General features: G+C 67.0%; 107 protein-coding genes and 3 pseudogenes (1 of these 110 only partly in view). 52 read left to right on the top strand and 58 right to left on the bottom strand.

Annotation, left to right across the window (positions count from 1 at the left end):
- The 3 genes from AC3A6Y_RS08620 to AC3A6Y_RS08630 all read right to left on the bottom strand — a co-directional run.
- On the bottom strand, positions 1 to 647 hold a 647-nt coding region (locus AC3A6Y_RS08620; RefSeq protein WP_487867818.1), incomplete at its 3' end, for a hypothetical protein.
- Between the two features lie 471 nt (positions 648 to 1,118).
- Positions 1,119 to 1,838 carry a helix-turn-helix transcriptional regulator gene (locus tag AC3A6Y_RS08625; RefSeq protein WP_487867819.1) on the bottom strand — a complete coding sequence of 240 codons (720 nt, stop codon included), beginning with the start codon at positions 1,836 to 1,838 and terminating at the stop codon, positions 1,119 to 1,121.
- The gene (locus AC3A6Y_RS08630; protein WP_487867820.1) at positions 1,839 to 2,063 is read right to left on the bottom strand and encodes a hypothetical protein; all 225 of its coding nucleotides are present in this window, start codon (positions 2,061 to 2,063) and stop codon (positions 1,839 to 1,841) included.
- Positions 2,064 to 2,295: 232 nt separating this feature from the next.
- Here AC3A6Y_RS08630 and AC3A6Y_RS08635 point away from each other — a divergent pair, with 232 nt between their 5' ends.
- The 3 genes from AC3A6Y_RS08635 to AC3A6Y_RS08645 all read left to right on the top strand — a co-directional run bounded on the left by AC3A6Y_RS08635 (position 2,296) and on the right by AC3A6Y_RS08645 (position 4,462).
- Positions 2,296 to 3,204, top strand: coding sequence for a helix-turn-helix transcriptional regulator (locus AC3A6Y_RS08635; RefSeq protein WP_487867821.1), 909 nt, complete (start codon positions 2,296 to 2,298; stop codon positions 3,202 to 3,204).
- A 132-nt stretch (positions 3,205 to 3,336) separates the two neighbouring features.
- Positions 3,337 to 3,531 carry a DUF2905 domain-containing protein gene (locus tag AC3A6Y_RS08640; RefSeq protein ID WP_487867822.1) on the top strand — a complete coding sequence of 65 codons (195 nt, stop codon included), beginning with the start codon at positions 3,337 to 3,339 and terminating at the stop codon, positions 3,529 to 3,531.
- A gap of 4 nt (positions 3,532 to 3,535) precedes the next feature.
- A complete protein-coding gene (locus AC3A6Y_RS08645; RefSeq protein ID WP_487867823.1) occupies positions 3,536 to 4,462 on the top strand; it encodes an ROK family protein in 927 nt (308 codons plus the stop codon).
- Here the strand turns inward: AC3A6Y_RS08645 and AC3A6Y_RS08650 are convergent.
- Positions 4,459 to 6,045 carry an aminotransferase-like domain-containing protein gene (locus AC3A6Y_RS08650; RefSeq protein ID WP_487867824.1) on the bottom strand — a complete coding sequence of 529 codons (1,587 nt, stop codon included), beginning with the start codon at positions 6,043 to 6,045 and terminating at the stop codon, positions 4,459 to 4,461. The genes AC3A6Y_RS08645 and AC3A6Y_RS08650 overlap by 4 nt on opposite strands.
- Positions 6,046 to 6,220: 175 nt before the next feature.
- Between AC3A6Y_RS08650 and AC3A6Y_RS08655 the strand changes: the two genes are divergently transcribed.
- Positions 6,221 to 6,538: a hypothetical protein gene (locus AC3A6Y_RS08655; RefSeq protein WP_487867825.1), complete on the top strand. Its 318-nt coding sequence runs from the start codon at positions 6,221 to 6,223 to the stop codon at positions 6,536 to 6,538.
- Here the strand turns inward: AC3A6Y_RS08655 and otsA are convergent.
- The 7 genes from otsA to AC3A6Y_RS08690 all read right to left on the bottom strand — a co-directional run bounded on the left by otsA (position 6,535) and on the right by AC3A6Y_RS08690 (position 15,371).
- Positions 6,535 to 7,920: an alpha,alpha-trehalose-phosphate synthase (UDP-forming) gene (otsA, locus tag AC3A6Y_RS08660; RefSeq protein ID WP_487867826.1), complete on the bottom strand. Its 1,386-nt coding sequence runs from the start codon at positions 7,918 to 7,920 to the stop codon at positions 6,535 to 6,537. The genes AC3A6Y_RS08655 and otsA overlap by 4 nt on opposite strands.
- Positions 7,921 to 7,942: 22 nt before the next feature.
- A complete protein-coding gene (locus AC3A6Y_RS08665) occupies positions 7,943 to 9,886 on the bottom strand; it encodes a glycoside hydrolase family 15 protein (protein ID WP_487867827.1) in 1,944 nt (647 codons plus the stop codon).
- A complete protein-coding gene (gene otsB / locus AC3A6Y_RS08670) occupies positions 9,883 to 10,644 on the bottom strand; it encodes a trehalose-phosphatase (RefSeq protein ID WP_487867828.1) in 762 nt (253 codons plus the stop codon). The genes AC3A6Y_RS08665 and otsB overlap by 4 nt, the downstream gene beginning before the upstream one ends.
- A gap of 49 nt (positions 10,645 to 10,693) precedes the next feature.
- On the bottom strand, positions 10,694 to 11,971 hold the full coding sequence (locus AC3A6Y_RS08675) for a multifunctional CCA addition/repair protein (protein ID WP_487867829.1): 1,278 nt from the start codon (positions 11,969 to 11,971) through the stop codon (positions 10,694 to 10,696).
- 40 nt (positions 11,972 to 12,011) lie between these two features.
- Positions 12,012 to 12,695 carry a glutathione S-transferase family protein gene (locus tag AC3A6Y_RS08680; protein ID WP_487867830.1) on the bottom strand — a complete coding sequence of 228 codons (684 nt, stop codon included), beginning with the start codon at positions 12,693 to 12,695 and terminating at the stop codon, positions 12,012 to 12,014.
- Between the two features lie 91 nt (positions 12,696 to 12,786).
- Positions 12,787 to 13,350 carry an MgtC/SapB family protein gene (locus AC3A6Y_RS08685; RefSeq protein ID WP_487867831.1) on the bottom strand — a complete coding sequence of 188 codons (564 nt, stop codon included), beginning with the start codon at positions 13,348 to 13,350 and terminating at the stop codon, positions 12,787 to 12,789.
- Positions 13,350 to 15,371, bottom strand: coding sequence for a lytic transglycosylase domain-containing protein (locus AC3A6Y_RS08690; protein ID WP_487867832.1), 2,022 nt, complete (start codon positions 15,369 to 15,371; stop codon positions 13,350 to 13,352). The genes AC3A6Y_RS08685 and AC3A6Y_RS08690 overlap by 1 nt, the downstream gene beginning before the upstream one ends.
- A 9-nt stretch (positions 15,372 to 15,380) precedes the next feature.
- On the opposite strand from AC3A6Y_RS08690, the gene AC3A6Y_RS08695 reads away from it, so the two are divergent.
- Complete coding sequence (locus tag AC3A6Y_RS08695; protein WP_487867833.1) at positions 15,381 to 15,998, top strand: 5-formyltetrahydrofolate cyclo-ligase; 618 nt, start codon at positions 15,381 to 15,383, stop codon at positions 15,996 to 15,998.
- 3 nt (positions 15,999 to 16,001) lie between these two features.
- Here the strand turns inward: AC3A6Y_RS08695 and AC3A6Y_RS08700 are convergent, their stop codons facing one another.
- A complete protein-coding gene (locus AC3A6Y_RS08700; RefSeq protein WP_487867834.1) occupies positions 16,002 to 16,985 on the bottom strand; it encodes a LysR substrate-binding domain-containing protein in 984 nt (327 codons plus the stop codon).
- A 149-nt stretch (positions 16,986 to 17,134) separates the two neighbouring features.
- On the opposite strand from AC3A6Y_RS08700, the gene AC3A6Y_RS08705 reads away from it, so the two are divergent.
- Positions 17,135 to 17,470 (top strand): DUF2917 domain-containing protein, encoded by a 336-nt coding sequence (locus tag AC3A6Y_RS08705; protein WP_487867835.1) that lies wholly within the window; start codon positions 17,135 to 17,137, stop codon positions 17,468 to 17,470.
- A 6-nt stretch (positions 17,471 to 17,476) separates the two neighbouring features.
- Here the strand turns inward: AC3A6Y_RS08705 and AC3A6Y_RS08710 are convergent, their stop codons facing one another.
- A complete protein-coding gene (locus AC3A6Y_RS08710) occupies positions 17,477 to 17,866 on the bottom strand; it encodes a BLUF domain-containing protein (RefSeq protein ID WP_487867836.1) in 390 nt (129 codons plus the stop codon).
- Positions 17,867 to 17,956: 90 nt separating this feature from the next.
- On the opposite strand from AC3A6Y_RS08710, the gene AC3A6Y_RS08715 reads away from it, so the two are divergent.
- A complete protein-coding gene (locus tag AC3A6Y_RS08715) occupies positions 17,957 to 18,724 on the top strand; it encodes a Crp/Fnr family transcriptional regulator (protein ID WP_487867837.1) in 768 nt (255 codons plus the stop codon).
- Positions 18,725 to 18,844: 120 nt separating this feature from the next.
- Positions 18,845 to 20,146, top strand: a complete 1,302-nt coding sequence (locus AC3A6Y_RS08720) for a lipopolysaccharide biosynthesis protein (RefSeq protein ID WP_487867838.1) — start codon at positions 18,845 to 18,847, stop codon at positions 20,144 to 20,146.
- Here the strand turns inward: AC3A6Y_RS08720 and AC3A6Y_RS08725 are convergent.
- Both AC3A6Y_RS08725 and AC3A6Y_RS08730 read right to left on the bottom strand, forming a co-directional pair.
- Positions 20,131 to 21,063 carry a glycosyltransferase family protein gene (locus tag AC3A6Y_RS08725; protein WP_487867839.1) on the bottom strand — a complete coding sequence of 311 codons (933 nt, stop codon included), beginning with the start codon at positions 21,061 to 21,063 and terminating at the stop codon, positions 20,131 to 20,133. The two genes, AC3A6Y_RS08720 and AC3A6Y_RS08725, sit on opposite strands and share 16 nt — an antisense overlap.
- A gap of 103 nt (positions 21,064 to 21,166) precedes the next feature.
- Positions 21,167 to 22,051, bottom strand: coding sequence for a DUF6279 family lipoprotein (locus AC3A6Y_RS08730; RefSeq protein WP_487867840.1), 885 nt, complete (start codon positions 22,049 to 22,051; stop codon positions 21,167 to 21,169).
- Between AC3A6Y_RS08730 and glmU the strand changes: the two genes are divergently transcribed.
- Positions 22,050 to 23,483 (top strand): bifunctional UDP-N-acetylglucosamine diphosphorylase/glucosamine-1-phosphate N-acetyltransferase GlmU, encoded by a 1,434-nt coding sequence (gene glmU, locus AC3A6Y_RS08735; RefSeq protein ID WP_487867841.1) that lies wholly within the window; start codon positions 22,050 to 22,052, stop codon positions 23,481 to 23,483. The two genes, AC3A6Y_RS08730 and glmU, sit on opposite strands and share 2 nt — an antisense overlap.
- Here the strand turns inward: glmU and AC3A6Y_RS08740 are convergent.
- Positions 23,480 to 23,959, bottom strand: a complete 480-nt coding sequence (locus AC3A6Y_RS08740) for an Lrp/AsnC family transcriptional regulator (protein WP_487867842.1) — start codon at positions 23,957 to 23,959, stop codon at positions 23,480 to 23,482. The genes glmU and AC3A6Y_RS08740 overlap by 4 nt on opposite strands.
- Positions 23,960 to 24,106: 147 nt before the next feature.
- Between AC3A6Y_RS08740 and glmS the strand changes: the two genes are divergently transcribed.
- Positions 24,107 to 25,987, top strand: a complete 1,881-nt coding sequence (glmS, locus tag AC3A6Y_RS08745; RefSeq protein ID WP_487867843.1) for a glutamine--fructose-6-phosphate transaminase (isomerizing) — start codon at positions 24,107 to 24,109, stop codon at positions 25,985 to 25,987.
- Positions 25,988 to 26,182: 195 nt separating this feature from the next.
- On the opposite strand, the gene AC3A6Y_RS08750 is transcribed toward glmS, so the two are convergent.
- Complete coding sequence (locus AC3A6Y_RS08750) at positions 26,183 to 27,247, bottom strand: LacI family DNA-binding transcriptional regulator (RefSeq protein WP_487867844.1); 1,065 nt, start codon at positions 27,245 to 27,247, stop codon at positions 26,183 to 26,185.
- A 161-nt stretch (positions 27,248 to 27,408) separates the two neighbouring features.
- On the opposite strand from AC3A6Y_RS08750, the gene AC3A6Y_RS08755 reads away from it, so the two are divergent.
- From AC3A6Y_RS08755 to AC3A6Y_RS08780, 6 genes are all read left to right on the top strand, one after another.
- Positions 27,409 to 28,824 (top strand): ABC transporter substrate-binding protein, encoded by a 1,416-nt coding sequence (locus AC3A6Y_RS08755; RefSeq protein WP_487867845.1) that lies wholly within the window; start codon positions 27,409 to 27,411, stop codon positions 28,822 to 28,824.
- A gap of 3 nt (positions 28,825 to 28,827) precedes the next feature.
- Positions 28,828 to 29,751 carry a carbohydrate ABC transporter permease gene (locus AC3A6Y_RS08760; protein ID WP_487867846.1) on the top strand — a complete coding sequence of 308 codons (924 nt, stop codon included), beginning with the start codon at positions 28,828 to 28,830 and terminating at the stop codon, positions 29,749 to 29,751.
- Between the two features lie 31 nt (positions 29,752 to 29,782).
- Positions 29,783 to 30,622 (top strand): carbohydrate ABC transporter permease, encoded by an 840-nt coding sequence (locus AC3A6Y_RS08765; protein WP_487867847.1) that lies wholly within the window; start codon positions 29,783 to 29,785, stop codon positions 30,620 to 30,622.
- Positions 30,623 to 30,683: 61 nt separating this feature from the next.
- Entirely contained in the window at positions 30,684 to 31,733 is a 1,050-nt protein-coding gene (locus AC3A6Y_RS08770) for an ABC transporter ATP-binding protein (RefSeq protein WP_487867848.1), read from the top strand.
- An 18-nt stretch (positions 31,734 to 31,751) separates the two neighbouring features.
- Positions 31,752 to 33,395, top strand: coding sequence for an arylsulfatase (locus AC3A6Y_RS08775; RefSeq protein WP_487867849.1), 1,644 nt, complete (start codon positions 31,752 to 31,754; stop codon positions 33,393 to 33,395).
- Positions 33,396 to 33,405: 10 nt separating this feature from the next.
- Positions 33,406 to 34,374 (top strand): formylglycine-generating enzyme family protein, encoded by a 969-nt coding sequence (locus AC3A6Y_RS08780; protein WP_487867850.1) that lies wholly within the window; start codon positions 33,406 to 33,408, stop codon positions 34,372 to 34,374.
- 201 nt (positions 34,375 to 34,575) lie between these two features.
- Here AC3A6Y_RS08780 and tcuB read toward each other — a convergent pair whose 3' ends face one another.
- The 4 genes from tcuB to AC3A6Y_RS08800 all read right to left on the bottom strand — a co-directional run bounded on the left by tcuB (position 34,576) and on the right by AC3A6Y_RS08800 (position 38,985).
- Entirely contained in the window at positions 34,576 to 35,760 is a 1,185-nt protein-coding gene (tcuB, locus tag AC3A6Y_RS08785; RefSeq protein WP_487867851.1) for a tricarballylate utilization 4Fe-4S protein TcuB, read from the bottom strand.
- Positions 35,747 to 37,183 carry an FAD-dependent tricarballylate dehydrogenase TcuA gene (tcuA, locus tag AC3A6Y_RS08790; RefSeq protein WP_487867852.1) on the bottom strand — a complete coding sequence of 479 codons (1,437 nt, stop codon included), beginning with the start codon at positions 37,181 to 37,183 and terminating at the stop codon, positions 35,747 to 35,749. The genes tcuB and tcuA overlap by 14 nt, the downstream gene beginning before the upstream one ends.
- A gap of 76 nt (positions 37,184 to 37,259) precedes the next feature.
- Positions 37,260 to 38,186, bottom strand: coding sequence for a LysR family transcriptional regulator (locus AC3A6Y_RS08795; RefSeq protein WP_487867853.1), 927 nt, complete (start codon positions 38,184 to 38,186; stop codon positions 37,260 to 37,262).
- 316 nt (positions 38,187 to 38,502) lie between these two features.
- Complete coding sequence (locus tag AC3A6Y_RS08800; RefSeq protein WP_487867854.1) at positions 38,503 to 38,985, bottom strand: MarR family winged helix-turn-helix transcriptional regulator; 483 nt, start codon at positions 38,983 to 38,985, stop codon at positions 38,503 to 38,505.
- A gap of 118 nt (positions 38,986 to 39,103) precedes the next feature.
- On the opposite strand from AC3A6Y_RS08800, the gene AC3A6Y_RS08805 reads away from it, so the two are divergent.
- From AC3A6Y_RS08805 to AC3A6Y_RS08825, 5 genes are all read left to right on the top strand, one after another.
- Complete coding sequence (locus tag AC3A6Y_RS08805; RefSeq protein ID WP_487867855.1) at positions 39,104 to 41,251, top strand: tannase/feruloyl esterase family alpha/beta hydrolase; 2,148 nt, start codon at positions 39,104 to 39,106, stop codon at positions 41,249 to 41,251.
- 14 nt (positions 41,252 to 41,265) lie between these two features.
- Positions 41,266 to 42,273, top strand: coding sequence for a Bug family tripartite tricarboxylate transporter substrate binding protein (locus tag AC3A6Y_RS08810; RefSeq protein ID WP_487867856.1), 1,008 nt, complete (start codon positions 41,266 to 41,268; stop codon positions 42,271 to 42,273).
- An 18-nt stretch (positions 42,274 to 42,291) separates the two neighbouring features.
- Positions 42,292 to 43,599, top strand: a complete 1,308-nt coding sequence (locus AC3A6Y_RS08815; RefSeq protein ID WP_487867857.1) for a sulfatase family protein — start codon at positions 42,292 to 42,294, stop codon at positions 43,597 to 43,599.
- Between the two features lie 219 nt (positions 43,600 to 43,818).
- Positions 43,819 to 45,573, top strand: a complete 1,755-nt coding sequence (locus tag AC3A6Y_RS08820; protein ID WP_487867858.1) for an arylsulfatase — start codon at positions 43,819 to 43,821, stop codon at positions 45,571 to 45,573.
- Positions 45,574 to 45,578: 5 nt separating this feature from the next.
- Complete coding sequence (locus AC3A6Y_RS08825) at positions 45,579 to 46,634, top strand: formylglycine-generating enzyme family protein (protein ID WP_487867859.1); 1,056 nt, start codon at positions 45,579 to 45,581, stop codon at positions 46,632 to 46,634.
- On the opposite strand, the gene AC3A6Y_RS08830 is transcribed toward AC3A6Y_RS08825, so the two are convergent.
- Entirely contained in the window at positions 46,631 to 47,323 is a 693-nt protein-coding gene (locus tag AC3A6Y_RS08830; RefSeq protein ID WP_487867860.1) for a Crp/Fnr family transcriptional regulator, read from the bottom strand. The genes AC3A6Y_RS08825 and AC3A6Y_RS08830 overlap by 4 nt on opposite strands.
- Positions 47,324 to 47,429: 106 nt before the next feature.
- Between AC3A6Y_RS08830 and AC3A6Y_RS08835 the strand changes: the two genes are divergently transcribed.
- From AC3A6Y_RS08835 to AC3A6Y_RS08845, 3 genes are all read left to right on the top strand, one after another.
- Positions 47,430 to 48,878, top strand: a complete 1,449-nt coding sequence (locus tag AC3A6Y_RS08835) for a sulfatase family protein (protein ID WP_487867861.1) — start codon at positions 47,430 to 47,432, stop codon at positions 48,876 to 48,878.
- Between the two features lie 6 nt (positions 48,879 to 48,884).
- Positions 48,885 to 50,201 (top strand): FAD-binding oxidoreductase, encoded by a 1,317-nt coding sequence (locus tag AC3A6Y_RS08840; RefSeq protein ID WP_487867862.1) that lies wholly within the window; start codon positions 48,885 to 48,887, stop codon positions 50,199 to 50,201.
- A gap of 109 nt (positions 50,202 to 50,310) precedes the next feature.
- Complete coding sequence (locus tag AC3A6Y_RS08845; protein WP_487867863.1) at positions 50,311 to 51,291, top strand: tripartite tricarboxylate transporter substrate-binding protein; 981 nt, start codon at positions 50,311 to 50,313, stop codon at positions 51,289 to 51,291.
- Positions 51,292 to 51,710: 419 nt separating this feature from the next.
- Here AC3A6Y_RS08845 and AC3A6Y_RS08850 read toward each other — a convergent pair.
- Positions 51,711 to 51,854, bottom strand: a pseudogene (locus AC3A6Y_RS08850) (IS110 family transposase); the annotation flags it as partial.
- Positions 51,855 to 51,926: 72 nt separating this feature from the next.
- Positions 51,927 to 52,568: a TetR/AcrR family transcriptional regulator gene (locus tag AC3A6Y_RS08855; RefSeq protein WP_487867864.1), complete on the bottom strand. Its 642-nt coding sequence runs from the start codon at positions 52,566 to 52,568 to the stop codon at positions 51,927 to 51,929.
- A gap of 353 nt (positions 52,569 to 52,921) precedes the next feature.
- Between AC3A6Y_RS08855 and AC3A6Y_RS08860 the strand changes: the two genes are divergently transcribed.
- Both AC3A6Y_RS08860 and AC3A6Y_RS08865 read left to right on the top strand, forming a co-directional pair.
- Entirely contained in the window at positions 52,922 to 53,815 is an 894-nt protein-coding gene (locus AC3A6Y_RS08860; RefSeq protein WP_487867865.1) for an NAD(P)/FAD-dependent oxidoreductase, read from the top strand.
- 146 nt (positions 53,816 to 53,961) lie between these two features.
- Entirely contained in the window at positions 53,962 to 54,423 is a 462-nt protein-coding gene (locus AC3A6Y_RS08865) for a methyltransferase family protein (protein ID WP_487867866.1), read from the top strand.
- A gap of 115 nt (positions 54,424 to 54,538) precedes the next feature.
- On the opposite strand, the gene AC3A6Y_RS08870 is transcribed toward AC3A6Y_RS08865, so the two are convergent.
- Positions 54,539 to 54,673, bottom strand: coding sequence for a hypothetical protein (locus AC3A6Y_RS08870; protein WP_487867867.1), 135 nt, complete (start codon positions 54,671 to 54,673; stop codon positions 54,539 to 54,541).
- Positions 54,674 to 54,853: 180 nt separating this feature from the next.
- Between AC3A6Y_RS08870 and AC3A6Y_RS08875 the strand changes: the two genes are divergently transcribed.
- Genes AC3A6Y_RS08875 through AC3A6Y_RS08885 form a run of 3 tightly spaced genes read left to right on the top strand, consistent with a single transcriptional unit; the run spans position 54,854 to position 60,551 of the window.
- Entirely contained in the window at positions 54,854 to 56,314 is a 1,461-nt protein-coding gene (locus AC3A6Y_RS08875; protein WP_487867868.1) for an efflux transporter outer membrane subunit, read from the top strand.
- A complete protein-coding gene (locus tag AC3A6Y_RS08880) occupies positions 56,311 to 57,441 on the top strand; it encodes an efflux RND transporter periplasmic adaptor subunit (RefSeq protein WP_487867869.1) in 1,131 nt (376 codons plus the stop codon). Before AC3A6Y_RS08875 ends, AC3A6Y_RS08880 begins: the two co-directional genes overlap by 4 nt.
- Complete coding sequence (locus AC3A6Y_RS08885) at positions 57,441 to 60,551, top strand: efflux RND transporter permease subunit (RefSeq protein ID WP_487867870.1); 3,111 nt, start codon at positions 57,441 to 57,443, stop codon at positions 60,549 to 60,551. Before AC3A6Y_RS08880 ends, AC3A6Y_RS08885 begins: the two co-directional genes overlap by 1 nt.
- A gap of 206 nt (positions 60,552 to 60,757) precedes the next feature.
- Here the strand turns inward: AC3A6Y_RS08885 and AC3A6Y_RS08890 are convergent, their stop codons facing one another.
- Entirely contained in the window at positions 60,758 to 62,131 is a 1,374-nt protein-coding gene (locus AC3A6Y_RS08890; protein WP_487867871.1) for an amidohydrolase family protein, read from the bottom strand.
- A gap of 451 nt (positions 62,132 to 62,582) precedes the next feature.
- Between AC3A6Y_RS08890 and AC3A6Y_RS08895 the strand changes: the two genes are divergently transcribed.
- The 3 genes from AC3A6Y_RS08895 (at position 62,583) to AC3A6Y_RS08905 (ending at position 65,494) form a co-directional block, all read left to right on the top strand.
- Positions 62,583 to 62,936, top strand: a complete 354-nt coding sequence (locus tag AC3A6Y_RS08895) for a hypothetical protein (RefSeq protein WP_487867872.1) — start codon at positions 62,583 to 62,585, stop codon at positions 62,934 to 62,936.
- Positions 62,937 to 63,230: 294 nt separating this feature from the next.
- Complete coding sequence (locus tag AC3A6Y_RS08900) at positions 63,231 to 64,199, top strand: JmjC domain-containing protein (protein WP_487867873.1); 969 nt, start codon at positions 63,231 to 63,233, stop codon at positions 64,197 to 64,199.
- A 308-nt stretch (positions 64,200 to 64,507) separates the two neighbouring features.
- Positions 64,508 to 65,494 carry a methyltransferase gene (locus AC3A6Y_RS08905; protein WP_487867874.1) on the top strand — a complete coding sequence of 329 codons (987 nt, stop codon included), beginning with the start codon at positions 64,508 to 64,510 and terminating at the stop codon, positions 65,492 to 65,494.
- Positions 65,495 to 65,581: 87 nt separating this feature from the next.
- On the opposite strand, the gene AC3A6Y_RS08910 is transcribed toward AC3A6Y_RS08905, so the two are convergent.
- From AC3A6Y_RS08910 to AC3A6Y_RS08920, 3 genes are read right to left on the bottom strand one after another with little or no spacing between them, the layout of a single operon-like run.
- Positions 65,582 to 67,396 (bottom strand): acyclic terpene utilization AtuA family protein, encoded by a 1,815-nt coding sequence (locus AC3A6Y_RS08910; RefSeq protein ID WP_487869030.1) that lies wholly within the window; start codon positions 67,394 to 67,396, stop codon positions 65,582 to 65,584.
- Between the two features lie 34 nt (positions 67,397 to 67,430).
- Positions 67,431 to 67,817: a tripartite tricarboxylate transporter substrate-binding protein gene (locus AC3A6Y_RS08915; RefSeq protein ID WP_487867875.1), complete on the bottom strand. Its 387-nt coding sequence runs from the start codon at positions 67,815 to 67,817 to the stop codon at positions 67,431 to 67,433.
- 30 nt (positions 67,818 to 67,847) lie between these two features.
- Positions 67,848 to 68,639 (bottom strand): CaiB/BaiF CoA transferase family protein, encoded by a 792-nt coding sequence (locus AC3A6Y_RS08920; protein ID WP_487867876.1) that lies wholly within the window; start codon positions 68,637 to 68,639, stop codon positions 67,848 to 67,850.
- A 79-nt stretch (positions 68,640 to 68,718) separates the two neighbouring features.
- Here AC3A6Y_RS08920 and AC3A6Y_RS08925 point away from each other — a divergent pair, with 79 nt between their 5' ends.
- On the top strand, positions 68,719 to 69,003 hold the full coding sequence (locus AC3A6Y_RS08925; protein ID WP_487867877.1) for a LysR substrate-binding domain-containing protein: 285 nt from the start codon (positions 68,719 to 68,721) through the stop codon (positions 69,001 to 69,003).
- A gap of 93 nt (positions 69,004 to 69,096) precedes the next feature.
- On the opposite strand, the gene AC3A6Y_RS08930 is transcribed toward AC3A6Y_RS08925, so the two are convergent.
- From AC3A6Y_RS08930 to AC3A6Y_RS08995, 14 genes are all read right to left on the bottom strand, one after another.
- Positions 69,097 to 70,266 (bottom strand): glycosyltransferase family 4 protein, encoded by a 1,170-nt coding sequence (locus AC3A6Y_RS08930; RefSeq protein WP_487867878.1) that lies wholly within the window; start codon positions 70,264 to 70,266, stop codon positions 69,097 to 69,099.
- Between the two features lie 86 nt (positions 70,267 to 70,352).
- A complete protein-coding gene (locus AC3A6Y_RS08935) occupies positions 70,353 to 70,700 on the bottom strand; it encodes a copper-binding protein (protein WP_487867879.1) in 348 nt (115 codons plus the stop codon).
- 76 nt (positions 70,701 to 70,776) lie between these two features.
- Complete coding sequence (locus tag AC3A6Y_RS08940) at positions 70,777 to 71,265, bottom strand: cupredoxin domain-containing protein (protein ID WP_487867880.1); 489 nt, start codon at positions 71,263 to 71,265, stop codon at positions 70,777 to 70,779.
- 81 nt (positions 71,266 to 71,346) lie between these two features.
- Complete coding sequence (locus AC3A6Y_RS08945; RefSeq protein WP_487867881.1) at positions 71,347 to 72,759, bottom strand: multicopper oxidase family protein; 1,413 nt, start codon at positions 72,757 to 72,759, stop codon at positions 71,347 to 71,349.
- A 23-nt stretch (positions 72,760 to 72,782) separates the two neighbouring features.
- On the bottom strand, positions 72,783 to 74,204 hold the full coding sequence (locus tag AC3A6Y_RS08950; protein ID WP_487867882.1) for a TolC family protein: 1,422 nt from the start codon (positions 74,202 to 74,204) through the stop codon (positions 72,783 to 72,785).
- Entirely contained in the window at positions 74,201 to 74,542 is a 342-nt protein-coding gene (locus AC3A6Y_RS08955) for a hypothetical protein (protein ID WP_487867883.1), read from the bottom strand. The genes AC3A6Y_RS08950 and AC3A6Y_RS08955 overlap by 4 nt, the downstream gene beginning before the upstream one ends.
- A gap of 118 nt (positions 74,543 to 74,660) precedes the next feature.
- Positions 74,661 to 75,068 carry a hypothetical protein gene (locus AC3A6Y_RS08960; RefSeq protein WP_487867884.1) on the bottom strand — a complete coding sequence of 136 codons (408 nt, stop codon included), beginning with the start codon at positions 75,066 to 75,068 and terminating at the stop codon, positions 74,661 to 74,663.
- 78 nt (positions 75,069 to 75,146) lie between these two features.
- Complete coding sequence (locus tag AC3A6Y_RS08965; protein WP_487867885.1) at positions 75,147 to 75,560, bottom strand: copper-binding protein; 414 nt, start codon at positions 75,558 to 75,560, stop codon at positions 75,147 to 75,149.
- Positions 75,561 to 75,587: 27 nt separating this feature from the next.
- Positions 75,588 to 77,681, bottom strand: coding sequence for a copper-transporting P-type ATPase (locus AC3A6Y_RS08970; RefSeq protein WP_487869031.1), 2,094 nt, complete (start codon positions 77,679 to 77,681; stop codon positions 75,588 to 75,590).
- Between the two features lie 310 nt (positions 77,682 to 77,991).
- On the bottom strand, positions 77,992 to 78,657 hold the full coding sequence (locus AC3A6Y_RS08975) for a methyltransferase family protein (protein ID WP_487867886.1): 666 nt from the start codon (positions 78,655 to 78,657) through the stop codon (positions 77,992 to 77,994).
- On the bottom strand, positions 78,638 to 78,880 hold the full coding sequence (locus tag AC3A6Y_RS08980; protein ID WP_487867887.1) for a DUF2933 domain-containing protein: 243 nt from the start codon (positions 78,878 to 78,880) through the stop codon (positions 78,638 to 78,640). Before AC3A6Y_RS08980 ends, AC3A6Y_RS08975 begins: the two co-directional genes overlap by 20 nt.
- A complete protein-coding gene (locus tag AC3A6Y_RS08985) occupies positions 78,870 to 79,097 on the bottom strand; it encodes a hypothetical protein (protein ID WP_487867888.1) in 228 nt (75 codons plus the stop codon). The genes AC3A6Y_RS08980 and AC3A6Y_RS08985 overlap by 11 nt, the downstream gene beginning before the upstream one ends.
- 106 nt (positions 79,098 to 79,203) lie before the next feature.
- The gene (locus tag AC3A6Y_RS08990) at positions 79,204 to 79,644 is read right to left on the bottom strand and encodes a hypothetical protein (RefSeq protein ID WP_487867889.1); all 441 of its coding nucleotides are present in this window, start codon (positions 79,642 to 79,644) and stop codon (positions 79,204 to 79,206) included.
- Between the two features lie 202 nt (positions 79,645 to 79,846).
- Entirely contained in the window at positions 79,847 to 80,125 is a 279-nt protein-coding gene (locus AC3A6Y_RS08995; RefSeq protein ID WP_487867890.1) for a hypothetical protein, read from the bottom strand.
- Between the two features lie 185 nt (positions 80,126 to 80,310).
- Here AC3A6Y_RS08995 and AC3A6Y_RS09000 point away from each other — a divergent pair, with 185 nt between their 5' ends.
- From AC3A6Y_RS09000 to AC3A6Y_RS09015, 4 genes are all read left to right on the top strand, one after another.
- Positions 80,311 to 80,613 carry a DUF5676 family membrane protein gene (locus AC3A6Y_RS09000; protein ID WP_487867891.1) on the top strand — a complete coding sequence of 101 codons (303 nt, stop codon included), beginning with the start codon at positions 80,311 to 80,313 and terminating at the stop codon, positions 80,611 to 80,613.
- 144 nt (positions 80,614 to 80,757) lie between these two features.
- Positions 80,758 to 81,930, top strand: coding sequence for an MFS transporter (locus AC3A6Y_RS09005; protein ID WP_487867892.1), 1,173 nt, complete (start codon positions 80,758 to 80,760; stop codon positions 81,928 to 81,930).
- 46 nt (positions 81,931 to 81,976) lie between these two features.
- Entirely contained in the window at positions 81,977 to 82,306 is a 330-nt protein-coding gene (locus AC3A6Y_RS09010; RefSeq protein WP_487867893.1) for a hypothetical protein, read from the top strand.
- Between the two features lie 112 nt (positions 82,307 to 82,418).
- Positions 82,419 to 83,381 (top strand): ABC transporter substrate-binding protein, encoded by a 963-nt coding sequence (locus tag AC3A6Y_RS09015; protein ID WP_487867894.1) that lies wholly within the window; start codon positions 82,419 to 82,421, stop codon positions 83,379 to 83,381.
- A 75-nt stretch (positions 83,382 to 83,456) separates the two neighbouring features.
- Here the strand turns inward: AC3A6Y_RS09015 and hppD are convergent, their stop codons facing one another.
- The 4 genes from hppD to AC3A6Y_RS09035 are packed head-to-tail and all read right to left on the bottom strand — an operon-like array spanning position 83,457 to position 87,740.
- Positions 83,457 to 84,551, bottom strand: a complete 1,095-nt coding sequence (hppD, locus tag AC3A6Y_RS09020) for a 4-hydroxyphenylpyruvate dioxygenase (protein ID WP_487867895.1) — start codon at positions 84,549 to 84,551, stop codon at positions 83,457 to 83,459.
- A 34-nt stretch (positions 84,552 to 84,585) separates the two neighbouring features.
- Positions 84,586 to 85,566, bottom strand: coding sequence for a Bug family tripartite tricarboxylate transporter substrate binding protein (locus AC3A6Y_RS09025; protein WP_487867896.1), 981 nt, complete (start codon positions 85,564 to 85,566; stop codon positions 84,586 to 84,588).
- Between the two features lie 40 nt (positions 85,567 to 85,606).
- A complete protein-coding gene (locus tag AC3A6Y_RS09030) occupies positions 85,607 to 86,761 on the bottom strand; it encodes a CaiB/BaiF CoA transferase family protein (RefSeq protein WP_487867897.1) in 1,155 nt (384 codons plus the stop codon).
- A 22-nt stretch (positions 86,762 to 86,783) separates the two neighbouring features.
- Positions 86,784 to 87,740, bottom strand: coding sequence for a hydroxymethylglutaryl-CoA lyase (locus AC3A6Y_RS09035; RefSeq protein ID WP_487867898.1), 957 nt, complete (start codon positions 87,738 to 87,740; stop codon positions 86,784 to 86,786).
- 132 nt (positions 87,741 to 87,872) lie between these two features.
- Between AC3A6Y_RS09035 and AC3A6Y_RS09040 the strand changes: the two genes are divergently transcribed.
- Positions 87,873 to 88,784 carry a LysR family transcriptional regulator gene (locus AC3A6Y_RS09040; protein ID WP_487867899.1) on the top strand — a complete coding sequence of 304 codons (912 nt, stop codon included), beginning with the start codon at positions 87,873 to 87,875 and terminating at the stop codon, positions 88,782 to 88,784.
- A gap of 30 nt (positions 88,785 to 88,814) precedes the next feature.
- Here the strand turns inward: AC3A6Y_RS09040 and AC3A6Y_RS09045 are convergent, their stop codons facing one another.
- The 4 genes from AC3A6Y_RS09045 to AC3A6Y_RS09060 all read right to left on the bottom strand — a co-directional run bounded on the left by AC3A6Y_RS09045 (position 88,815) and on the right by AC3A6Y_RS09060 (position 93,247).
- Positions 88,815 to 89,804, bottom strand: coding sequence for a Bug family tripartite tricarboxylate transporter substrate binding protein (locus AC3A6Y_RS09045; RefSeq protein WP_487867900.1), 990 nt, complete (start codon positions 89,802 to 89,804; stop codon positions 88,815 to 88,817).
- Positions 89,805 to 90,086: 282 nt separating this feature from the next.
- Positions 90,087 to 90,839, bottom strand: coding sequence for an alpha/beta fold hydrolase (locus AC3A6Y_RS09050; protein WP_487867901.1), 753 nt, complete (start codon positions 90,837 to 90,839; stop codon positions 90,087 to 90,089).
- Positions 90,840 to 90,901: 62 nt separating this feature from the next.
- Positions 90,902 to 91,861: a Bug family tripartite tricarboxylate transporter substrate binding protein gene (locus AC3A6Y_RS09055; RefSeq protein WP_487867902.1), complete on the bottom strand. Its 960-nt coding sequence runs from the start codon at positions 91,859 to 91,861 to the stop codon at positions 90,902 to 90,904.
- A 159-nt stretch (positions 91,862 to 92,020) separates the two neighbouring features.
- Positions 92,021 to 93,247: a CaiB/BaiF CoA transferase family protein gene (locus tag AC3A6Y_RS09060; RefSeq protein WP_487867903.1), complete on the bottom strand. Its 1,227-nt coding sequence runs from the start codon at positions 93,245 to 93,247 to the stop codon at positions 92,021 to 92,023.
- Between the two features lie 131 nt (positions 93,248 to 93,378).
- On the opposite strand from AC3A6Y_RS09060, the gene AC3A6Y_RS09065 reads away from it, so the two are divergent.
- The gene (locus tag AC3A6Y_RS09065) at positions 93,379 to 94,263 is read left to right on the top strand and encodes an SMP-30/gluconolactonase/LRE family protein (protein WP_487867904.1); all 885 of its coding nucleotides are present in this window, start codon (positions 93,379 to 93,381) and stop codon (positions 94,261 to 94,263) included.
- Positions 94,264 to 94,932: 669 nt separating this feature from the next.
- Here the strand turns inward: AC3A6Y_RS09065 and AC3A6Y_RS09070 are convergent.
- The 3 genes from AC3A6Y_RS09070 to AC3A6Y_RS09080 all read right to left on the bottom strand — a co-directional run bounded on the left by AC3A6Y_RS09070 (position 94,933) and on the right by AC3A6Y_RS09080 (position 96,351).
- Positions 94,933 to 95,130, bottom strand: coding sequence for a hypothetical protein (locus AC3A6Y_RS09070; RefSeq protein ID WP_487867905.1), 198 nt, complete (start codon positions 95,128 to 95,130; stop codon positions 94,933 to 94,935).
- Between the two features lie 685 nt (positions 95,131 to 95,815).
- Positions 95,816 to 96,061, bottom strand: coding sequence for a hypothetical protein (locus AC3A6Y_RS09075; protein ID WP_487867906.1), 246 nt, complete (start codon positions 96,059 to 96,061; stop codon positions 95,816 to 95,818).
- Entirely contained in the window at positions 96,058 to 96,351 is a 294-nt protein-coding gene (locus AC3A6Y_RS09080; RefSeq protein WP_487867907.1) for a hypothetical protein, read from the bottom strand. Before AC3A6Y_RS09080 ends, AC3A6Y_RS09075 begins: the two co-directional genes overlap by 4 nt.
- 270 nt (positions 96,352 to 96,621) lie before the next feature.
- On the opposite strand from AC3A6Y_RS09080, the pseudogene AC3A6Y_RS09085 reads away from it, so the two are divergent.
- Both AC3A6Y_RS09085 and AC3A6Y_RS09090 read left to right on the top strand, forming a co-directional pair.
- Positions 96,622 to 96,840 (top strand): annotated as a pseudogene (locus AC3A6Y_RS09085) (hypothetical protein); the annotation flags it as partial.
- The gene (locus tag AC3A6Y_RS09090; protein ID WP_487869032.1) at positions 96,817 to 97,500 is read left to right on the top strand and encodes a DUF637 domain-containing protein; all 684 of its coding nucleotides are present in this window, start codon (positions 96,817 to 96,819) and stop codon (positions 97,498 to 97,500) included. The pseudogene AC3A6Y_RS09085 and the gene AC3A6Y_RS09090, both read left to right, overlap by 24 nt.
- On the opposite strand, the pseudogene AC3A6Y_RS09095 reads toward AC3A6Y_RS09090, so the two are convergent.
- Positions 97,401 to 98,252, bottom strand: a pseudogene (locus tag AC3A6Y_RS09095) (two-partner secretion domain-containing protein); the annotation flags it as partial. The gene AC3A6Y_RS09090 and the pseudogene AC3A6Y_RS09095 overlap by 100 nt on opposite strands.
- Here AC3A6Y_RS09095 and AC3A6Y_RS09100 point away from each other — a divergent pair.
- Positions 98,251 to 98,391 (top strand): hypothetical protein, encoded by a 141-nt coding sequence (locus tag AC3A6Y_RS09100; protein WP_487867908.1) that lies wholly within the window; start codon positions 98,251 to 98,253, stop codon positions 98,389 to 98,391. The pseudogene AC3A6Y_RS09095 and the gene AC3A6Y_RS09100 sit on opposite strands and share 2 nt — an antisense overlap.
- 50 nt (positions 98,392 to 98,441) lie before the next feature.
- Here AC3A6Y_RS09100 and AC3A6Y_RS09105 read toward each other — a convergent pair whose 3' ends face one another.
- The gene (locus AC3A6Y_RS09105; protein WP_487867909.1) at positions 98,442 to 99,356 is read right to left on the bottom strand and encodes a LysR family transcriptional regulator; all 915 of its coding nucleotides are present in this window, start codon (positions 99,354 to 99,356) and stop codon (positions 98,442 to 98,444) included.
- A 95-nt stretch (positions 99,357 to 99,451) separates the two neighbouring features.
- Between AC3A6Y_RS09105 and AC3A6Y_RS09110 the strand changes: the two genes are divergently transcribed.
- From AC3A6Y_RS09110 to AC3A6Y_RS09155, 10 genes are all read left to right on the top strand, one after another.
- On the top strand, positions 99,452 to 100,543 hold the full coding sequence (locus AC3A6Y_RS09110) for an LLM class flavin-dependent oxidoreductase (RefSeq protein WP_487867910.1): 1,092 nt from the start codon (positions 99,452 to 99,454) through the stop codon (positions 100,541 to 100,543).
- A gap of 18 nt (positions 100,544 to 100,561) precedes the next feature.
- Positions 100,562 to 101,536 carry a flavin reductase gene (locus AC3A6Y_RS09115; RefSeq protein WP_487867911.1) on the top strand — a complete coding sequence of 325 codons (975 nt, stop codon included), beginning with the start codon at positions 100,562 to 100,564 and terminating at the stop codon, positions 101,534 to 101,536.
- Between the two features lie 24 nt (positions 101,537 to 101,560).
- On the top strand, positions 101,561 to 102,748 hold the full coding sequence (locus AC3A6Y_RS09120; RefSeq protein ID WP_487867912.1) for an acyl-CoA dehydrogenase family protein: 1,188 nt from the start codon (positions 101,561 to 101,563) through the stop codon (positions 102,746 to 102,748).
- 3 nt (positions 102,749 to 102,751) lie between these two features.
- Complete coding sequence (locus AC3A6Y_RS09125; protein ID WP_487867913.1) at positions 102,752 to 103,879, top strand: acyl-CoA dehydrogenase family protein; 1,128 nt, start codon at positions 102,752 to 102,754, stop codon at positions 103,877 to 103,879.
- Positions 103,876 to 104,637 carry an enoyl-CoA hydratase/isomerase family protein gene (locus AC3A6Y_RS09130; RefSeq protein ID WP_487867914.1) on the top strand — a complete coding sequence of 254 codons (762 nt, stop codon included), beginning with the start codon at positions 103,876 to 103,878 and terminating at the stop codon, positions 104,635 to 104,637. Before AC3A6Y_RS09125 ends, AC3A6Y_RS09130 begins: the two co-directional genes overlap by 4 nt.
- Before the next feature lie 2 nt (positions 104,638 to 104,639).
- The gene (locus tag AC3A6Y_RS09135) at positions 104,640 to 106,811 is read left to right on the top strand and encodes an acetate--CoA ligase family protein (RefSeq protein WP_487867915.1); all 2,172 of its coding nucleotides are present in this window, start codon (positions 104,640 to 104,642) and stop codon (positions 106,809 to 106,811) included.
- Positions 106,808 to 107,566 carry an SDR family NAD(P)-dependent oxidoreductase gene (locus tag AC3A6Y_RS09140; protein WP_487867916.1) on the top strand — a complete coding sequence of 253 codons (759 nt, stop codon included), beginning with the start codon at positions 106,808 to 106,810 and terminating at the stop codon, positions 107,564 to 107,566. The genes AC3A6Y_RS09135 and AC3A6Y_RS09140 overlap by 4 nt, the downstream gene beginning before the upstream one ends.
- Positions 107,563 to 107,937 (top strand): VOC family protein, encoded by a 375-nt coding sequence (locus tag AC3A6Y_RS09145; protein WP_487867917.1) that lies wholly within the window; start codon positions 107,563 to 107,565, stop codon positions 107,935 to 107,937. The genes AC3A6Y_RS09140 and AC3A6Y_RS09145 overlap by 4 nt, the downstream gene beginning before the upstream one ends.
- Positions 107,934 to 108,476, top strand: a complete 543-nt coding sequence (locus tag AC3A6Y_RS09150; protein WP_487867918.1) for a nuclear transport factor 2 family protein — start codon at positions 107,934 to 107,936, stop codon at positions 108,474 to 108,476. Before AC3A6Y_RS09145 ends, AC3A6Y_RS09150 begins: the two co-directional genes overlap by 4 nt.
- 135 nt (positions 108,477 to 108,611) lie before the next feature.
- Positions 108,612 to 109,580, top strand: a complete 969-nt coding sequence (locus AC3A6Y_RS09155) for an AraC family transcriptional regulator (RefSeq protein ID WP_487867919.1) — start codon at positions 108,612 to 108,614, stop codon at positions 109,578 to 109,580.
- Positions 109,581 to 109,595: 15 nt separating this feature from the next.
- On the opposite strand, the gene AC3A6Y_RS09160 is transcribed toward AC3A6Y_RS09155, so the two are convergent.
- Together AC3A6Y_RS09160 and AC3A6Y_RS09165 are read right to left on the bottom strand one after the other, a co-directional pair.
- Positions 109,596 to 110,555 (bottom strand): Bug family tripartite tricarboxylate transporter substrate binding protein, encoded by a 960-nt coding sequence (locus tag AC3A6Y_RS09160; protein ID WP_487869033.1) that lies wholly within the window; start codon positions 110,553 to 110,555, stop codon positions 109,596 to 109,598.
- Positions 110,556 to 110,605: 50 nt separating this feature from the next.
- On the bottom strand, positions 110,606 to 110,742 hold the final stretch of the coding sequence (locus tag AC3A6Y_RS09165; protein WP_487867920.1) for an acyl-CoA dehydrogenase family protein. Its footprint extends 1,018 nt past the window's final position; 137 of the gene's 1,155 nt are visible here — the last part of the coding sequence; its start codon lies beyond the right edge, outside the window; its stop codon occupies positions 110,606 to 110,608.

The raw sequence follows: 110,742 nt of genomic DNA on the forward strand, positions 1-110,742 counted from the left end.
GATTGGACCCGGCTCCAGGCTTGCGAGCCGTCCTGGTCGTAGTCGTACCAGTTGCGGCTGCCGTCGTCCATGTACAGATTGGCATGCGCTTCGCGGCCCGAGGCGTCGAAATGCGAGACCAGCGCGCCCCAGCCCTGGCTGCCATCCTGGTCGTAGTCATACCAATCGCGGCTGCCGTCATCCAGGAACATGCTGGCGTGGGCTTCGCGGCCCAAGGCATCGAAGTGGGACTCCACCCGATTCCAGCCTTGCGAGCCGTTCTCGTCGTAGTCCAGCCAATCGCGGCTGCCGTCGTCCAGGTACATGCTGGCGTGCGCTTCGCGGCCCCAGGCATCGAAATGCGACACCACGGCATGCCAGCCCTGGCTGCCGTCCTGATCGTAGTCGTGCTGGTCGCGGCTCCCATCGTCCAGGTAGACGTTGGCGAAGTCTTCACGGCCGCGGGCGTCGAAATGGGAGGCCACCGCGCTCCAACCCTGGCTGCCGGCCTGGTCGTAGTCGGTCCAATCGCGGCTCCCGTCGTCCTGAAAGATGTTCACCCAGTCCTGGCGGCCCCAGGCGTCGGTGCGGTTCTGAAAGATGCTGTCGGCGCGAACATTGGTCTGGTCGTAGTCGGTGAAGTCCACACTGCCATCGTCCTGGATCACGTTGGTCCAGTCGGTGCGGCCTTGCGCATCGACGTGCGTCTGCCAGGTGCGGTCACCGCGCGCGTTGGTCTGGTCGTAGTCGTAGAAACTCCAGCAGCGCCGATGAAAAATGCTTCGCGACCGGTACCGGGTTGCCCGGCGTGGTCAGCACCTTCGGCGGGATGACCCAGCATCCGGGAAGGGCCAGGGCCAGGGCCAAGGCATACAGCACACTCGCTGCAGCGGCGCGAAGCCAGGGGGTGCACCCCGCGATGGCTCCTCGGATGAACGCAGCCACATGCATTGGCCAGGGACTCTTCCGAGCTTGCCATCTGCGTTGTCTGAAGAATCCGAGGTCGAAAAGGTTGTCCGTAGGGTCATGCATTTCCTCCGATGCACCGGTGCCGACGTTCAAGTCCCGTCCCGGATGCGCTGAATACGGCACGGATGTTCCCGGTTTCCCCGCCGTGTGCATAGATGACAAATGTCCCTCTACATGAGCAAAGCGATGAGCTCCGTCCTCTTGCACACGCCCACGCGCGCGTAGACTTTCGCCAACTGATTGCGAACGCTCTTTTCGGTGATGCCGATCGACAGTGCGATGGCCTTGTTGCTCTTGCCGGCGGCCAGCTGGCGCACGATCTCCTTCTGCCTCGGCGTCGATCCATCGAGCCCGCTCGCCGCTGCGTGCCGCGGCGGCGCGATGTGGGACAGCATCAGGTCGTTGAGTACCGGCGCAATCAGCGTCAGCGCTTCGAGGTGCCAGTCGCCCAGCGGCTCTCTGACGCCGGCGAATCCGAAGTAGGTTCCTGCATTGGCCTTGACATTGAGCACGCCGTGCCCCGCCACGTTGCCAAGGCCGAAGCGATCGATCTCGTCGAGCTCGAAGGCACTCGCATGTGAAGGAGGATGCTTCGGATCGATGTGGAAGGGCCGGCGGTTCGAGAACCACCACCCCAGGGATCCGCGCTCGGTCAGCTCGAAGGTTGTCGCAAGCTGCCGCAGGTACGCTTCGTCGTGGCCCGTGGCGAGCATGTGCGTGACCTCGAGCTGACCCGCGACGAGCTCGCCGTGCCCGAGCACGACGCCCTTGAATGGGAAGAACTTTCGCAGCGGCCCTTCGAGCCATGCAATCAGACTGTCGGCCGAAGCGAGCGGATGGGTCACGGCGGCGACCCAGGCCTTCAGATCATTCTTGGTGAGATGCTTCATTCATCGACTCCCTGTCTCCAACTTCATCGCTCCCGCATGCTGCGCCGAGGTGTCGGTCGCCCACCATGCCGCCAGCGAGAGAGCGGCAGCGACCCACAGCATGAGCAGGGCCTCGCTGCCCTGGCTGGTGAGCACCCGATCGTGGATTTGCAGCGTGATGAGCGTCGCGATCACCAACAGCAGGTGAACCTTTGAGCGCCGGCGGACTGTACCGTGGCCCAGCATCACCCGATCAGGGGATTGACGGGACCTTTCGCGGCTGCTAGCCGCTGTGTTTGTCGCTGGTCCCGCCGGGTGCGGCAGTCGGCGCTGTGCCGACCGTCCGGGACACGAGTCCCGGTCTTCGAGCCTTGAATGGCGCCGGGGGCGGTCCGGACGGGACAAAGGCCCCGGGACGGCGGGCCCTCGCTCACCTAACAATAAAAGCTCCCCTTCATGTTTTTCGTGGGAGGCTCCGATGTCCGTCTACGCGATCCACGCCGCGCCCGCCAAGCGCTTTCATGTTGCGCATGCCTGCGCCGCCGCCGCCCTGCCGACCCGGCATGTGGCCTCGCTGGGCCTGGTCGATGTCGAGGCCCTCGGGGGTGGCGTACACCGGGGACTGCCGCATGAGCTGTTCATGGTCACGGCCTACTGCGACGAGCGGCTGGACTGCCGCAGCGCCGCCGACAGCGGCGCGTTGCGCGTGATGGTCTCGGCCCTGCGCACGCAGGCCGTGAGCTTCCAGACGCAGGGACGCGGCCAGCTGGCGATTGCCATGCTGACGCCGCTGGGCCTGCTGCGCGCCTTCGGCCGGCCCTGGGACCGCCTGTGCAACGAGCGCCTGCCGCTGCGCGAGATCGTGCCGGCGTGGCAGGAGGCGATGCTGCACGGCGCGCTTCTCGCTGCTCCTTCGGGGCCGGAGCGCTGCGCGGTGTTCGGGCGCTGGCTCGAAACCCGCATCGGCGAGCGCCGCCGGCTGGGCTGGCAGGCCGAGCGCGTGGCGGCGGCGGCGATGTCGCTGCTCGAGGCGCCGGAGCTGTCGGTCGACGAGCTGGCCGCCCAGCATCGCGTGAGCCGGCGCCAGCTGGAGCGCGACTTCCGCCACTGGCTGGGCGTCGCGCCGGCCGGCTACGCGCGGCTGGTGCGCTTCCAGCGCGCGGCCTGCGCGATCGCCGAGGGGACGCCGCTGGCCCATGTGGCGGCGGAGCAGGGCTTTGCCGACCAGGCCCACATGACACGCGCCTTCTCCGAAACGGCCGGCGTCACGCCGCGCCAGCTGCGCGAGGGGGGCGGCCCCGCGTCTGCGCTGCGCTCGGTTTTTGCGCAGCGCATGATCATGCTGCCCGCGGCCGGCGAGGCCGAAGCGCTGCGGCTGGCGGCCTGAGAGGCTGAGCGCCACACGAGGGAACATGCTCATCTCCTTGCGTCGCATCGAGTGATCGATGTTCGGCGCAAGGGCCCCTTCGGGTCTTGCAGTTTTGCGACACCTTGCAGGTGCGGGCGCTAGACTGTCCGCATGATTCGCTGGCTGATCGTCGTCGTGCTCGCGCTGGTCCTGATGAGCGGCCTGACGCAATGGCTGCGGCGCTTCGGCTTCGGGCGCCTGCCCGGCGACTTCGAGTTCCGCGCCTTCGGGCGCGAGTGGCAGCTGCCGATCGGAAGCACCGTCGTGCTCAGCATGATCGCGGCCCTGATTGCACGATGGATATGACCCCATGAGAGCCTGTGTCGATATCGGCGGCACCAAAGTGGCCGTGAGCCTGTCGGCCGACAGTGCCTCGCCCCTGATCGGCCGCCGCACCGAGCCCACCGCCAAGACCGGCAACAACGACGCGGTGGCGCAGCAGATCCTGCGGCTCGTCGACGAGATCTGCGCCGAGCAGGGCATCGCCCCCGCCTCGATCGAGCGCGTCGGCGTTTCCTCGGCGGGCCCCTTCGTGCTGCGCGACGGGCTGGTCGAGCTGGCCACGCCCAACATCTGCGGCGGCATCGCCGGCCCGGCACGCGGCCTGCCCAACGACTGGATGACGGCCGTCGTCGAGGCGCCGCTCAAGCAGCGCTTCCGCCATGTCCGGGTCGAGAACGACGCCGTCGCCGCCCTCGAGGCGGAACGCAGCTGGGGCGCGCTGCAGGGCACCAACCACTGCGCCTACGTCACCTGGAGCACCGGCGTCGGCGTCGGCCTGTGCGTCGACGGGCGCATCCTGCACGGCAAGAACGGCAATGCGGGCCATGCCGGCCACAGCTTCGTATCCGACGACGACAGCCATGCGCTGTGCGGCTGCGGCAACGTCGGCGATGTCGAGGCCCTGGCCGCCGGCAACGCGATCGCCCGCCGATTCGGCCGGCCGCCGCCGGAGCTGTTCGCCGCCGCCGCGGCCGGCGAGCCGAAGGCGCTGGCCATCACCGAGGAGGCATGCCGAGTGATGGGCCGCATGCTCTACAACCTGATCGCCACGCTCGACCTCGAGCGCATCAGCCTGGGGGGCAGCGTCTTCTGGCACAACCGCGATTTCCTGCTGCCGCGCCTGCAGGCCGAGGTCGAGGGCAAGCTGGTGCCGCTGACGCGCGGCGCGGTGCTGGTGCCTGCGGGCCTGGGCGACAAGGTCGGCGACTTCGCGGCCCTTGCGCTGCTCGATTAAAGGAAGCTCCCGCCCGAGAGACCTCGATGCGCTGCCCGGCGATCCAGCGGTTCTCCGGCTGCAGCTGCGAAGCGATCGTCGAGAGGCAAGGTGGCCGAACTGGCTGGCGCAGACGCTGGGGCCGTCGCTGCATTGGCAGCGCCCGGGCGGCACAAGTCCGTGGCGATGGCGCCCAGCCGCCGCAGCGCCCCATCGACCGCCGCCCCGTAGGGCCAGCCGCAGTTGATGCGCAGGTAGTGGTCGAAGCGCGAGGAGTTCGAGAACAGCGTGCCGGGCGCGACCACGATGCGCTCGGCAAGGGCCGTCTCGAAGACCCGCCACGAGGACAGCCGTTCGGGCAGCTCGACCCACAGCTGCAGTCCGCCGGGCGGCAGGTTGATGCGCGTGCCCGGCGGAAAAAAGCCGGCGATCGCATCGGCGGTCTGCTCGCGCTGCGTCTTGAGGCATTGGCGCAGGTGGCGCAGGTGGCGCTCGTAGCCGCCGGTGGCCATGAACTCGCCGGCCGCCGCCTGCGAGAGCGCCTCGTTGTTGCGGGTCTGTGCGAACTTGAGCATCTCCACCCGCGCCTGCCAGCGCCCGGCCGTCATCCAGCCCAGTCGCATGCCGGGCGCCAGGAGCTTGTGCAGCGAGGCGCAGTAGATCACGTTGCCCGAAGCGTCGAAGGACTTGAGCGCGCGCGGCGGCATCGGCGCGTCGATCAGCTCGCTGTAGGTGTCGTCCTCGATCAGCGGGATCGCGTGCTGCTCGCACAACTGCGCGAGCCGCGCCTTGTGGGCGTCGGGCATCACGCTGCCCAGCGGGTTCTGCAGATGCGGCACCACCACCACGGCCTTGATGTTGTCGTAGGTGCGGATGGCGAGGTCCAGGGCCTCGATCGAGAGGCCGGTCTGGGGGCTGGTCGGGATCTCCAGCGCCTGCAGCCCGAGGCTCTCGAGCACCTGCAGCAGGCCGTAGAAGGTGGGCGACTCCACCGCCACCGTGTCGCCCGGCTGCGCGACTGCGCGCAGCGCGAGGTTCAGTGCCTCGATGCAGCCGTTGGTCACCAGGATGTCCTCCGGCGAGAGCGTCATGCCCACGCGCAGGCTGCGCTGCGCGAGCACCTCGCGGAAGGGGAGATGGCCCTTGAGCGGCGCAGCGACCGCCAGCATGCCGGGCCGCTGGCGCAGCGCGCGCGTCATGGCATTGCGCAGGGCCTCGGCGGGGTAGAGCTCCGGCGCGCCGCGTGCGATGGAGAGGTCGAGTTTCTCGGTCACCTGGCGGCGGCGCGCCACGAAGTCGGACACCTTGGCGTGGATGCCCACGTACTGCGCCCGATCCGGCGTCCGGTCGGCAGCGGGCTCGTCCATGGGCGCCATCGAAAGGCGTCGCGGCCGACGCACGAAGTAGCCCGAGCGCTCGCGCGCCTCGACCCAGCCCTCGCTTTCCATCGAGCGGCACAGCTGCAGCGCCGTCGACAGGCTGATGCCGTGCTGCCGCATCAGATGGCGCAGCGAGGGCAGCTTGTCGCCCGGCTTGAGCGAGCCGGCGCGGATCGCATCGAGGTAGTGCGCGGCCAGCTGGCGGTAGAGCGGGGTGGAGTCCATGGGGCGATGCTGCGGGAAGGACGGGGGCCGCAACAGATGCAGATGGCGGCGAAAACCACCATAACAGATGCCGCGCGGGGCGGTCTGTTGTGCCTTCGAACATCCGTGGCTGTGCCTGTTTTTCGAGCGGCCCGCTGCCTACGATTTCAGCATCCACCACTCGCCGAGGCCCGCCATGATTTGCACCGATTTCTCTTCCGCCGCCAGGCTTGCGACCGGCCAGTCGCTGCGCGTCGCCCTCGATGCCGGCACGTCGCTGGTGGTGCTGGAAGGCCGCGTGCGCGTGGTCTCGCCGCCCACGTGGTTCGGCGAGACCGCCTTCGCCGTGAAGAACGACTACCAGGAGGGCGAGGCCTACGTCGCCGAGCGCGCCGGCTGGGTCGAGATCGAGGCGCTGGCGCCGGCGCGGATTTGCAGCGCGCCGCGGCCGGCGGCGGGCGGGGCGCCACGCCCTTCGCCCGTGGCGCGCCTGCTGCGCCTGCTGCTCGCCTAGCGCACGCTCTGCGCCTCGCGCAACGCGCCGAGGAAGGTGCGCCGCCACCAGTGCACGTCGTGCGCGCGGATGTGCGACAGCAGCATCTGGTGGCGCTCGCGGCGCTCTTCCAGCGGCATCTGCAGCGCCTGCTGCACCGTCTCGGCCGTGCCGTGGGTGTCGTAGGGGTTGACCAGCAGGGCTTCCTTCAGCTGCTCGGCCGCGCCGGCGAAGCGCGACAGCACGAGCACGCCCGGATCGGCCGGGTCCTGGGCTGCGATGTACTCCTTGGCCACCAGGTTCATGCCGTCGCGCAGGGGCGTCACCAACCCGACCGCTGCCGCGCGGCACAGGCCCGGCACGCGCTTGCGCGCCACCATGCGGTGGATGTAGCGCACCGGCATCCAGTCGAGCTCGCCGTAGTCGCCGTTGATGGCGCCGCAAAGCGACTCGAGTTCGCGCCGGATGTCGGCGTAGGCATCCACCGTTTCGCGGGTGGGCGAGGCGATCTGGATCAGCGTCGCGCTGCGGCGGTTCTCGGGGTAGTTGGCGAGCAGCTCGCGGAAGGAGCGCACCCGGTTCGGGATGCCCTTGGAATAGTCCAGCCGGTCGATGCCCAGCAGCAGTCGCCGGCTGGAGTATTCGCGCCGCATGGTCTCGAACATGTCGCGCGATTCCTTGGCGTGCGTGAGCGCCGCGAACTCGTCGACGTCGATGCCGATCGGGAAGGCGCCGCAGCGCACCGTCTGGCCGTAGGCGCGGTACAGGTCGCGGCCCACGAACTCGCCGTTGGCCTCGTTGCGCACGTACTGCTCGAAGTGCTGCACGTCCTGGCGGGCCTGGAAGCCGATCAGGTCGTAGGCGAACAGCGAACGCATCAGCCACTCGTGCTGCGGGATCGCCGCCATGATGATGTGCGGCGGCAGCGGGATGTGCAGGAAGAAGCCGATGCGCTGGCGGCAGCCCATGCCGCGCAGCTCGGCCGCCAGCGGGATCAGGTGGTAGTCGTGGATCCAGATGATGTCGTCCTGCTTCAGGAGCGGCAGCAGCTTGCGCGCGAACAGCTGGTTCACGCGCCGGTAGCCGCCGATGAAGCCGGCATCGAAGTTCGCCAGGTCCAGCCGGTCGTGGAACACCGGCCACAGCACGTCGTTGCTGTAGCCCAGGTAGTAGCTGTCGTGGTCCTCGCGGCTCAGGTCGATGGTGGCGAGCGTGACCTTGCCGGCCTGCTGGATGCGCAGCTCGCCTTCGCCGGTGGGGCCGTCCTCGACGATGTTGCCGCTCCACCCGAACCAGAGGCCGCCGGTCTGCTGAAGGCTCTCGCCGAGGGCGACGGCCAGGCCGCCCGCGGCGGGCTTGCGGGGGTCGGCGATGCGATTGGAAATGACGACGAGACGACTCATGAGCTCCTTGTTCTTCTCGCGCTCAGATGCACGAGTCCCACGGCGCCGACAGGCGCACCGCCGCGTTGATGATGCCGACCATCGAATAGGTCTGCGGGAAGTTGCCCCACATCTCGCCGGTGACCGGATGGGTGTCCTCCGACAGCAGGCCCAGCGGATTGCGCGCGGCCAGCATGGTCTCGAAGATCTGGCGCGCCTCGGCCTTGCGCCCGATCTTGGCCAAGGCATCGATGCGCCAGAAGGTGCAGATGTTGAAGGCGGTCTCGGGCTTGCCGAAGTCGTCGGCCGCCTCGTAGCGGCGCATGTAGGGGCCGTCGCACAGCGATTTTTCCATCGCGTCGACGGTGGAGATGAAGCGCGGATCGCGCGCGTCGATCAGGCCGACTTCGGTCATCAGCAGGATGCTGGCGTCGAGCTCGTGCCCGCCGAAGCTCTCGGCAAAGGCCTGCCGCTCCTCGCACCAGGACTTGGCGAGGATCTCCTCGCGCATGCGCGAGGAATGGTCGTGCCAGTAGGCCGCGCGCTCTGGCAGCCCCAGCGCGCGCGCCACCTTGGCGAGCCGGTCGCAGGCCGCCCAGCTCATCAGCGCCGAACTGGTGTGCACGCGGGCGCGCGTGCGCAGCTCCCACATGCCGGCATCGGGCGTGCCGTAGACGCGGATCGCCTGCTCGCCCACCGCCTCCAGGTGCGGAAACTCCGCCACGCCGCCGCGGCTGAGCAGCCGATGGTCGTGGAAGGCCTGCGAAGCGCCCAGCACGATGTTGCCGTAGACGTCGTGCTGGAAATGCTCCTGCGCCTGGTTGCCCACCCGCACCGGGCCCATGCCGCGGTAGCCGGTCAGGCCCTCGACGAAGGACTCGGGCAGCTCGCGCTCCAGGCCGATGCCGTAGAGCGGCTGGATGTGCTGGCCGTGCGAGCCGATCACCACGTTGGCCAGCCAGCGCAGGTAGTCCTCCATGGTGCCGACCTCGGACAGGCTGTTGAGCGCCCGCACCACGAAGAAGGCATCGCGCAGCCAGCAGAAGCGGTAGTCCCAGTTGCGCTGGCTGCCCGGCGCTTCGGGGATGCTGGTGGTCATGGCGGCCACGATGGCGCCCGTGTCCTCGTAAAGGGACATCTTGAGCGTGATGGCGGCACGGATCACCGCGTCCTGCCACTCGAAGGGAATCGCGAGCCGCTTGCTCCACGTGCGCCAGTAGGCGATGGTCTCCTGCTCGAAGTGGCGTGCCGTGTCGGCGATGCCGTCCATCAGCGTCTCGTCGGCGCCGAGCACGAAATTGTGCTCGCGCGACAGCACGAAGGGCTGCTTCGAGAGCACGTGCGAGACCGGGGCGTCCATGTTGAGGCGCAGCGCGAAGTCCGGCCCCACGTAGCGGATGTGGTTGCTGCCGCGCGTGATCTGCGGGGGCGTGCTGCCCCACTGGAAGCGCGGCACCAGCGAGACGCGGATGCGCGGCGTCCCCTGGATGGGCTTCACCCGGCGCACCATGGTGAGCGGCCGGAAGTAGCGCGAGCGGCTGTGGAAGCGCGGCGCGAAGTCGGTGATTTCCAGGCCCTGTCCCGCGCTGTCGAAGAGCTGGGTGCGCAGCACGGCGGTGTTCGGCTCGTACCACTGCTTGCTGGAAGCGAAATCCTCGATCTCGATGGCCCAGGCGCTGGCATCCTCGCCGGTGTGGAGCAGGGCGTCGAACACCGGCTCGCCGTCGAAGCGCGGCAAGCAGCACCAGACCACACGGCCGCGCGCGTCGATGAGCGCGCTGTAGGAGCAGTTCCCGATCACGCCGAGGTTGAGCGAGGGCTCCGCGGGCGGGCCGAAGCCGCCGCGCGCGGCCGGCCGGGTGACGGCTTCCGGGTGGGCTGCCGGCTTGTCGCTGGCGCTGGCGGCGCCTGCGATCGAGTCGCCGGCCCGGCTTTCCTGCTCCTGTTCTTCCTCCGTCGTGGTGACCTCTTGGGGGTTTTTCGTCATGCGGGTTTTCCTTTGGAATCGGATGGCGATTCGGCCAGCAGTTTGCGTGCCTCGACCAGCCATTCGAACACGGCGAGCGGCGAATCCAGCCGGTGCAGCGCCTGGCTGGGGCCCGATCCGACCTTGATCGCCACGCCGCCGCGCGGCTGCACCACTGCAAAGCCGCTTTCGTCGGTGGTGTCGTCGCCGGCGAAGACCGGCGTGCGGCCGACGAAGGGCGCCTCCCGCATGAAGGCGTCGATCGCGATGCCCTTGTTGATGCCTGAGGGCTTGACCTCGAACACGAACTTGCCGTGCATCAGCTCCAGCTGCGGCTGGTCGGTGATGGTGCGCAGCAGCGCATCGCGGCACACCGCTTCCAGCTGGGGCGCGAGCCGGTAGTGCAAGGCGATGGCCGCGTGCTTGCGCTCCACCAGCAGGCCCTCGTAGACGCGGGCCAGCTCGTTGGCGGTGTCCAGCACGTCGGTGAGATCGGGCGGTCGTGCTTCCTGCATATCCCCTTCGGCACTGCGGCGCTGCACGCCGTGCTCGCCCGCGGCCGGCAGGCGAAGGGGGGCGAGGAAGCGGTCCAGCACGTCGATCTGCCGGCCCGACACCACTGCCAGCGCCCCGCCGAGCAGATCGCGCAGGTCGCTGAGCAGCGGGACCAGTGCGCTGGGGACCTCGATCGCCTCGGGGGTTTCGGCGATGGCTACCAGCGTGCCGTCGAAGTCCAGGAAGAGCGCAGCGTCGGGGGTGAGGCGGGGGGGCGTCTGCATGGGGAAAACCATAGCAGACTCGGGCGGCCGAGCACGTCGGCCAAATCCGTCAATCGGTTTTTGTCTCTATGCCGACGAAAGGCGGCAGCTTGGCGGCAACCGCTGCCACCCTTGCACGCGCGATCGCCTCGCCGATGCGAGGCCCCGCGGCGCCGGCTTGCTGCGCTTCACGGGCGATCGTTTCGGTCTGCACCGACCGCGCCGCCGCCAGCGCGGCCAGCAGCCGCTCGCGCTCCGGATAGGCCCGCTCCTCCATCCCCAGCCGCCCCCTGGCATCGCACTCGCAGGCCAACAGCGCCTGCTCGAAGCGCCCCGGCTTGCGAAAGGCGTCGCAGCGTTCGAGCAGCCGCACCAGGGCCTGCGCGCCGAATCCGGCGCTGCGGTGGATGTTGCCGTGCTCGCGCGCCACCACCTCGGCCAGCTCGCGCAGTTCCACCGGCACGCGCCATCGCTCGCACACCTCGCGCAGCAGGTCCACGCTGCGCTGCTCGTGGCCGATGTGGCGCGGCAGCACCTCGGCCGGCGTGGTGCCCTTGCCGAGGTCGTGCACCAGGCAGGCGAAGCGCACCGGGAGCGGCGCATCCAGGCGGGCCGCCATGTCCAGCACCAGCATCAGGTGCAGGCCGGTGTCGACCTCGGGATGATGGGCCTCGGGCTGGGGTATGCCCCAGAGCCGGTCCACCTCGGGCAGCAGCACGGCGAGCGCGCCGCAGTCGCGCAGCAGCTCGAACATGCGCGAGGGCTTCGTCTCCATCAGCCCGCGCGCGAGCTCCTGCCAGACGCGCTCCGGCACCAGCGCGTCCGCCTCGCCGGCCGCGACCATCTCGCGCATCAGCGCCAGGGTTTCGGGCGCGACGCTGAAGTCGGCGAAGCGGGCGGCGAAGCGCGCGACGCGCAGGATGCGCACCGGGTCCTCGCGGAAGGCATCGGTCACGTGGCGCAGCACCTTGTGCTGCAGGTCTTGCCGGCCGTGAAAGGGATCGACCAGGTGGGCGAGGTCGGGCGAGGGCTCGGCCCGGTCGGCGGGCAGCGCCATGGCATTGACCGTGAGGTCGCGACGCGCGAGGTCCTGCTCCAGCGTCACTTCCGGCGAGGCGTGGACGACGAAGCCGCGGTAGCCGGGCGCGCTCTTGCGCTCGGTGCGCGCCAGCGCATATTCCTCGCGCGTCCGGGGGTGCAGGAAGACAGGGAAGTCGCGGCCCACCGGCAGGTAGCCCTGCGCGGCCATCTCCTCGGGCGTGGCGCCGACCACGACCCAGTCGCGATCGCTGCCGGGCCGGCCCAGCAGGACATCGCGGATGGCGCCGCCGACGAGGTAGGTTTGCATGCGCCGCAGTTTAGGTGCTGGGCGTCATGCAGGGGCGTTCTCAGTCCTCGATGCGGTACGGCTCGTCCACGACCACGAAGCGCTTCTCGACCAGTGCCTCGTCGATCCAGGCCTTGACGCCGGGCAACTGCTGCACGCGCTCGATGTAGGCCGTGATTTCGGCGGGCACCGGCAGGCCGAAAGTCTTGATGCGCACGCCCACGGGCGCGAAGTACGCATCGGCGATGCCGAATTCGCCGAAGAGCATCGGCCCCCCGTGGGCCTTCAGCAGGCCGCTCCACATCTGCACGATGCGCGCGAGATCGGCGCGCACCTGCGGCTGGTCGCGCAGGATGATCTTGCCCTGCACGCGCAGATCGGCCTCGATGTTCATGCCGCAGTGGTTGCGCAGGGCGCCGAAGCCCGCGTGCATCTCGGCGCAGACGCTGCGCGCGTGGGCCCGCAGGGCCTTGTCGCGCGGCCAGAGCTCCTTGTCGGGGTGGGTCTCGGCAAGGTATTCGCAGATCGCCAGCGTGTCGTAGACGACGATCTCGCCGTCGACCAGCACGGGCACACGGCCGGCGGGGTTGAGGGCCTCGATGGTCTTCTTGAAGTGCGAATCGGCATCGAGGGTATCGAAGGGCACCATCACCTCCTCGAAGTGGATGCCGGCCTGCTTCATCAGCACCCAGGGGCGCATCGACCAGGACGAGTAATTCTTGTTGCCGATATGGAGCGTGAGCATCGAAACCTCCTGGGGGTTCTTGAAGGGAAAGCCTGCGATGCTAGCGCCCGGCCGCTGCGGCATTGATGCCGAAGGCGCGCGGGATTGATGCTCAGCGCTGGGTCGTGTCGTCGTCGCTGCCGGGCGGCACGATCACGCGCTTGCCGTTGCCGTTGCCGTCCGAGGGCGGACCGACCACGCGTTCGATGGCCTTCACCACATGCGGCACCAGCGAGAGCACGGCCAGCGCCAGCAGCGCACTGAGCACCGCCGTCAGCTCGCGGCCCAGCCCGCAGGCCATGCCGATCGCGGCGGTCATCCACAGGCCGGCGGCGGTGGTGAGGCCCTGCACGTGCTGCTCGTCGCGGCCCTGCTTCAGGATGGTGCCGGCACACAGGAAGCCGACGCCCGCCACCAGGCCCTGGATCACGCGGCTCATGTCGGCCGGTTCGATGCCGGCCTGCTGCGGCACGAGCACGAAGAGGGCGGAGCCCACGGCCACCAGCATGTGCGTGCGCACGCCGGCCGCCTTGCCCTGCTGCTCGCGCTCGAAGCCGAGGGCGAAGCCCAGCACCGACGCCAGCACGAGGCGAATCAGGATGCGGGTGAGCTGGGCGATGTCGTCCACGTCCGAAAATTCGGAGGCGAACGTGGCGGCAATCTGGTCCCACCACATCAGGGCAGGTCCTTGTTGGGCTCCGGCTCGGCCGCGTCGCGCGGGCCCACGGTGCCGAGGCGCTCCTTGAGCGATTGCGGCCGGCCGCTGATCAGGGCCGCGTAGTTGGTGGTGTTGGCCAGCACTTTCTTGACGTAGTCGCGCGTCTCGTTGAAGGGCACGTTCTCCGCCCAGATCGCGGCCTCCATCACAGGGCCGTTGCGCCAGCTTCGCGGCCGGCCGGGGCCGGCGTTGTAGGCCGCGGCGGCCAGCGCCATCGAGCCGTCGAAGTCGTCGAGCGCCAGCTTGAGGTAGTTGGTGCCGATGGTGATGTTGGTGTCGCGGTCGTTGATCTGCCCGGGCGTGAAGCCGGACAGGCCGATCTTGCGCGCGGTCCAGCGCGCGGTGGCGGGCATCACCTGCATCAGGCCCGATGCGCCGACGCCGGAGCGCGCGTCCATGATGAAGCGGCTCTCCTGGCGGATCAGGCCATAGACGTAAGCGGGGTCGAGGCCGATCGCCTCGCTCTTGGCGACCACCGTCTCGCGGAAGGGCATGGGGAAGCGCTGCTCGACGTCGATCATCCCCTTGGTGCGCTCGCTGGTGTTGATGCAGCGGTCCCAGATCTCGCGCTGGCAGGCGAGGTCGGCCGCGGCCAGCAGCTCGCGGTCGCCCATGCCGCCCTTGTCGTGCAGGTTGGTCGCGTAGTTCCACTCGCGCACGCCCTCGGGGCGCAGGCCGATTTCGATGGCGTAGAGCGCGCGGGCGAGCGCGGGGTTGCTGCGCGCCGCCGCCTTCTCCTCCGGCGTGAGCGGCGCAGGGCGGGTGGGCGCGCTCGCGCGCTCGCCCAGCTCTTCGAGCGCGAGCAGCTCGTAGAAGCCGCGGGTGCCGGCGATGCTTTCGTACAGCGTGCGTGCTTCGGCGCGGCGCTCGTCGCCGCCTTGCGCGTGGAGGGCGCGCGCCTTCCAGTACACCCAGGTCGGGTCTTCCTGGGTCGAGTCGCTCATGCCGGCGATGGCGGCGCGCACTTCCTTCCAGTTGCCGGTGCGCAGGGCGGCGCGGGCCTTCCAGGCCAGCATGTCGTCGGACAGGTCGGCGTTCTTGGTGACGTTGGCGAAGGCGCCGGCGGCGGCCGGCGAGAGCTTCACCGCGTATTGGCGGCCGATCGCGCCCCACACCCAGTTGCGCTCCTCGGGCGAGAGCATCACGCTCCACTTGCTGTCGAGCTGGGAGGCGGCCATGTCCGGGTCGGCGATGACCATCTTGATCAGTGCCAGCACCACCAGCTCGCGCCGCCACTTGCCGGGGGCGACGCCGCGGCCGGCCAGGAACTTCGCCATGTTGGCGTTGAGCTCGTCGAACTGCGGCACCGCATCGGGCGAGGCCAGCATGACGGCGGCGCGCGCGGCCTGCGGCCGGTTGGCCTCGATCGCATAGCGCGCCTTCTTCCAGGCGTCGTTGGGCGACATCATGCGCGCCGAGATCATGCGGTCGGCTGCCGTGAGGCAGCCATCGTCGAGCTCGCGCTGGCCGAGCCAGTTGCGGCGCACTTCCGCGGCCTGGGCAGCGGTGGGTGCGCCCGAGCGCAGCGCCTCGACCAGCACCGCGTAGCAGCGGACCTGGGCGTCGTCGTTCATGCGGAAGGCCGGGTGCAGCGTCGCGAAGCCGTCCCAATCGCGGCGCTGGCCGAGCAGGACGAGCCAGTCGTTGCGCAGGCGGTCCTCCTGGTAGGTGCCGGCGTAGCGCGAGAGGAAGTCCTGCACCTCCGAGGCGCTGGCCTCGCCCAGGCGGGCCCTGAGCTCCCAGTACGCGGCCCAGGGTTCGAGCAGGTGGCCGCGCGCCTGCGGCAGCAGGGCGGCGAGGCGCGCCTTGTCGCCGCGCTGCGCGGCCTGCTTCATCTGCACGATGACGTCGTCGCTGCCGTTCTGCGCACGGGCCTGCTGCAGCAGCGCGGTGGCGGCGAAGACGAGCGAAAGAAGGAGAGTGGGGAAGGGGGCGCGCAGACGGTTGCGCGCAGGTGCCAAAATGCTTGCAAACTGCATCGGGGGATTATGGACAAGTCAAAGGGTGCCGACACCTCGGCAACTGCCAACTTTCTCAAGCAACAGCTGCGTTCCGCACTGATCGAGCAGCGTCTTGCCATGCCCGACCGCCTGGCACGCGCCGACCTGCTGCAGCGCGTGATGCGCATCTGGCTGGTGGGCCGGCCCGACACCGTGATCGGCGCCTACTGGCCCATCAAGGGCGAGTTCGATCCGCTGCCCGCGCTGCATCGCTGGAAGGAAGACGGCGAGTTGCAGGGCGAACCGCAGCGCCGCCGCATCGGCCTGCCGGTCGTCGACAAGGTGCACAAGACCCTGACTTTCCACGCCTGGCATCCCGGCTGCCCCATGGAGCCGGACGCCTACGACATTCCCAAGCCGAAGGACACCGAGTTGATCGTGCCCACGCTGCTGTTCGTGCCCTGCCTGGGCTACAGCGCCGGCGGCTACCGGCTGGGCTATGGCGGCGGCTTCTACGACCGCACGCTGGCGGCGCTGGAGCCGCGGCCCTTCACGGTCGGGCTGGGCTTCACCAACGGCTTCCTCGACGACTTCGAGCCGGAGCCGCACGACCTGCCCCTGGATGCCATCCTCAACGACAACGGGGTGGTCTGGCCGGTCGGCTGAGCCCTAGTCCATCTGGTCCACGGTGTCCGGATCGGGCACCTCCCCGATGGTTTCCCGCGTGATGGCCGCCTGCGCCTCCAGCCAATCGCGAAAGGCCTGGATCTCGGGCCGCTGCGTGCTGCGCGGACCGACGATCAGCCAGTAGGCCATGGGCGAATCCATGCGGTGCTGCGGCAGCACCTCCACCAGGTCGCCGTTGGCCAGGCTCTCGGCAATCAGCGAGCTGCGCGCCAGCACCAGGCCCTGTCCGGTGAGTGCGGCCTGCACCATCTGGTAGGCGTAGTTGAAATAGAGCCAGCGCTTGGGCTGCGCGCGCTGCAGGTCGTTCACCTCGAACCAGCGCCGCCAGGTCAGCCATTCCAGGTGGGTGCGGTGCGCGTCGCCGGCCTCGATCAGTGCGAAGCGTGCGATGTCGGCCGGCGTCTTGATCGGCGGGTTGCTCTTGATCAGCCAGGGGCTGGCCACCGGCGTGAGGTTCTCGCCGAACAGGCGTATCGCGCCGGCCGGCATGTTCTCGCCGGGGCCGTAGCGCAGGGCGATGTCGATGTCCGCGAGGTCCATGTCCAGCGCGGCGTCGGTGGCATCGATGCGGATGTCGATGTCGGGGTTGTCGCGTTGGAAGGCCTCGAGGCGCGGGATCAGCCACATCGAGGCGAAGGAGGCGAAGGTGGTGAGCGAGACGCTCTTGCGCCCCGCGCTCTGCCGGATCTGCCGCACCGCGCCGTCGATGCGCGGCAACGACTGCTGTACCGCCAGCAGGAGCTGGGCGCCCGCGCTGGTGAGCTCGACGGCGCGGGTGTGGCGCAGGAACAGGCCCACGCCCACTTCTTCCTCCAGCGACTGGATCTGCCGGCTCACGGCCGACTGGGTCAGCGCCATCTCCTCGGCCGCAGCGCGGAAGTTCAGGTGGCGGGCCACGGCCTCGAAGGCGCGCAGGTGGCCGGCGGAGATCGGGCGGGAGCGCAAGTGGGTCTGGGAATACTGCATGGGCTGGATCCGAGGGGTCCGGATTGATGCGAAAGCGGAATCAGTAGGGTAGCGCGTTTTCATTGGACCGCGAACGGGGCAAGGCAGATCATTCATTCCCGAAGCGCGAAATTGCGCTGATGGAGAAACCCCCTCTTTAGGAGTCTCGTATGTCCGCCGTCTGCACCACCTCCACGTTCCCGTCGTCCCCGGCCCTGGCCCAGCGTCCGGCCAACGTACCGCCGGCCGTTCGCCGCGGTGCATGGCAGCTGGGTGCCGGCGAGGCGACCAGCCTCAAGGCAGCCGGCGCGAGCATTCTGCGCGTGCGGCAGGGCCGGGTCTGGGTCACACGCGATGCCACCGCCCAATGGGGCAGCGAAGACCTGGTGCTGGCACCCGGCGAGACGCTGCGGGTCGAAGCCGGCGAGCGCATCGTGATGGAGCCGTGGGACGGCCACGGCGCCACCTACAGCTGGGATCTCGCGGCGGCCGCCGAGCGGGCTTGAAGCCGATCAGATGTCCAGCCGGGGGCGCAGCGCCATGAAGCGCGCCAGCGCCTCCACCCCGTCGAACTGCTGGACGATGGCGATGTCCTCGCTGTCCTCGACCTGGGCGAGCCCCAGGTCGAAGGCGTGGTAGCGGCGCTGCAAGAGCTCGCCCTCGTACACCACGCGCATCTGCACGTGCCTGGGGTCGGCCTCGAGCCGCTGCATCAGGCGCAGCACGTTGCCGCGCGGTCCTTCGAAGTGCTGGCAGAAGCGCATGCCGTCGAAGACCAGCAGCCCGGTGATCCCTTCCATCGCATTGCGGGCGCGTGCCTGGGCCACGATGTGGCCCACCACGTCGGTGGGCTGGTTCGGCGCCAGTTGGCTGAAGTAGAGGATCTCGTGGAGTTCTGTCATTCGTTTGGGAATCCGGGACGCCGCAGTGTAGGAGCGCGCTGCGGTGAGCGAAATGTGAAAAGACACAGATCGCGCGCCTATAGTCCGAAGGTGACCCTTGACTATCCAGCGCTCAGTCACCCGCCCACCGGTCCCGATCCCTGCGACCGCTGCCTGCTGCGTTGCAACCCCGCCTTCCTTCCGGTCACGACCGAGGAGCTGCGTCTCATCGAATCCTTCCGTACCGGCACGCGTTCCGTCGAGGCCGGCCGGGCGGTGATCGAGGAAGACCGCGCCAGCCCGCAGCTCTACACGATCTATTCCGGCTGGGCCTTCCGCTACAAGACGCTGAGCGACGGGCGGCGCCAGATCCTCGGCTTCCTGCTGCCCGGCGACTTCATCGGGCTGCAGGACGAGTTTGCCGACAGCCACACGCACGGCGTCGAGGCGGTGACCGGCGTCACGCTCTGCTGCTTCGCCCGCGATCGGCTGTGGGAGCTGTTTCATGCCCAGCCGAAGCTGGGCTACCACATCACCTGGCTGGCGGCGCGCGAGGAAAAGATCGTGGACGACAACCTCGTGACGGCCGGACGCCGCAACGCGGCCGAGCGGGTGGCGATGCTGTTGATGCATCTCTACCGGCGCGCCGAGCGCCTCGGCATGGCGCGCGAAGGCTGGGTCCAGTTTCCCTTCAACCAGCAGCACATCGCCGATGCGCTGGGCTTGTCGCTGGTGCACACCAACAAGACCTTGAGGCGGCTGCAGCAGCTGCGCCTGTACAAGCTCGAGGCCGGCTGGCTGCGCATCCTCGAGCCGCATGCGCTGGAGACGCTGGGCGACTACTTCGAGCGGCCGCTGCAGGCCACGCCGCTGATCTGACCGGTCCGTGAGCGGACCGGTCACGCCCATCGCGTATCGTAGAGGGCCTGTCCGCCCTGCGCGGACGAAGTCTCGACCCGGCAGCCGCCGGCCAACCCCATTGACCGTCGCCGCTCATCCGTGAAGCTCCTCCCCCGTCTGCGCCAGATCGCCCTGGTCGGCAGCGTCGAAACCTTCGGCGTGGCCATCGGCGGCATCGCCGGCCTGCTGATCGTCAACGTGCTGCCCAAGGACCAGTACGCGGCCTACACCTTCCTGATCGCCTGCATGACCTTGATGCTGGGGATCAGCGACCTGGGGCTGGCCCATTGCACCATGCCCATCGTCGGCCAGCGCGCCAACGAGCAGCCCTGGGTGGTGGGCGTGTGCCACCAGGTCTTTCGCAAGCGCTGGGTGCTGCTGGGGCTGGGGCTGGCCGTCATCGGGCCCTACTGGTTCTACAGCTCGCAGCAGCACGGCTGGTCCGGCGCGGCCTACCTGGCGGGCTCGCTGCTGATGCTGGCGGTGGTGCTGCTCACTCTGCGGGAGCATTACTGCAGCACGGTGCTGCTGATCCTCAGCCAGATCAACACGCTGAACCGCATCGCCTTCTACTCGCACAGCGTGCGAATCACCTTCGTGGGGGCGGTCCTGCTGCTCCCGATCACTTCCTGGTCGATGGTCGGCATCGTGGCCGCAACGGCCGCGGCCAGCTTCGTCAGCGTGATGTTCTACCGCAAGGCCTTCCGGACGCAGCAGATCGCGGACGCGCACCTCGACGCCGGCGACGCGAAGAAGGTGGATGCCGAGATCCTGCGCATCGCCAAGCCGCTGGTGCTGCCGGGCGTGTTCTACCAGGTGCAGGGCGTGATCACCGTCTTTCTGGTGTCGCTCTTCGGCACCGCCAGCATGCTGGCCGAGGTGGGCGCCTTCGGCCGGCTCGCGATGGTGCTGATGGTGGTCGACCGCGTCACCAACGTGCTGCTGTTCCCGGCCATCGCGCGCGCACCCATGGGCCCTCGGCTGGGCAAGATCGTGGCGCAGGCCCATCTCGCCTATTTCGCGATGGGGAGCGCGGTGCTGCTGACGTCCTTCTTGTTCCCGCAGTACTGGATCCTGCTGCTCGGCAAGCAGTACGAGAGCATGACGCCGCTGGTGTGGATGGTCTTCCTGGCGTCCATCGTGATGAACGCCTCGGGCTTTGCCTTCCGTACCCTGTCGGTGCGCGGTGCGACCGCGGGGCAGACCTACAGCATCGCGGTGACGCTGATCACCCAGGTGCTCTACCTGTGGCTGGTGGGCGTGAGCGACCTGCGCTCGGTGCTCTGGTTCGGCATCGCGACCAGCCTGGCCAATTTCGGCTACCAGTACGCGCTGCTGGCCGTGCGCTGGCTGGAGTGGCGCAAGGACAAAGCCCCCGAAGACGCTCAGGCGCGCTTGTAGAGCCGCCCGATTGCGGCCGCGATCTTCAGCGCCAGCGTGCTCTTTCGCAGCTCGCCGTCCGAATACACGCGGATCGGCGCGTTGGCGTAGCGCCAGTACCACTTGCTCGCGGCCGAGGGCGGCCGCCCGCTCAGGGCCTGTCGGATGAAGCCGCCGTGCCAGGGCTTGACCGAGCCGATGGCGTGCGAGAGGTAATAGCCGCCGGGCGCGAAATCCATCGCCTCGGGGCCTGCAGTGTTCAGGGGCGCCTCGCACACCGTCAAGGCGAAGTTCAGCGCGTCCTGGTCCGTCGAATGGAAAAGCTCGGCCGAGCCGCCGGCCTTGAGCTGCTTGGCGCCCTTGTTGTAGTCGACCACCAGGTCGCACAGCCGGCGCCACAGGTCCAGGAACTCGAAGTGCGCGCGCGACACCGCGATGAAGCCCGCGTTGTAGTAACGGTCCAGACCGCGACGGGGCGTGGCGCCGTGCGGTGCGAAGAAGCGGGCCCACAGCAGGCGCTTGGGATGGCGCGCCGGAAAGCACCAGTTGACGTCCTCGGCCAGCGAGATGCCGTCCTCCGTGAACCAGCCGGCGAGCGACGGCCAGTCGCACTTCACCACGATGTCCGGATCGATGTAGGCGCAGATGTCGGCCTGCGGGGCGTGCTTTTCCAGCATCTCGCGGATGAAGGTGGGCTTGTAGTAGGTGAAGTGCAGCGGCGTGTCCAGCTCCAGCATGCACAGCGTCAGCTGGGGCGCGACCTTCAGCCGGCCGCTGGCGCGGTCGAAGGCCGGCGCATCGACGATCCAGCCCGGCAGGGCGCCGCGGTAGCCCACCCACAACTCACCCTGGTAGCCGGCGGCGATCAGCGAGTTCGCCAGGGCCGCGACGCCGTAGTGGTAGTTTTTCTCGAAGAGCGTACAGAGCGTGATGTTCATGGAGGATGCGGGGGTGTGGCAGCTGAGTGTAAACAAATGTTCTACATTTTCGCGTGACGTCGGACTCAATGATCGGTCATCGGCGATCGTTCCCGGTGCGTACTCAGTGATCGGCGAACAGCTCGCTCAGGTCGCGTTCGTAGGCGTGCAGGCGGCGAGCCGCCTGGTAGCGCTGGGCCGCGCTGGTGCTGTTGTGCAAGGCCGCCATGTTGCGGCAGCCCTCCTGCTGCAGCGCCTGTTGCCGCTCGCGCCATGGGCCCGGCGGCGGGTCGGCGATACGCATCACGTAGGCATGGATGGCGGCGCGCGCCTCGGCCGGCGGCGTCCGCTCGGCCTGGAAGCGGCGCAGCAGCGCCAGCACCTCCTGCTGGCGTCTGCGCCGCTCGGCATCGAAGGCCTGGGGGTCGAAGCCCGACTGCGCCACCTGCTGCCTGAGCAGCTCGCGCTGGGCCGGCTCGAGGCGGCCGTAGAAGTCCTCGTAGCGCTCGAGGGTGCGCTCGTAGCGCTTCTCGTGCCAGCGTGCCGGGCCGTGCTCCAGCCATTCCTTGCGGTACTCGGCGTTGTTTTTCGCGTATTTGCGTTCGAGCTGCTGCAGCTGGGCTTCGCCCAGGCTCAGGGCCAACGCCGTGCCCGGGCCTTCGGCCTGCACGGCCACCGCGAGCAGCCGCTCGCGGATGTGGTCGGCGAACGCGCAAGCCTGCTGGGGCGTGATGTTTTCAGGCGCCAGTGCCTGCGCGCCACGGAGCAGCTCGACCAGCCGTGGCAACTCGTGGCGGCGATGCCAGGCCAGCAGCTCGGCCAGGTCGTCGCGCACCCGCGGGGTCTGCGCGCCGCCGAAATCCAGGTAGCCGTCCAGCCACCAGTAGCTCAGCTCGGGAAGGTTGTTGTAGGCCAGCTTGAGCGTGCTGCAGGCTGCCAGCGCCGCGGCCGCGAGCAGCACGCCGATAATTCGCGCCAGCCTGACCCAACGCATTCGAGAAAGTGGCATGAACAAGACTCCGCAGGACAACCAGGAACCGGTCGACGTCGTCATCATGGCGGCCGGCAAGGGCACGCGCATGAAAAGCAGCCTGCCCAAAGTGTTGCATCGTTTGGGTGGCCGCGCGCTGGTGGCGCACGTCGTGGACACGGCCGCGCGCATCGGCGCGCGCAACGTGGTGGTGGTCACTGGCCACGGCGCCACCGATGTCGAGGCCGCGCTCGGCGAGGGCGCGGCCGGTGCGGTGCCGCAGTTCGCGCGCCAGGTGCCTCAGCTGGGCACCGGCCACGCGATGCAGCAGGCGGCGCCGCTCCTGCCGGACGACGGCACCGTGGTCGTGCTCTCGGGCGACGTTCCCCTGATCGGCGACGCCACCCTGCGCTCGCTGATCGCGCAGAGCGGCGGCCGCCGTCTCGCGCTGCTCACCATCCGCGTCGAGGACCCGACCGGCTACGGCCGCATCGTGCGCGCGCCCGCCGCCGAGGGCGAAGGCGAGGTGCAGGCGATCGTGGAAGAGAAGGACGCGAGCGAAGCCCAGCGCACCATCCGCGAAACCTACAGCGGCGTGATGGCCGTGCCCGCCGCGCTGCTCAAGCCTTGGCTGGCGCGGCTGGACAACAAGAACGCCCAGGGCGAGTACTACCTGACCGACGTGGTGGGCCTGGCCACCATCGACGGCGTGCCCGTCGTGGCGCACCGCATCGAGGACCCGCTGGAGGTGGCCGGCGTCAACACGCCGGCGCAGCTGGCGGCGCTCGAGCGGGCGTACCAGCGGCGCCAGGCCGAGGCGCTGCTGGTGCAGGGCGTGCGCCTGGCCGACCCCGCGCGCATCGACGTGCGCGGCACCCTGGCCTGCGAGTCGGACGTGGAGATCGACGTCAACTGCGTCTTCGAAGGCGCGGTTTCGCTGGGCGCGGGCGTGCGCGTGGGGGCCAACTGCGTGATCGCCAACGCGCGCATCGAAACCGGCGCGGTGATCCATCCCTTCACCCACATCGATGGCGAGAAGACCGGCGTGACGGTCGGCGTCGGCGCGCGCGTCGGCCCCTTCGCGCGGCTGCGGCCCGGCGCGCGGCTGGGCGCCGAGGTGCATATCGGCAACTTCGTCGAAGTCAAGAATTCAACGCTGGCCGCCGGCGCCAAGGCCAACCATCTCGCCTACCTGGGCGACGCCAGCGTGGGCGCGCGCGTCAACTACGGCGCCGGCAGCATCACGGCCAACTATGACGGCGCCAACAAGCACCGCACCGTGATCGGCGACGACGTGCATGTGGGCAGCAACTGCGTGCTGGTGGCGCCGATCACCATCGGCGCCGGTGGCACCGTGGGGGGCGGCTCGACCGTGACCAAGAGCACCGAGCCGGGCGTGCTGACCATCGCACGGGGCCGGCAGGTCAGCTACGCGAACTGGAAGCGGCCCCAAAAGGCGCCGAAGGATTAGGACGCAGCCGGCAGCGGCACCCGCGGATCGAACTTCGCTCGCTTGACGCTGAAGAAGGCCTTCACGTTGCGCACGTTGGCATCGGTGGTGAACAGGCGCTGCGCGAGGGCCTGGTAGCCGGGCATGTCGCGCACCGTGGCGATCAGCACGAAATCCGGGCCGGGCGAGACCCGGTAGCACTGCTGCACCGATTCGTCCGCGACGACCCGCGCCTCGAAGGCCTCGAGTGCGGCGGCGTCCTGGCGGTCCAGCGAAATCTCGATTACCGCGGTGAGCAGGGCGCCGACGCGCTCCGGGTCGAGGATCGCGACTTCGCGTGCGATCCAGCCGGCTTCGCGCAGGCGGCGCACCCGCCGCAGGCAGGTGGCGGGCGACAGCCCGTGGCGCGCGGCCAGGGCCTGGTTGCTTTGGGAGGCGTCTTGCTGGAGTGCATCGAGCAGTTCCAGGTCGACGGCATCTGTGTTCGAAGATTTCATGGAGCGAAGCATACTGAAATATCATTGCATAATCATTGCATGCTGAGCGGCGAATGAAATCTCCCGGCGATTTCAACCGAAACTTGCATGCAAATTTCACAACGCCGTGCCTACCATCCTCGGACTTCCATCAGCAGGAGCTCATTCATGTGTGGCATCGTCGGCGCCGTCTCTGGCCGCAACATCGTTCCCATCCTCGTCCAGGGCTTGCAGCGTCTCGAATACCGCGGCTATGACTCCTGCGGCGTCGCCGTGCATGCGGGCGGCCTCGAGCGCGCCCGCACCACCGCCCGGGTGGCTGACCTGCTGGCCCAGGTGCGCGACGACCGCATCGAAGGCAGCACCGGGATCGCCCACACGCGCTGGGCCACGCACGGCGCGCCGGCCGTCCACAACGCGCACCCGCACTTCAGCCATGGTCCCGGCCCGGGTGCCGAGTCCGCCCGCCCCGGCCGCGTGGCACTGGTGCACAACGGCATCATCGAGAACCACGAGGCGCTGCGCGCGAAGCTGCAGGCCAAGGGCTACGTGTTCGCGAGCCAGACCGACACCGAGGTCATTGCCCACCTGATCGACAGCCACTACGACGGCGACCTCTTCGAGGCGCTGAAGGCCAGCGTGCTGCAGTTGCAGGGCGCGTACGCCATTGCCGCCATCTGCCGCGACGAGCCGCACCGCGTGGTCGGTGCGCGCGCCGGCTCCCCGCTGATCCTCGGCGTGGGACAGGAGGGCGGCGAGAACTTCCTTGCCAGCGACGCGATGGCCCTGGCCGGCGTGACCGACCAGATCGTCTACCTGGACGAGGGCGACCTGGTCGACATCCAGCCCGGCCGCTACTGGATCCTGGACCGGGCCCACAAGCCGGTCGAGCGCCCCGTGCGCACCGTGCTCGCACACAGCGGCGCCGCCGAGCTGGGCCCGTACCGCCACTACATGCAGAAGGAAATCTTCGAGCAGCCGCGCGCCATCGCCGACTCGCTGGAGGGCATCGAAGGCATCGTGCCCGAGCTCTTCGACGGCGTCGGCCAGGACGGCAAGCCGGGCGCTGCGGCCTGGCGTGTCTTCAAGGAAATCGACAAGGTGCTGATCCTGGCCTGCGGCACCAGCTATTACAGCGGCTGCACCGCCAAGTACTGGCTGGAGGGCATCGCGAAGATCCCGACGCAGGTCGAGATTGCGAGCGAGTACCGCTACCGCGACTCCGTTCCCGACCCGAAGACCCTGGTGGTGACCATCAGCCAGTCGGGCGAAACCGCCGACACGCTGGCCGCGCTCAAGCATGCTCGCTCCCTGGGCATGGCTCACACCCTGACCATCTGCAACGTCGCGACCAGCGCGATGGTGCGCGAATGCAAGCTGGCCTACATCACGCGCGCCGGCGTCGAGATCGGCGTGGCCTCCACCAAGGCTTTCACCACGCAGCTGGCGGGCCTGTTCCTGCTCACGCTGGCGCTGGCGCAGGCCAAGGAGCGCCTGAGCGATGCGGACGAGGCCCGCTACCTGAAGGAAATGCGGCACCTGCCGGTCGCGCTGCAGTCCGTGCTGGCGCTGGAGCCGCAGATCATCAGCTGGGCCGAGGACTTCGCGCGCAAGGAAAACGCGCTCTTCCTCGGCCGCGGTTTGCACTACCCCATCGCGTTGGAGGGTGCGCTGAAGCTCAAGGAAGTGACCTACATCCACGCCGAGGCCTACGCCGCGGGCGAGCTCAAGCACGGCCCGCTGGCGCTGGTGACCAGCGAGATGCCGGTGGTGGCCGTGGCGCCCAACGATGCGCTGCTGGAAAAGCTCAAGAGCAACCTGCAGGAAGTGCGTGCGCGCGGCGGCGTGCTCTACGTGCTGGCCGACGGCGACACCCACATCGAGCGCGGCGAGGACCTCCACGTGATCCGCATGCCCGAGCACTACGGGGCCCTGTCGCCGATGCTGCATGTGGTGCCGCTGCAGCTGCTGGCTTATCACACGGCTTGCGCGCGGGGAACGGATGTGGACAAACCCAGGAACCTGGCGAAGAGTGTGACGGTGGAGTAGGGGGCGCGTTTCTAGGGACGGTCTTGTCCGGCAAGAATGAAGTTCGTCGGAGAGGCCTCCACCTGGCCCGACTTCTGCGTCGGTCGCGCCTCACGTGGATTTGCTCCGACACGGACCAGCGACGGCAGAACTATCAGAGCCATGTGCCTCGCATGCTGTCTAGTTTGCGGCCGCGTCAGTCGAAGCCTGAGGACGCTACCGGCTACGCGGCGGCGCGGTGCTGCCGCGGTAGACGATCTCGCTGGCGAAGGACTGGCTCAGCGGGGGCGACTCGCCGTCCAGCCGCGCCAGGAGCTGCTCCGCCGCGGCGTGCCCGATCTCGGTGATGGGCGTGCGGATGCTGGTGAGCCCCGGTGTTTGCGTCGCGCCGAGGTCGGTGTTGTCCACACCGGTGATCGACATGTCGTCGGGAATGCGCACGCCCGCGCGTCGGCAGGCCAGCATGGCGCCCACCGCGAAGACGTCATTGGTCGCCACCAGCGCCGTGGGCGGCTCGGCCTGCGCCAGGATGCGTGCCATACCCTCCTCGGCCGCCGCCAGCGAGATGGGTGCGTACTGCACGCAGCGCTCGTCCAGACCCAGCCCGGCCTCGGCCAGGGCGGCGCGCATGCCGGCACCGCGGCAGCGGGCGCGGTCGTTGCCCTCGACCGGTGCGCTGAGCAGCCCGAAGCGGCGATGCCCCAGGCCGATGAGGTGGCGCGTGATGTCGCGGGTGGCGCCTTCGTTGTCGAAGCCGATGCTCGGATGGCGCCCGGCCGGATCGGTGCCCCAGGTCAGCACGTAGGGCCGCCCGTACTCGTCCAGCAGGGCAAACAGCGCCGGGTCGTGGTCGATGCCGACGAAGACGAAGGCATCGACGCCGCGCTGCGCGAGCTGGCTGGCAAGGCGCGCCTCGACCGTGAGGTCGTAGTGGTGCTCCGCCAGCACCAAGGCATAGCCCCGCTCGTCGAGGCGCTGCTGCAGCGCGCTGGTGGTGCGCGCATACAGCGCGTAGTCGAAGGACGGCACGACGGCGCCGACCATGCGGCTGCGCTGGCTGCGCAGCGAGCGCGCGGTGGCGTGCGGCACATAGCGCAGCTTTGCGACTGCGTCCATCACGCGCTGCAGGGTCTGGGGGTCGAGCTGGTCGGGGTTGTTGAGCGCGCGCGAGACGGTGGTCATCGACACCCTGGCCAGTTGCGCCACGTCCTTCGCGCTGGCGCGTGCACGCAGTTCGCGCAGGACAGGGGCCGGGGCGGGACGCGCAAGGGAGCTGCTCATCAGACCATTCTAGGTCTTTCAGGGTCGGAATCGATTTCTAGACGTTTGCGCGTATCGGGGAAATCACCAACATTTACCTATGGTTTTCGGCGCATGATCGGCTCTGGAATCGATTTCATGATGGGCGCCGCGCGGCGCCGCCCCGAACAGGAGACACCGCCGTGGACGATCGCACCCGCTATTCCTCTCCCGTGCAGGCCGGCCGACGCCGCCTGCTGCAGCGGACCGCCGCCCTCGGCGCAGCAAGCATCGCCGCGCCCTGGTGGGCGGCGTCTGCGTCGGCACAGGAGGCCGATCTGGCGCCCTACCGCAGCGCCAAGATCAACTGGCGCCAGGTCGAGGGAGAGACGATCTCGGTCGCGGTGATCCCGGCCAGCTACTTCGACAACCTCGGCACGCTGCTGCCGCAGTTCGAGGCGCTCACGGGGATCAAGGTGCGCGTCGAGAAGGTCCCGCCCGGCCAGATCCGGCAGAAGGCCACGCTCGACCTCTCGTCGAAGACCGGGACCTACGGCACCCACGCGGCCGACCCGATGTACTACCCGCTGTACGTGGCCAACAAGTGGGTCGACCCGCTGGACAAGTACCTGAGCGACGCCAGCCTGACCGACCCGGCCTGGTACAAGTACGACGACATCCTCAAGGCCTGGCGCGACGCCGACTCCATCGGCGGCAAGCCCTACGGCATCCCTTACGACGGCGAGGTGACGGTGCAGGTCTACCGCAAGGACCTGTACGACGCCAAGGGCCTGAAGCCCGCGACCACGCTGGACGAGCTCGTCGCCAACGCCAAGGCGCTGAACGATCCCGCCAATCGCATGCACGGCCTGGCGCTGCGCGGCTTCGCCGGGGCGGGGCAGAACATGTACATCTATCCGTCGCTGCTCAAGGGCTTCGGCGGCAAGTGGTTCGCCGGCAAGGACCTGGTCGTGAATTCGCCCGAAGCCGTGCGCGCACTCGATTGGTATGTCAACACGCTGACGCAATACGCGCCGGCCGCGGTGCGCAACTGGAACTGGCCGGACATCGCCGACGCGTTCTCGCAGGGCACGCTGGGCTGCTACATCGATGCGCATTCCTCCGCCGCGGTGCTGAGCAATCCCGAGAAGTCCAAGGTCGTGGGCAAGGTGGGCTTCGCGCGCTGGCCCAAGGGGCCGGCCGGCCCGTGCGCCACCTCGATCTGGAACTGGGGCTTCCCGATCAATGCCGCGCTGTCCGACAAGGCCAAGAAGGCCACGTGGCTCTTCATCATGTGGGCAACCTCGGCCGAAACACAGGCCCGCACCTCGTGGAAGTTCGCCGGCCCCGCCAAGCGCTCGGGCATCAACCGCCTGTCGCTTTGGAAGTCGGCCGAGTTCGCCGAGGCCATGAAGGGGGCGGGCGACAACTTCATCAAGGCCGCGCTCGACTCGCTGGAGCAGGACACGGACGTCGAATGGCGCCCGCGCGTGCCGCAGTGGCCCGCCATCGGCGAGACCATGGCCACCGGCATCCAGTCGGCGTTGGTCGGCCAGAAGAAGTCGAAGGAAGCGCTGGACGAAGCGCAGAACCGCATCGCCCAGATCATGAAGGGCTGACCCGTGGCGGCGGTTCTCCAGGGCGCCGCGCCGGCGAGCGCGCGCCCGTCCCTCACCCTCGCCGCGCAGGAGCGCCGCTTCGCCTTCACGCTGCTGGCGCCGGCGCTGCTGGTGCTGCTGCTGGTCACCACGGTGCCGCTGGTCTACCTGGCGTGGAACAGCCTGAACCGCATCGACCTGGGCATGCCGTGGATGTCGGGCTTCGCCGGGCTGGACAACTACGCCAAGATGGGCAGCGACCCGCGCTTCTGGAATTCGCTGTGGCTCACGCTGGTGTACACGGCCAGCACGGTGGTGCTGCAGGTGCTCATCGGCCTGTCGCTGGCGCTGCTGGTGCTGCAGATTCCCAAGGGCCAGGGCGTGCTGCGCGTGGGCGCGATCCTTCCGATCGTGCTGGCGCCGGTGGTGGTGGGCCTGTTCTGGCGCACGCTGGTGCTGGCGCCGGACACGGGCCTGCTCGACGTCGCCACGCGCGCGATGGGCCTGGGCAGCCACAACTGGCTGGGCGACCCGCAGCTCGCGCTCATCTCAGTCATCGCCATCCACACCTGGCAGTGGACGCCCTTCGCCTTCCTGGTGCTGCTGGCCACCTTGTCCACGCTGCCGGGCGACATCTACGAGGCCGCGCGGCTCGACCGGGCCGGCGCCTGGCAGCGCTTTCGCTACATCACGCTGCCGCTGATCCGCCCGGCCATCGTCATGGTGGTCATCATGCGCATGATGACCGCGCTGTCGGCCTTCGCGGCGATCTTCGCGGCCACGGGCGGCGGCCCGGGCTCGGCCACCGAGATCCTCAACCTCTACGCCTACCGCACCTCCTTCACAGAACTGAACATCGGCTATGGCGCCTCGCTGGCGATGGTGCTGCTGGGCATCACGCTGGCGGTGTCGTACCTGATGTTCCGCCTGCGCAAGGCGAAGTCGTGAGCACGGCTGCATACCCCACCGGGAGACGCCCATGAACAACAAGACGCTTCGCAAGGCAGCGCTGTGGGCCGTGGCGCTGGCGCTGCTCACCGTGTGGGCCTTCCCCGTGCTGTGGGGCCTGCTCACCTCGTTCAAGACCGAGCGCGACGTGCTCGCCTACCCGCCCAAGCTGATCTTCACGCCCACGCTGGACAACTACCGCGAGGTGATCTTCGGCGGCTCGTCGATCCTGCCCAACCTGTGGTCGAGCATCGTGGTCTCGTGCTGGACCACGGTGCTCACCATGCTCTTCGCGGTGCCTGCAGCCTACGCGCTGGCGCGGCTGCGCTACCCGGGCAAGCGCGGCTCGGGCTTCTATGTGCTAGCCACGCAGATGCTGCCGCCGGTGGGCCTGATCATTCCCTTCTACCTGGTGCTGCAGAAGATCGGCGGGCTCGACAGCTACAGCGGCCTCACGGCCATCTACCTCACCTTCTCGCTGCCTTTCGCGGTGTGGCTGATGGTGTCGTACTTCGAGGACATCCCCTTCGAGATGGAAGAGGCCGCGCTGCTCGACCGCGCGGGGCGGTTGCGCACGCTGTGGTACGTGATCCTGCCGCAGGTGCGCGGGGGCATCGCGGTCACGACCATCTTCGTCTTCCTCAATGCGTGGAACGAGTTCCTGTTCGCCGTGGTGCTGGGCGGCAACAAGGTGCGGCCTGTGACAGTCGCCATGTACAACTTCATCTCGCTGGAACAGACCCAGTGGGCGCGGCTCGCGGCCGGCGCCATGCTGGCGATGGCGCCGGTGATCATCGTCGGCCTGGTTGCCCAGCGCCACATCGTCAAGGGCCTCACGGTGGGCGCGGTCAAGGGAGGCGGCAGACGATGAGCGCCCGCAACACCGCCCTGGAGGGGGCCCACACCACAGTGCGTAGCACGGAGGTTTTCCGATGAGCCAGTACGGCAGTGTCCGCATGGAAGGCGTTGTCAAGAGGCACGGCAGCTTCACCGCGCTGCATGGCATGGACCTGAGCATTCAGCCTGGCGAGTTCTTTGCCCTGCTCGGCCCATCGGGCTCGGGCAAGACAACCACGCTGCGCATCCTCGCGGGCCTGGAAGAGGTCAACGAAGGCCGCGTGTGGCTCGACGACGCCGACGTGACGCACGCCCAGCCAGGCGAGCGCGACGTGGCGATGGTGTTCCAGAGCTACGCGCTGTACCCGCACATGTCGGTGGCCGAAAACATCGCCTTCCCGCTAAAGATGATCGCCAAACCCAAGGCCGAGATCGACAGCGCCGTCAAGGAAGCCGCGGCCAAGGTCAACATCGGCCACCTGCTGGAGCGAAAGCCGGGTCAGCTCTCGGGCGGGCAGCAGCAGCGCTGCGCGCTGGCGCGCGCCATCGTGCGCAAGCCGCGCCTGTTCCTGCTCGACGAGCCCCTGTCCAACCTGGACGCCAAGCTGCGCATCGAGACGCGGGCCGAGCTGCGGCGGCTGCAGCGCTCGCTGGGCGTAACGGCTGTGTACGTCACGCACGACCAGGAAGAAGCCATGACCGTCGCCGACCGGGTGGCCGTGTTCATGGAAGGCCGGCTGGTACAGACGGGCACGCCCAAGGAGATCTTCATGAAACCCGCCACCGTGGCCGTGGCCGGCTTCATCGGCACGCCGCCGATGAACCTGCTGGACGCCACCGTGACCGGCGGCCGGGTCCACGTGGCCGGCACCACGGTCGCCACGCCGCCGGTGCGCGACGGCGACGTGGTGCTGGGCGTGCGGCCGGGTGACCTGCGCCTCGCGGCCGACGGCATTCCCGCGCGTGTTGACTTCGTCGAGGACCTGGGCGACGCGCTGATCGTGAACCTCGCCATCGGCGACCAGCGCGCCAAGCTCAAGACCGACCCCAGCGGCACGCCGCCGGCCGAGGGCCAGGCCGTGCACCTGGCTTTCGCTCCCGAAGCGGCGCACCTGTTCGACCGCGCCAACGGCCAAAGACTCTGACCCCTACGGCAACCCACCATGACCAAGAAACCGAACATCGTCCTGATCCTCAACGACGACATGGGCTACTCCGACATCGGCTGCTATGGCGGCGAGGTCGAGACGCCGAACCTCGACCGCATGGCCGCGGGCGGCCTGCGCTTCTCGCAGTTCTACAACACAGCCCGCTGCAGCCCGTCACGGGCGTCGCTGCTCACCGGCCTGCACCCGCACCAGACGGGCATCGGCATCCTGACCTACGACTTCGGACCCGAGGGCTACGCCGGCAATCTCAACCATCGCTGCGTGACCATCCCCGAAGCGCTCAAGGCCAGCGGCTACCGCGCCTACATGAGCGGCAAGTGGCACGTGGCCGGCAACCTCACCGAGCCGACCGACGCCTGGCCGATGCAGCGCGGCTTTGACGCCTTCTTCGGCACGATCATCGGCGCAGGCAGCTTCTACGACCCGAACACGCTCACGCGCGGCAACGACAACGTCGAGCATGAGGCATCGGCCGACGAGAGCTGGTTCTACACCGATGCCATCAGCGACGACGCGGCCGCGGCCATCCGTCGCCACGCGAAGGAACACGCCGACGCGCCCTTCTTCCAGTACGTGGCCTACACCGCGCCGCACTGGCCGCTGCATGCGCACCAGGAGGACATCGCCAGATACAAGGGCCGCTTCGACGCTGGCTGGGATGAGCTGCGCGAGCAGCGCCTGCAGAAGCTCGTGGACAGCGGCCTGCTGCGCGACATCTGGAAGCTGACCGACCGCGACCCCACCCAGCCCCAATGGACGCACGCCGAGCACAAGGCCTGGCTGCTGCGCTGCATGGAGGTGTACGCGGCGCAGATCGACCGCATGGACCAGGGCATCGGCCGCATTCTCCGGGCGCTGGAAGAGACAGGTCAGATGGAGAACACGCTGGTCATCTTCCTGGCCGACAACGGCGCCTGCGCGGAAGACATCCCCGAGCACGTGACGGTCGACGAACTGGTCAACAAGCTGCGCATCGCCAAGGCCACGACCCGCTCCGGCGAGCCCGTGCATTTCGGCAACAACCCCGAGCTGATGCCGGGCCCGGAGAACACCTACCAGAGCTACGGCACGGCCTGGGCCAACCTGAGCAACGCGCCTTTCCGCCTCTACAAGCACTGGACGCACGAAGGCGGCATCTCGACGCCGCTGATCATGCACTGGCCGCAAGGCATCGCGCAGCGCGGCGAGGTGCGCCACACACCGGGCTACCTGCCGGACATCATGGCCACAATCCTCGACGTGACGGCCACGCCGTACCCTGCGCAGCACCAGGGCCACACGATCGAGCCGCTCGAAGGCCACAGCCTGCGGCTCGCCTTCGCACAGGACCTGGCCGAGCGGCCCACCATGTTTTGGGAGCACGAGGGCAACGCAGCGGTGCGCATCGGGAAATGGAAGCTGGTGCGCAAGTACCCGCTGGACTGGGAGCTGTACGACATGGAGGCCGACCGCACCGAGCTGCACGACCTCGCTCGCAAACACCCCGAGCGCGTGTCCGACATGAAGGCCCAGTACGACGCTTGGGCGAAACGTTGCGGCGTGATCCCGCGCGAGAAGATCCTGCAGCTGATGAAGGATCAGCAGACGCCGCCCGCCTTCTGGGAGGAAGAGATCGTGGAGGAAGCCCGCAAGGGTTGAGGGCGACGCCATGGACACGCTGCTGGCCGCACGCAAGTCCTGCTGCATGCCGCGGGCCGCTGGCACGGCGCTGCCGCTCTCGGACGCAGCGCCTGCGCGTGTCGGCGCCCGGCCGGAGATCGACTTGCTGGACCTGCGCGGCGGCGACTTCACCATGGGCACCGACAGCACGGAAGGCTTCGCAGCCGATGGCGAGGGCCCCAGCCGGCGCGTGCGCGTCTCGCCGTTTCGCATTGCGCCCACCACCGTGACCAACCGCGCCTTCGCCGTCTTCGTGCGCGAGACGCGGTACGTGACCGAAGCCGAACGCATCGGCCATGCCTACGTCTTCCACCTGCAGCTCGCGCCTGAGCGGCGGGCGGAGAGCCCCGCGGCGCCGGGGCTGCCCTGGTGGCGCGTCGTGGCGCACGCCTGTTGGCAGCGGCCCGAAGGCCCCGGCTCGCACATCCACATGCGGCCCGATCACCCGGTGGTCCAGGTGTCGTGGAACGACGCGAAGGCGTACTGCGACTGGGCCGGTGCGCAACTGCCCACCGAGGCGCAGTGGGAGTACGCGGCCCGCGGCGGGCACGAGGGCCGGCGCCTTCCCTGGGGCGACGCGCTCGCGCCCGGAGGCCAGCGCGCGTGCAACACCTGGCACGGCGACGCTTTCCCCGACGCGCCTGCGCCGGACTGGGCGCCCGGGCCCATGGCGGCCGACGCCTTCGAAGCAAACGGCTTCGGCCTCTTCAACGTCTGCGGGAATGTCTGGGAATGGTGCGCCGACGCCTTCCTGCCCGACTATCACCGCGCCACCTCCACAAACGACCCGCTCGATGCACGGGAGAGCGGTCAGCGTTCGATGCGCGGCGGCTCCTTCCTGTGCCACGACAGCTACTGCAACCGCTATCGCCTGGCGGCACGCAGTTCGAACGCGCCGCATAGCGCGGCCAGCAACATAGGCTTCCGGATTGCCGCACGGATGCCGCTTCACGCCTGAGCGACAGAACGATCGCCCGCTCGACGCGGACCACGTTCGTCGCAGTGGCAATCTCGCCGCGCAGATGCTCGACCACTGCCGGCGGCGTTCCGGCGGGTGCCGCGAGCCCGCCCCAGAAGCGCAGGGGCGGCCTATCGAAGCCTGCCTCCTGCATCGTTTGCACCTGGGGCATGCCCGGGTGACGCTGCACGTGCGGCTGGTTCAGTCCGCACCGAGGCCGACAGGGTTGGGCTGGCGCTTTTCGACGGCATGGCGCAGCAGCGCAGCGCTGCGGAAGAGGCCGTGGCCAAACTTGCCGTAGGGCATGGTGGCAAACAGGGCCATCACCGCGCCCAGGTGCAGGCACAGCAGCAGGGCCAGGGCGGGTGTGCCGCGGCCGAGCCAAAGGGCCAGGCCGCTGGCGCTGGTAAGGAACAGCAGGGCGATGAAGCCGAGGTCCATCGGCTTTTGGGCTGGGTCCCCATGCAGCGGATGCCGCTTGCGGTTCAGCTGCCACAGGCCGGCGGTGCCGAGCATCAAGCTGATGCCACCGACCACGCCGAGCAGCTTGGGCAGGCTGGGCAGGGCGTAGGGCGCAGTCCAGCCGAAGGCGTAGTGGTAGAGCGTGGCCACGCTGGTGGCGGCGAAACACAGCAGGAAGCCATAGAAGGTGAGATGGTGGAAGCGCCGGCGTGCCAGCGTGGAGGCATCGTCTTCGTTGTGGCAGCCGTGGCCATGGCCGCCGTCGAGGTACCTGAGTCGCAGCACCGCGTCGCTGGCTTCGGCCGTGGCGTGCGCATTCAGCGGCGCACCGCCGGTGGCGGGCGTGATTTCGCGCCAGAAGCGCCGCACGCCCATGGCCAACGCCAGCGTGGCGAACAGGAACACGGGGGCGAACAGACTCACCAGCAGGTTGTGAGGAAACACGCTGTAGAAGTTGTCGCCTGGCGCCGCGCCCCACAGGCTGCCCTTGAGCAACGCGGCGAGCGCCAAGAACAACGCCATCGCCGCGGCGAGGGCTAGCGACAGCGTCAGCCCGTTGCGCTGGTAGAGCACCCCGAGTGGAGGTGGCCAGGCGTAGTCCACATAGGTCTGTCCGCGCACCTCCGCCATGGCCTGAGGCACGTTGACGGCAAACTCATGCGGCGGCGCATACTGACAAGCATGCAGACAGGCGCCGCAGTTGTGGCAGAGGTTGGCCAGGAAGTGGATGTCGGCCTTGCCGAATTCGAGCCGGCGGGTCATGGCCGGGAACACGGCGCAGAAGCCCTCGCAGTAGCGGCAGGCGTTGCAGATGTGCATCTGCCTGCCGACCTCGGTTTCGGCGGCCGAAAGAATGGGAACGACGCGGCGCGGACCCACTGCGAGCGACACGGCCTCGCGTGCCAGGGCTTCAAGCGTTTGCATGCTTGCAATCTTTCTGCTTCAGGACGGCGGACGCGGCCTGGGTGCCGGCGATGCGACCAAAGGCAGTGCCGATGCTCATGCCCACGCCGGCGGTGTAGCCCTTGCCGAGCACGTTGCCAGCCATCATTTCGCCTGCCACGAAGAGGTTGGGGCTGGGCCGGCCGCCGAAGCGCACGGCAGCGGTGTCGTCCACCTTCAGGCCGAGGTAGGTGAAGGTGATGCCGGGCCGCAGCGGGTAGGCGTAGAAAGGTGCTGTGTCGATGGGGCGGGCCCAGTGGGTCTTGGCCGGCGAGAGGCCTTCGGTGTGGCAGTCGTCAAGCGCGGTGTGGTCGAAGCGGCCAACGCGGCACGCGGCGTTGTAATCGGCGATGGTGCGCAGGAAAGTCGCCTCGTCCAACCCGAGCTGGCGTGCCAGGTCGGGCAGCGTATCTGCAATGGTGCCGGGAAACACTGGCGGCATGAAGCGGCCCACGGCCTTCTGGTCGATGATGGAGTAACTCACCTGGCCCGGCTGCTGCGCCACCAGCCGGCCCCAGATGGCGTAGCGCTTGGGCCAGAAGTCTTCGCCTTCGTCGTAGAAGCGGTGGGCCTGGCGGTTGACCACCACGCCCAACGACACACAATCAATGCGGGTGCAGATGCCGCCGTCGTAGAGCGGTGCGCGGGCGTCGATAGCCACCATGTGGCCCTGCGACGGATCACCAATGGCGTCTGCACCGGCATCAATCATCTGTTTCAGCAACACGCCCTGGTTGAAGCGTGTGCCGCGGACCAGGAAGTTGTCGGCCGGCCATTCGCCGCGCTCGTTCTGGCCCCAGGCCTCGCGCAGCCATTCGCGGTTTGACTCGAAGCCGCCAGCCGCGAGCACGCAGCTTTTGGCGGTGATACGTTCGCCGGCCTCGGTGCGAACCGCTTCGAAGCGATCGCCGTCGAGTTCCACCGAAGTCACCGGTGTTTCGTAACGAATCTGCACGCCGAGGCGTTCGGCGCTGCGGTAATAGGCATTCACCAGCGCCTTGCCGCCGCCCATGAAGAAGGCGTTGGTGCGGGCCACATGCAGCGCGCCGGAGAGCGGCGGCTGGAAGTGCACACCGTGGCCGCGCATCCAGTCGCGGCAGTTTGACGAGGCGCGGATCACCAGCCGGGCCAAGTGTTCGTCGGTCTGTCCGCCGGTCACCTTGAGCAGGTCCTGCCAGTATTCTTCCTCGGGGTAGGCCGCGACAAGCACGTCCTGCGGCGCGTCGTGCATGCAGCGCAGGTTGCGGGTGTGCTGTGAATTGCCGCCGCGCCAAGCCTTCGGCGCGGCTTCGAGCATCAGCACACTGGCGCCGGCCTCTCGCGCCATCAGCGCGGCGCAAAGCGCAGCATTGCCGCCCCCTATGACCAGTACGTCGATCTTTGCTTCGGCCTGTTCATCGCTCACTGCTTGTCTCCTTGTGGGTCAGGAGACTCTAGGCCGGGGGGCGTTCAGGCGAAAGACCGGATCGGGCAACAGGTGTTCAGTTTTTGAGAAGACTTGCGCCGGCCCAGCGATTCTCGCGCACCAATCTGCGCGCGGTGTCGGCCATCACCACCCGGGTGGCCAGGGCGGCTGGCGACATTTCGTCGTCGGACAGGCTGACCAACAGGTTGCGCCGGCCCACATGGGCGTCGGTGATCTGGCTGCTGAGCACATCGTCCGCCAGCTGGCGTGCGACGGCGGCTCCGGGCTGAATCGTGGCGCCCAGGCCGGCGCGAACGGCGTCCATCAGCAGCGCCAGGCCGTCGATCTCGGCCACAACGTCGGGCACGATGCGCGCGCGGGCAAAGGCGGCGGTGAGGGTGGCGCGGAGCCCATGGCCGGCGCTGGGCATGATCAACGGTACGCTGGCGAGCTGGGACAGACGCACCCGGAGGCCAGCTGGCCGCTGCGCCAGCGTGGCGGCGGCGATGACGAACAGCTTTTCGTCGAGCAAGGGTTCGATGCTCCAGCGGCGCTGTGTGGCGGCTTCGAAAAGCACTGCAAGGTCGAGCTGGCGCGCCTGCAGCATGTTTGCGAGGTTGCCCGACAGTGACTCCACCAAGTGCAGCCGTACGTCCGGGTAACGCGAACGCATCGCCTGGATCAGCGGCAGGCCGAGCACCGAGGCCGTGGTCGGCGCTAGGCCCACGCTCACATGGCCGGACAAGCGCGCCTCCTGCGCCGCGCGCACCGCCTCGTCAGCATGGCGCAGCGTAAGCTGGGCCTGCTGCAGGAAGGCCACGCCCGCGTCGGTGGGGCTGACGCCGGTGCTGCCGCGCTGCAGCAGTCGAGTACTGAGTTCGCTCTCCAGGCGGCTGATCTGCTGGCTCAGGGCCGATGTCACCACGCCGAGCTCAATGGCGGCGCGGCCCATGCTGCGCAGCTCGCAGACCTTCACGAAATAACGGAGTTGGCGGAGTTCCATAGGTGGCGCGCTGGAGTAGGCCGAAGGCCATCGTGTTCGGTCGCCCCATCGTAAACGCGGCGGCAAAGCACAGACGTTCCAGCGCAAGGGCTGGCCACTCACACTGACCACGAGCGGCGGCCATGCAGTCCAGCGGTAAGGTCACTCGATGGTGCCAGCGCCTTCCGTTTGGCGAGAAGGTGAAGTCGTCGTTCTGGGTGCTGTGACGGCCTCTCTACGCTATGGCGTACCCTGCCTGGAACTCGCGGCCGTGCGCAAGCAGCGCCCAGACGGTTCGAGCAACATGTCCTGCGCCGGAGGCCCCGTCAGCGCGCCGTCACAAGTGCATGCGCCGCCTGTTTGTCTTCGGCAGGTTGGGCATTGATTCCGGAAGCCTCATGGCCGCGTCTTCCAGCGTCCTGAACGTCTTGGCGAGTTGCTCCCGTTCGGGCTCGGACAATCCCGAGAGCAGCGCGCGATTGATTGCCTCGACGTCGGGATACAGGGACTCGTAGACCTTCCGTCCCTCGTCGGTCAAAACGACCTCGACAAAACGTCGATCGCTGGACCGGGGCACGCGCGTGGCGAGGCCCTTCTCGACCAAGGCGGTAATGGCGCGCGAGGTGCGGGCGGGTTCGATGCTCGCCCGGTTTGCGAGGCCCGTGGAGAGCTGTGGGCCGTCCTGCGCGAGGATGACGATCAGGCGCCATTCGCGCCGCGTAATGCCGAACTGCCCTTCGCACAGCCTGATCAGTGGCCGGCCTGCCGTGGCGGCCAGCCGGTTCAACCGGAACAGAAACAGGTCCTTCGATCGATCCATTGCTGTTCGTAGTCGGGTGGTGCAAACCCTAAGGCTACTTCATTTTATGAAGTATTGACGCGCGTCATAGATTCTGCTGCAACGAGCGCCCCCAGCTCGAAGCTGAAGGAGACATCGAGTGAACGATCATTGGCGACGCCGCCTCGCGCGGGTGAGGCTTGTTTCGGGTTCTGCCTTCCTCGCGTGGGCGCTGGTGGCTTGTGGCGGCGGTGGCAGCGGTGGCGGCGGAAGCATCGTGGTGGGCGGCACGGGCGGTAACACCGGTGGTGACACGAGTTCGCAGCCAGGCGTCACGCTGCTGGAGAAGGTCAGCGACACGGCGGTCGACGGCGGGATGGTGGAGTCCGTTTACAAGGTCCAGGTCATCAATGGCCCGCATGCCTACTCCTCCGCGGTTGCGCGCGTCTCCGATGCGGGCACCGGTGTATCCGTGATCGACGGTATCGTCCGCATCGGAAGCCTGCCTGGCAGTGCGAAGGCGACGCCCGAAGATACAGTGACGCTGCGCCACGGTACGACGCCGCTGCCGGCCAACATGAAGCTCACTGCGTCGATTCAAGCCTACGAGGCTCCGAGTGCCGATACGTGCGCAGCTCTCCCGATGCAGGTCAGCAACTTGGATCTGTTTCCAAGAAACGTCAAGGTGACATCCGCAACCCTTGTCGCCGCAGCCGGCCAGATACCCGAACACTGCAACCTGCTCGGGACCATCAATGAACGCCGGGGCGCTGACAGTTCCCCTGGCAAGGAACAGAACTACGCAATCAAATGGCAGGTGCGACTGCCCACCGCGTGGAATGGGCGCTTCTACATGCCAGGTGGTGGCGGTTTGGACGGCAGCATTCCGAACACGACGGGGCATCTCGCCGACGGGTATGCCACTGCTGCGAACGATTCGGGCCACGACAACGACGTGAATACCGATGACATGGCCGCTTCGGCAGGTGCGTTCGGCACGGATTTCCAAGCGCGCACCGACTTCGCATATCGCGCGATCGAACTCACGACAAAGCTCGCCAAGGGCTTTATTGCGACCTATCAAGACAAGGCCACTGAGTACTCCTACTTCGAGGGCTGCTCGATGGGCGGCCGGGAGGCACTGATGGTCACGCAGCGGCTGCCCGAACAGTTCGACGGCGTCGTGTCCGGCGACCCTGCCTTGCGGTTTGCATCGGTGACGGCAAAGTCCGTCTACGTGTCCCAGATCTTCGGCGATCTCGCGAAGAACATGGGCGTTTACTCGATGAACGGCGTGCCACTCGCCAACAACACGTACACGAACCAAGACCTGCAACTGGTCTCGAAAGCAGTGCTCAACGCCTGTGATGCGCTGGACGGGCTCGTCGACGGCATGGTGAACCAGCCGCTGCTGTGCACCACGCCCGTTGTGACGCCGCACCTCGATGCAGTCCAATGTACGGCAGGCAAGACGGCGGCGTGCCTGACCACGGACCAGATCAGCACGATCAAGAAGTTCTACGCTGGGCCAGTTACGCCGACCGGGGCGCGCCCCTACACGGGCTGGATGTGGGACCCGGGCATCGCAGGCTGCACCAGCGCGACCGACTGCAATTCGCCTGCGTCGACGAACATCGCTGGCGGATGGAGAACCTGGAATCTTGGCAACTTCCAGACCAACTTGGCGACCGCAGTGAACACGGCGAACGCGTACACGGCTGCCCGTGGTGGCGCTGCAGCAACCGTAGTGGTGCCAACGCCCCCGGTGATGCCCTCTCCCGTGGCGAATGAGGCTCTCACCAACTACCTGATGAACTTGGACCTGGACCTGTACGTCGCCAGCATGCACAGGACCACGCCCGCCTTCCCCGTGTCGGGATACGACCTCTACGAGACTGCGTCGACCGATTTGTCGAAGTTCCGTTCACGGGGCGGCAAGCTGGTCATCTACCAGCCGCAGACGGGCGGACCCTTCTCTCCGCTGGCCATGGTGGACTACTACCAGAGCCTGAATGCAGTGAACGGTGGATCTTCTTTCGACTTCAGCAAGACACAAGCGTTCGCGCGGCTGTTCATGATGCCGGGGGCGCAGCACTGTGGCGGTGGCCCTTCCACGAGCAACATCGACGCGTTCGCTTCCGTGGTGAAGTGGGTTGAACAGGGAAGCGCACCCGATCGCATCGTCGGAACTGCGCCGAACAACACGCCATGGCCCGGCCGCACGCGCCCCTTGTGCCCCTTTCCAAAGACGGCCCAGTACATCGGCACGGGCAGCATCGAACAAGAGGCGAACTTCGTTTGCCGCTGACACAAGGAGCATTCATGCGCATGACCCCCACGACTTGCGACGCGGCACTGACACGTCGCGCACTCTCGGTGCTGCTGCTGGCGGCCGGCACCTGCTTGCTGCCCTCGGCGATGGCCCAGCAGTCATGGCCGAGCAAGCCTGTGACGCTGCTGGTCGGTGTTCCGGCCGGCGGCGCCCTCGACCCGTTTGCCCGGGCACTCGCAGACCAACTCGGCAAGGTGACAGGCGGAGTTTTCGTGGTGGAGAACCGCCCCGGGGCAAACGGCAACCTGAGCGCCGAGGCGGCGCTGAAGGCACCGGCGGACGGCCACACGCTGTGGATCGGCACGCAGTCGATGATGGCCATCAATCCCGCGGCGTTTTCGCAGCTGCGCTGGAAGCCGAGCGACTTCAAACCGGTTCTCAAGGGTGTCGAGGCGCCTCTCGTGCTGGTCACCAACCCGTCTGTGCCGGCCAAGAATTTCGCCGAACTGGCCAAATGGATCCAGGACCCGTCCAACAAGGCTGCATACGCTTCCTTCAGCCCTGGCACGCCGTCGCACTTCCTCGGCTACCAACTGAACGAGCGGCTCAAGGCAGACATGATCCATGTTCCCTATAAGGGTTCTGCGCCCCAGGTCACGGACATTCTGGGCGGACAGGTTCCCCTGGGGTTCACCCAGCTCGCTGCCGCGGTGCCACACATCAAGGAAGGCAAGCTGAATGCGATAGCCGTGACAAGCCCCAAGCGGTCACGTTATCTGCCGGGCGTGCCGACGCTGGCGGAGCTTGGCTACAAGGACCTTGGTACCACGATCTGGTTCGGGCTGTTTGCTTCAGCCGCCACCCCGCCCGCGGTCCTCGAAGCGGTCCGAGCCGCCGCTCTGAAGGCGCAAGCAGATCCCGCATACCGCGCGAGGCTCGAGGCCCTCAACTTCGACGTGCCAAACGACTCTATCGCGACGTTCGAAGAGACCATCGCATCGGAAAGCGCCCGGTGGGCGGCCCTGGTGAAGGCGACCGGATTCAAGGCTAGCGAATGACGCACAGGATCGCGTAAGGTGAAGCCGAACATCATCTTCATCGTCGCCGACGATCTTGGCTACGCCGACCTCGGCTGCTACGGGGGGCGTGATGCTGCTTTCGGCGCCGTGTCGCCCGTTCTCGATCAACTGGCGGCAGGCGGGGTCCGATTCACCGACGGCTATTCCAACTCGCCCGTGTGTTCTCCCACGCGCTTTGCACTGGCGACCGCAAGGTACCAGTACCGGTTGCGCGGTGCGGGCGAGGAGCCGCTTCATGGAGGTGCGGCGCAGCGACTCGGCTTGCCGCCAAGCCATCCTACTGTCGCATCGCTCCTGAAGGAAGCCGGGTATCGCACCGCATTAATCGGCAAGTGGCACCTGGGCAATCCCCCGGACTTCGGGCCGCTGCAATCCGGCTACGAGGAGTTTTTTGGTCCTCTTTCGGGCGGCGTGGATTACTGGACGCACTGCAATCCCGGCGGGCGGCACGATCTTTGGTTGGGCGATGTGCAGGCACCGCAAGAGGGTTACCTCACCGATCTGCTGTCCCGCCGCGCAGTCGACTACATAGATCGTATGGCGGGCGCACGCAACCCGTTTTTCTTGAGCATCCACTACACGGCGCCGCACTGGCCTTGGGAGACGCGTGACGATGCGCACCTGGCGCCGGACGTGAAGGACAACCTCTTTCACCTGCACGGCGGCAACATTCATACCTACCGCCGCATGATCCACCACATGGACGAAGGAATCGGCGGGGTGATGGACGCATTGCGCCACCACAGCCTGGAGCGCGACACGCTGGTGGTCTTCACTAGCGACAACGGCGGCGAGCGCTTCTCGGACAACTGGCCGCTGGTGGGCGGCAAGATGGACCTCACCGAAGGTGGCATCCGCGTGCCCTGGATCGCGTATTGGCCCGCTGGCATCCCCGCCGGGAGCGTGAGCGCACAGCACTGCATGACGATGGACTGGTCGGCCACCATGCTGGACGTGGCCGGTGCAAAGCCGGACGCGGAGTACCCGCTCGATGGCGTGTCGCTGCGACGGGTATTGCAAGCGCCCCATGAGCAGTTCGCGCGACCTCTCTATTGGCGCATGAAGCATCGCGGCCAGCGCGCGCTGCGCGACGGCGACTGGAAATACCTGCGCGTGGACAGCCACGACTACCTGTTCAACGTCGTCTCCGACGCGCGTGAGCGTGCCAATCTGGCTAAAGGCGAACCGGGACGACTGGTCAGGATGCGCCAGCAATGGGAAGCATGGAACGAAACCATGCCTTCGATCCCCGCAGATGCCAGCGTGAAGCTGGGCTACGGCATCGAGGACATGCCGCAACGGTAAGGCGCCGGCCCCTATTGGGCTTGTCCGCACGGCGCTGGTTCAGTTTGAATCATTTCTTCGCCACTTGCCCTGCTGCCATTCCATAAAGAAGCACTGGAGACGCTGATGAATCGACGCACTAATCTTTCCCGGTGGCTACGCCACCTCACACTTGCCGCACTCGCGACTTCGGCACTAGCGGCCTGCGGCGGAGGCGGAGGCGGCGGAGGTGGCGGTCCGATGGTCAGTACCGCGGCGCAAGCCGAAACTGCCGCGCCGATGCAGCCGAACATTCTCCTCATCGTGGCAGACGACATGGGGTATTCGGACATTGGTGCCTTTGGCAGCGAGATCCCGACGCCAAACCTGGACGCGCTGGTGGGCGACGGACGCGTGCTCACGCGGTTCTACGCATCGCCGGCTTGTTCCCCCACACGCGGAATGCTCATGTCGGGCGCCGACAGCCATCGCGTGGGGCTCGGCGCGATGGAAAACAATGTCACCGCCCTGATCGCCGCGAAGAACGCGCCCTTCGGCGTGGCCTTCAGCTACGACGGCGTGCCAGACGGCTACGCGGGGCACCTGCTCGATAGCGCGCTGTCGATGCCGCAGGTGCTGCGCGACGCCGGCTACCACACGTACATGACGGGCAAGTGGCACCTCGCTTACGAGTTCGCATCCACGCCGACGGGCGGCAGTTCCCGATTCCGGCCCGCGTCCTTCCCGAACAAGAAGGGCTTCGAGCGTTCGTTCGCGCTGCTCGACGGCGCCGGCGCGCATTTCGCGCCCGTTGCGGGCCGCCTCCCGACCCGGTACGACACCACCACGTACACCGAGGACGATGTCGCATTCCCGGCGACGAAGTTGCCGGCCGATTTCTATTCCACCAAGACCTACACCGACAAGCTCATCTCGTACATCGAAAGCAACCGCGGCGATGGCAAACCCTTCTTCGCGTATGCGGCCTACACAGCGCCGCACTGGCCGTTGCAGGCGCCCGACGAGGACATCGCTGCGCAGAAGGGGCGCTACGACGAGGGATACGATGTGATCCGGACGCGCCGCATCGAGCGCATGAAGCAGCTGGGCGTGCTGCCGCAGGGGTTCGTCGAAAACCCCGGCATGCAGAGCGTTTCCCAGGGAGGCTCCGGCAAGAAGCGCTGGTCGGAACTCACCGACGGGGAGCGTGCGCGTCAGGCCCGCGCGATGGAGGTTTATGCCGCAATGGTGAGCAACCTCGATGGCAACATCGGGCGGCTTGTGAAGTATCTGCGTGACACCGGCCAGTACGACAACACACTGATCTTCTTCATGTCCGACAACGGCTCGGACAGCAACCCGGCGGCCGGCGCCAACGTGACGGCGAGCACCGATCTTGCGAGCATCGGCCGTCCTGGATCCACGATCGCTTACGGCGAGCGCTGGGCGGAAGTGAGTGCGGCGCCGTTCCGGCTGTGGAAGACGTTCACGGGCGCTGAAGGGGCGGTGAGCGTGCCTGCCATCATCAAGATGCCGGGCGCCGCGCAGCCGCGCCGGCCCCTTGTCGCCGCAACGCTGGCGAAGGACTTGCTGCCGACGTTCCTGGACATCGCGAACGTGCCTATCCCTCGGGGCAACTACGCAGGCCGTGAGATCGTGCCCATCTCCGGGGTGTCGTTGCGCAATGCATTGCAGTCCGACGCCAGTTCCCCGCAACTGCGCGCGCCGCTGGAGACCATCGCGCTGGAGTACATGGGGCAGGGCTATGTGCATCGCGACGACGGCTGGAAGTTGAGCCGCTCGACGGTCCCCGGCGTGCCGGCAGCCACGTATGCTGACTTGCCGTGGCGCCTGTTCAACATGAACGATGATCGCGGCGAGACGCGCGACCGGGCTGCAGAACGGCCGGACATTGTTGACGCGCTGAAGAAGGAGTGGGACCGCTACGTCGGTGCCAACGGAGTCCTGGTACCAGCAACTCCGCCTGCTGCGAAGCGTGACCCAGCAGCGCTGTGACGCCAATGACACGCCTGCGTTCAGTCGGATGGCGGCTGGCTGCAGCCGGCATTGTGTCGGCAGCACTGGTCTCTGCGGTGGGCGTGTTGGCGGGGCTGGCCGCTGCGGGTGCGCCCCGGTCGCCCGCTTCTTCGTCGCCATCGTGTTTGAACGGAAACGGGACGCCAGCGGGTCTCGGCTCCGACAGGCATGCAGGCATGGTCCGCATCCCGGCTGGAAGCGTGCAGCTCGGGTCGCGCACTGGGTACGCCGACGAGCGGCCAACCGGCGAAGTTCTCCGCGTTCCGGCTTTCTGGATGGATCGCACGGAGGTCACCAACGCGCAATTCGCAGCCTTCGTGAAGGCCTCCGGGTATGTGACGCAGGCAGAGCGCGAAGGAGCGGCTGCGGTGTTCCGCGCGCCGCCGCGCGGAGTTCAGCGGCGGGACAACGACTGGTGGGTTTGGCAGCGTGGGGCCGACTGGCGCTTTCCGCAAGGCCGCGACAGCACGGTTCGCGCACAGCCCAATGAACCGGTGGTGCACGTGACCTACGCGGACGCCCTGGCCTACGCGCGCTGGCTGGGACGCGACCTACCGACGGAGGCCGAGTGGGAATACGCTGCGCGCGGAGGCGGCAGCCCGGAGCTGGTGGATCGCGAACCGAGGGATCCCCGCGGGCGGCCCGTGGCCAACTACTGGCAAGGCCTGTTCCCCGACGTGAATTCGGCAGAGGACGGCCATATCGCACTGGCACCGGTGGCGTGCTTCCCGGCCAGCGGGTACGGCCTGTTCGACATGATCGGAAACGTGTGGGAGTTGACCCGCGACCGCTATACGGGACCGCGCCAGCCGCACGGCAACGGCGACCCGGGCGCGCCGAGAAGCGCGGCCGAAGACTCGCGGCCGGGCGAACTCATGGTCATCAAGGGAGGATCGTTCCTTTGCGCAGCGGATTACTGCGTGCGCTATCGGGCGGCAGCGCGCCATCCGCAGGAAGCCGACCTCCCGACCTCGCACGTGGGCTTTCGCACGGTGCTGCGTGAAGCGCCGTCAGTTCCAGAAGAAACGGTGAGCCGCTAATCCGTCGGATCGAACAGATCCGCTAGATCGATGATGCGGATGCTCCCACGGTCCAGCCTCAAGCGGCCGGCCATTTCCAGGCGTTTCAGCTCTTGCGACAATTTGGGGCGGCTGACACCACTGCGCGCCGAAAGCTCTTCATGCGTCGCAGCGATGGAAACAGTTCCGTCCGGCCCCGGAGCCTGCTGATGGGCCAGCCTCGCGAGCGTGGCGCAGACTCGCTCATGCACTCCGCGCTCCAGCCAAGCGCGTTCTCGCGACTGCACCTCGCGCAGGCGCTGCACGAGAAAGCGAACCAGCTCGACCATCAACTCGGCGTCCGCGAGCAGCAATCGCTCCAGGTCCGAGACCGGTAGCCACCGCAGAGCTGCAGATTCGCCGACCACCACATCCACGAAGCTCGGTTGACGCGAGAACAGCTGAGACAGAAACACCACTTCGCCGGCGCCGAAGGACACCGGAATGATGAACGAACCGTCGTCGCCCTGGAGATGAAGCACGCTGTCGAGGCGGCCGCTGACCACCATCGGCAGGCGGTCCACCGGCTCCCCGGCTCGCAACACCGTGACTCCTTCGGAAACCTGCTGCACGGCAGCCTCGGCAAGCCCAAGCCTGTGAAGGAACGCCTCAGCCAGCCGCCGGCTGATCGCGCGGCTTTCCTTTCGCTCCTGGGTGCGGGCCGGACTCATCCGTGGGGATTGTGGCATGTGTTCCCCGGGGAACTGATAACGCCGGCCCCCGAGTGCAACATCGGGCTCTCAAACACCGGCCAGGCAGGCCAGCAAGGAAACCCGAATGACCGCCCAAAACGTTCTCGTGATCATGAGCGACGAGCACGACCCCAGGTACATGGGGTGCAGCGGAAACCCCACCGTGCGGACGCCGAACCTCGACGCCCTGGCAGCGCGCGGCACACGCTTTGCCAACGCGTATACCCCGAGCCCCATCTGCGTTCCCGCGCGCGCCGCCTTCGCCACGGGTCGCCGCGTGCACCAGGCGCGCCTGTGGGACAACGCATCCCCCTACTACGGTCAGCTCCAGGGCTGGGGCCACCTCCTGCAGGAGCGCGAGGTCCGCGTGGAGAGCGTCGGCAAACTGCACTATCGCCAGGAAGGTGATCCTGCAGGCTTCGACGTGGAGCACCTTCCGATGCACGTGGTCGGCGGCTACGGCATGGTGTGGGCGTCCATCCGCGACCCTTACATCAAGCGCGGCCAAGGCAAGCGGATGTTGGGCGACAGGATCGGCCGTGGCGACTCGCCCTACACGCAGTACGACGAGGCGGTCACCGAGCGCACGGTGCAGTGGCTGCGCGACGCCGCGCGGCGGAACACGCAGCCCTTCGCGCTCTACGTGGGACTGGTCGCGCCGCACTTCCCTCTGATCGCGCCCGCGAACTTCTACGACATGTACGACGGAATCGAATTGCCCCCGTCGAAACTGCTGCCTTCCTCGGGTTATCGACGCCATCCCTGGGTGCAGCAGTACGCCGACTTCGAGCTCAACGAGGAGAACTTCAAAAGCCCTGAGGAGCGGCGGCAGGCGATCACCGCTTACTACGGGCTGTGCAGCTTCCTCGACCACAACGTCGGCCGCATCCTGCAGGCACTCACAGAGAGCGGCTTGGCAGAAAACACGCTTGTTGTCTACACGTCCGACCACGGCGACAACCTTGGCGCCCGCGGCCTGTGGGGCAAGTCCACGCTCTACCAGGAGTCGGTGACCATCCCGATGCTGGCTGCTGGTCCAGGTATGCCGCGCGGCGTCTGCCAAACGCCCGTCGACCTGCTGGACCTCTTCCCGACCATCCTGCAGGCGACCGGGGTGGATCCCGCGCCGCTGATGGACGGCCGCCCCGGCCGGTCGCTCCAGGAAGTCGCCGCGACCCCCGCCGAGCCCGAGCGCGTGGTCTTCAGCGAATACCACGCCGCCGGCAGCAACACCGCCGGCTTCATGGTGCGCAAGGGTCGCTGGAAGTACCACTACTATGTCCGCTACCAGCCCGAACTGTTCGATCTGGAGAGCGATCCGGAGGAACTGAAGGACCTCGCCGGCGACCGCGCCTACGCGGCGGTGCTGCGCGACATGGAAGCGGAATTGCGCCGCATCTGCGATCCGGAGGCGATGGATGCCCTGTGCAAGGCGGACCAGCGCCGCATGATCGATGGCTACGGCGGCCCGGAGCGTGCCGCCGAAATGGGTTCCAAGGGTGCCACACCGGCCCCGGCCGTCGCTGCCGAGTGAGCCGCCATGACCTTTGACGAGAAGTACCTGGCCGACTGGAGCGGCCTCACCCGCGGCACACCCCAAGCCGTAGAGCGCCCCCGCAGTACCGAGGAGGTGGCCGCCGTCGTTCGGCGCTGCACCGGGTCCGGTGCACGCATGACGGTGCAGGGCGGACTGACCGGCATGGCCGGCGGTGCCGTCCCCGCTGATGGCGACGTCGTGATCAACCTGGAGCGGATGAGCGCCATCGAGCAAATCGAAGAGCTCGAGGGCATCATGATCGTACAGGCGGGCGCCACGCTGGAACAGGTGCAGCGTGCTGCGCGCGAAGCCGGCTGGTTCTTTCCGGTGGACCTTGGCGCCCGCGGCAGTTGCCAGGTCGGTGGGAATGCTTCCACGAATGCAGGCGGCGATCGCGTGCTGCGCTATGGCACGATGCGCGACTCGGTGCTCGGCGTCGAGGCCGTGCTGCCCGACGGCACCGTGCTCGATTCCATGACGCGGCTGGTGAAGAACAGCTCCGGCCTGGACCTGCGCTTTCTGTTCATCGGGGCGGAGGGCACTCTGGGCATTGTTACGCGGCTTGTCCTGAAACTGCAGCCTCCGCCGGGCCCAGCCGTGACGGCCTTCGCCGCCGTTGCGAACCTGGACGCAGTGGCCCGCCTGCTGCGCGACCTGAAGGGCAGTCTGGGTCCCGTCCTTCAGGCCTACGAATTCATGAGCGCTGCATTCGTCGAGGCGGCGGTGCGCCACGGGGGCGCGCGCCGGCCGCTGGAGTCCGACGCTTCGTGGTACGTGTTGCTCGAAGCGGCGGGGGCGACAGGACAGTCCGTGGAAGACGCCGTGCAGGCGGCCCTGGAACAGGCCGTGGAGCGCGAGCTCGTCACGGACTGCGCGATCGCCGCAAGCCTGTCGGATGCGGAAGATTTCTGGCGGCTGCGACAGTGCATCCCTGAATTGCTTTCGCATTACAAGCCCACCGTGAACTTCGACGTCGGGCTGCCGTGGTCGGAAACCACTTCGTACATCGAGCGCGTCAGCAAGCGCATGCAGGCCGAGTTTCCCGACGCGGAGCACCTCTTCTTCGGACACCTTGGCGACAACAACATCCACCTCATGACGGGGCCGCACCCGCTCGAGCGGCACCACGCCGTCGACGACGTGGTCTACGGCGAACTGGCGGGCCGCGACGGCACCCTCAGTGCCGAGCACGGCATCGGCTTCTTGAAGAAGCCTTTTCTGGCCACGACCCGCAATCCGTCGCAACTCGCGCTGCTGCGCAAGCTCAAGCAGGTGCTCGACCCCGGCAACCTGCTGAACCCCGGTCGGGTGATTGACTGAAACCTTCGGTTCCCGCGGGAACTGCGTGTTCCGGATCCAGCGCCAACAATCACGCCGACAACAACGTCGAAAAAACCCCTTCCTCCACCTTTACCCGAGCGAGACGAGCATGACCACCCGCAGACAGACCCTCTCCCTGATCGCGGCTGCCGCAGCCGCGGGGCTCGCGCCGGCCCTCGTGCGCGCCGCCGACGAAAGGAAGCTCACCATGCTCGTGGGCTTTCCCCCTGGAGGCGCCCCCGACACCGTGGCGCGCGCGATCGGCACCGCCATGCGCAGCTCGGGCTATACAGCCTTGGTGGAGAACAAGGCTGGCGCCGGCGGCCGCATTGCCATCGACGCGCTCATGGCCGCTCCGGCCGACGGCAGTACCGTCCTGCTGGCTCCGGCCGGTACGTTGACGATCTACCCGCACATCTACAGCAACCTTCGCATCGACACGATCAAGGACCTGGCTCCCATTGCCACAGCCTGCGACTTCCAGTTCGGGCTGGCTGTCGGTCCCGCGGTTCCCGCGAGCGTGAAGACGGTGACTGATTTCGTGAACTGGTGCAAGGCGAACCCGGGCAAGGCGCAATACGGTACGCCGGGTGCTGGCACAGCCATGCACTTCATAGCGATGGAACTGGGCCGCGTGTCCAACGTGCCGCTGCAGCACATTCCCTACAAGGGCGGTGCCCCTGCACTTACCGACGCCATGGGCGGCCAGGTGTCCGCGGTCTTCACGACGCTGCCGCTGCTGATCCAGCCGCACAAAGGTGGCAAGGTGCGCATCCTGGCGCACTCGGGCGACTCCCGCGTCGACTCGCTGAAGGATGTGCCCACCTTCAAGGAATCGGGCTTCCAGACGCTCACCCTGAGCGAGATGTTCGTCTTCGTCGCCTCCGCCAAGACCCCGCCGGCCGTGCAGAAGCAGGTCGCCGAGGCGCTCAACGCGGCGATCGGCACGCCCTCGGTGAAGACCACGCTCGAAGCCGCCGAATACAACTCGCTCACCCTGCCGCAGGACAAGATCGCTGCGCGGCTGCAGTCCGAACATCAGCGCTGGGGCCAGCTGGTGAAGGCCTCCGGCTTCAAGGCCGACTCCTGATGCCGGCGGCCCTGGGGACTTCCATGCGGCGGTACGAGGAAGGAAGCGACCGGCCAGCGTGCCGCGGCCATCATGAGATTGATCCAGTCAGCGAAGCTCAACGGGCCGTCGTCAAGACGGGATCACCGTGCGTACATACATGGACGCCCCCTATGCCAGGCTCTCAGTTCGCCGCGGCTCGAAGGTAAAGATTGCACCCGTACATCCGGACTTTGGTGCAGCGCTTTTGGCGCCGCGGTCCCTGATGGGATTTGCTGACTGGCTTCTCCATCGCTTGCACGCACTCAAGGTGCCACGCGCGGGGCGGGCTTCGCCAATCACGGTCTGACCTGTCTTGCCAACACTTCTTGATCGCCTGAGCAATCGGTGGTTCATTCTCACTGATGTCGTCGTTGTACGGGCGGGCTGTCAAGCAGTCATGCCTGGATCTTCGCCTTGAGCTCTCCGACTTGGCGGTCCAGGTCCTTGAGGTGATCCAGCAATCGCTCGATCAGTAGCCGAAACGCCCCAGCCAACTCGTTGGCGCCGTCCTCGATCAGATCAGGAACACGGCTAGCGATGTAAACATGGAGATGTCGCCGCGATGGCGTCCACGCCGGCGCGCGTGCTCGCGACCTCCGGCCGCATGGTGGAGCCTACGCGCCGTAGGCCGCCATGAAGACCCGTACGGCCTCGCGCAGAAGAGCCCTGTTTTCCCGGGAATCCGGCATCTCGAGCTTCAGCAGTCCGCGAAAGTGCCCGGAGCCCAGGAACATTGACAGGAACAGGTCCGCTGCCTGAAGCGGATTCCGCACCTTCAGCGTGCCCGCCGCGTGGGCACGGCGCAGGTATGCAGCCAGCTCGCCGGTCACACGCTCCGGGCCTTCCTTGTAGAACGCACGGCAGGCTTCCGACTGCGCCCCCGCGACGCCGTAGACAGAGCGCAACGCGCCCAGGGCGTCGTCCCCGCGCGCCAGCGCGAGAAACCGGGCCCCGATCGCCAGCAGCGCCTTCTCCGGCTGGTCCGGGTCCAGCGCCTCGGCGCCCGGGACGCCAGCCACCACCGGCGCCGTCCTGTCGCGCACGACCGCCTGGAACAGCCTCTCCTTGGAGCCGAAGTTGTTGTACACGGTCATCTTGGACACACCGGCGTCCGCGGCGATGGCATCCACGCTGGCACGCTCCAGGCCATGCTCGTTGAAGTGCCTTTGCGCCGCTTCCAGGATGCGCCGGACGCGCTCGGGATCGCGGGGCCGCCCGCGTTGGGGCTTGGGAGCGGGAGCTAGGGGACGGTCCATGGGCAGATTTATTGGATTTGACAGTTCACTATAGTCACAAGAGTTCGGCAGCGGGCCATCAAGCATGGCGGACTCGCGGAGTATTAATTGGACTTGACAGTTTACTATATCCGTCGCATATTACTGTACTTGTAGTCCAATAAACAAACGACCCATGACTTCCTCCTCCTGGAGCAGCCGCGGGCCGGCTCCCCGGGGCAATCCGCCTCCTGTCGCTCGCGGCATGGGCCGTGCTGTCGGCGTGCTCGACACCCCTCGTGCAGACTCCCGCACCCTCGGTGCCCTCGCGGCTGCCTTTGCCCACAGCCATGCGCAGACCACCTCCCTCCATCCACGACACGGAGCCCATCACCATGAATGACGTCATCATCATCGGCGGCAGCTTTGCCGGCCTCGCCGCCGCCCTGCAGCTCGGCCGTTCCCGACGCAAGGTCACCGTTCTCGATACCGGCCTGCCGCGCAATCGCTTCGCCGGCCACTCGCATGGCCTGCTCGGCCACGATCACAAGCCACCGCTGGACATCCTGGCCGAGGCGCGGCAGCAGCTGGCGCGTTATCCCTCGATCAAGCTGGTCAATGCCCGGGCCGACAGCGTCTCCGGCGCCATCGACCATTTCTCCGTCCTCACTGGCGACGGCGAAAGCCTTGGGGCGCGCCGCCTGATCCTGAGCTATGGCGTCGCCGACCAGATGCCCGATGTTCCGGGCTTTGCCGAAAGCTGGGGCACGTCCGTCGTGCCCTGCCCCTATTGCGACGGCTTTGAAGTCGCCGGCCAGCATTGGGGCCTCGTCTGGTCCGGCCCGCAATCGCACAATCAGGCCAAGCTGTTCCAACATTGGACCGAAAAATTGACTGTCTTCGCCGACGGCCACGAGATTCCGCCCGATATCCAGGCCGATCTGGCGCGCCGCAACATACCTGTCGCCCTTGGCCGGATCGTCGAGATCGCCCATCCCAAGGGCCATGTCACCACCGTCAATCTCGATACCCGCCGCAGTATCGCGGTCGACATCCTGTTCGCCCATCCGCGCACCAAGCCGTCCGCAAGCCTGCATGAATCACTGGGCCTCGACACGGTGGATACGCCGACCGGCATCGTCCTGAAGGTCGACGAGCGCCGCCAAACCAGCATGCCCGGCATCTACGCCGCCGGCGACCTCGCCACGCCCTTCTTGCCATCGGTCACCCAGGCATCATCGCAGGGCGCGATGGCGGGTATCTTCGCCCAGCAATCGATGGTGGTTTGAGGGCATGGATTCCCTTCTCCGGTTGCCGCGGGCTATCGCCAGAAGGGCAATCCCGGCGAGGGCGCGATCCGCAAGTCTTACCGCCAGTCAGGTGTGTGCGTGGCGGGTCATGCCGGGGCGCCAGGCCTCATCATGGAGTGAGTGTTATGAGCGTGCTTGAACTGAAGGTTCCGCCCCCGGTCGTGGCGCTTGTCCTAGCCCTTCTCATGTGGCTGACGCCAGCCGTCGCGGGCCTTGTGCAGATTCCCTATCCGGCCCGCGTGCTCTGCGCCGTCGTTTTGTTGTGCGTCGGCCAAGGCATCAGCATCGCCGGAATAATTGCGTTTCGGCGCGCCAAGACCACGGTGAACCCGGTCAAGGCAAGCTTGGCGTCCTCGTTGGTCGTCCAAGGCGTGTACCGGTACACGCGCAATCCCATGTATGTCGGGCTCTTGCTGACCCTGTTGGCGTGGGCAGTGTTTCTGGCGAATCCGTTCGCTGTCCTGTGGGTTGTCGTGTTCGTGCTTTACATCACTCGGTTCCAGATCATTCCGGAAGAACGTGTGTTGGCGTCTCTATTCGGGGCTGAGTACGAGGCTTACAAGGGGAGGGTACGCAGATGGGTATGAAGCCTGACGAGCTTGCAAGTACTTCCCCCTAAGTAGGTCTGCAAAACCTGCCCTACAGCGCTGATCGGCGCGGTAGGGCAGCTTGGAGCCGCGCGGCGCGCCATCCACAGGTTGCTCAGCGCGAACAGCTGTTACCTGATTGCGCGAACGGGTGCTCGACCTTGGCCCGGATGCTGGCCTTGATCTGCTCGACCCGGTCGGCCGCCCAGCGCCAGTGCGCGCCGCGTGCGTGCGACTGGATCAGCGCCACCAGCTCAGCCCAAGTAACACTTGGTTCATTTCGTCGAGGAGGGCTCCTTGCGTGGCTTCTTGGGCAACGGGTCAAGGCCGAACGAGATCTGAGCCTGTGCCATCGGTCCACATTTATGGACTTGACAGTCCATTATATTCGGCTACACTTAATGGACACGAAAGTCCACTAAATGAAGAAATGAAGCCTTCTTCCATGACGCCTGCTGCGGCGGCCGCCTTGTCGGTTTTGATCCTGGCCGCATGCTCCACCCCGGCGCCTCAGGCGCCATCCCCGTCCGTGCCGCTGGCGGTCAACTTCTCGAACGAGAAAGCTGCTGCCCCCGCTGCATCGGCCCCCGACGATGCCTGGTGGGACGGCTTTGGCGACGCCACGCTCGCGCGGCTCGTCAAGGAAGCCTTGTCCGCGAACCAGGATGTGGCCATGGCGCTGCAGCGCGTCGGGCAGGCGCGCGCCGGAGCCGACGCGCAGGCGTCCCGGCTGTGGCCCACGGTGAGCCTGCAGGCTTCGGCATCGCGCAGCGAAAGCGGAGTTCCTGAACCGGTCAAGCAAGGCATGCCGGACACGCGTGTGCTGCGCGCAGGTGTGGACCTCGCCTGGGAGATCGATCTCGCGGGTGGCGTTCGTGCGGCGCGTGACGCGGCGCGGGCCGATGCCGCCGCCGCAGCCGCAGGCGTCCATGGGGCCCGCCTGCTCGTGGCGAGCGAAGTGGGGCGGCAGTACTTCGTGCTGCGCAGTGCCGAGGAACGGCTGCGCATCGTGCAGGCCCTGGCTGCCGCGCAGCGCCAGACCGCGGCCCGGGTGGAAAGCCGCCTGCGCGAGGGCCAGGCCAGCGCATTCGACCTGGACCGTGCACGCGCCGAGGCCAATGCACTGGACGCTCAACTGCCGGCGCTGCGGATGCTGGTGGGTACCACGCAAACGAAGCTGGCCGTCCTGCTGGGCCGCAACCCGTCAGCGAAGGTTGTCGAAGGTGACAACGACTTCGCGTGGCCGGCGGCGCGTCCCATCTCGGCAGGCCAGCCCAGCGAACTTCTGAGGCGCCGTCCCGATCTGGTCGCCGCGGAGGCACGCGTCGGTGCCGAAGCGCTGCGCACCGCCGAAGCCCGCGCCCAGTGGTGGCCCAAGCTGTTCCTGAGCGCACTGCTGGGTCGCGAGGACTTGCGGCTGAACGCGCTGGATCTCGCGCCGGTTCACTTCTCCAACGTGGCTCTGGCCTTCGCCACGCCGATCTTCAATGCCGGCCGTATCGATGCAGGCATCCGCGTGCAGTCCGCGCGCGCCGATGAGGCCTTGCTGGCTTGGCAGAAGGCGGTTCTGGTGGCGGTCCAGGAAGTCGAGGACAGCCTGCTCGTGCGCTCGCAGGAAGGCGAGCGCACGGCGGCGCTGGCGCGCACCGTCGAGCACCGCCGCCGCTCCCTGCAGCGCGCCGAATCGCTGCAGCGCGAAGGCCAGATCGACCTGCTCGTCCTGCTGGACGTGCAGCGCTCCGTGCTGGCCAGCGAACTGGCCTTGTCGGACAGCCGCCTGCAGCAGGTGCTGGCCGACGTGCAGCTCTACAAGGCGCTCGGAGGAGGCCTTCCCCCGGGGGGCCAAGTCAGCGCCGACACAACACCTCTTGCCGCAAGGACGACCCAGTGAACAGAATCCATCTCACCTTCTCGCTCACGAGCATGGCGGCCGCCAGCCTGCTGCTGGCCGGCTGCAGCGAACCGCCCGCGCCTGCCGCGGTCGAGAAGCCCGTCTTCGTGACGACAGTCAGCCAGACCCCATCGACGCAGACACGCAGCTTCACATCGGTGGTCCGCGCGCGCGTCGAAAGCGATCTGGCCTTTCGCACCGGTGGCAAGGTCGTCGAGCGGCTCGTCGAGATCGGTGACAGCGTGAAGGCCGGTCAGGTGCTGGCGCGGCTGGACCTGGCTGACTATCAGTTGGCCGTCAAGGCCGCGTCCGACCAGGTGCAGGCTGCCACAGTCGATGCCCAGCAGGCGGCCTCCGACGAGGCGCGGTTCCGCCGCCTGTTGGCCGACGGCTCGGTCGGCGCGGCCGACCATGAGCGCCAGAAGGCTCGCTCCGACGCTTCGGCGGCTCGGCTCGATCAGGCCCGGCGGCAGGTGGAACTGGCGCGCAATCGCGAGGGCTACGCCGCCCTTGTCGCGCCCTATGCCGGCGTCGTCACCGCCATCCGCTTCGAGCGGGGTCAGGTTGTTCCGGAAGGCCAGCCGGTGGTCTCGCTGGCACGTGAAGGCGACAACGAGGTGGTGGTCGACCTTCCCGAGGACTGGGTAGGCCGCGCGCGCAGCCTCACGGCCACTGCAGCGCCGTGGACCGACCCGCAGGCCAGCCTGCGCCTCGTGCTGCGCGAGCTGTCGCCGCAGGCCAGCGCCCAAGGCCGGACCTACCGTGCTCGCTATGCCGCCGTGCCCGAATCGCGCGCGCAGGTGTCAGCGCTCCCCTTGGGCAGCACTGTGCAGTTGACGCTGTCAGCGCCTCAGGCAGGGCCGGCTACCGTCTCTCTGCCCGTCAGCGCGTTGGTCAAGGGCAGCGGCCCCGAGGGGGTCTGGGCCTTGAACGCCAAGGGTTCTGGCCTGGTGTTCACGCCGGTCAAGGTGGTCTCGATCGACGACGCCACGGTGCACGTCACCGGCTTGACCCTGGGCAGCCGCGTCGTGAGCGTCGGCGCCCAGAAGCTCGATGCCGGCACCACCGTGCGCGCCATCGAGCGCGCTCCTGACACCGTCACGACCACTGTCGCCAAGAGCCGCTGATGAAACGCTTCAATCTCTCCGAATGGGCCGTCACGCACCGGCCCATGGTGCTGTTTCTCATCATCACGACGCTGGTCGTCGGCGTGTTTTCGTTCAGCCGGTTGGGGCGCCTGGAGGACCCGACCTTCGAGGTGCCGCAGATGACGGCCATCGTGGTGTGGCCCGGTGCAACGGCGCAGGACGTGCAGGACCAGGTACTCAATCGCATCGAGCGGAAGCTGCAGGAGCTGGACCAGTTCGACTACGTGCGCAGCTTCGCACGCCAGGGCTACGGCGGCATCACGCTGTGGATGAAGGGCGGCAGCAGCAAGGAAGAGCTCGACAACGCCTGGTACCAGGTGCGCAAGAAGATCGGCGACGTCCGCCAGGAGTTCCCCGAAGGCGTGCGCGGCCCATTCTTCAACGACGAGTACAGCGACCGCTACAGCGTGCTCTATGCGCTGAGCGCGCCCGATCTCTCGATGGCCGAGCTGCTGACGGTCACCGAAGAGGTGAAGCGCCGCCTGCAGAGCGTGCCCGGCGCGGGCAAGGTCGACGTGCTGGGCAAGCAGGCCGAGCGCGTGTATGTGGAGGTCTCCACGCGGCGACTGGCGGCACTGGGCATCCCGCCCTCCGCCGTCTTCGATGCGCTGGCGCGGCAGAACCTGGTGACGCCGGCGGGTTCGGCCGACACCACGCACGACCGCGTGCAGGTGCGGGTGGACGGCCGCCTCGCCGGCGTGCAGGACGTCTCGAACGTCACGCTGGAGGTCGGCGGCCAGTTGCTTCGGCTGGCCGACGTCGCCACCGTGCGCAGCGGCTACGAAGATCCGCCCAGCCTGACCATCCGCCACAACGGCGTGCCGGTGCTGGCCATCGGCGTGACGCTGCAGCACAAGGGCAACGTGACGGACTTCGGCAAGGCGATGGAGGAGCGCCTGTCGCAGATCCGCCAGGAGCTGCCGGCCGGTGTGGAGATCCAGCAGTACGCCGACCAGCCCCGCGTGGTGGCCGATTCGATCTGGGAGTTCGAGCGCGCCTTCCTGGAGGCGCTGGCCATCGTGCTGGCGGTCTCGTTCCTGTTCCTGGGCTGGCGCACCGGCATCGTGGTGGCGGCCTCGGTGCCGCTGGTGCTGGGCCTGGTCGCGGCCGTGATGTACGCCGCCGGGTGGAACCTCGACCGCATCTCACTTGGCGCGCTGATCATCGCGCTCGGCCTGCTGGTCGACGACGCGATCATCGCCGTCGAGATGATGGTGGTGAAGCTGGAGCAGGGCTGGGACCGCCTGCAGGCCGCCACCTACGCCTACTCGTCGACCGCGTTCCCGATGCTGACCGGCACGCTGGTCACGGCCGCGGGCTTCATGCCGGTCGGGTTCGCAAAGTCCATCGCCGGCCAGTACGCCGGCGGCATCTTCTGGGTGGTCGGCGTCGCGCTCATCCTGTCGTGGCTGGTCGCGGTGGTCTTCACGCCGTACCTGGGCGTGATGCTGCTGCCCAAGAACCTCGGCTCGGGCCAGCACCACGACGTGTACGACCGGCCGGTCTACCACCGGCTGCGCCGCGTCGTCGACTGGGCCGTGCAGCGCCGCTTTGTCGTGCTGGCGCTGACGGTGGTGCTGCTCGGTGCGGCAGGCGCCGGCATGCTGAAGGTGCAGCAGCAGTTCTTCCCGACGGCGGCACGGCCGGAGCTGCTGGTCGAACTGCGGTTGCGCGAAGGCGCATCGTTCGCCGCGACGGAGCGCCAGGTCAAGGTGCTGGAAAGCCATCTGGCCAAGGACCCCGACGTCGAGTTCTTCACCGCCTACACCGGCGCCGGCACGCCCATCTTCTACCTCTCGATCCAGCCCGAGCTGCCGAACCCGGGCTTCGCCCAGGTCGTCGTCAAGACGGCCGGCATCGAGCAGCGCGAGCGGGTACGTGCCCGGCTCATGGAGCTGTTCGCCAAGGACGAAGCTCTGCCCGACGTGAAGGCGCGCGTCACGCGACTGGAGTTCGGCCCGCCGGTGGGCTTCCCGGTCCAGTTCCGCGTCGTCGGGCCCGACAAGGCCGTGGTGCGCGACATCGCCTATCGCGTGCGCGACGCCGTGCGACAGAGCCCGCTGGTGCGCGACACGCAGCTCGACTGGAACGAGCAGGTGCGATCGGTGAAGGTGCAGGTGGACCAGGACAAGGCCCGCCAGCTGGGCCTGAGCACCGCGGACATCCAGGGCCTGGTGCAGACCACGCTGGACGGCGCGCCGGTCACGCAGATCCGGCGCGGCGAGGAACTTGTCGACGTCGTCGTGCGGGCTACGCCGGAAGAGCGCAAGAGCATCGGCCGGATCGGCGACCTGCAGGTCTTCACGCGCAGCGGCGTGACGGTGCCGCTGTCGCAGATCGCCCGGATCGAGCCGACGTTCGAGGAGCCCGTGCTCTGGCGGCGCAACCGCGACATGGCGTTGACGGTGCGCAGCGACGTTGCCGACGGCGTGCAGGGCCCGTATGCCACGGCGCAGATCCGGCCATCGCTGCAGCCCATCCTCGACAGCCTGCCGCCGGGCTACCGCATTGAGGAGGGCGGCGCGATCGAAGAGAGCGACAAGGCCAACGAGGCCCTGTTCGCGGTGTTCCCGGCCATGTTCGCGGTGATGCTGACGCTGCTGATGATCCAGCTGCAGAGCTTCTCGCGGCTGTTCATGGTGTTCATGACCGGGCCGCTGGCAATCATCGGCGTCGTGCCGGCGCTCCTGATCTTCCAGGCGCCGTTCGGCTTCGTCGCGCTGCTGGGCGTGATCGCACTCGGCGGGATGATCATGCGCAACTCGATCATCCTCGTCGACCAGATCGACCAGGACATCGCCCGCGGCGTCGCGCCCTGGGCCGCGATCGTCGATGCGACGGTGCGGCGATCGCGCCCGGTCGTGCTGACGGCCGCGGCGGCCGTGCTCGCGATGATCCCGCTCACGCGCAGCGTGTTCTGGGGGCCGATGGCCATCTCGATCATGGGTGGCCTCGTCGTGGCCACGGCGCTGACCCTCGTCTTCGTGCCGGCGCTGTATGCCGCGTGGTTCCGAGTCCGGCGTGACAGCCCGGCGCAGGCATCGGCCGCTGCACCGCTCGCCGCCACGGCCGCACCCGCGGCCCATTGACGCATCCACCCGGTTTTCAGGAGACGAGCTTGTCTGCAACCACCGATTCCCATTCCGGAATCAGAGTCCCAGGAACCACCGAACACTTTCTTGACCCGCTCGGGCCGGAACCCCGAAGCCACGGCCTTGACGCGATGAAGGACCTTTTGAAAGTAGCCGAGCCCAGTGCCGCGATCACCGCAGAAGGACCAGCTCCCCTGCGCTGCTCAGCCAGCTGGATCGAACACCCTGAGGAACTCGCGTCGCGTCTTTGGCCCGTAGGTCCTGAAGTGAGGATCGGGTTTCTCCAGGTAGGCCATGCGCTTTCGGGCGACCGAGTCGCGGGCGGTGTATCGCTTCACTTCCGTCGGCGTCAAGCCGTACACGTTCGCGGCGTTGAGACCGAATATCTTGGCCCGCAGCGCAGGCGTCATCTCGGGATAGCCATGCCGTTCGCGCAGTTCCGCCGAGATCTGGAACGTCCGGAAGGCTTGGATCTGATCCTGCGGTGAACCGTACCAGATCGAATCCGTGCCCCACAGCACGTTGTTCTCGCCGCACGCGACGATCAGTTTCCCCAGGGCGTGAGCCGCCTGTTCGGGGTCCCGCATCAGGAAGCGCCACGTGCTGCCCAGCTCCGCATAGACGTTGCTGTTCGGCTTGACCTGGTGTTTGCGCAAGGACGCAATCAGTGTGTCGATGCCGTCGCTCTTGCCGCTCGCGTCGTAGGCCTTCTCGGTCACCGTGCTGACGAAGCCCGAGTGATAAATCAAAAAGTTCACGTCCGGGTAACGCCTGGCGACGACGCCGATGTCGCTGCACTGGCTGTGCTCGTAGGAGCGTGATCCGAACGGCAGGCCCTTGTGGATGCAGATGTTCTTGACGCCCAGTGCGCGAGCCTTCTCGATGAACCGGATTCCGACGTCGTCGTGCAGAAAGTAGCCCTTGCCGTTCGGTCCATACTGCGTGTAGGTCTTCCAGGCGCTGATGCCCCACTTCTCGTGCAACTCGTCCATGCCTTCGAGGTCTCCGGGCTGGTTCGGGTTGACGCGTCCATGCAGCAGCAGCCGGTGCGTTCCCTCGAGCTTGTCGACCAGCCGGCGCACCTCGTCGGCGGCCTGGATCGTGACCGGCTCGGCGTCGCGAGCGGAGGGCACGAAGGACAGCACCATCACGTCGGTGTCGCTGTCCATGAACACGTCTTTGAGGAAGACCTCCGCGCTCTTCGAATTGCCTTTGGGCGTGTCGATGAAGTGGCCCTGGACATCGAGGATGAACTCCTGCCTGGCAGGGCCGACCTGCGCGCGCGCGAGCTGCATATCCAGCGAGGCGTCGCGGGGCAGCTCGAAGAAGCCGCCTGTCCTTCCGGCCGCGGCATTGGCCGCGTTGAAGGCCAGCAGCGTGCTGGCTGCGCCACAAGAAGAGGTCAGGAACGCTCGCTTCGAGCATCCCAGCCGCTTGGCGTTCGTTGCCGCGGCCTCGTGTGCGAGGCGGTTGGCTTCGATGTTCGCCGGCCACAGCGACACCGGTGCGAACTCGCCATTCGAGGTGCTGTCGAGCTTGATGGGAAGGCGCTTGCCCTCAGGGTCGCTGTCATGCATGGTGGTCCCCCGGTTTGATCAAGAAGCACCGCCGGCCGCCAACGGCGCCATGAGCCCCCTTGGTTTCGACCAGACCTGCCAATTCTGCTCCGCGCCGCGGGGCTCCAAGAAAGCGACGCACTTCGGGCGAGCACTTGGCGCGAGCTGCGCGGATGGGGCAGCACCGTGTAGTCGCCAATGCGGCGCGCGCGCTGAGTGCTGTTGCTGCATCCTGCGTAAATTCGTCGCTTGCGACGATGCAGCCGTGGCAAGGAATTCCTAAAGTGGAGCATCTCTCGTAGCCTGCGTGCAGGCCGAGTTGCGGAACGGCTGCACGCTGGGACGACCTGGCAGACACTGACCATCATCTCGATTGAGGCCTCATCGAGCGAGCGTTTGCAGCCCGCTCCACACGCGCGGCACCTTTGGTTGCCCCTCTTGTGCGCTGAGAACTTTTGACTACACTGATGCGATGCGCTGCAAGTTTGTCCTGTTGCTTCTGGTGATGGCTGCGTTCTGGCAGACGATCGCCATCGGGGGGCAAGTTCGCGCTTATGGCAACCCGGAAGACTTGACGCATGCGATGCTCCACTGGGAGGGTCGAGCGCATCACCATCACGCCGATGGTTCAGTGACGCAAGACGACTCTTCCGAATCGGTGCAGCACGTCGTCGCCGATGCATGCTTGAGTGCACCTGCGGTCTGGTCCGCAGTCTGCGTTCTCCTGCCCTCATTCGAGGCGGCGCGACCGGTCGCCGCTGACGAATCCTTTGGACTGGGGCCGCATCTCGCCGGCCCTAGACGTCCCCCACGACTGATGACCTGAAGTCGCACCTGCTCGCCTAGCGTTTGCATGGGTGCGCCGTCTGCATGTCGGCCAACTCTTGGGTTCCCGGGGACGCTCCGCGCGTGCCTGGCTTGCCTGTGAAGTGGGCCCTATGGAGGCGCTTCGTGGAATCCGTCCCGTGGCCTTGGTTAGTACGGTGAATCTGGAAGCAGGCTCGCCCGCACCTTGACGCCGGCAGGCGGGAAATCTGGCGCACGCTCCGCCATCGGAACGGGTCGGCTGGGCCGTTGCCAAGTGAATCCAGTTTGACCAAAGACCTTCTTGGAGGATGTGATGTACATCGACAACCTGCATGCCGTCCGGAATCCGGCAACCCATCGTGTGTGGGCAGATGATCCCACCGGCTTCTCTACTTACAAGATTACGCCGCTTCATCACAACTTTCACGAGCATCCTCTTTTTCAGGTTCCCGAACTGGTGAAGCTCGGGATGGAACTCGCACCCTTGGAGCAGTGCAGGTTCACGAGACCGGGCTTGACGGCCGCCTCCGTGATCGCGCACGACAGCCGGCATCCGGATGGACGCAGCATTGAAGAATTCTTCCGGCGCGTAGAGGAGCCCGGCTCGTCGGTAGCCTTCTACAACATTGAAGTCATCCCGCGATACCGGGCGCTGCTCCTGTCCGTCGTGAACTCGATGCGCTCGGTCGTCGAGCGCGAGCAGCCGGACATCTTCAGGATAAATGGATTCGTATTCTTCTCCGCGCCGCCTTCGCTCACGCCTTTCCACATCGATCGCGAAAACAACTTCTGGCTGCAGTTGCATGGGCGCAAGATCATGAACGTCTGGGACCACCGGGACCGAAGCATCGTGCCGGCCGACGGGGTGGAGGATTTCATCGTCACGCATTCGCTCTCGAAGGCGCGTTTCAAGGAAGAGTTCCTGCCTCGCAGCTTCGAGTTCGACGCGCGACCGGGCGATGCCCTCTACTTCCCTAGCACCTCGCCGCATATGACGAGATCCAAGGCGGACTGGACAGCGCCCGGCGATCGCCTGTCGATCTCAATCGGCGTGACCTTCTACACATCGGTCACGCGCAAGGTGGCCCGTATCCACCAGGTAAATCGGATCATGCGCAAATGCGGGCTTTCGCCCTCATATCCCGGGACATCGCCCACCGCGGACGCAGTCAAGGCGTCCGTAGGAGGCCTGGTCGGCGCTGCTCGAGTCAGGCTCGTCGGCATGACCCCTTCGGCGCGACGCTTCAAGTTCGCGAGGACGCCGCCACCGGGCTCCTACTGAACGAGAGCACGCAGTGGCATCTATTTCAAACGCATGCGATCAGACTTCGCTTTAAAGACGCATGCACGGAGGGACCCCATGATCAAAGATTTGGTGCCTTTTCCGGGCCGCGAAGTGGCCTACCGACGCAAGTTCCTGGGGAACCGGGAGGAGAACCTTTTCATGGGCTCTTTCCTATTGAAACATCACACCTGGTGTCGGTGACTTTTAGGTCGGCGACGTGCCTCTTCGCGCTGTTCCAATCCAGGATCGACACGGTGGCATCGAATGCTTAAGCTGGACGCCTGTACCAGCGAAGGAGGTGCATCATGGCCGATCGCAATCCCGCTCAGGTGCTGCGCGAGATGGCGGCGGGACACATCCTGCCGCGCTGCCTGCACACGGTGGCTGAGCTGGGCGTCGCCGACGCGCTGGACGACGCGCCACGCAGCGTTGGTCAACTCGCTGCGGCGGTCGGTGCAGACGTGGACGCCCTTCACCGCGTGCTGCGCCTGCTGGCCGCCCAGGGCCTTTTCGAGCTGCGCGGCGACGAGGTCATGCATACACCGATGTCGCGCTTGCTGCGCACCGACCATCCGCGCTCGATGCGCCCGCTGGTGCGGATGATGGGTCTGGCGGTGCACTGGTCCAGCTATGGCCGGTTCGACCACGCGCTGCGCACCGGGCAGCCGGCGATCGAGCAGGTCGCCGAGGGCGGCCTGTGGGCACACCTGGCCCGGCACCCCGACGAGGGCGTGATCTTCGATGCCGCGATGCAGGCGCGCTCCCAGGTTCAGGTGCCCGCCGTCGTTGGCGCATACGACTTCACGCGGTTCACCGTGATCGGCGACATCGGCGGCGGCCGAGGCCATCTGCTGCGCGCCGTGCTCGATGGCGCGGCACAGGCCACAGGCGTGCTGTTCGACCTTCCGCAGGTGCTGCGCGACGTCCGGCAGTCCGAGCGCCTCTCGCTGCACCCGGGAGACTTCTTCAAGGATCCGGTGCCGGCCTGCGACGCCTACCTGCTGATGGAGGTGATCCACGACTGGGGCGACAACGAGAGTCTCGCCATATTCCGCGCAATCCGCCGCGCAGCGCCGCCGGCTGCACGGCTGCTGATCGTCGAGTGGCTCCTGACCGACGACCCTGGCCCGCACTGGACCAAGACGATCGACATCCACATGCTCGCCGTGGTGGGAGGCCGCCAGCGCACGCTCGACGAGTACCGTCGCCTGCTCGAGCCGGCGGGTTTCAGCTTGCAACGGGAGATTCCGACGGCCAGCGGCATCTCGATCATCGAGGCAGTCGCCGCCTGAGGGCCGCCCAAGATGGAATGGCAGATTCTCACGGTTGCAGCATCGAGAACCCAGGCGTACTGGGTGCCGCCAGGGGAGCGGAGGCCTCTACGATGCTTTCGCGAACCACGCTTTGGGCACCTTCACCGGCAGCGCCAGAAGGATCTGCCCCATGCCCTTGCCCAGCGAGTCGTTGCGCAGCGATGCCATGCCGCCGCCCGCCAGCGCCTGCTCGCACACAAAGTTGAAGGCCGCGATGCCTGGCAATTCGTAGCGTGTGACCTTTCCCGCGATCAGGTGCGACAGGTGCTCGGCCACTCTCGCTTCGCTCAGTTGCTGACGCAGCACGGGCAGCCAGTCGGGCTTGCGCGCGATCACGCCGATGTTGGAGATGTCCCCCTTGTCTCCCGATCGCGCCCAAGCGACCTGAATTAGCGGAACTTCGACCGTCTCGCTGGCGGCAAGCGCAGCCGGCTCCACCACCGCTTGTGCTGCTGGTTTGGCGGCTACTCGCGATGCAACGTCGCGCCCTGATGGGTCTTCGGGAATTGAAATCGCTGTGCCGTTCAGGACCACGGCGGGCTTCAGTTTGCTCTTGTCCAGCAGGAAGGCGTATTGCCGAATCAGTGGTGAAACACTCGGTCGCCCACCGATGCCAGTCGTACCCGGCGCCCAGGACGTGCCGGCAGACGCCACCTCGGATGCCAGAAGTTGCAGGGCCGCCTTGTCGGCGTGGCGCGCCGTGAGGCGCAAGATCGCTTCGCGGGTCTGCGCCACTGCGGGGTTGGCGAGTGGGCCGTAGCAAGACTCGGCGCCGAGCACCTCGAGGTGAGTCGCGCTGAGGGGCGCCAGTCCATGTGCTTCCAGCAACTCACCCACACGCGTGAGGATCGCCTCGCCCGTGCGCCGCGCCTTGGCCACGGCATCGATGCCGACGATGGTAAGTTGCGCCGCGGTCTTGTAGCCGTCCACATAGGTGGCGCAGACCTTGTAGCTGTCGGTCGGCGAGCGGCCGCGCGCACCCGTCACCCGCACATGCTCCGGGCCTGTCTGAACGATCTGCACCTGCATGAAGTCGCACACCACGTCAGGCAGCAGGTAGCTGGCCGGGTCGTGAATCTCGTACAGCAATTGCTCGGCCACGCATTGCGGCGCAATCAGTCCACCGGTGCCCTCGGGCTTGGTGACGCTGAAGCTTCCGTCCGCTGAACATTCGACGATGGGGTAGCCGATATGCGCCCAGTCGGGCACCGAGTGCCAGTCGGTGTGAAGCCCGCCGGTGCCCTGGCAGCCGCATTCGATGATGTGGCCGGCCAAGCTGGCGCCGGCCAGTTCATCGTATTGGTGTGGCGTCCAGGCGAACTCGTGCATCAGCACGCCCAGTGTCACGGCCGAATCGACACAGCGGCCGGTGATGACGATCTGCGCGCCAGCGTCAAGTGCTGCCTTGATGGGAACGGCGCCCAGGTAAGCATTGGCGCTGACCACCTCGGTAGGTAGCGTCGCGCCGCTTTGCAGCTCGGCGACGGGTGGCTGGACGTTGCGCAACTCGGGTAGCAACGGCATCACGTCGTCGCCGGTGACAACAGCGATTCGCACATCCACGCCGAGTTCCTTGGCCAGCGTGGCCAAAGCATCAGCGCAGCCCTGCGGATTCACGCCACCGGCGTTGCTGACCACGCGGATGCCCCTGGCCACCACGTCTTTGAGAACGCTTTTCATGGCGACGGACACGAAGTCCGTGGCATAGCCGAGTTCGGGCTTCTTGATGCGCGCGGCGGCCAGAATGGACATGGTGAGTTCGGCCAGGTAGTCGAACACCAAATAGTCGATCTGGCCGCTTTGCACGAGTTGCGTGGCGCCCACGCTGCTGTCGCCCCAGAAGCCGGAGGCGCCCCCGATGCGGATGGTCTTGTTCACGATCTGAAGCTCCAAGGGTCGGCGGATGCGGCTCGGTTCATTCAGGCTGAATGCCTGCGGCCTTGATGACGCGACCCCATTTGCCGGACTCGATCGCCTGGAACTGCGCCAGCTGCTCGGGCGTGCTCAAGGCCTCCTTGGGGCCGCTCACGGCCAGCGCACGCAGCTTGCCGCCTTCCACCTGGGGCAGTGCCGTCGGGGCATCGGCGAACATGAAGTCCACCTGTCCGCCCATGAGGTCGGTGATGGCCATGGGATTGCTCTTGTACGGCACGTTGACCATGTCCACGCCCGCCGTTTGCGCGAAGGGCACCACCAGCGTGATCGGCTTGCTCGGAAAGGCGTCCGCGTGCGCGGTGGGCAGGCCGAGGGCGCAGGCGGCCGCTGCAAGCAGCAGCCCGATTCGGCGGCGGGGATGGATCATGTTGTCTCCTTTGTTCGATGGGGTCGGCGATCAGACAGATACGAATTCCGGCAGACCGTAGTGGGCGTTGTGCTCGCCAAGGCGCGGCGCGGATGCGGCAATGGCGGGACGCTGCCCATCGAAGGACAGCGGAGATGCAGTGAGGCGGAAATCCTCGCCGGGCACATGTGCCAACAGGCCCAGCGCTTGCACCTGCGGGTCGTCCAGCGCTTGCGGAACGCTGTTGATGGGCGCGCAGGGCACGCCCGCGGCCTCGAAGCGTTCGGCCCATTCCGCACGCGAACGCATTTTCAGCAGGGGCGCCAATTCCGCCAGCATTTCCGCCTTGTGCGCCAGGCGCGCCCTGTTCATGGCGAATCGCTCGTCGTCCAGCCATTGACGCTGGTCCAGGACCTCGGCCAGCTTGGCGAAGAGCCGGTCGTTGCCGCAGCAAATGAGCAGCGGCCCGTCCGCCGTGTCGAAGGCCTCGTAGGGTACGAAGCCGGGATGGCCCGACCGGTGGCGCTCGGGCAGGCGTCCTTCGTTCAGGTAGGCATCGCTCTTCTGACCGTTCCAGACCAGGGCGTTTTCGAGCAGCGACGTCTGCAGCATGCCGCCGCGTCCGGTCTGCGCGCGCCGGTGCAGCATGGCCAAGTTCAGTGCGTCGCCGTGGCGATCGGCCGGACCCATGCGGCGTGCATCGTCGCCACCTTCGACGCGCTCGACCTTGACAACCTCCGCGCCCAGGTCCGCCAGGATGGCGCCGGCGAAGGGGCCTGCCAGCACTTGCCCGAGTTCGACCACACGCACGCCCGCAAGGGGGGCCGCTGCCGCAGTGTTCATGTTCTGTCTCCTTGATGGGGTCCAGTCTAGGCAGCCGGCACTGATATGGGAATCCACGAAAGAGGTTTTCTGTGATAGCTTGAACGTCGCGCTCTTGCCCTCGGCCATCGCCACCTTCAGGCAGCAGCATCCGCAGGTGGAGTTCAAGCTGCAGGAACTCGCGGCCGAGGCGCTGCTGGCCGCGGTGGAAGAGGGCAGGGCCGATTTCGGCATGTGCGCGAAGCCGGCGCCGGATCAGCGACTGCGCTACCAGCCGCTGCAGCCGGCGACCTTCCGATCGGTGGGCATCGTCACCCGGATCGGTCGCACCCTGGCACCGGCCAGCCTCGCGTTCATGAGAACCTTGGTCCAGCAGAGGCCCTAGGTCAGCATACCGGCCATTCAGGTTCGCCCTCTCCGCCAACGCCAACGATACGCCAATGCGGCGCTCGCCTTTCAGGGCGCTTCCACGAACGGCTCAGTCGGTTGCTCCTCTTGCGTCGAGAATGGCTGCGCTTCTGCCTTCCAGCACTTGGCGGTACAGCGCCAGATAGTTCGTCATCATCCGTGCTGCCGAGTAGTTCAGCGTGTTTTCCAGGCCCAGCGCGCGCATCTGCTCGAACTGCCCAGCGGCGCGCTCGATGGCTTCGGCCATGGCCTCGGGGTCGCGGGGGTCCAGGTAGCAGGCGCCGGGGCCGCCGATCTCGTTCATCGGCGCCAGGTCGGATGTGAATACCGGGCAGCCGCAGGCCTGGGCCTCGATCACCGGCCAGCCGAATCCTTCCTGCAGAGAAGGAAACAGCAATGCCGTGGCTCTGGCGTACAACGCACGGAGCTCCTCGTGCGAGACATCTTGCAAGGTCCTGATCCGATCAGCGAGACCATGTTGGGATGCCAGGGCGATCAGATCGGCATCCAGCGTTGGCCCTACCAGAACCAAGTGTTGCACGAGAGCGCGGGTGCCCGTTTCTGCAGCGCGGCGTTGAAGCGCGATGAACGTTTCAACGACTGCCCTGCGATTCTTGCGAGGCAAATCCAATCCGACGTGGATCAGGTAGGTGTCTTGAGCACCCACACCGAATCGTCCGATCAGCTGTTGGGCTTCTTGGGGGTGTACAAGTGAGAAGCTGTCGTTCAGGCCGTTCAGCACGGTCGATATCCGGTGCTCCTCCACCAACTGCAGACCGGCCAGATCGCGTGCGGTTGTGTGCGACACGCAGGCGATCAGGTCGGCCTTCGCCAGGCCGGACGCGATGAGGCGCTGAAACAGGCGGCCGCTCCATCCGACATTCCACCCTTCGACCATGCCTCTCGCGGCTTGCACTGCTATGACGTCGTGGCAGGTGATGATTGTCGGCCTGCGCCTGACCCAGCGTACGTACATGCTGTTGGAGTGATCGCAGATGTGCACCACGTCTGCCCAGCGTGCATGCAAGGCAAGGCTCGGAATGAAGAGGATGAACTTGTCGATGTAGCCGAGCCACTTCCGCCAGCGAGAAGCGGGCAGCAAGCCCTGGATTCTTTGCGGCGGCGTGACGACCCGCAGTTCGCATCCAAGATTGGGCAACCCGCGCTCGAGAGCGCGCAGGAACGCCCGCATGCTGGCCTGGTTGTCCGGACCGTAGTTGCCCACCAGCAGGACCTTCATCGATGAATGGCCTTCATCGTTGCAAGCCTCGATGCAGTCGGCATGCCTTTCGTGTGGCACTTGGATCTCCTTCGGACAAGCGGCGGCTAACGTGCAGCTTCGAGCCTGGTGACGGTGAATTTGCCCTCGATTTTTTCGGCCTGGAACCGCACCTTGTCCCCAGCCTGGACCTTGTCCAGCATGGAGTCTTCCCTCACCTGAAACACCATCGTCATGGCTGGCATGTCGAGGTTCTTCAAGGGACCATGCTTGAGCGTGAGCTTCTTGCCGTCCTTGTCCACCTTGCGGACTTCGCCCTCGGCGAGTTCGGCAGCGGTTGCGGCCGGGGCGCCGCTTGCCGCCGGCGCAGCGCCCTGGCTGGGCTGCGCATGCGCAACCATGGAGATGCCGAGTGCGGCAACTGAGGCGAGGAGTGCGTATCGAATGTTGATCATGTGAATTCCTTGGAGGAGAGGGGAAGGGGTCTGGGATCGGAGCTGCCGGAAAGAGGACACGGTTCTGCCCGCTCGCCTACTTTTTGGCGGCCTTCGACACATTCACAGCGCCTTTCATTCCAGCGTCGTAGTGACCCGGCTGCAGGCACGCGAAGTCCACTTTCCCCGCCTTGGTGAACTGCCAGACGATTTCGCCGGTCTTGCCACCCGCGAGGGTCACCATGTTCGGATCGGCGTGTTCCATCTCCGGGTTCTTCTTCATGACCTCGTAGTGCTCCTTCAATTCCTTCTCGGTACCGAGCACCAGCTCGTGCTTGAGCTTTCCGGAGTTGGTGACCACGAAGCGCACGGTCTCGCCTTGCTTCACGTCGATGCTGGATGGGTTGAAGCGCATGCCGTCGGTCATGTCGACGTTCACGGTGCGTGTCGCCTTCGCCGCGACACCGGGCTTGCCGATGGCCTCACCGTGGCCATGGCCACCCTCATGGCTTCCAGCTGCAGCGGCGCCACTTGCGGCAAGAGCAACGAGCGCGGCGATGGTGATGTTTCTGAGATTGGTTTGCATGGTGTCCTCAAGGAAGAAAAAGAAGGAAGGTCAGCGCACGGATGGTCACGACGCTTCTGGGGTACATGGAGATCCTCCTGCTCAGTGGCCGCTATGGCCGGTGGGTTTTCGAACCTGCACTTCGATGTTCTTGGCCGGCATGTTCTGCGCGGGCATGGCGGCCGCGCCGGCGCCGCGGGCCCGGGGCGGCTCGGGCAGCTGTCCATCGAGCTCGTAGGCCACCGTGCCTGGCGGATGCTTGAACCAGCCCGTATTCGAGTAGTCGCCGGGCTTCTGGCCCTTGCGCACCTTGACGACGCTGAACATGCCGCCCATTTCGACCGAGCCGAAAGGGCCTTCGCCGCCCATCATCGGCGCCGTGTTGTCGGGAATGGGCATCTCCATCTCGGTCATGTCGGCCATGCCGCGCTCACCCATCACCATGTAGTCGGGCACGAGCTTCGTGATCTTCTTGACCATGTCCTGGTGGTCGACACCGATCATGGTGGGCACGTCGTGGCCCATCGCGTTCATCGTGTGGTGGCTCTTGTGGCAGTGGAAGGCCCAGTCGCCTTCCTCGTTGGCAAGGAATTCGATCTGGCGCATCTGGCCCACCGCCACATCCGTCGTCACTTCATGCCACCGTGTGCTCTTCGGCGTCGGGCCGCCGTCGGTCCCGGTGACCAGGAACTCGTGCCCGTGCAGGTGCATCGGGTGATTGGTCATCGTCAGGTTGCCGAAGCGGATGCGCACCTTGTCGTTCAATCGAACGTTGAACGAATCGATGCCCGGAAAGATCCGGCTGTTCCACGACCACAGGTTGAAGTCCAGCATCGTCATGATCTTCGGCGTCGCGCTGCCGGGCTCGATGTCGTAGGCATTGAGCAGGAATACGAAGTCGCGGTCGACTTCGTCGATCAACGGGTGCTTCGCCTTCGGGTGGGTGACCCAGAATCCCATCATTCCCATCGCCATCTGCGTCATCTCGTCGGCATGTGGGTGGTACATGAAGGTGCCGGGGCGCCGCGCAACGAACTCGTAGACGAAGGTCTTGCCGGGCCGGATGGCCGGCTGCGTGAGGCCCGTCACCCCATCCATGCCGTTGGGCAGACGCTGGCCGTGCCAATGGATGCTCGTGTGCTCGGGCAGCTTGTTGGTGACGAAGATGCGGACCCGATCGCCCTCGACCACCTCGATGGTGGGGCCAGGCGACTGCCCGTTGTAGCCCCACAGGTGGGCCTTGAAGCCCGGTGCCATCTCGCGCACCACGGGCTCGGCCACGAGGTGAAACTCCTTGACGCCGTTGTTCATGCGCCAGGGAAGCGTCCAGCCGTTGAGCGTCACGACGGGGTTGTAGGGGCGGCCGGTGGAGGGCGCCAGCGGCGGCATGGTGTCCGGCCTGGTCTGCAGCACCGGTTCTGGCAAGGCGGCCATCGCGACCTTGCCGACCGAGGCGGTTGCGATCGCGCCGGTGATGGCACCTGCACCGCTCAGGAAGTTGCGTCTGTTCGTCATGTTGGTCTGTGGAAGGAATTCGCTCAGTGAGCGGCAGCGGCCGCCGGCGGTGCACCTGCGCTGGTCGTCGGCGCCGTCATGGCCGAGGGCTTGCCGATCACGGATGCCGCGAGGGCTGCGTCTGCAAGCCAGAACTGCTGCTGCGCGTTGATGGCGTTGTTCACGCTCGTGATCTGATCACGGGCTTCGGCCAGCAACTCGAACACCCCGATCAGCATCCCGTTGTAGCGAAGCACGTTCTCGTCCGCCATGGTCTGGCGCAGCGGCACGATCTCGTCCCGGTAGTGGCGCGCGATGTCGTAGGCCGTGCGATAGGCGGAATAGCCCTCGCGCAGCTGCGAAGTTGCGCCACGCACGGTGGCGTCGTAGCGGTTGGCTGCTGCGAGCGTCCGGGCATTCAGCGCATCGCGCTGGGCAGATCCCCAATCGAAGAGCGGCAGGCGGATGTCGAGCTCGAAACCGCGCCGCGTCCCGCGGGTTCCCTCGGCGTTGTCGAAGACCGTATCCCTCCGGATGCCGGCCTCCACATCGATGAAGGTCGACAGCAGACTGATGCCCTGCGACTTTCCTGCGAGGTCGAGCTGCGCCCGGGCTTGCTGCACATCCAGGCGTTGCTCCGTGCCGCTCGCTGCCACCTCGCTTGCCGCGCGAGGTGCCTTGGGCAGATCCGGCAGGCGCTCAGGCAGCTTCAGCCTGTCGGCCTGTGCATCGTCGAGGCCGAGGGCGCGGACCAGTTCCTCGCGCGCGGAGGTATCCGCATGGCGAGCCGTGGCCAGCTGCGTGGTGGCATCTGCATAGAACACCTGCTGGCGTGCGCGCTGCAGCTTGCTGAAGTTGCCGACGAGTTGCATGCGCCGGGCGAGCTCGGCGCTGGCCTCCGCCGATTCCTTGACCTGCTCTGCGTACTGCAGCGACTGTCGGGCCGCGACGGCGCGTACCCATGCTTGGCGTACCTGCGTCACCTGGTCCACCACCGCGCCGCTCAGCTGCACCTGTGCCTGAGCGGCCTGGCTTCGGGAGATCGACAGCCGCTGCGGCAGCAGGATCAGATCGACCAGGCCGAAGGACAGCAAGCGCCCGATTTCGAGCTCGTCGCCGAGGCGCAGGCGCTCGAAGGTGAAGACCGGATTCGGCAACCGGCCCGTTTGGTTGGCTGCGGCAATGTCGGCCCAGCCTTGCGCGATCAGCGCCTGCAGCGCGGGGCTGTTCGCGAGCGCCAGGCGGACTGCGTCATCCTGCGACAGCGGCTTGCCGAGCAGCTCTTGCGAGAGCGCGGCACGGGCCTCTCGCTGCTCTTCGGTTCGGCTCAGCTCGAGCTTTCCTCCCGTGAACTGCGAGGCGGAGGAGTTCGTCTCCTTCAGCGCATCGTCGACTCCAACGGAAGCACAGCCGGCAAGGAATGCAGCGGCGAGGGCGATCGATGCGATCTGCAGCGGCGGCCTCATGGCTTTTCCTTCGGTCCCGTCGACTTCGGCATGGACATCGAATGCCCGGTGTGCGGACCAGAGGCTTCGGATGACTTGTCCTCGACCTCGCCCGCGCTCTCCTTGGCGTAGGCGCGCCAGCCGCCGCGCTGGTGGACGGTGTCATTGGCCTCTTTCCATGGAACGGGCTTTTCGTCGGCAAACGGCTTGTAGCCGTCCATCGCCGACCGGAAGGAAAGCGCTGCCGCAGGTTCGGCGGCGGTTGCGGGGACCGGCGCAGGGCCGGTCTGAGCGCCCGCTGCCAAGGCGGCCAGGGCGGGCAAGGCAGCCAGCCAACGGGCCGGCAGGAAAGTGAACATGGGATCCTCGCGATGTTCATGAACGGCATGCCGTCAGAAGCCCGCGAAGGGCGTGACGACACGAGCGGTGCATGCGCGCCCCATCGCCGGCAGCAGAACTGCCGGGCGCTGGACGCAGTTACGCCCGAGGGGGTTTGTGGGGAACGCTGGGCGACACAGTCGCCATCGCGCGCAGAGGCTCTGCGAGATCGGCCTGGGGCAGACCGTGGAGAATGGGTGTGTCGAGGGTCGGCGTCATGCCGACCGAATGACACGCGGCGCAATTGCCGCATTTGTGAGAAGCGTCCGACGAATCATCATGCGCGCCCAAAGCATCATGGTGGCCCGAACTGTCATCGCTGCTCACACTTGCATGATGGTGCTCCGCGCCTTGCGTGCCGTGATCGTGCCGGCTGTGGTCGTGGACGACGCCCGAGCCCGAATGCGTCGGCTCGGGTGCGCAAAACGCCATGGCCACGGCCGCGTAGCCCTGAAAAGGCACCGCCAGCATCATGAGCCACAACAGGATTGCGCGGAGATGGAGCATCGGCGAAATTGTAGAGGGCTTGTTTGGCCTTGGCTATTCACCCTGCGCTGGAGGCCGGCGCGATCGCACCGGCGATCGCTAGCGCGCAAGCTCCAGGTGAGTGATGGTCGGCCTGCCTTTGACGACTTCCGCTTGAAACCGGATCTTGTCGCCGGGCTTGACCACATCGAGCATCTTCCTGTTTCCCACGTCGAACGCCATGGTCATGGCGGGCATCGCGAGATTGGGCAGATCCCCATGGTCCAGGACGAGCTCGCCGGACTCGCGAAGGACGCGCTCGACCGTCGCGTCGGCCAGGGGCAGAGAGGCCTTTTGAGCGGCTCTTGCGGCCTTCTGGGGAGCTGATGGGGCACTCGTGGATGTCTGCGCGTGGACGCCGGCAGTCGCGACGACCAGGCCCACCGCCAGGACCCGGGAAGCAGCCGCATGGCACAACCCAGAGCGAAGAACGGAGATCGCGGTGACTGCCAGCAGGTAAAGGCGTCTCTTCATGAAGTGTCTCGAGCAGGTCTAACAGGCTTACTCTACCTGCACAGTGCGCAGGCGCAGCGAATTGCCGATGACGCTCACCGACGACAGCGCCATGGCCGCAGCGGCGACGACCGGCGACAGCAGCAATCCGAAGAAGGGGTAGAGCACACCGGCTGCCAAGGGAATCCCGGCCACGTTGTACGCGAATGAAAGGAACAGGTTCTGTCGGATATTGCGCATGGTCGCATGCGACAGCGTGCGGGCCCGCACGATACCCATCAGGTCGCCCTTGAGCAGGGTGACGCCGGAGCTCTCCATGGCCACGTCGGTGCCGGTGCCCATCGCGATGCCGACCTCGGCCGCAGCCAAGGCGGGGGCATCGTTCACCCCATCGCCGGCCATGGCCACCACCCGGCCTTCGGACTTCAGGCGCTGAACGACCGAGGCCTTGTCTTCGGGAAACACTTCCGCGACCACCTCGTCGATGCCGAGCTGGCGTCCGACGGCCTCGGCGGTCGTCTTGCCGTCGCCGGTGAGCATCACAATCCGCACGCCCGCGGCCTTCAGCGCCTGGAGGGCGGACGGGGTGGTCGCCTTGATCGGGTCGGCGATGGCGACGAAGCCGGCCAGCTTGCCGCCCGCGCCCACGAAGATCACCGTGGCTGCCTTCTGGCGCTGGCCTTCTGCCGAAGCTTCGAGTCTGCCGACATCGATGGAATGTTCGGCCAGGAACTTGGCGCTGCCCGAGACGATGACCTCGCCGTCGACCCTGCCGATGACCCCCTTGCCGACCGGAGAGTCGAAGTCCGTCACCGGCGACAACGGCAGCTTGCGCTCCTGGGCGTCCATCACGATGGCCATGGCCAAGGGGTGTTCGCTGGCACGCTCGACGCTCGCGAGCTTTTGCAGCACGTCCTCGGCGGTGAATCCAGGCGCCGGCTCGATATGGACCACCTTTGGGCGGCCCTCCGTGAGCGTGCCGGTCTTGTCGACCACCAGCGTGTCGACCTTCTCCATGCGCTCCAGTGCCTCGGCGTCCCGGATGAGCACCCCGTGCTGGGCACCACGGCCGACCCCCACCATGATGGACATGGGCGTGGCCAGGCCGAGCGCACAAGGGCAGGCGATGATGAGGACGGCCACCGCGGTGATGAGTGCATAGCTGAAGGCAGGCGAGGGCCCCCAGACCAGCCACACCGCAAAGGTCAGCAGCGCCACGAGGATGACGACCGGCACGAACCAGCCGGCGACCTGGTCGGCCATCCTCTGGATGGGGGCGCGGCTGCGCTGCGCCGCGGCCACCATGTGGACGATCTGCGAGAGCAAGGTGTCGGCGCCCACCTTTTCGGCACGCATCACGAAGCCGCCCGTCTGGTTCAGCGTGCCCGCGGTGACCTTGGAACCCACGGCCTTCGAAACGGGGATCGGCTCTCCCGTGACCATCGACTCGTCGACGTTGCCTTTGCCCTCGATGAGCTCGCCGTCCACCGGCACCTTCTCGCCTGGGCGCACACGCAGCAGGTCGCCAACCCGGATGGCATCGACCTGGACCGCCTCGTCCGTCCCGTCATGGCGCACCTTGAGAGCGGTCTTGGGAGCGAGACCCAGCAGCGCCTTGATGGCGCCCGACGTCTTTTCGCGCGCTCGCAGCTCGAGGACCTGCCCGAGCAGCACCAGCACGGTGATGACCGCGGCCGCCTCGAAGTAGATCTGCACGGCACCGTCCGGCAGACGCAGTTCCGCGGGAAACAGTTGCGGCGCTACCGTGCCCACCACGCTGTAGAGCCAGGCCGCCCCCGTGCCCAATGCGATGAGCGAGAACATGTTCAGGCTGCGGTTTTTCACCGACGTTGCGGCACGCACGAAGAACGGCCAACCGGCCCAGAGCACCACGGGCGTGCCCAGGAGCAGTTGAATCCAGTTCGACAGCTGCTGGCCGAGCAGGTGATTCAGATTGGTCAGGTGGCCACCCATTTCCAACGCGAAAACCGGAGCTGTGAGCGCGGTACCGATCCAGAAGCGGCGGGTCATATCGCGCAGCTCGGGGCTTTCGCCGACTGCCTCGGTTGCCACGACCGGTTCCAGAGCCATGCCGCAGATCGGGCAATGGCCGGGCCCCATCTGCCGGATCTGCGGATGCATCGGGCAGGTGTACTCCACCTCCTTGCCGGATGGCACCGTCACGGTTGACCTGCCTTCCGAAGGAGCCTGATGGGAAGCGTGTCCTGAATGGCTGTGACCGGCGTGGTGGTGTTTCGTGCTGGATGGCGGCAAGGCGTTCTCCTGTTCTTGTCTGCCAGTTTCAACCTTGCCAGGGTGGGAAGGTCAAGCGGGTCGGAAGTGCCCTTACTGACGCATCGAAAGTGCGGCCGCTGCAATCCAGATGCTCAGCCCGAGAAGGCAGGCCCAGCAGAGCCAAAAGAGGGCGCGCTCCCACCAGGTGGCGGTCGCTCTAGTGGCCATCGACCGGGCGAGCGACGCTGCCCTTGGAGAACCTTGGAATGAAACGCGGCGTCGACGCGGCGTAGGCCTGCCAGGCTTGCCCGAAGGCTCTTGCGGAGTCCTGCTCCTCGGCGATGGACAGCCGGATATACATGACCACCAGGACGGGGAACATCGCCAGCGTCAACAGGGTCGGCCACTGGAGCAGGAAACCGAACATGATGGCGACGAAGCCGATGTATTGCGGGTGCCGGACCAGGCGGTACGGCCCGCTTGTTGCGAGCTGGTGCCGGCGCTGCGCGTGATAAAGCACGTGCCAAGCCTTGGAGAGCAACGCGAAGCCCGCGAAGATGAACACGATACTCAGAATGTGCAGGAACCCGAAGTGAGGGTTGCCATGCTTGCCGGTCAAGAGCCACCACAGGTGACCTGCATCGTGTCCGTAGAGGTTCACGCCAGGAAACGTGGAGCCCAGCCAACCCGATAGCAGGTAGATGGTGAGCGGAAACCCATACATCTCGGCAAACAATGCCACGATGAATGCGCTGTAGGCCCCAAAGCTTCGCCAATCCCGCAGGTCAACCGGCTTGAAGAAGCTGTAGGCGAAGCCGACAAAGATGATGGAATTGAGAACGACCAGGCTCCAAAGGCCATAGTCACTGTTGGCGCTGGTCATCGTCGGGCCTCTTCGGAGAGTTGGTGTGACCACCGTGATGACCTCTGTGCATGAATATGTGCATCAGCGGACAGGCCAGCACGAAGACATAGGGCAGCGCGCCCAAGACATGGGCGGTGTGTTCCGTGAGCAGGTAGAACCCTGCCAGGAGCAAGGCGACGCACAGCGTCAGCCCGGCGGGTGACCGCCAGAAAGGAGGCGGCTCAGGATGGTCATGGTCCATGGCTGAACTCCTCGGGTTGGTTTGACCATCCGGCGAGCACGATCACCGCGACGGTTCCAAGGCAAAACGAGAGTTTCATGTGCTTAGCCTCGCGCGCGACGCATTGCCGAATCGGCGTTGCAATGGACGCAGCATGCGACCGAGACGCGTCACGGACGTTGAGATAGATCAAGGGAAAGTCGGGTCGAGCAACACGGCGGACGGCGGCGATTGCCAAGGAAACTCCTCTTGTCCCGAGCCTCCCGTCGGGGGTACATGGTCCGGGAAGGAGCATGGAACGACCTCTTTTCAGTGCTGTGTCGGCCCACTCGAGCGCGTTCGAGTCAGAGTTGCCATCGGAAGGTCCGTGGCGCGGATTCGCCCGGGCGAACAATCCTTAGTTCGATCGCCGACGGTCGTGGGGTCGGAGCATCGAAGACCAAGATCCCTTCGCGGTGATGGCCGCCCGGAGCGGCCCCGGTCCAGCTTGTCGGTTCGAACGAGCGCCCATCTTCGGTCACCAGCCTCGCGCTCCGGGCGAGGTCGTCGGTCAGCTCAGCGCTGTGCGTGTCGAGCACGACGCTGAATTCCCATTGGCTGTCGGAAGGGCCGATCGCTTTCGGCGTCACCTTGATCACTACCCCGAGTTCGGTCGTTGACTGCGCAGCCAGCACGCCGGCGGTGGTTTGTGCCCCTGCTGGCAAGGATGACGACGCGATCAGGAGCGCTGCAATCGTCGCCCAACCGACTGCCCCGAACGACCGGGCACTGCGTGCTTGAGACATAAATGGACTCCTCTTCGCGTATATGAACGAGCGCAGTTCAGCTGCAGCAGCCGCAGCAGTGGCCCCGGAGTCGAGCGAGCCGCACACCTGGATTTGAGGAAAGGTCAAAGCCAATTGAAGCCGCCGCGGGTACCGGGGTCTTGTTGCATGGGCGGCATTTCATTGCTCCTGGTTTGCAGCTCGGGGAGGCCCCTCGTTCGGATCACTGATTCTTGTGGAACTTGGTGTGCTCGTGCACGGGCTTTGCCTTGGCTTTCGCGGCCGCGGTCGCAGGCTTGCCGGCGCAAGGACCCGACATTGGCCTGGTGATGCCTTTGTCGGCGAGATGGTCATGGCGCGCCATCGGCTTGCGGCAGTCCTGAGACCCAGATGCCGAGGTGGTCGGCGTCGACTCGGAGGCAGCCGGGGGCTGCTGGGCAAGAGCCGTTGTGGCGGACAAAGCGAGGCCGAACGCGAGCGGGAGAAGGCGAGGGACGTTCACGGTGAGACTCCTGTACAAAATGAACAAATCGAAGCAAGCGCCGGCCGAACATGGGATGCATGTCCAACTCCTTGAGGTCGCAAGAATTGCAGGATCAGCAACCACGGGGCTTGATCCACATCAAGGCGACCGCACAGCTCTGCGTTAGATTGGTCTTCCGGCAACGATGCCGAAAGGAGACTGACATGGGCACCCATGCACTTCCTCTGCAGCACGAGACGCCTTCGCCCGGACCGCTTCGCACCGGCATCGCGTTCTCAGTCACCGTGGCGGTGTTCTATGTGCTGTGTACGCTGATCTGGCTTGCCGCTCCCGGCCCGTTTGTCGGCTTCATGAACAGCCTCTTTCACGGGATGGACTTCACGCCGCTGCTGCGGCCCGCGCCATTCGCGTGGGGCAGCTTCATCGAGGCTTTGGTCGTTATGGCGATCTGGTCGTTCCTGGCCGGCACCTTCTTCGGGTGGCTGCGTAAACGCCTGGGGGCGTGAGACCCGCCGTCGCTTCGGCCTGGGCAATCGCAGATCCCGCGCGCTCCCACGTTGTGGAGCTTTCAAGTGGCGCGGTTGGGTGTGGAACCTTCGACCATCTATATTCCGGGGGTCCGAGGTCACCGAGCGCGTATACATGCCGCCATGCGAATGCCCCAGCCTCGCGCGTTGCGCTCGTTCCTCCTTCTCTACGTGTTGCTGTACGCCTCATTTGGCGTGGCGTCGCCCTTCTGGCCTCGCTATTTCGAGACGCGAGGGCTGTCACCCGAGCAGATTGGACTTTTGTTGGGGCTGAGCACGATCGTTCGCCTGATTGCCGGACCGGTTGCCGCGCGCATCGCAGATCGATCGCAGCGATTGCGTCACGTACTGGCCACGGCTGCCGCCATGGCCGCCTGCCTTGCTTTTGCTTTTGGCCAACCTTGGATCGGTGGTTTCTGGATACTTCTGGTCGTGCGCCTCTGCCATGAAGCTGCACTTACACCCACCACCTCGCTTGCCGATGCTTTGGTGTTGAATGCTTCGAGACCGCGCGCTTCGTCAGGCGTGAACTTCGAATATGGCTGGGTACGAGGCTCGGCATCGGCTGCCTTCGTGTTCGGGACGCTTGCCGCTGGACAAGTGATCGGCTGGACCGTACTCGCGTCGATTGCATGGATGCATGGCGCCTTGCTTCTGCTCGCAGCAGCAAGCACCATGCTCTTGCCGGCGCATGACACCAGGACCGACGCAAGCCCCCGACCATCATCGTCCTTCAGAGCCATCCAAGAGCTCATGGGGATCGTCTTGTTCCGGCGCATGGTGCTCGTTGCGGCCCTGGTTTACGGCAGCCATGCCATGCATGACGCATTCGCCGTCATCCGATGGAATGCGGCCGGCGTCAGTCCGATGGCGATCAGTGTCCTTTGGTCGGAAGCCGTCGTTGCGGAGGTGGTGGTCTTCATCCTGATCGGACCTCGATGGGTCGATGCACTCGGTCCGGGCCGCGCAGCCGCAATCGCATGCGCGGCGGCTGTGCTGCGATGGCTCGTGGTGGCATCCTCGACCCATCCTGGAGCGCTTGCGATCGTACAGCCCCTGCATGGATTGACGTTTGCGCTTCTGCATCTCGCTTGCATGCGGCTCATCGGGGCTTCTGTGCCTCGGCATCTCGCCGCGACGGGTCAGGCCATCTATGCACTCGGACCGGCGCTGCTCACAGCGCTGCTGACCTTGTCATCCGGCATCCTGTATGCACGCCTCGGAGCTGGCAGCTTCCTGCTGATGGCGCTGCTGCCGACCCTCGCCTTGCCGCTGTGCTCGCGGCTGAAAACTTGACCCTCTCGTAACGGCACGGTCTAGGATGCCTTCAACTTGAGGGGGCATGTTTTTGAAGATTGGTGAACTTGCCCGGCGCACCGGGTTGACCGTGCGCGCATTGCGGCACCATGAGGACATCGCATTGGACGACTGGCTCCTGGCGCTCGAAAGCATGGTCGCCGGCTCGAAGTACCTCAGGGACGACGAGCAGCGCAGGCTCAGGACGCAGCGCGAAGCTTGGACCGACGCAGTGAGGCCCCAGCGCGCCGAGTTGTCGGCGTGGCTGCAACGCCTCGTCGCGACCGGCGTTTCTACCGAGGAACCGGAGGCACAGGACCTGGCGCAACGTTGGATCGGACGCCTCGTCCAGAAGGCGCAGCTGCGCCTCGACTGATCAGGTCGGCGCCGCGCGCTGGCGCGCAGGCTGGCAACGCACCATACTTGCCCCACTCCCGTGGCGGGAGAGCAAGGATGCAGACGGCGTGAACAGCCTCAGAAGATTCCTCTTGAGCCTCGCGATGGGTGCAGCCTGCGCCCCGTACGCTTCGCTCGCGCAAAGATCGTCGCCGAAACCGCTGCGCATCGGATACCTGGACACCAGCTCGGCGCGCATCGCGAGCGACCGGCTCGACCGCCTTCGGGCGGGGCTGCGCGACCTTGGATACCTGGAGGGCAGGGACATCGTCATCGAGGCCCGATGGGCAGAGAGCGCGTACGAGCGCCTTCCCGATCTCGCGGCGCAATTGCTGGAGCAGAAGCTGGACGTCATCGTGGCCGCGGGGCCCGCCGCCATCCAGGTCGTTCGCCGGGCCACCACCACCTTGCCCATCGTCTTCGCAGCGAGCGGCGATCCGCTCGTCTTCGGCTTCGTCGAGAGCCTGCCGCGGCCGGGAGGCAATGTGACCGGCGTGTCGAGCGTCGGAGCCGACCTGAGCTACAAGTACCTGGAGTTTCTGCGCGAAGCCATCATCAGTCTCTCGACGGTTGCCGTGCTGGTGAATCCGGGTCATCCGGGCCACGCTGTCTACTTGAAGAACATCCAGACTGCGGCGCGGACGGCCGTGCGGGTGCTTCCCATGCAGGTGGCGGGCGCCGGCGAGATCGAGGCTGCTTTCGGCGCGCTCAGAAAGGGCCCCGCCCAGGCGCTCATCGTGCCGGGTGACGGTTTGTTTTTCTCGCAGGCGCGGCGGATCGCCGAGCTCGCCGTATTGCAGCACCTGCCCACGCTGTTCTCGAGCCGGGAACCCGTTCAGGCCGGTGGCTTGATGAGCTACGGCCCGAACCTGGCGGAGCAGTTCTACCGGGCAGCGAGCTACGTCGGCAAGATACTGGCAGGTGCGAACCCCCGGGACTTGCCTGTCGAGCAACCCACGACCTTCGAACTGGTCATCAACCTCAAGACCGCCAAGGCGATCGGGCTGACGCTGCGGCGGGAACTGCTGCTGCGGGCCGATGTTCTGGTGGAGTGAGACCCTTTCGCTGCAGCATCGCGGAGTGAGCCCTCTGGGTGCTCCGGGGGGCACCGCGCGAGGCGTGCATTCAAGTCATGGCGTGTCCGGTCCATCGGTCTTCAGCACGCCGCGGCGCACCTGGTCGCGCTCGATCGACTGGAACAGCGCCTTGAAGTTGCCTTCGCCGAAACCATCATCGCCCTTGCGCTGGATGAACTCGAAGAAGACCGGGCTTCCGAACGCCGTCTGCGAGAAGATCTGCAGCAGCAGGCGCGGCCGTCCGCCCTCGGTGCTGCCGTCCAGCAGGATGCCCCTTGACTGCAGTTCGGGCACGGGCTGGCCGTGGCCGGGCAGCCGCGTCTCCAGCATCTCGTAGTAGATGTCGTTGGGCGCGGTCATCAGCGGCACGCCGGCAAGCCCCAGCTGGTCGATGGTGTCGATCAGGTTGTCGCTCAGCAGTGCGATGTGCTGGATGCCTTCGCCGTTGAACTTCATGAGGAACTCCTCGATCTGGCCCGAGCCCTTGGAGGATTCCTCGTTCAGCGGAATGCGGATCTTGCCGTCCGGCGCCGTCAGCGCCTTCGAGGTCAGGCCGGTGTACTCGCCCTGGATGTCGAAATAGCGGATCTCGCGGAAGTTGAAGAGCTTCTCGTAGAAATGGGCCCAGTAGCCCATGCGGCCCCGGTAGACGTTGTGCGTCAGGTGGTCGATCACCTTGAGGCCGTGCCCTGGGGGATGCCGGTCCACCCCCTCGATGAACTCGAAGTCGATGTCGTAGATCGACTTGCCGTCCTCGAAGCGATCGATCAGGTAGAGCGGCGCGCCGCCGATGCCCTTGATCGCGGGCAGGCGCAGCTCCATCGGCCCGGTCGCGATCTCGACCGGCTGGGCGCCCAGCTCGAGCGCCCGCGCGTAGGCCTGGTGCGAGTCCTTCACGCGAAAGGCCATGCCGCAGGCCGAGGGGCCGTGCTCCGCGGCGAAGTAGGCCGCAGGGCTGTTCGGTTCGCGGTTGACGATGAAGTTGATGTCGCCCTGGCGGTAGAGCACCACATCCTTCGAGCGGTGCTTGGCGACCTGCGTGAAGCCGAGCTGCTCGAAGAAGGGTTCGAGCGTGTTGGGCGTGGGCGAGGCGAATTCGACGAATTCGAAGCCTTGCAGTCCCATCGGGTTTTCGAACAGATCGGTCATGGGCGCTCCGTAAAGGTTGGGGGTTGGGTGCGGCTCAGTCAGCCGTGATGTTGGCCTTTTTGACCAGGGCTGCATAGCGCTCCTGTTCCGTCTTGAAGAACTGCAGCGAGGCCTCGGGCGTCATCGGGTTGATGACGTTCTCCTGCTTGGCCATCGCATCCTTGGTCTCGGGCATGGCGAAGGCGGCCACGACCGCGCCATGCAGGCGCTTGACCTCGGCGGGCGGCAGCTTGGCGGGGCCGACCACGGCGAACCATCCGCCGATGTCGACCGTGGGAAAACCCTGCTCGGCCAGGGTGGGCACATCGGGCAGCGAGGGCACGCGCGTCTTGCCCATCACGCCGATGGCCCGCAGCGATCCGGCCTTGAGCTGCCCCTGCACGGCGGGCACCGCGAGCACGCCCATCTCCACCTGTCCGCCGATGAGGTCGGCCACCATCGGGCCGACGCCCTTGTAGGGGATGTGGCGCGCCTCCGCCCCCGCCGCGTCGAGGAACATCGCGGCGGCCAGGTGCAGGATGGTGCCGTTGCCGGAGGACGCATAGTTGTAGGCCTCGGGCTTGGCCTTGAGCATCGCCTGCAGTTCCTTCGCGTTCTTCGCCGGCACCTTGGGGTTGACCACCAGCACGAAGGGCGTGGCGCCCACCACCGAGATGGGCGTGATGTCCTCGACCGCGTCGAAGGGCATCTTCTTGAACACGCTCGGGTTCACGACGTGGTTGTTCGACACCACGCCGATCGTCTGCCCGTCCGCGGGCGCGCGGACGATCACCGATGCGCCCGTGATGCCCCCGGCACCGGGCAGGTTCTCGATGACCACCGCCTGGCCGCCCAGTGCCTTGGTCAGCGAGGGGGCGGCGGCCCGCATGATGGTGTCGACGCCGGAGCCGGCGCCGACCGGCAGGACGACGCGAAGCGGCTTGTCCGAAGCTTGCGCCATGGCCCCGCCGGCGAAGAGGGCCAGCGTGGCGATGAAGAATGCAGCGCAGCTGCGGCGTTGGATGGCGTGGGTCATCTCGTTGGTCTCCTTGAATTGCGGTTGGGGGTTGCGGACGTCAGGCGGGAACGTGGCGCTTGAGGCCCGAGAGCACCTCCTCGGTGTGCTGGCCCACGCGCGGCAGGGCACTGCGCACACCGGGGCGGCGCCCGCCCATCAGCAGGGGAAGCAGCACCACGTCGGTCATGCTGCCGTCGTCGGTTTCCATCGGCACGAGGCCGCCGCTGGCCTTCAGGTGCGGGTCGCTCATGAGCTGGTCGGGCCGCATGATGGGTGCATAGGGGATGCCCGCGGCCTCGAGCTTGGGCGACAGCTCCTCGACGCGGTGGTGCCGGAGGTGGCCGCCCAGCCGCTGCAGCAGGGCCGGGCGCACGGCGACGCGCAGCGCGTTGGTGGCCAGCGCCGGATCGGCGGCGAGCTCGGGCGCCTCGATCACCCGGCACAGCGTGAGGAATTGCTTGTCGCTCACCGCGCCGATGAAGAGCTGCTCGCCGTCCGCCAGCGTGAACACGTCGTACACGCTCCAGGCCGACACGCGCGAGGGCATCGGCGGCGGCGCCTCGCCCGTCATGGCGAACTGCTGCATGTGCTGGGACGACAGGAACACGCAGTTCTCGAACAGCGCGCTCTGCACCTCCTGCCCCTTGCCGGTGCGCTCGCGCTCGCGCAGCGCGGCCAGCACGCCGATGGCGCCGAACATGCCGCCCATGATGTCGTTGACCGAGGTGCCCGCGCGCAGCGGCCGGCCCTCGGGGCCGGTCATGTAGGAGAGCCCGCCCATCATCTGCACCACTTCGTCGAGCGCGAGCCGTCTCTCGTAGGGGCCGGGCAGAAAGCCCTTGTGCGTGACGTAGATGAGCTTCGGATACTTCTTCGACAGCGTCTCGTAGTCGAGTCCGAAGCCGGCCATCAGGCCCGGGCGGAAGTTCTCCAGCACCACGTCGCATTCGCCGGCCAGTTCCGCAGCCGTGGCACGGCCCTCGTCGGTGCCGATGTCGATGACCACGCTCTTCTTGTTGCGGTTGAAGGCGCGGAAGAAGCCGATGCCCAGGCCGGGCAGCTTGCGCGTCTTGTCGCCACCGGGCGGCTCGACCTTGATCACCTCGGCGCCGAGATCGGCCAGGATCATGCCGCAGGTCGGCCCCATGACCATGTGGGTGAACTCGAGGACGCGGATGCCGGCGAGGGGGAGGGATTGGGCGGTGGTTGTCATGCGGTGGTTGTTTCAGAGTGGATCAAGCTGCCGCAGCCTGCGCGGCAAGGCCGAAGGTCTTGGGCAGGCCGGCCTGCCACAGGGAGCCGTGCAGCGTTTCGCCGGCGAGCCATTGCGCCACCCGGGCGCGCAGGTCCAGCAGTTGCTCGATGTCGATGCCGGTGGCAATGCCCATGCTGCCGAGCATGTAGGCGAGGTCTTCGGTCGAGACGTTGCCGCTCGCGCCGGGCGCGTGCGGGCAGCCGCCGATGCCGGCCAGGCAGGCGTCGAACCGGGCCACGCCGACCTCGAGCGCGGCATAGACGTTGGCCAGGCCGAGTCCGCGCGTGTCGTGGAAGTGGCCGCACCAGAAGCGGTCGCCGGCGATCTTCACGGCGTCCTCGAACAGGTCGCGCACCATGCCCGGATCGGCATAGCCGACCGTGTCGGCGATGCTCACGCGGTCGGCGCCGGCGTCGAGCAAGGCCTGCATGAGGCGCAGCACTTCGCTCTTCTCCACCCGGCCCTGGATCGTGCAGCCGAAGGCGGTGCCGACACCGCCCTCGATCAGCGTCTTCGAACCGGCGGCGTCGCGCGCGGCGCGGATCTTGCCCAGTTCGGCCACGACGTCGTCGGGCGTCTTGCGCAGGTTGGCCAGGCTGTGCGCCTGGCTCGCCGACAGCGGCACGATCATCAGGTCGGCCTCGGCCGCGATGGCGTTCTCGGCGCCGCGCAGATTGGGAACCAGCACCGACACGAAGAGACCGGGCAACGTTTTCGCAAAGGCCACGAGCTCGGCCGTGTCGGCCAGCTGCGGCAGAAGGCGCGCCGGGACGAAGGAGCCGACCTCGATCTCGCGCTGTCCGGCGTCGTAGGCGGCGCGAATCCATTCACGCTTCTGCGCACTCGGAAGAATGGTCGCGATGCTTTGCAGGCCATCGCGCAGGCCCACTTCGCGAATGACAGCGCTGCGCGGCAGTCGGCTGCTGGAAGAAATCATCGGCTTGTCTCCTGGGTGTGGCGCACGGCGCAGCGCCATGGGGGAGACTTTAGAGATTCCCAGTTAGTTAGAAAAGCGGTAGATTGGAACGTTGGACGTTCCGTGTCGGAACGTCAAAGTCAAAGGGCATCCATGCGCGATCTCGACCTGACCACCCTGCGGCTGTTCCTGACGGTGTGCGAGACCCGCAACATCGCGCGCGCCGCCGAGATCCACAACATCGTGGCGTCCGCGATCAGCAAGCGGCTGCTGCAGCTGGAGGATTCGGTCGGCAACGTGCTGCTCGAACGGCGCCGGCGCGGCGTGATCCCCACGGCCGCCGGCGAAATCCTCCTGGAGCACGCACGCGCGATCCTGGCCGGCGCGGATCGCGTGGCGCGCGACATGGCGGCCTATGGCAAGGGCATCCAGGGCCAGGTCCGGGTGCTGGCGACGGTGTCCTCCATCGCGGAGTTCCTGCCGGACGACATCGCGAACTTCCTGCAGGTGCCCGCGCACCGGGACATCCGCATCGACATCGAGGAAGCGATCAGCCGCGACCTGGTGCGCGCACTGCGCGAAGGCGTGGCGCCCGTCGGCGTGTGCTGGGATGCCGCCGACCTGGAGGGGCTGCAGACGCGCGGCTACCGCCACGATCACCTCGCGATCGTCGCGCATCCTTCGCATCCGATTGCGCGCCGCAGACGCTGCTCCTTCGAGCAAACGCTGGAGTTCGACCACGTGGGCCTGCCCGCGTCCACCGCGGTGCATACGATGCTGGCACGCGCGGCGGCGATCATCGGCCGGCCGATCAGCTATCGCGCGGTGGTCAGCACCTTCGACGCATCGCTGCGCTGCGTGCGCGCGAACCTCGGCATCGCGGTGGTGCCGCGGGAGGTTGCAGAGCCGGTCGCGGAGAGCTTCGGCGTGAAGGTGGTTCAGCTGTCCGACGCCTGGGCCAGGCGCAGGTTCGCACTGTGCTTTCGCGATGCGGAGAAGCTGTCGCCGGCGGCGAAGCTGCTGCTCGCGCACCTGGAGAGATCGGCCACTGCGCGCGTCAAGTGATCGATCCCCTCTCCGTCGCCGCGACGGGCGTCACTGCGGCTCGATGCCCGCCTTCTTGACCAGCGCCGCGTACTTCGTCAGCTCGCTGCGGAATGTCGCCTGCGCCTGCTCGGGTGTGCCGATGGAGATCGTGTTGCCCTGCTTGGTCATCGCCTCCCGCACGGCGGGATCGTCGAAAGCGGTGACCACCGCATCGTGCGCCTTCTTCACGTGGGCGGGACTCAGGCCCTTGGGGCCGATGACGGCGAACCAGGCGTCCACCACGAAATTCGGCAGCCCCTGCTCGGCGAAGGTGGGGATCTCCGGTGCGGCCGGGGTGCGCTGTGCCGTGAGAACGCCGATCGCTCGCAGCGCGCCGCTCTTGATGTGCGACTGGACGCTGGGCAGGGCGGCGGTGCCGAACTCGACCTGTCCGCCGATGAGGTCGGTCACCATCGGGCCCACGCCCTTGTAGGGGATGTGCTTGGCGCTCACGCCGGCCTGCTCCAGGAACAGCTCGGTCGCGAGGTGCAGGATGGTGCCGTTGCCTCCCGAGGCGAAGTTGAGCGCACCCGGCTTGCTCTTGAGCAGCGCAATGAACTCCTTGCTGTGGGTCGCCTGCACCCTGGACGGGTTGACCACCAGCACCATGGGCGTGGCGCCGACCACGGCAATGGGCGTGAAGTCGCCCGGCATGTCGAAGGGCAGCGACTTGAGCACGCTGGGCAAGATCACGACGTTGTTCGACACGATCGACAGCGTGTTCCCGTCGGGTGCGGAGCGCGCGAGCGCCTGAAGCCCGACCACGCCGCCCGCGCCGGGCTGGTTGTCGACGACCACCGAGGCGTTGAAGGCCTTGGAGAGCGCGGGTTGCGCCGCCCGCGTGATCGTGTCCACGCCCGATCCGGTGGCGTTGGGCAGGATGAAGCGCACCGTGCCGGACTGGGCTCGCACGGCAAGAGGCCACGCGCCCATCGCCACAGCGGCGGCCGCCGAGCCCGCCAGCACCGAGCGGCGCGAGAAGTTTTGTCTCGAAATCATGTTGTCTCCTTCAGTCCTGCAAGCCTGTCCGCGAAAGCGGCGATTCATGCCACGACGTTTCGGGATCGTAGGCCTTCGACGTCGGCATCGCTATAGCCCATTTCCTTCAGGAGCGCTGCGGTGTGTTCGCCCAGTGGGTGGGCTCAGGCCGAACGCCGGTTCGTGGTGTGCTTTCGCGAAGCCGATCAGCTCTCGCTTGCCGCGCGCGCACTCATGGAGCACCTGGTGGCGCGAGGCCATCCCGGCTTCCGATGATCCGGTGACGGCTCGATCGCACCGGCTTCACGTGAACGAAGCGACCCAGTCCCACACCCGCGCGGGCGCCTCCACCATCACGTTGTGGCCATGCGGCCCCAGGTCCGAGGCCTCGGGGTCGAGCGCGCGCATCTGCGCCATCGTGACCAGCGCGTCGTCGTGCCCGCGGCCCAGATGGACCGGGCAGCGAGCCAGCGCCATCAGCTCCGACATGGGCGGCTTGCCGACGGCATGGGCGCGAGGGTCCATTGCGAGACGCCATCCTTCGGCGCTGCGCTGGATGCCCCGCGCGGTCACGGGGGCTGCTGCGTCGGCGATCCCCGCGAGGCCCGAGACCTTCAGGTACCGCTCCCACGCTTCTTCTTCCGTGGAGAAGTTCCTGGCGGGCTGGGAGGCCAGGCTCTCCATGCGGCGGAGCTCGTCGTCGCTCCACGCGATCTTGATGCCGGCCCCGAAGACGTGCTGCGGCGTGACGCCGAACCAGCCGGTGGCCAGGGCAAGACCGATCACGCCGCCCAGCGAATGTCCGAGCACCACCAGCCGGCCCGCGGGATCGACTTGCGGCAGGACGGCGCGTGCCACCGCCGCGGCAGTCTGGCCGATCGCGTAGGCGTCCTGGCGATCGGATTGCCCATGGCCGGGCAAGTCCAGCGCGATCCACCGGCCGGCCCAGCGATTGCCGGCCTCTCTGCAGAGGGGCGACCACACGGCCCCCGTTGCGCCCATCCCATGCAGCATGAGCAGCAGGTCCGGGCCCTCGCCGCCTTGTTCCAGGTACATGTCCACCACCTCCATTGCCATGTCGATGGGGGCGAGACTACCCGACCGCGGCGGGCGTCTCCTCAGTGCGCCTGCTTGGGCAGGTTCAGGCTCTGCAGGAGCGGCACCCAGCGATTGAACTCGGTGTCGACGAACTTCGCGAGATCCTCCGGGCTGCCGCCGCGCGGCTCCATGCCCACGGCCCGGGCGCGCTCGACGAACTCCGGATCGGCAATCACCTGGTTGACGGCACGGTTCAGGCGTTCGACCGCATCCTTCGGGGTGGCGGCTGGCACCGAGAGCGAATACCACAGGGTGGCCTCGAGGTCGTAGCCCAGTTCCTTGAAGGTCGGCGCGTCGGGCACCTGGGGCATCCTCTTGCTGTCCATCACGCCCAGGACCCGGAGCTTGCCGCTGCGCACATGGGGCAGCGAGCCCGTGATGGAGGTGCCATGGATGTCGATCTCGCCGCTCAGCAGCGCCTGCACCGCGGGGGCATCGCCGTTGAAGGGGATGTGGGTCGTGCTGAAGCCGTTGTTTTTCTCGAAGCTCAGGGGTGCGAGGTTGGTCAGGATGGCCGCGCCCGGCGAACCCCGGTTGATCTTGCCGGGGTTGGCCTTGGCATAGGCCACCATCTCGCGGATGTTCTTGTAGGGCAGGTCGGCCCGCCCGACGATGATCGCGGGCTGGTAGGCGATCTGCGAGACCGGCGCGAAATCCTTCTTGGGGTCGTAGGGCAGCTTTTCGTACAGGATGGTGTTGTTGGCCAGCGTGCCCAGGGACGACACCAGCACGGTGTTGCCGTCCGCGCGGGCCCGCGCCACGTAGTCCGCGGCGACGATGCCGCTGGCACCGGGCTTGTTGTCCACGATGACCTGCGTGCCGCGCTTGGTGAGTTCGGCCGCGAGGAGGCGCACGTACTGGTCGGTGCCGCCGCCCGCGGCGAAGGGGACGACGATGCGGATGGGCTGCTGCGCCTGGGCCGGGCCCAGCGACGCGAACAGTCCGAACAGCACGCCGGAGATGAATTTCCTGTAGCTCACTTTTGTCTCCTGATTGACTCTCATGGGGCCTGCGACATGGCGGCATGTCCGACCGGGACCGCCGCGCCGGGCCAGTCTAGGGCGGGGCAGGGTGGGCCGGCGTGCAAGGAATGAAAAGCTGCTTTGTATGCCGTGCACGCGGGCCGGACGCATGCGCCTTCACCTGGGAACACCCGCGGGCGCTGCCTTGACCACCCCCGACGCATGCAGCGCCGCGATCTCCTCGGCCCCGAAGCCCGCCTCGCGCAGCACCTCCTCCGTATGCGCCCCGTGCGCCGGCGCGGCCTGGGTCGGCCGGCGCGGCGTGTCGCACAGCTCGTAGGGCAGTCCGAAGCTGGCATAGCCCGGCCGCTCGCCGTTCGGCGCCACCTCGATGACCATGCGGCTCGAACGGAAGTCCTCGCCCGCCAGCGCCTCGCTGTAGCTGCGCACCACGCCCACCACGATGTTGTTGCGCGTGAGCAGGTCGACGCACTCCTTCGTGCTGCAGTGCGACAGGCGCGCGCTCACCGCCTCCTTCATCGCCGGACGGTGGGTCACCCGCAGTTCGTTGGTGAGGAAGCGCGCATCCGACGCCAGCGCGGGGCAGCCGATCGCCTCGCACAGCCGCACCCAGTGCGATTGCACGTAGGCCGAGATCACCACCATCCCGTCGCGCGTGCGGAAGATGTCGGCCGCCGGGGCGTTCATCGGCTGGCCGTCGCCGCTGCGGGTGGGCTCCACGCCGCGCACCAGGTAGTCGCTCCAGTTGGGCAGCTGCAGGTTCAGCGCCACCTCCAGCAGCGAGACGCGGATGGTCTCGCCGAGGCCCGTGCGCTCGCGGCGGAACAGCGCGGCAAGGGTCGCCTGCGCCGCCACCTGAACGGTCGCCGCATCAATGATGGTGGCGCCCACCTTCTGCGGCAGCCCCCGGGGCTCGCCGGTGACCGACATCATCCCGCTCTCCGCCTGCGCCGCGATGTCGTAGCCGGGCCGGTCCCGCGAAGGCGCCTCTGCCGGGAAGCCGGCGATCGACACGTGGACCAGGCCCGGCTGCTGCGCACGCAGGGCTTCGGCGCCCAGGCCCAACGCCTCGGCGGCGCCCGGCCGCAGGTTCTGCACCAGCACGTCGGCGCCCGCGATCAGGCGCCGCGCGACCTCCTTGCCGCGCGGCTGTCGCAGGTCGAGGGCGATCGACTTCTTGCTGCGGTTGTAGGCCCGCAGCATGGCGTGGCCGAAGTGGCCGGTGTGGCGCGCCATGTCGCCTTCCATCGACTCGATCTTCACCACTTCGGCGCCGAGGTCGCCGAGCGTCATCGCGGTGCCGGGGCCTGCGATGTAGTTGCCGAGTTCGACGACGCGGATGCCCTGCAGGGGCGGCGGGGGAGGTGCAGCTCGTTCGTTCATCCGCGGGACTCTAGGAGGCCGGGGCGGCGGCGCGAGACCGGCAACTGCAAAGCTGGTTTGCAAGGCGCGGCGCTGCGGGCGCCGGATCGTTGCCACACTGCGGCGCAACGCGCGAACACCGGGACATCATCATGACCGTCGAGATTCGAAGACTTGGAGACACGAAAGACCTGCTGGGCGAGAGCCCTTGCTGGGATGCGCCGGCGGAGGTCCTTTGCTGGATCGACTCGCTGGCGGGCATGCTGCGGCGCATGCGGCCCGCGACCCGGGCGATCGAGCAGCACAGCCTGCCCGCGCCGGTCGGCTCGATCGCGCCCTGCGAGAGCGGCGCCGTGGTTGCGGCGCTGAAGAACAGTTTTGCCCGCTACGACTTCGCCACGCGCGAGCTGGAGTTGCTTGCGAGCATCGACGTCGACCATCCGGACGTGCGCCTCAACGACGGCAAGTGCGATCCCTGGGGCAACTTCATCGCCGGCACCATGCACAACAACCGCCAGCCGGGCGACGCCATCCTCGGCGGCCTGTACCGGCTGCGGCCGGACCGCTCGGTGGAGAAGATCGCCGACGGCATCGGCCTCACCAACGGCCCCTGCTTCAGCCTCGACGGCCGCACGCTGCATGTGGCCGACAGCACGGTGCGCACGATCTGGGCCTACGACTACGCGCCCGACGCGCCGCTTTCCAGCCGGCGCGTCTTCGTGCACACGGAAGAGTTCGGCTCCGGCCCCGACGGCGCGACCGTGGACGCCGAGGGCTTCGTCTGGACGGTGCTGCCACGCATCGGGAAGATGGCCCGATTCACGCCCGACGGCCGGCTGGACCGCCTGGTCGAGCTGCCGGCCACCTACCCGACCAGCCTGTGCTTCGGCGGTCCGCGGCTTGACGTGGCGTTTGTCACGTCGATCTCCAGGAGCACGCACCTTGCGGGAGAGCGGGCGCAGGATGGTGGGGTGTTCGAGGTGAGTGGGTTGCCTGCGGGCGGCGTGGCGCCGGATCGTTTCGCGGACGGACGCTGAGCCGGTACTCCGGTGTTAGCGGTCGAGATGACTGGCGCGTCGACGTAATACATCGGCGTTTTTTTTTGGGTCTCAGGAGCCAACCATACCCCAGCGGTCGAACCCAATATCAAACCAGAGTCCGTTGAAGATTTGCGAGTAGTAGAGGCGTGCAGAGTAGACGAGCGCACCGGCTGCGATGAGTGGAATTATGATTTTTTCATCGAACAGATACTGCTTGCGACGGCAACGGATTACATGCATGTCTTGCCCCCTGCCATCACGCATCCAATCAGGCTTCCCGTAAAGAAAAAAGGAGGGAAAAACAAAACAATAAAGAATGAAAACAATACCGCCCCGATCATTGTCCAGCGAGGAGTGAAATTTTTGACCTTGGAGACAAAAAGAAGGACCAGAATGAGGGCGAAAGGAACTATGAGCGTCAGTGCTCCTCCAGCAATGCAATATATGGACTGAAATCATACGCGGGTACAGATCCTGTCGCTGATCTAAAAATGCCGGCGGCCCACGAATTGCTGTTATATTTTGAACCCCCACTTGTCCTTCGAGGGTCAGTGGAACCGAATACGGTATCGTGCAGCAAATGCCACGATGGGTTGCCCCGTTGGCGATTAATCGAGTAAGGTCCCCACACGATATTCGGCTTTGGCCCGCTTTCGATGTTGCTATTCAAGAAAAGCCTGCAATAAGCGCCAATTTGGGGCCGCGATGTTCCCACCTGTTGCCCGCAGCCTGCGCGTGCCCTGCAATGGACAAAGAACCGTTGCACACGAGATAGCCAAAATGCACGAGATAATTGATGGCAATTTTTAACAGCCAAGGCCCAAATATCAGCATCACGCCCGCAAAAAGGGCTAAATCGGTCAATCTGAGGCGATTCGTTCCGAAAACACTTTGCCCTTCACCCGCGCCTTAATCTGCGCGCCCGCGAGATTCAAGTCGTGCCCTGCAGCAGCCGGGAGACTGCCACCGGAGTTGGTCACACCAGCGCACTATCACCGAGAACTCCTGACCTTATCTTTGACCCATGACCATACCGATCTGAGCAATTCCTCCCCCGTGTTTCGCTGTCCGAGCTGCTCCATCTGAGAGCCCATTCCCAATACAGCAACAAACAATCCTGCAATCACGGAAAAAAAATACCAAACGCGGCTCGGGGCATGGAGCAGAAGCCAGGGCCCCAAGCCAACGGCCAAAGCTACCAGCAAAGCAACGTCAAACAAAATTTTTCTCATTGTGAGCCTCTTCGGATTGGGTCATATATGAGATTTTTGGCGTCTTGAAGCCGTGGCTTGATTTCTCTCTCGGCAACTTCCATCTCAAGAACAGAACAGCCCCGAGGTCTGTTGGTTTTCCATGAGCCAGGAGTAGTTGCAGTGGTTGCGCTTTGCGTTTCATTTCACAGAAATCAGCCGCGCCCGACGACTTGGGTTGTTGATCAAGAGCCAAGGCCCAAATCAAGACTCAGCCCAACAAGCAGAAAAATTGTCGCGAGATCAGATTCGATTAAGGGCGCATGCGGTGAAGGCATGGATCATCCGTTGCATTCAATCTAACGATCTTGGTGGATTTTAAATAGGCTTTTGATCCATATCCATGCAGATTGAAGCAAATCTTCTCCCGGATGCCCTCGCTTCAGCATTCGAGCTTGAGCGTCGTACCCTGCAATGGACAAAAGAACCGTCCCCACGAGATAGCCAAAATACACAAAGTAATTGACGGGAATTTTGAACAACCAAGGCCCAATTATCAGCATCACGCCCGTAATAACGGCCAAATCAGTCAATCTGAGTTTCATTTTTTTGCTCCAATATAAGAATCGATCCAGTCTCGCATGTCCTGCAATTTTGGTTTTATTTCTCGCTCGACGATCTCATTCACCAGAAAAAGGGGGGTGCCGGTTCGTTCCGAAAACACTTTGGCAGCGAAATCGAGGGCAACCGTATCGACCAGCACTTTTCCTGCGCTGGGCGAAAAGGCCTGTTCAAGCAATCCGGCTACACCCGCCGCGATTTCAAACGACATGGTCACGGGTACGTTCCCTGTCGCTGTCGCCAAAGCTGCTGCGCGTTGGTAATCCGTACTCATTTTTCCGAAGTAAGCCCCGACAGCCTGTCGCTGCTGGGCTGTCAGAGGGGTGTTCTGTTGAACACCCACGCCGGATATACATGGCAGGCTCCCATTTGCACATTTGGCTGTCGATACGATCGATGGTGTATTGATCGGAGCGATTGCGTCCCGACTGACTGCATACGGCGTCCAAGGCGGAACCCCGTTTGTGCCGCCACCTGTGGTGGTGTTCGAAGTGATGTATTGCTGGATCTCCCAGTCCGCCCGGGCCGGCACCTCGATGACCTGCGTCGTTCCAGGTACCGGCAGTGGCTGTCCAGCGACTATCTGCTCAACGCCCTGGGCAGCGACCCCGATCGGGTCCAGAAGCGCCTGGGCGACGGGTTCTACGAGCAGCGCCTGATTCGCGAGCAGGTGGCGCAGCTGACCGGCTCCCGCTACCTGGATGGCTTCGACAGCGACGATGCCCAGTACGCGGCGCTGATGAACGCCGGGGTGAGCTTCGCCCACCGGCCCCATGCCACTCTGGTGATAGGACCACCGATCGTGCGCCTCCTTCACCCGCTGCCACTCGACGCTGTTCACGAACGCCGGGTCGTTGGCGAGCTGGTTCACCCAGCCCATGCCCGGCTGCTGCGCCAGCGTCGCCAGGCTGTCGCTCTGGCCGAGCTGCGCCTTCACCCCGCCGGCGGCTTTGATGCTCAGGTCCTTGACGTCGAAGCGGTTGTAGTGGCTGGTCTCGTCCGTGCGCCCACTGCCCGAGGCGGAGGAGAAGGCCGCATCGTTGTCGTCCTCCTGGCGGCGCATGGCACTGCTGGTGCTTTGCGTCAGCAGGTCGAGCTTGCCGCCGGCATCGATGGCCAGGCGCTCGCCCGTGTCGTCCAGGGGCTGAGCACTTCCGGCCTGCTGCCGGAGAACGTTGCCGATGCGACCAACGGCTCGGCCCGGTTCACGGACCAGTTGCAGCGCCAGTTGATCGATGGCGCGGCATCGGCGGTGGTGCGCAGTGCGGTCAACGGCACGAGCCTGGAGGACGAGTTGCGCGACGGGCTGACCAATGCGCTGCTGAGCGTGATCTTGCCGGCGTACATGCCCCCGAGCAGCGAGGAATCCAGTGCGAAGACGGGCGCGCTGCCGGTGCCGGTGGCCGGGCTGATCTGCCCTTGATCGGCCGAGACCTGGTTGGCGCCGGTCACCACCTTGAGCTCATTGGCCCAGAGGCCCGCGTTGACCTTGATGGCGCGTGCCAGGATGGCCGCGTAGTCGGTGCTCCTGGCATCGAGGCCGGCGCCCTCGATGCTGACGGTGCCGCCGCGCACCACGTAGCCGTCCAGGCCGCCGGCGGCATCGAGCTGAGGCGTGCCGGTGGTGAGCGTGGCCCGGCTGGCGTTGACGAAGGTGCCGCCATCGACGGCGATGCCCGCCGGGTTGGCCACGATGACCTCGGCGCGCTGGCCGCCCACCTCGATGGCCCCGCGCAGCTGCGTGGGGTTGCCGCTCACGATCTCGTTGAGGATGATCCGCGCCGGCCCGGTCGCCAGATAAGGATTGGCCTGCACCCAGCCGCCCAATTGCGTCTGCACATTGCTGCGGCTGTTGTTGAGGATGACGCCGCGGGATTGGACGTCGAACTGGTGGTAGAGGTTGCGCGAGACGCCTGCGGCCGAGGGGGTCTGGATGTTGACCAGGGGCACGCCATTGGGTGCCACCAGCACGGTGGGGCGCAGGCCCGGCGCCACGCCCGGTGCGCCCACGATCTGCGCTTGGCCGGGCAGCGCCACCAGCACGCCGAAAAGAGCGCCCGCCGCGATCGCGGGCGCTGTGCCGGCGGCCTTGCCCGCGCTCCTGGCCGTCTCCTGCACCGCCACGCGCAGGCCGCGCGCAGCATTGAAGACCACCCTGTAAAGGTGCTTGTTCATGTTCTTCCTTCCGGCCTGGGCGTCGGAAGAAAGCCTCCCCTGGCATTCATCACACCGGCCCTTCTTGTTTTTGAAGGGCCGGATTCTGGTGCGCCACCTCCGCAATAACGGCAGCGACGTCAGAAAACACCAGATTTGAGCGGTCGCCGGTGCGGCCCTACGGCGTGGCCGACCGATTTCTTGGATCTTTCAAGATGGCGCGTCGCCCTCGCGCAGCGCATCGGCCATGAAGTCCACAAAGGCACGCACCTTCAAGGGCAGCGTGCGGCTCTGCCGAAACACCGCGTAGATCCCGTTGGAAAAGGCCCGCACCGCAAACCGGTGCTCGGGCAGGAGCCGCACCAGCGATCCGTCCTGGATGCAGCTGCGCACGGTGGGTTCCGACAGCAGCGCAATCCCCATCCCGCCGATCGCGGCCAGCCGCAGCAGTTCGCCGTTGTTCGAGCTCAGCACGCCCTGGATCGCCAGCACCTGCTGCTGCCCCTGTTCGTCGATGTACTTCCAGGTGGTGGCCTCGTGCTCGCGGCGGTAGGTGAGGCAGCGAACCTGCGTGAGGTCGCGCGGGTGGCGAATGCGCTTGTGCACCTTCATGAAGGACGGGCTGGCCACCAGCACCTCGTCGCTGCTGAGCAGCCGCTTGATCACGAAGCTCGAATCGTTCGACTCCCCGGTGCGGATGTCGATGTCGAAATCCTGCTCCACCAGGTTCACCGGGTGTTCGGAGAGTTCGAACTCCAGCTGGATGTCCGGATGGCGCTGGGCGAAGCGCGGCAGCAGCGGCGCGATCACGCGCAAGCCGATCTGCGTGCGCGAGTGGATGCGCAGCCGGCCCTCGGGCAGCAGCTTGGAGCTGCGCGCCGCCTCCTCTGCCTCCGCCATCGCCTCCAGCACCACTTCCGCGCGCGCCAGGAAGGCCTTGCCCGACTCGGTGACCTTGAGATTGCGGCTGGTGCGGTCCACCAGCTGAACGCCCAGCTCTTCCTCCAGCGCGCTGATGCGGCGCGAAATGGTCGCGGGCGAAAGGCTGAGACTGCGCGCCGCGGCCGAGAGGCTGCCCTTGCGCAGCGTCGTCACGAAGATCCGCAGCGAGTCGAGGGCCTTCATTTCAGAAATCGCAAAGAAGGTGTACGCGGCGTGGTGAACATGAGAGGCACCCCACTCCTACCATCGACCGCACGCAACCAACAAGGAGCCCGGCGATGGATTTCGGAATCTTCATTCTGATGCAGCAGCGAAACAAACATAAGACCTCCCACCAGATCCTGCGCGATGCCGTGGAGCAGACGCGGCTGGCGGACGAACTGGGCTTCGGCGGCGCGTGGTTCGCGGAGCATCACTTCAGCAACTACGGCATGTGCTCGTCGCCGCTCACGATGATCGCGCACTGCGCCGCCGTCACCCGCAACATCCGCCTGGGCACCGGCATTGTCGTCGCACCGCTGTACACCCCGGCCCGCCTGATCGCCGACGTCGCGATGGTGGACCAGCTGTCGGACGGCCGCCTGAACCTGGGCATCGGCTCCGGCTACCAGCACTTCGAGTTCGAGCGCTTCGGCGTTTCGCTGGAGACCTCCAAACAGCGCACGCTGGAGATGCTGGACATGCTGGAGCTGGGCCTGAAGGAGCCGAAGTTCGCCTACGACGGCCAGTTCTACCAGCAGCCCGAAAGCGCGATCAGCCAGCGCGCGGTGCAGCAGCCGATGCCGCCGCTGTGGGTGACCAGCGTGGACCCGACCTTCCTGGCCCGCGCCGTGCGTGGCGGCCATCACGTGTTCGTCTCCGGCGGCGACGGCGGGGTGGAGAAGCTGCAGGCGACCCGCGCCCTGATCGACAAGGTGGCCCAGGGCGAAGGCAAGGACCCGGCCCAGGTGCCGGTCGGCGTGCTGCGCGCGGCCTACGCCAGCGACAACAAGGCCGAGGTCGACCGCTACCTCGATTGCGCCCGCTACCAGCGGCGCGTGGCACTCAGCCTGAAGCGCCGCACGGCGCAGATCGGCGAGGACTACCAGGTGGCCGAGACGATGGTGGACGGCGAGCCGACCCTCGACGAGATGCGTGCCCTCCTGCCCGTGGGCCCGGTGGACACGGTGATCGAGCGGGTGGTGCGCGAGATCCGCGCCATCAAGCCCGTGCACTACTGCTTCCAGACGCAGATGGGCGACTTCGACCATCCCACCATGCTGAAGCACCTGGAACTCTGGGCCAAGGTCATCATGCCCGCCGTGCAGCGCGAGATCGCCAACGACCCGCCGCACGTGGCCGAGCCGGCCATCGAAGCCGCCGCCGCCTGAGGCGCCAGGGCCTGCGCCATGACCTGCACGACCTTGCACCGCGATGGCATCGAGCCGGCGCTGTTCCGGCAGCTGCTCGGCTGCTTTCCGACCGGTGTCGCCGTCATCACCACGCGCGCTGCCGACGGAACGCCCGTGGGCCTGACCTGCAACTCCTTCAGCTCCGTCTCGCTGGAACCGCCGCTGGTGCTGTTCAGCCTGCGCAAGGAAAGCCGCCTGATGGCGACCTTCGCCGAGGCCGAGGGCTTCGCCATCAACATCCTGTCGCAGCGGCAGGATGCGCTGTCGGGCCGCTTCGCCTCCAGCAAGATCGCGGACAAGTTCGAGGGCGTGGCCTGGCACGCGGGCCCGCTGGGCATGCCCATCGTCGAAGACTGCCTGGCCAGCTTCGAATGCAGCCTCCATGCCCGTCACGAGGCTGGCGACCATCATGTCTTCATCGGCGAGGTCAGGCACATGAGCAGCGGCCCGGCCGACCAGGCCCTGGTGTTCTACAAGGGCGCCTACATGATGCTGGCGGAGTCGCTGCGCAACCTGGTGGTCCAGGGGCGGCTCGGCTCGCCCGACATCGACGAGGCCTACCGCACGCTGTACGGCACGCTGCTGCGACTGGCCTGCGAGCGCGCCAGCGACGGCGAGATCGATGCGATCGAGGCCGCCGTCGACGACATAGAAGCGCACCAGGCCACCGACACGCTCGCGCAGCGCATCGACTCGGCCAGCCGCTTCTTCTCCGCGATCGCCGCCGCCGGGCACAACGAGGCCCTCACGCTGATGGCGCAGACCATGACCACCGTGCTGCGCGAACGCATGACGCATGTTCCGGTGCGGCCGCGGCCGGACCTGTTTCCGCTGCGGCGCAAGGTCGTGCGCTGCCTGCGGGCACGCGACGCGGACGGTGCCGCCGCCGCGCTCGACGAGCTGATCGACAAGCTGCGCAAGGGCAGCGAGGCGCAGGCCGGCACGGACGCCGCGCCCGCCGAAGCCCGATAGACAACCACACTCACAGGAGACCCCATGTCGAACACCGACGCCGCCGGCGCCGAGGCGGATGCCTACGCCGCCTTTCGCCGCGAGCTGGAAGACTTCGCCCGCAGTGCCTGTCCGCCGGAAATCCGCGCGGTGGTGGCCGCGGGCCAGAAGGTCACCAAGCGCGAGTACCTGGGCTGGCACCAGGTCCTGAACGCCAGGGGCTGGGGCGCGCCCAGCTGGCCCGAGGAATACGGCGGCACCGGCTGGGACCTGAAGCAGCGGCTGATCTTCGAGGAGGTGATGGCCGAGGCGGAGTGCCCGCCGCTGTACCACCATGGCCTCGGCCACATCGGCCCGGTCATCATCCGCTTCGGCACGCCCGAGCAGAAGGCGCGCTTCCTGCCGCGCATCCTGGATGGCTCCGACTGGTGGTGCCAGGGCTACTCGGAGCCGGGCTCGGGCTCGGACCTGGCCTCGCTCAGCACCGCCGCCCGGCGCGACGGCGACGACTACGTGATCAACGGCCAGAAGATCTGGACCTCCCACGCGCACGAGGCCAGCATGATCTACATGCTGGTGCGCACCTCGAAAGAGGCGAAGAAGCAGGAGGGCATCTCGCTCCTGCTGGTGCCGATGGACACCCCGGGCATCACGGTGCGCCCGATCCGCACCATCGACGGCTGGCACCACCTCAACGAAGTGTTCTTCGATGAGGTGCGCGTGCCCGCCGCCAATCTGATCGGCGAGGAAGGCAAGGGCTGGACCTGCGCCAAGTACCTGCTGGAGCGCGAGCGCCTGCCGCCTGCGAGCGTCTCGCGGCTGGAGCTGGTGAGAAGGCAGGTCGCCCGCGTGGTGGACGAGGCCGCCAGGGACAGCGCCGGGCGCCGGGATTTCGGCAGCCTGCGCTACCGGCTGCTGCTGGCCGAGGCCGACCTGAAGGGCGCCCGCGCCGTGCTGGCCGATGCCACGGACGACCTGATGCACCAGCGCCCGCTCGGCGCGCAGCCGTCGACGCTCAAGCTCTTGTGCAGCGATGTCGCGCAGCGGCTGACCACCATCGCGCTCGATGCGGTCGGGCCGGACGCGGCGCATCGCTTCCTCGCCGACGCGGGCGAGGGCGAGCCCGGGGCGACCTGGGTGCAGAACTACCTGTTCACCCGGGCAAGAACGATCGCCGGCGGCACCTCCGAAGTGCAGCGCAATGTCGTCGCCCACGAACTGCTCGGAGCCTGACCTGTGCCTACCTCCTTCAATCCCCTGTTCCCCGGCATGCTGCTCGACGCGGCCGGCCGTTTTGCCCAGGACCACGCCACGGCGCAGGACTTCGCGGAGGCCGACCCGATCGCCGAGATGGGCTGGGCCTGCACGCTGGTGCCCGAGGAACTCGACGGTGCCGGCGGCACGCTGGCCGATCTCGCCTCCATCGTCGAGGGCCTGGCCACGCACGGCCTGCACCTGCCGGTGGTGGAGGCCTGCGCCATCGCCCCGTTGCTGCTGCAGGCAGCGCAGCCCGAAGCCGCCGCGCGCTGGCTGCAGGCCGTGTGCGAAGGCAGCGCCACGATCGCGCCGCTGACCGCGCTGGCCGCGCCCCTGGACGACATCGCCCTGCAGGCGCAGCAGCTCGACATCGGCTTTGCGCTCTCCGGCGACGCGCGGGGCGTCGATGTCTCGCGGGCCGCCACCCACTACCTGGTGCCCGCGGTGCTGCAGGGAACGCAGGAGACGGCGATCTTCCTCGTCGACGCCGAGCGCCTCGCGCCCGCCGCCACCTACCGCACGATGGAAGGCCGGCGCACCGCCGACTTCGGCCTGGCGCAGCTCGCCGTGCCCGCCGGCGCCTGCCTCGCGCGTGGCGCCGCGGCGCAGGACGCCTTGCTGCGCGCCCAGGACGCCGCCCTCCTGCTGACGGCAGCCGACACCGTGGCGGCGCTCGCCACGCTCATCGAGCAGACCGTCAACCACCTGAAGGAGCGGCGCCAGTTCGGCGTGGCGCTCTCGTCTTTCCAGGTGCTGCGCCACCGCACGGCCGACATGTATGTGCGCTATCTCGGCGCGAGGGGCCTGCTGATGCACGCCTTCCACGAACACGAAACCGGCGCCGCCGGCCTGCGCCGCACATTGGGCCTGATGAAGGTGTCGCTGGCCGAGACCGCCCGGGCCTGCGCCGAGGCCGCGATCCAGATGCACGGCGGCATGGGCGTGAGCGAGGAGGTGCTGGCCACCCGCCTGGCCCAGCGCCTGCTCGCTTCCGAGTTCCGCTACGGCGACCGCCTCGCGCATGCCGCGCGCCTGCTCGCACCCCAGGACCCCGAGGGCGCGCAGCGCGACCTCGCCGCTTCCCACGTTTCCAGGAGTTCACGATGAGCGTCAGCCTCGAAGTTTCCGAATTCATCGCCGTCGTACGGCTGGACAAGCCGCCGGTGAACGCACTGGCCCGCGAAACGCGGCAGCGCCTGATCGAGGTCTTCGACGAGATCTCCGAGCGCAGCGACATCCGCGTCGCCATCCTCACCGGCACCGGCAAGTACTTCTGCTCCGGCGCCGATCTCAAGGACCGTCCCGATCCGGACAAGGCCGGCGACTTCCTCGGCCACAACCGCCTGACGCGCGAGACCGGCAACGCGATCCGCGAGTGCGCCAAGCCGGTGATCGCGGCCGTCAACGGTCCGGCGCTGGGCGCAGGCATGGGCCTGATGGCGGCCTGCGACATCTTCCTCGCCTCCGAGGACGCGAGCTTCGCGATGCCCGAGATCAACGTCGGCCTGGCCGGCGGCGTGTCGATGCTCAGGACCATGGTCGGGCGCTCCTTCACCCGCCGCATGTTCTTCACGGGCATGCGCGTTCCGGCTGCCGAGATGTACCGCCGCGGCGTGCTGGACGAAGTGGTCCCCGCCGAGCAGCTGATGCCGCTGGCGATGCAGATCGCGCAGGAGATCGCGTCGAAGAGCCCGGTCGCCATTGCCTATGCCAAGCAGGCCGCGAACATGATGGACCTGATGCCGCAGCGCGACGGCTATCGCTTCGAGCAGAACTTCACCATGGCGCTGTCGAAGACCGACGACGCGAAGGAGGCCCGCCAGGCTTTCCTCGAGAAGCGCAAGCCGGTCTACAAAGGTCGCTGAACATGGGCGCAGCTGAACTCGACAAGGTGGCACCGGTGTCTGAAGTGGCTGATGTCGCCGAAGCAGGCAGAGGCCTCGACGCGCTGTTCAAGCCGCGCTCGATCGCCATCTTCGGCGCCTCGGACGACGTGACCAAGATCGGCGGCCGGCCACTGCAGTTCCTGCAGAAGTACGGCTACGCCGGCGCGATCTACCCCATCAACCGCAAGGGCGGCACGGTGCAATCGCTGCGCGCCTACGCCGGCGTGGGCGAGCTGCCGGAAGTCCCCGAGCTGGCCGTGGTGGCGGTGCCGCCCGACGGCGTGCTGGAGGTCGTGCAGGCGTGCGCCGCCCGCGGCGTGCGCGCGGCGGTCATCCTGACCGCCGGCTTCTCCGAGATGGGCGAGGAGGGCGCCCGGCTCCAGCGCGCCATCGGCGAGGTGGCCCGGCGCTCGGGCATGCGCGTGGTCGGCCCCAACTGCCTGGGCTCGATCGGCGTGCCCGAGAAGAGCATCGCCACCTTCTCCGTGGCGTTGGAGTCGGCCTTGCCCGCCGCGGGCCCGGTGGGCATCGTGTCGCAGAGCGGCAACCTCGGCAGCTACACCATGCGGCTCGCGGCCGAGCGCGGCATCGGCATCAGCCGCTTGCTCACCACCGGCAACGAATGCGACGTCGACATCGCCGATGCCATCGCCTCGCTGGCGCGCGACCCCGGCACCTCGGTGATCCTGTGCTGCATGGAAACCTGCCGCAATGGTGCCAAGCTGCTGCGCGCCATGGCGATGGCGCGCGAGGCCGGCAAGCCGCTGGTGGTGCTGAAGGTCGGCGTCTCCGCCGCGGGCAGCGAAGCGGCCGCATCGCACACGGGCGCGCTGGCGGGTTCCGACGCCGTGTTCGACGTGGTGCTGCGCAACGGCGGCGCCCTGCGGGTGCCCAGCATCGAGCAGCTGCTGGAAGTGGGCCACGCGATCTCGGTGGTGGGCGCGGACCGCGCGCCGAAGGGCAACCGCACGGCGCTGATGACCGCCTCGGGCGGCTTCGGCGTGCTGATGGCCGATGCCGCCAGCATGCACGGCCTGGCCTTGCCGAAGCTCTCGGCGCGCACGCAGGAGCGCATCGTCGCCGCGCTGCCCTTCGCATCGGCAGCGAATCCGGTCGACATGACGGCCCAGGTGTCGAGCCGTCCGGAGCTGCTGGTGCAGGCGCTGTCCGCCGTGGCGGACGACGAGTCCTGCGATGCGCTGATCCTGCAGTCCGCCTATGCCTTCCAACTGCCGCGGCTGCGCGACGTCTACATCGCCGCGCTGGAGCAACTGCGCCGGGACCATCCCTCGCGCCTCGTCCTGCTGTGCTGCAAGCCGCCGCGCGAGGTGGCGGCCCAGCTGCACGGGATGGGCTTCCCGACCGTGGAGACCATCGATGCGGCCTGCGCCACGCTGGCGGCGCTGGTGCGGCTCGGCACGCGGGGCGAAGCGCTTCGATCGGAGGCGGTGCCGGCACCGAAGGACGCGCTGTCCGCCGAGGCCTTTGCGAACGAGGCCGGCGCCAAGGCCGCACTCGCGCAGGCCGGGCTTCCCGTGCTCCGGGAGATCACGGCATCGAACCGTGACGCGGCGCTGGCGGCAGCGCGCGAGATCGGCTTCCCGGTCGTGCTCAAGATCGTCTCGCCCGACATTGCGCACAAGACCGAGGTCGGCGGCGTCGTCGTCGGCGTCGGATCGGAGGCGCAGCTGCTGCACGACTACGACGAGCTGCTGGCGCGCGTCGCGCAGAAGGCGCCGCGGGCCCGCATCGACGGTGTGCTGGTGGCGCAGATGGCGCGCGGCGGCACGGAGCTGATCCTCGGGACCAAGAAGGACCCGGTCTTCGGCCCGGTGGTGATGGTGGGCCTGGGCGGCATCTTCGCCGAGGTGTTCAAGGACGTGGCCCTGCAGCTGGCGCCGGTGAGCGAGACGCAGGCGGCCGCGATGCTGCGCTCGCTCAAGGCCTTCGCCCTGCTCGACGGCGCGCGCGGCCGGCCGCGTGCGGACGTGCAAGCCGCCGCGCATGCGGTGGCGAGCCTCTCGCGCTTTGCCGCGCGGCATGCGGATGCCGTCGCGGAGATCGACATCAATCCCCTGGTGGTGCTGGACGAAGGGCAGGGCGCCTTCGCGCTCGATGCGCTGCTGGTGCCGCAAACGAAAGACAAACCATGAATGCATCCCTGGAAGGCCGCGCGGCCTTCATCAGCGGCGCCGGCCACGGCATCGGCCGTGCCACCGCGCTCGAGATGGCCCGGCTGGGCGCCACCGTCGGCGTGAACGACCTCAAGCCGGAGTTCGTGGAGGACACCGCCGCCGAAATCCGCCGGATCGGCGGCAAGGCGGTCGCGGTGCCGGGCGATGTCTCGACCCGCGACGGCATGCGCGAGGCCGTGCTGCGCTTTGCGCGCGAGGCGGGGCGCCTGGACGTGATGGTCAACAACGCGGCCTGGGTGCGCTACCAGCCGCTGGCGGAGATCACGCCGGAGGTGATGGACCGGATGGTGGAAATCGGCTTCAAATCGGTGATCTGGGGCATCCAGGCGGCCGCCGAGGCCATGGACCCGGAGCGCGGCGGCTCGATCGTCAACGTGGCGTCCATCGCCGCCTTCAAGTCGCCGGCGCGCTCGGTGGTGTACAGCGGGTTGAAGGCCGGCGTGCTCGGGATCACCCGCGCCGCGGCGGCCGACCTGGGCGCGCGCCGCATCCGCGTCAACGCGGTGGCGCCGGGCGCGGTGCCCACCGAGGGCACGGCCAAGCACCGCAACGCCGAGCTCGATGCCAGGCGCATCGCGCGCACGCCGCTCGGCCGGCTCGGGACCGTGGAGGACATCGCCGACGCGATCTGCTTCCTGGCCGGCGACGGCGCGCGCTTCATCAATGCGGATGTGCTGCGCCTCGACGGCGGCGCCTCGGAGACCTCGCTGTGAGCGCCACTCCTCCCAAGCGCCTGCAGAACGTGTACGTGGTGGCCGAACGTCCGGCCGAGCTGCACGCCTTCTACGAATCCGCACTGGGGCTGCAGCTGAAGTTCCGCGACCAGGAGCGCTGGTTCCAGTACGGCGTGGGCAACACCAGCGTGGCGCTGGCCTGCCGTGAAGAGGCGACGCCTGCGACTTCCGGGCTCGTGATGGTGTTCGAGGTGGAGGACTTCGCCGCGGCGCAGGAACGCATCGCCGGTGCGGGCGGACAGGTGCTCGGCATCCGCGACATGGGCGCGCACGGCGCGGTCCTCTCGCTGCGCGACCCGGAAGGCAACGTCGTGCAGCTGTTCAAGCGCGCGGCGACGCCGGCGCCATGAGCTCGGCAGCGCAAGAGCCGCTGCAGGCCTTGCTCGACCGCGAGGCCATCCGCGAGTGCTTGTACCGCTACTGCCGCGGCATCGACCGCGCCGACGAGGCTGCCCTGCGTTCCGCCTACTGGGAGGACGCCACGGACTGCCACGGCGCCTGGAATGGCAGCGCCGCCGGCTTCATCGAGCAGGCCCTGCAACGCCTGCGCGGCGGCGGCCGGCGCGTGCACCAGGTGTCGAACATCTGCATCGAGCTGCATGGCGGGCTCGCCGCGGTGGAGAGCTGTTTCCTGGCGCTGCAGGCCCCGGCCGGCGCGACGGTGCAGACCCTGCTGTGCGGCCGCTACGTCGATCGCTTCGAGCGCCGGGATGGCGAGTGGCGCATCGCCGCAAGGACGGTGGTGTACGACTGGATCGAGGAGCGGCAGCGGCCGGAGCTGGCGCTCGGCGACGAGGCGCTGTTCGGCATGCGCCAGCCCGTGGGCCGTGCGGCACCGGACGATGCGGTGTATGCGCTGCTGCGCGAAGTACGCCCGCTGCCCAGGTGACCGTGACCCGCTGATGCGCGGGTAGCCCCGGCCCGGCGCTCGCCGGCTTGCAGGATCCTTGCGCATGTTTGCACGATCCTGCAACGCGGGCGCCGAAGCCCGGACAAACGGCGCCAAAGCTTTAAGCTTCGGCGCATGCTGACATCCCTCCAGAAAGCGCCGCAGGACGACCGATCGTCCGATCAGTTGCAGGTCACCGTCATGCGGGCCGAGCTCGCCGCGCTGATCGACCGGCTCACCGGCGGTGCCGATGGCGTGCATCCGACGGCGGTCCCGCGCCTGGCGCTCGCGCGGGTCTCGCAGGCGCAGCATCCGGTGCATGCGGTCTACGATCCGGCCTTCTGCGTGCTGGCGCAGGGCAGCAAGCGGGTGCTGCTGGCCGACGAGGTCTATGTCTACGACACCAGCCAGTACCTGGTGGTGGCGCAGAACCTGCCGGTGTCCGGCCAGGTGATCGACGCCTCGGCGGACGCCCCCTACCTGGGCCTGAAGCTGAGCTTCGACGTCAAGGACATTGCCGCCGCGGCGCTGGAGTTCCGCTTCGGCGAAGCCGCGCCCGCACGCGCCTCGTCGCGCGGGATCTACACCGGCGAGCTCTCCACCGCGGTGCTGGACCCGGTGCTGCGCCTGGTCAAGCTGCTGGCCTCGCCCGAGGACGTGCCCGCGCTGGCGCCCCTGATCGTTCGCGAGATCCTGTACCGGCTGCTGAAGTCGCCCGATGGCTGGCGCCTGGCCCAGATGGCCATGGTGGACAGCCACAGCCAGCGCATCACCCAGGCCATCAGCGTGCTCTCGCGGCGCTTCCAGGAACCGCTGCGTGTCGAAGCGCTGGCGGACGAGGTGCACATGAGCGTGTCCTCGCTGCACCACCACTTCAAGGCGGTCACGGCGATGAGCCCGCTGCAGTTCCAGAAGCAGCTGCGGCTGCAGGAGGCGCGGCGCATCATGATCGGCGAGAACGTGGACGCCGCCACCGCGGGGCATCGCGTCGGCTACGAAAGCCAGTCGCAGTTCAACCGGGAGTACAGCCGCTTCTTCGGTTCGCCGCCGGCGCGCGATGTGAAGCGGTTGAGGGAGCTGCAGCTGGGGCGGGCGAGCGGTTGACGCGGCCTAGGCCTGTCAGGGCGCCAGCCGAATGTTCGCATCCTTGATGATCCGCGCATAAATCGCCGCGTCCGTGCGCACCACCTTCTGGAACTCCTCCGGCTTCCCGCCCCCCACCTGCAGCCCCAGCGCCTCGATCTTCGCCGTGACCTCCGGCAGGCGCAGGATGCGGTCGATCCCCTCCGACAGCTTCTGCACGACGGGCGCCGGCGTCGCTGCCGGCAGGAACACGCCGAACCAGCCGTAGGGATCGAAGGACTGGTAGCCCAGCTCGGCGAAGGTGGGAACGTCCGGCAGCCCGGGCATGCGCTGCGTGCCGGTCACCGCCAGCGGACGCATGGACTTGAGATGCGGCCGCGCGCTGGCACTGTCGATGAACGCCGACGCCAACTGCCCGCCGACCAGGTTGGTGACCAGCGGCGCGGCGCCCTGGAAGGGCACGTGCACCAGGTCGATGCCGGCCTGCATGTTCAAGAGCGCACCCTGGATATGCGAGGAGGTGCCGGCGCCATAGCTGCCGAAGTTGTGCTTGCCGGGACTGGCCTTCACCATCGCGATGAAACTCTTCAGGTCCTTCGCGGGCGAATCGAGCGGCACCGCCAGCATGCTCGGGCTGCGCGCGATCATGGTGACGGGCGCCAGGTCCTTCAGCGGATCGTAGGGCAGCTTGTCCATCAGCGACTGCTGCTGGATCAGCGCCGTGATGCCGATCAGCACGGTGTAGCCGTCGGCCGGCGCCTTGGCAACGAAGGCGTTGCCGATGGTGCCGCCGGCGCCGGGCCGGTTCTCCACCAGGGCGGGCTGCCCCCAGGCTTCCTGAAGCTTCTGCCCGATCGTGCGCGCCAGGGTGTCGGTGGCGCCGCCGGCGGGGTAGGGCACGACCAGCTTCAGCGGCTGGCCGGGGTAGGGGCCTTGCGCCGCGGCCGGTGCGGCCAGCAGCGCCGCCAGGCCGGCGGCCACGCAGAGCCTGCGCATCGTCGATGTCTTCTTCACGGGCTTGTCTCCTCTTGAAGTTGGGAAAAAACTCAGCGCATCGCTTCGCGCACCAGGTTGCGCGCGATGACGATCTGCTGGATCTGCGTCGTGCCCTCGTACAGCCGGAACAGCCGCACGTCACGATAGAAGCGCTCGATGCCGTAGTCGGCGATGTAGCCCGCCCCGC

The organism is Variovorax sp. Soil_C_17, assembly GCF_057657265.1.

Coding starts and splice junctions, on each gene's coding strand:
- AC3A6Y_RS08625 (WP_487867819.1), bottom strand. CDS start 1,838: ATGAAGCATCTCACCAAGAATGATCTGAAGGCCTGGGTCGCCGCCGTG.
- AC3A6Y_RS08630 (WP_487867820.1), bottom strand. CDS start 2,063: ATGCTGGGCCACGGTACAGTCCGCCGGCGCTCAAAGGTTCACCTGCTG.
- AC3A6Y_RS08635 (WP_487867821.1), top strand. CDS start 2,296: ATGTCCGTCTACGCGATCCACGCCGCGCCCGCCAAGCGCTTTCATGTT.
- AC3A6Y_RS08640 (WP_487867822.1), top strand. CDS start 3,337: ATGATTCGCTGGCTGATCGTCGTCGTGCTCGCGCTGGTCCTGATGAGC.
- AC3A6Y_RS08645 (WP_487867823.1), top strand. CDS start 3,536: ATGAGAGCCTGTGTCGATATCGGCGGCACCAAAGTGGCCGTGAGCCTG.
- AC3A6Y_RS08650 (WP_487867824.1), bottom strand. CDS start 6,045: ATGGACTCCACCCCGCTCTACCGCCAGCTGGCCGCGCACTACCTCGAT.
- AC3A6Y_RS08655 (WP_487867825.1), top strand. CDS start 6,221: ATGATTTGCACCGATTTCTCTTCCGCCGCCAGGCTTGCGACCGGCCAG.
- otsA (WP_487867826.1), bottom strand. CDS start 7,920: ATGAGTCGTCTCGTCGTCATTTCCAATCGCATCGCCGACCCCCGCAAG.
- AC3A6Y_RS08665 (WP_487867827.1), bottom strand. CDS start 9,886: ATGACGAAAAACCCCCAAGAGGTCACCACGACGGAGGAAGAACAGGAG.
- otsB (WP_487867828.1), bottom strand. CDS start 10,644: ATGCAGACGCCCCCCCGCCTCACCCCCGACGCTGCGCTCTTCCTGGAC.
- AC3A6Y_RS08675 (WP_487867829.1), bottom strand. CDS start 11,971: ATGCAAACCTACCTCGTCGGCGGCGCCATCCGCGATGTCCTGCTGGGC.
- AC3A6Y_RS08680 (WP_487867830.1), bottom strand. CDS start 12,695: ATGCTCACGCTCCATATCGGCAACAAGAATTACTCGTCCTGGTCGATG.
- AC3A6Y_RS08685 (WP_487867831.1), bottom strand. CDS start 13,350: ATGTGGTGGGACCAGATTGCCGCCACGTTCGCCTCCGAATTTTCGGAC.
- AC3A6Y_RS08690 (WP_487867832.1), bottom strand. CDS start 15,371: ATGCAGTTTGCAAGCATTTTGGCACCTGCGCGCAACCGTCTGCGCGCC.
- AC3A6Y_RS08695 (WP_487867833.1), top strand. CDS start 15,381: ATGGACAAGTCAAAGGGTGCCGACACCTCGGCAACTGCCAACTTTCTC.
- AC3A6Y_RS08700 (WP_487867834.1), bottom strand. CDS start 16,985: ATGCAGTATTCCCAGACCCACTTGCGCTCCCGCCCGATCTCCGCCGGC.
- AC3A6Y_RS08705 (WP_487867835.1), top strand. CDS start 17,135: ATGTCCGCCGTCTGCACCACCTCCACGTTCCCGTCGTCCCCGGCCCTG.
- AC3A6Y_RS08710 (WP_487867836.1), bottom strand. CDS start 17,866: ATGACAGAACTCCACGAGATCCTCTACTTCAGCCAACTGGCGCCGAAC.
- AC3A6Y_RS08725 (WP_487867839.1), bottom strand. CDS start 21,063: ATGAACATCACGCTCTGTACGCTCTTCGAGAAAAACTACCACTACGGC.
- glmU (WP_487867841.1), top strand. CDS start 22,050: ATGAACAAGACTCCGCAGGACAACCAGGAACCGGTCGACGTCGTCATC.
- AC3A6Y_RS08730 (WP_487867840.1), bottom strand. CDS start 22,051: ATGCCACTTTCTCGAATGCGTTGGGTCAGGCTGGCGCGAATTATCGGC.
- AC3A6Y_RS08740 (WP_487867842.1), bottom strand. CDS start 23,959: ATGAAATCTTCGAACACAGATGCCGTCGACCTGGAACTGCTCGATGCA.
- glmS (WP_487867843.1), top strand. CDS start 24,107: ATGTGTGGCATCGTCGGCGCCGTCTCTGGCCGCAACATCGTTCCCATC.
- AC3A6Y_RS08750 (WP_487867844.1), bottom strand. CDS start 27,247: ATGAGCAGCTCCCTTGCGCGTCCCGCCCCGGCCCCTGTCCTGCGCGAA.
- AC3A6Y_RS08765 (WP_487867847.1), top strand. CDS start 29,783: ATGAACAACAAGACGCTTCGCAAGGCAGCGCTGTGGGCCGTGGCGCTG.
- AC3A6Y_RS08770 (WP_487867848.1), top strand. CDS start 30,684: ATGAGCCAGTACGGCAGTGTCCGCATGGAAGGCGTTGTCAAGAGGCAC.
- AC3A6Y_RS08775 (WP_487867849.1), top strand. CDS start 31,752: ATGACCAAGAAACCGAACATCGTCCTGATCCTCAACGACGACATGGGC.
- AC3A6Y_RS08780 (WP_487867850.1), top strand. CDS start 33,406: ATGGACACGCTGCTGGCCGCACGCAAGTCCTGCTGCATGCCGCGGGCC.
- tcuB (WP_487867851.1), bottom strand. CDS start 35,760: ATGCAAACGCTTGAAGCCCTGGCACGCGAGGCCGTGTCGCTCGCAGTG.
- AC3A6Y_RS08795 (WP_487867853.1), bottom strand. CDS start 38,186: ATGGAACTCCGCCAACTCCGTTATTTCGTGAAGGTCTGCGAGCTGCGC.
- AC3A6Y_RS08800 (WP_487867854.1), bottom strand. CDS start 38,985: ATGGATCGATCGAAGGACCTGTTTCTGTTCCGGTTGAACCGGCTGGCC.
- AC3A6Y_RS08810 (WP_487867856.1), top strand. CDS start 41,266: ATGCGCATGACCCCCACGACTTGCGACGCGGCACTGACACGTCGCGCA.
- AC3A6Y_RS08820 (WP_487867858.1), top strand. CDS start 43,819: ATGGTCAGTACCGCGGCGCAAGCCGAAACTGCCGCGCCGATGCAGCCG.
- AC3A6Y_RS08825 (WP_487867859.1), top strand. CDS start 45,579: ATGACACGCCTGCGTTCAGTCGGATGGCGGCTGGCTGCAGCCGGCATT.
- AC3A6Y_RS08830 (WP_487867860.1), bottom strand. CDS start 47,323: ATGAGTCCGGCCCGCACCCAGGAGCGAAAGGAAAGCCGCGCGATCAGC.
- AC3A6Y_RS08835 (WP_487867861.1), top strand. CDS start 47,430: ATGACCGCCCAAAACGTTCTCGTGATCATGAGCGACGAGCACGACCCC.
- AC3A6Y_RS08840 (WP_487867862.1), top strand. CDS start 48,885: ATGACCTTTGACGAGAAGTACCTGGCCGACTGGAGCGGCCTCACCCGC.
- AC3A6Y_RS08845 (WP_487867863.1), top strand. CDS start 50,311: ATGACCACCCGCAGACAGACCCTCTCCCTGATCGCGGCTGCCGCAGCC.
- AC3A6Y_RS08855 (WP_487867864.1), bottom strand. CDS start 52,568: ATGGACCGTCCCCTAGCTCCCGCTCCCAAGCCCCAACGCGGGCGGCCC.
- AC3A6Y_RS08860 (WP_487867865.1), top strand. CDS start 52,922: ATGAATGACGTCATCATCATCGGCGGCAGCTTTGCCGGCCTCGCCGCC.
- AC3A6Y_RS08865 (WP_487867866.1), top strand. CDS start 53,962: ATGAGCGTGCTTGAACTGAAGGTTCCGCCCCCGGTCGTGGCGCTTGTC.
- AC3A6Y_RS08875 (WP_487867868.1), top strand. CDS start 54,854: ATGAAGCCTTCTTCCATGACGCCTGCTGCGGCGGCCGCCTTGTCGGTT.
- AC3A6Y_RS08885 (WP_487867870.1), top strand. CDS start 57,441: ATGAAACGCTTCAATCTCTCCGAATGGGCCGTCACGCACCGGCCCATG.
- AC3A6Y_RS08890 (WP_487867871.1), bottom strand. CDS start 62,131: ATGCATGACAGCGACCCTGAGGGCAAGCGCCTTCCCATCAAGCTCGAC.
- AC3A6Y_RS08895 (WP_487867872.1), top strand. CDS start 62,583: ATGCGCTGCAAGTTTGTCCTGTTGCTTCTGGTGATGGCTGCGTTCTGG.
- AC3A6Y_RS08900 (WP_487867873.1), top strand. CDS start 63,231: ATGTACATCGACAACCTGCATGCCGTCCGGAATCCGGCAACCCATCGT.
- AC3A6Y_RS08905 (WP_487867874.1), top strand. CDS start 64,508: ATGGCCGATCGCAATCCCGCTCAGGTGCTGCGCGAGATGGCGGCGGGA.
- AC3A6Y_RS08915 (WP_487867875.1), bottom strand. CDS start 67,817: ATGATCCATCCCCGCCGCCGAATCGGGCTGCTGCTTGCAGCGGCCGCC.
- AC3A6Y_RS08920 (WP_487867876.1), bottom strand. CDS start 68,639: ATGAACACTGCGGCAGCGGCCCCCCTTGCGGGCGTGCGTGTGGTCGAA.
- AC3A6Y_RS08930 (WP_487867878.1), bottom strand. CDS start 70,266: ATGAAGGTCCTGCTGGTGGGCAACTACGGTCCGGACAACCAGGCCAGC.
- AC3A6Y_RS08935 (WP_487867879.1), bottom strand. CDS start 70,700: ATGATCAACATTCGATACGCACTCCTCGCCTCAGTTGCCGCACTCGGC.
- AC3A6Y_RS08940 (WP_487867880.1), bottom strand. CDS start 71,265: ATGCAAACCAATCTCAGAAACATCACCATCGCCGCGCTCGTTGCTCTT.
- AC3A6Y_RS08945 (WP_487867881.1), bottom strand. CDS start 72,759: ATGACGAACAGACGCAACTTCCTGAGCGGTGCAGGTGCCATCACCGGC.
- AC3A6Y_RS08950 (WP_487867882.1), bottom strand. CDS start 74,204: ATGAGGCCGCCGCTGCAGATCGCATCGATCGCCCTCGCCGCTGCATTC.
- AC3A6Y_RS08955 (WP_487867883.1), bottom strand. CDS start 74,542: ATGTTCACTTTCCTGCCGGCCCGTTGGCTGGCTGCCTTGCCCGCCCTG.
- AC3A6Y_RS08960 (WP_487867884.1), bottom strand. CDS start 75,068: ATGCTCCATCTCCGCGCAATCCTGTTGTGGCTCATGATGCTGGCGGTG.
- AC3A6Y_RS08965 (WP_487867885.1), bottom strand. CDS start 75,560: ATGAAGAGACGCCTTTACCTGCTGGCAGTCACCGCGATCTCCGTTCTT.
- AC3A6Y_RS08970 (WP_487869031.1), bottom strand. CDS start 77,681: ATGCATCCGCAGATCCGGCAGATGGGGCCCGGCCATTGCCCGATCTGC.
- AC3A6Y_RS08975 (WP_487867886.1), bottom strand. CDS start 78,657: ATGACCAGCGCCAACAGTGACTATGGCCTTTGGAGCCTGGTCGTTCTC.
- AC3A6Y_RS08980 (WP_487867887.1), bottom strand. CDS start 78,880: ATGGACCATGACCATCCTGAGCCGCCTCCTTTCTGGCGGTCACCCGCC.
- AC3A6Y_RS08990 (WP_487867889.1), bottom strand. CDS start 79,644: ATGTCTCAAGCACGCAGTGCCCGGTCGTTCGGGGCAGTCGGTTGGGCG.
- AC3A6Y_RS09000 (WP_487867891.1), top strand. CDS start 80,311: ATGGGCACCCATGCACTTCCTCTGCAGCACGAGACGCCTTCGCCCGGA.
- AC3A6Y_RS09005 (WP_487867892.1), top strand. CDS start 80,758: ATGCGAATGCCCCAGCCTCGCGCGTTGCGCTCGTTCCTCCTTCTCTAC.
- AC3A6Y_RS09010 (WP_487867893.1), top strand. CDS start 81,977: ATGTTTTTGAAGATTGGTGAACTTGCCCGGCGCACCGGGTTGACCGTG.
- hppD (WP_487867895.1), bottom strand. CDS start 84,551: ATGACCGATCTGTTCGAAAACCCGATGGGACTGCAAGGCTTCGAATTC.
- AC3A6Y_RS09025 (WP_487867896.1), bottom strand. CDS start 85,566: ATGACCCACGCCATCCAACGCCGCAGCTGCGCTGCATTCTTCATCGCC.
- AC3A6Y_RS09030 (WP_487867897.1), bottom strand. CDS start 86,761: ATGACAACCACCGCCCAATCCCTCCCCCTCGCCGGCATCCGCGTCCTC.
- AC3A6Y_RS09035 (WP_487867898.1), bottom strand. CDS start 87,740: ATGATTTCTTCCAGCAGCCGACTGCCGCGCAGCGCTGTCATTCGCGAA.
- AC3A6Y_RS09040 (WP_487867899.1), top strand. CDS start 87,873: ATGCGCGATCTCGACCTGACCACCCTGCGGCTGTTCCTGACGGTGTGC.
- AC3A6Y_RS09045 (WP_487867900.1), bottom strand. CDS start 89,804: ATGATTTCGAGACAAAACTTCTCGCGCCGCTCGGTGCTGGCGGGCTCG.
- AC3A6Y_RS09050 (WP_487867901.1), bottom strand. CDS start 90,839: ATGTACCTGGAACAAGGCGGCGAGGGCCCGGACCTGCTGCTCATGCTG.
- AC3A6Y_RS09060 (WP_487867903.1), bottom strand. CDS start 93,247: ATGAACGAACGAGCTGCACCTCCCCCGCCGCCCCTGCAGGGCATCCGC.
- AC3A6Y_RS09065 (WP_487867904.1), top strand. CDS start 93,379: ATGACCGTCGAGATTCGAAGACTTGGAGACACGAAAGACCTGCTGGGC.
- AC3A6Y_RS09075 (WP_487867906.1), bottom strand. CDS start 96,061: ATGAAACTCAGATTGACTGATTTGGCCGTTATTACGGGCGTGATGCTG.
- AC3A6Y_RS09080 (WP_487867907.1), bottom strand. CDS start 96,351: ATGAGTACGGATTACCAACGCGCAGCAGCTTTGGCGACAGCGACAGGG.
- AC3A6Y_RS09090 (WP_487869032.1), top strand. CDS start 96,817: ATGAACGCCGGGGTGAGCTTCGCCCACCGGCCCCATGCCACTCTGGTG.
- AC3A6Y_RS09100 (WP_487867908.1), top strand. CDS start 98,251: ATGTTCTTCCTTCCGGCCTGGGCGTCGGAAGAAAGCCTCCCCTGGCAT.
- AC3A6Y_RS09105 (WP_487867909.1), bottom strand. CDS start 99,356: ATGAAGGCCCTCGACTCGCTGCGGATCTTCGTGACGACGCTGCGCAAG.
- AC3A6Y_RS09110 (WP_487867910.1), top strand. CDS start 99,452: ATGGATTTCGGAATCTTCATTCTGATGCAGCAGCGAAACAAACATAAG.
- AC3A6Y_RS09115 (WP_487867911.1), top strand. CDS start 100,562: ATGACCTGCACGACCTTGCACCGCGATGGCATCGAGCCGGCGCTGTTC.
- AC3A6Y_RS09120 (WP_487867912.1), top strand. CDS start 101,561: ATGTCGAACACCGACGCCGCCGGCGCCGAGGCGGATGCCTACGCCGCC.
- AC3A6Y_RS09130 (WP_487867914.1), top strand. CDS start 103,876: ATGAGCGTCAGCCTCGAAGTTTCCGAATTCATCGCCGTCGTACGGCTG.
- AC3A6Y_RS09135 (WP_487867915.1), top strand. CDS start 104,640: ATGGGCGCAGCTGAACTCGACAAGGTGGCACCGGTGTCTGAAGTGGCT.
- AC3A6Y_RS09140 (WP_487867916.1), top strand. CDS start 106,808: ATGAATGCATCCCTGGAAGGCCGCGCGGCCTTCATCAGCGGCGCCGGC.
- AC3A6Y_RS09150 (WP_487867918.1), top strand. CDS start 107,934: ATGAGCTCGGCAGCGCAAGAGCCGCTGCAGGCCTTGCTCGACCGCGAG.
- AC3A6Y_RS09155 (WP_487867919.1), top strand. CDS start 108,612: ATGCTGACATCCCTCCAGAAAGCGCCGCAGGACGACCGATCGTCCGAT.
- AC3A6Y_RS09160 (WP_487869033.1), bottom strand. CDS start 110,555: ATGCGCAGGCTCTGCGTGGCCGCCGGCCTGGCGGCGCTGCTGGCCGCA.